This window comes from Alterotamlana spongicola, from assembly GCF_035818475.1.
Classification (GTDB): domain Bacteria; phylum Bacteroidota; class Bacteroidia; order Flavobacteriales; family Flavobacteriaceae; genus Cognatitamlana.
On sequence record NZ_JAYMGV010000001.1, the window covers coordinates 1,344,925 to 1,460,267 of the forward strand.

Sequence of the window (115,343 nt, forward strand, 5' to 3'; positions counted from 1 at the left end):
TGCTACATTGTGGGCCGGATATCTGTCTTTAATCCATTTTGTAAACCGGTCTTCACGGGTTTGGGTTTCAACATTAGACCTGTAATGCTCGTTTGTATTAATGTAAATGGTATTGCATTGTGTCATGATCTCAAACATAACTTTTTCCATATCCTGTAACCAATACACAGTTTTTATACCGCTGGTTTCAAAAGCTTTTTCTTTGGTTAGTTTATCACCTTCCCAAATGGCAATGTGTTCATTGGTTTCTTTCAGAAATAAAATTTCTCTGTGCTTTTCTTTGGGGCAGTCCGGAAATAATACCAAAACACTTTCTTCCTGATCAACACCACTCAGATAAAAAATATCTCTGTGTTGTTCAAATGGCATGGTGCTATCTGCGCTAATAGGATAAATGTCATTGGAGTTAAAAACAGCCAAACTATTGGGTTGCATTTGCGCTGTAAATTTCTTTCTGTTTTTTATAAAGAGCTTATTATCAATTGGTAAGTATTTCATGTTATAAATGCGTTAAGTTTGATAAATGTAATGAAACTAAACAAATCTTCGCCAATAATTCGTTATATTTGATACTCTCTCATTGTAAATCTAAAACGCTCATGATGAAAAAACTATCCATTAAAAGTGTGAGATTAACTATTCTCTTTTTTGTTGTTGCTTTTGTCTATGCTAATTCTCAGGTCTTACTTAAAGAAGTGCCTTTAAAAGATCAAATAGATAATTCAAAACTGGTTATTGAAGGTAAGGTAGTCTCAAAACAATCGTTTTGGGATGTGGGCAGAAAAAATATCTACACGGTAAATACGATTAATGTTTTTAAGGTATTCAAAGGGAAACCCGTTCACACCATAGAGATTGTGACCCTAGGGGGGACTGTAGGTTCGGAAGCCTTAATTGTATCTCCCAGTTTAAAACTGCGTGAAGGGGATATAGGTGTGTTTACGTTGACTGGTAATAGAAGGGTTTTGGAAGCTACGGCTAAATCAAGCAATACCATGTACAAACCTTATGCGTCATTGCAGAGCTTTTTTAAATATAGCCTTTATAACGGCGAGGTTATTAATTCCTTTAATAAGAAGCGAAAAAATAAAACGTCATTTTATGAAGAGATTATGAGACATACTAAATCTGATTTTCTTCAAATATCTGCAATTGATAACGACTCAAATTCAACTAAAAAGGGGCTGGTTGCGCCAAGTAATATTACGTTTGATTTGGCGTCGGCAACAGCTGGTACCAAAACAGTGTTGACCATTAATGGTGACGATTTTGGAGGAACCCAAGGTAAGGTAGGCTTTAGTAACGCAGACGATGGAGGGTTTACTTCTGTCTTTGCTTTAGATTCACAGGTTACCGAATGGACAGGTACTCAAATTAAGGTTGAAATTCCAAGTGAGGCGGGTACAGGACCAATACTGGTTCAAAACTCTTCTGAGGAAAATGGGTTTTCAGCCAGTAGTTTAACAATTACCTATGCACAAATTAATGCTATTTTTGACCCGGATTTTGAACCAGACAACGATCCCAATAACGACCCCGATCCAAATGGGCCATTGGGCTTATATGCTTATCCTACTAGACATATTAATGATCAGGGAGGAGGGTATGTATGGGAGATGCAAACTGACTTCTTTAATGATACCAACTCCAATGATGCGTTTACAGCCTCTTTAGATAAATGGAGATGCGAAACCAAGGTTAATTGGGTTATAAGTTCTACACCAACTGCTGTTGATGTAGCAGAGTCTGATGGTGTAAATGTAGTGCGGTATGATAACGAAGGTGTGGATGATTTAGACCCTGGTGTTCTTGGGGTTTGTTATAGCAGGATTAATGGTTGTGGTAGTATAGGGAATGTGAATAGCTGGAATGCCCATGTGTTTGAATTAGATATTGTTTTTGATAGTGGAACTGAATGGTATTTTGGTTCAGGACCTATTGGTATTCCTGATTTTAGCAAATATGATTTTGAAAGCGTAGCTCTTCATGAATTAGGGCATGGTCATCAATTAGGTCACGTTATTGATCCTACGGTTGATGGGGATAACTTAGATGATGTAATGCATTATGCACTTTCAAATGCCGAGATACAACGAGTGCTTTCAACGGGAAATAAAAATGCTGCAAACAATGTGCACTCCAGAAGCACAAGTGTTATGGCTTGTAGTCAGGCTGTTATGACAGATTCAACAATATGTAATTTAAGCCTTGAAGACCTGGATTTAGAAGATGCCATTAGTATTTTTCCTAACCCGGCAAGGGGGGAGTTTTTTATAGGAAATGCTTCAACAATTAATCTTACAAGAGCCAGTATTTATGATGTAGGCGGCCGATTGATTTCTGAATATAATCTTTCTGGTGGTTCAAATATCAAAACTATTAATCTGGAGTCTGCAGCTAAAGGGGTTTACTTTGTGAAAATACAGTCTGAAAACGGTTCAATTACAAGGAAAATCGTACAGAAATAAAATACAATCTAAGTAATAATACTTAGTTAATTATAACCATTCTAAATAGCAAAAACATGACATTTGTTATTTGCCTATCATATATTCCTAAGCTACCTTTGTGCAAATCTTAAAATAACTTTAAAATAATGAGCGGATTTTTTAAATCTTCAATAGGAAGAAAAGTAGCTATGGCACTTTCTGCATTTTTCCTCATGTTTTTCTTAATAATTCATTTAGCAGTTAATATCACATCTCTTTTTAGTGAGGCTATGTTTAATGAATTATCTCATTTTATGGGAACAAATCCTTTAGTTCAATTTGCGTTGCAACCTGTTTTAATTTTTGGTGTTGTATTCCATTTTGTTATGGGGTTTGTTTTAGAACTAAAAAATAAGAAAGCCATTGGGGTTAAATATGCACAAAACAATGGTGCTGCTAATTCATCATGGATGAGTAGAAACATGATTTATAGTGGCCTGGTAATTTTGGCTTTTATCGTACTCCACTTCATTGATTTTTGGATTCCGGAGCTAAATACAAAATATGTGTTAGGGGATATGTCCGGAATGCATGATGGTAGTTATAGATACTTCCATGAAATGGTAGAAAAATTTCATAGCCCTTTAAGAGTAGGTGCCTATGTTATTTCATTCATTCTTCTTGGCTTGCATTTAGCTCATGGGTTTACATCAGCTTTCCAATCTATGGGATCTACAGCAGGTCGTAAAAAAACATTACAAAATATAGGAAAAGCCTATTCAATCATAATTCCTTTAGGGTTTATTATCATTGCAATTTTCCATCATTTTAATCACCATTAATCTTACATAAAAATGGCTTTAGATTCAAAAGTACCAAAAGGTCCAATTAAAGATAAATGGACTGATTATAAAAATAAAATCAATCTTGTTAATCCGGCCAATAAACGTCATATAGATGTTATAGTTGTAGGTACAGGATTGGCAGGAGGCTCGGCTGCTGCTACATTGGCAGAGTTAGGGTATAATGTAAAAGCATTCGCTTATCAGGATTCTCCACGTCGCGCACATTCAATTGCAGCTCAGGGAGGGATTAATGCTGCTAAAAATTATCAGGGAGACGGAGATTCTACTTATAGGTTATTTTATGATACCGTAAAAGGAGGGGATTACCGCTCTCGTGAAGCTAATGTATACCGTTTAGCTGAGGTGTCAGCAAATATTATTGACCAGTGTGTAGCACAAGGGGTTCCCTTTGCTCGTGATTATGGCGGGTTGCTAGACAATCGTTCGTTTGGTGGTGTATTAGTATCAAGGACATTTTATGCAAAAGGCCAAACAGGGCAACAATTATTATTAGGAGCGTATTCAGCTATGAATCGTCAAATTGCCCGTGGTAAGATTGAAATGTTCAATCGTCATGAAATGCTGGATGTTGTAAAAATTGACGGCAAAGCCAGAGGTATCATTGCAAGAAATTTAATTACCGGAGAGATTGAGCGTCATTCAGCTCACGCCGTGGTGATTGCTACAGGAGGATATGGAAATGTATATTTCTTATCAACCAATGCCATGGGATCTAATGTGACTGCGGCATGGAAAATTCATAAAAAAGGAGCCTATTTTGCAAACCCTTGTTTTACGCAAATTCACCCCACGTGTATTCCGCGTTCAGGAGATTATCAGTCTAAATTAACCCTGATGTCAGAATCTTTACGTAATGATGGTAGGATTTGGGTGCCAGCAAAAATTGAAGATGCTAAAGCTATTCAACAAGGTAAATTAAAACCTACCGAAATAGCTGAAGAAGATAGAGATTATTACCTGGAAAGACGTTACCCAGCATTTGGTAACCTGGTACCACGTGATGTGGCGTCAAGAGCTGCAAAGGAACGTTGTGATGCCGGTTATGGTGTAAATGCCACCGGTGAAGCTGTATATTTAGATTTTGCTGCAGCTATTGAACGTTATGGTAAAGAGCAGGCAAAGATTCAAAATATAGCAAATCCATCTGCAGATAAAATATATGAATTAGGACAAGCCATTGTTGAAGCTAAATACGGAAACTTATTCCAGATGTATGAGAAGATTGTAGATGAGAATCCATACAAAACACCAATGATGATCTATCCTGCTACTCATTATACTATGGGTGGTGTTTGGGTTGATTACAACTTAATGACAACGGTTCCTGGTTTATATTGTATAGGTGAAGCTAACTTCTCTGACCATGGTGCTAACAGGCTAGGAGCTTCTGCATTGATGCAGGGATTAGCTGATGGATATTTTGTGTTACCTTATACTATTGGTGATTATTTGTCTGATGATATTAGAACAGGAAAAATTCCAACAGATACTCCGGAGTTTGAGGCTGTTGAAAAAGAAGTTAAGGATAGAATTGATTTCTTTATTAATAATAACGGAACCAAATCAGTAGATTATTTCCACAAAAAACTTGGAAAAGTGATGTGGGATAAGGTAGGAATGTCACGAAACGAAAAAGGTTTAACCGAAGCTATGGCTGAAATTAAGGCTATTCGTGAAGAGTTCTGGAAAGAAGTTAAAGTTCCTGGAAGTGCTAATGAGATGAATCCTGAATTAGAAAAAGCAGGCAGAGTAGCCGACTTTTTAGAATTAGGAGAGCTATTTGCTAAAGATGCCTTGGTAAGAGCAGAATCTTGTGGAGGTCACTTTAGAGAGGAGTCTGTGGAATTAGATGGAGAGCAAAAGGGAGAAGCAAAGCGTAATGATAAAGACTTTGCCTTTGTTTCAGCTTGGGAATATAAAGGAGAACCTGCAGATGCAGTATTACATAAAGAAGAATTAGAATTTAAAGATATTGAACTAAAACAACGTTCATACAAATAAGATTGGCATTATGAATTTAACACTTAAAATTTGGAGACAAAAAGACTCAAATGCAAAGGGTCAAATGGTCGATTATAAAGTTAATGATATTTCAGAGCACATGTCTTTTCTTGAAATGATGGATGTTTTGAATGAACAATTGGTAAACTCAGGAGAAGAACCTGTAGCATTTGACCATGATTGTCGTGAAGGTATTTGCGGCATGTGCTCATTGTATATAAATGGTGAAGCTCATGGGCCAGATAGAGGTATTACAACCTGTCAGTTACATATGCGTATGTTTAATGATGGCGATACCATTACCATTGAACCATGGCGAGCGGCTGCTTTTCCGGTAATTAAAGATTTGGTTGTTGACAGGACGTCTTTTGAGCGTATTCAACAAGCGGGAGGATATATCTCTGTAAATACTTCTGGAAACACACAAGATGCCAATGCTATTCCTATATCAAAACATGCAGCAGATGAAGCTATGGATGCAGCAACCTGTATTGGTTGTGGAGCTTGTGTAGCAACGTGTAAAAACTCCTCAGCAATGTTGTTTGTTGGCGCTAAAGTATCTCAATATGCATTATTGCCACAAGGTCAGGTTGAAGCAGCAGATCGTGTTAAAAATATGGTAGCTCAAATGGATCTTGAAGGTTTTGGTAACTGTACCAATACCGGAGCTTGTGAAGTAGAATGTCCTAAAGGTATTTCGTTGGATAATATTGCCAGAATGAATAGAGAGCTTATGAAAGCAACGCTTAAGTAGGAACGTAGTAATTAAACTATATTTTGACCCATATCATGTATTTGATATGGGTTTTTTATTTATTAATGTTTTTAAAAGTGATTTTCCGGGTAAAATCAAAATGGATTATGGTGTTCAAATGATTCTATACGGGTTGTGTTTTCGTTTCAATAGTTGAAATTCTAATTAAGTTTGTAAATTGTCTTGATTAAAAAGAGAAACCTGATTTAACTTTTAATGCATATACCATTTAAATCTCTAAAAATATTTTTAACGGTTGTCTTGTTTTTAGTGATGCACTGTGCCAGCTCACAAAAATTCATAGATAATTTTGCAATTACACATTTTAAATTGCCTATAGAAACTACGGTTCATGCTATTTTAGAAGATTCCTATGGCTTTGTATGGATTGGATCTACAAATGGTTTATGGCGCTATGACGGTGGAAATTTTAAGAACTATATTAAAAATGAGAACAACAAAACAAGCATAACAGATAATAATATCTCTTGCCTTTTTGAAGACAGCCAAAAAACATTATGGGTTGGTACATATGGAGGCGGCCTGTTAAAATACAATCGTAATTGCGATTGTTTTCAGCAATTTATTCACGATGAACAGAACCCTGAGAGTTTAAGTTTTAATGAAGTAAAGACCATTTTTGAAACTAAGCGTAATCAGTTTTATATAGGAACAGATGGTGGTGGATTAAATTTAATGAACCGTCAAACCAATACATTTAAAGCCTATAAATACGATGCCGGAGACCCATCAAGTATCAGCCATAATAATGTGCTTGAAATTATAGAAATGTCAAATGGTAATTTAGCTATTGGCACCTGGATTGGACTTAACATTTTTGATCCCCGGACTCAAAAATTCCAACGCATTTATAAAAGCCCAAAAACAGGACCCCAAAATCATCATGGATTAGAGCTTTATAACGGAAACTTAATAACAACTTTAGGCGGGTTTTCAATTTACGATGAAAAACATGGCTTTTCAGCTTTAACTATTTCAAAAGGTTTTGCTGCTAGTGTAAAAAAAGAAAATAAAGAAAATTATTGGTTTACCAGAGGAAATACCCTGTCAATTACAAATTCAAATTTAAAGATCAAACAGCACATTAATCTAAATGAATTGTTTCCTGCCGAAAAGAGCTTTTTATTGACCAGAATATTTCATAGTAAAAAAACAGGGGCCTCCTGGGTATTAGACGGATTTGGTAGTTTCTTTCATATTGAAAAAAAAACAACACCGTTTAAAGCCTTTTTTAAGGAAAACTTTAGAGGACAGATCTCTAAAACGGATAGCAATTATTGGATTTCTCAATGGGAAAGCATTTTTATACTAAATAAAGAGACTAATGAGCTTCAAAAACTGGATTTTCGTTTTAACGGTAGGCCATATATAGCAACAAAAAGAAATAATAATGTTTGGGTTGTAGATGGAGAATATTATTATGAGTTTACTACTAGCGGAGATTTGATCCAGCAAATTGAGCAAAATTCATGGCCTTTTGCCTTAATACAAACCAAAGAGAAGGCGTTGTGGATTGGTGAAGTTCTTGGAGCTAAAAATTACAAGATAGCATCTAAAAATATTATACATTTTGAATGTGACCCTAATGAACCAAATGGCATTGGATATTTTCACAAAGCAGCAACCATTTTTCAAGATAGTAAAGAACAGGTGTGGATTGGAACTGAGGGCGACGGTTTAAAAAGATACCTTCCGGAATCACAAGAATTTGTTCATTATAGGCATAAAATTGGAGACAAAACAACTCTTAATAATAATTTTGTTTTAGAAATATTTGAAGATAATAAGCATAACCTCTGGATTGGTACAAGAGCAGGTTTGTGTAGATTTGATGAAGTATCAAAGACTTTTATTCCATGTGAAAATCCAGTAATTAAAGATAAAATTGTTAATTCTATAGAGCAGGACTCTGATAACAATTTATGGATAGGTACTTTAAACGGATTGATTAAATACGATCATGAGAATGATAAAATTAGAGTCTTAAATGAGGAAGATGGTGTTTTATCTCATAGAATAGGTGTTTCCAGTTTGCATTTGGAAACCGGCGAGCTTGTTTTTGATACCCATAAAGGGTTAATGATATTCAACCCAAAAGATGTTAAAGAAAGCAATTCCTCTCCAAAATTATATATTTCTAAATTGTGGGTTAATAATGAGTTAATAACCTCTAACAGTAAATATATTTCCAGAAATATTGAGATAGAAAATCAGGTTAACCTCAGTTATAGAGACAATAAATTTGAATTTGAATTTCAAGTCATTAATTACAACAATAATGGGCGCTGTAAATTTGCCTACAAATTAGACGGTTATGATACATCCTGGATTCAAGCCCATGATAACCAAAAAGCAACGTATACCAATATTCCATCGGGGCATTATACTTTTATGGTTAAAGCAAGTAATGAAGATGGTGTTTGGAGTGATACTATAAAAGAGGTAGGGGTTTCAATAAAACCACCTTTTTGGGAACTTATATGGGTGAAAATACTGACACTACTAGTGTTAACCCTAATTTTTGTTTTAATAATTTGGCTGGTCATTAAAAGAGAGAGAAACCGTTCTAAATTTGAAATTGAAAAAGAACGCGTATTGCAGTTTGAAGAGGTGGCTAAGATGAAACTTAAGTTTTTTACTAACATCTCCCACGAGCTAAGAACCCCCTTAACACTTATTACATCTCCCTTAGATAAGTTTGTTAGGGAAAACATCAAGCCTAATAATAAGGTTTTGGAAATGATGTATCGCAATAGTTCGCGTCTATTAGAGCTGGTAAATCAAATATTGGATTTTAGAAAATTAGAAAGCAATCAAAAACTTCAAATTACCCCACAGAAAGATCTTTCGGTTTTTAATAATATTAATGCGTCATCGCTGTATTGGTCAAAAGAAAAGAACATCAAATATATCAATGAGTTTCCTCACAATAACCATGAGCTGTATTTTGATCCGGATATTCTGGAAAAAATAGTAACAAACCTCATATCTAATGCCTTTAAATACACCTCACAGGAAGGCCGGGTTGAACTATTAGTAAAATTACAGGACATTGATGCAAATCAGGAAAACCAGGTGGTAAATGGCTATATGGAGATTAACGTTATTGATAATGGCTCAGGAATACCTGTAGAATACCAGGAAAAAGTATTTGAACGTTTTTATCAACTGGATGAAAACCCGGATTTTGGCTATAGTAGTGGAATTGGCCTGTCACTGACAGCAGAATTGGTCAAGCTTCATAAAGGTAATATAGAGTTAAAACCGGGCAAAGAACAAGGCTGTCACTTTAAAGTTCAAATCCCTATTGGTTTTAATGATTATACTAATGAATACTCAACAATAACGGGTGATCTTGCTGAAAAAATTAATTCAGATAAAACCTTGGTGTTAATCGTTGAAGACAATAACGATATAAGAAACTATATTCATGATGAGTTAAAAGAACACTACCAGGTTATAGAAGCAGTCAACGGAAAAAAAGGATTACAGTTAGCCATAGCTACACTCCCGGATATTATAATTAGTGATATTATGATGCCTGAATTAGATGGTATTCAATTTGCAAACCAGATAAAAAGTAACGAATTAACATCTCATATTCCATTATTGTTTTTAACAGCAAAAAGTGGGGTAGAAAATAAAATTGTAGGTTTAACAACAGGAGCTGAAGATTATATCCAAAAACCATTTAATATTTCAGAGATTAAACTCAAAATCAAGAATGTTTTAGAGAGCAGAACTCAGCTACTTAAAAAAATAGGACACGAAAACTTTACAAAGTATAATAGTCCAAATCCAGAAACTATAGATAAATACCTTGAAAAGGTAAACTTAAAAATAGAAGAGTATTTGGAAAATTCTGAATTTTCGATTGATCAACTTTGCTCAGAATTGAATATTGGAAGATCTCAACTTTATAGAAAAATTCAAGCGCTCACCGGAAAGTCCATTATTGAATATATTAATTCGTATAAGTTGTCTATTGCTATGCAGTTGATAAAGGAAGGTAGATATACACTAAAAGAAATATCATATAAAATTGGCTATAATGATAACCGTTATTTTAGTCGTTCATTTAAAAAAGAATTTGGGAACCCACCGTCATTCTATGTCCCAAAAAAGAAAGCATAGTTAAAAATTGTATAAAATTTACACCATTTTATACAAAAAGTCCACCTCTAAACCTTAGGTCACAAACTAATTTTGAAAGCATTGTGATGTTAGTAAGGTTTGAAACAGATCTTATTTTCAAATCTACCTTCTATTATTTATTTAAAACACTAAAACAAATGCCAAACTCTCGAAGAGGTTTTATAAAAAAAACGGTATTGGCGGGTACTGCCTTATCAGTACCATCTTATGGGTTTACAATTTTGAAAAAACCGGAATTGCATGAACAAATTATAGGCCATGGCAATTTTAAATACCGCGTACACAAATCATGGGGAAATCTAAACCCCAATACCACTCCAATTAAGAATTGCCATGAAATGGTACTGGACTCAAGGGGGAGGTTAATCATGATTACAGATGAAACAAAAAATAATATTATTATTTACGATAAGTCGGGAAAACTGATAACAACATGGGGGCATGAATATAAATCCGGTCATGGATTAACACTTTTTCAGGAAGGTGATGAGGATGTGTTATTTATTTGTGATCCGGGTTCAGGTAAGGTTGTTAAAACTACAGTAGATGGTAAAGTTATCATGGAATTACCAAACCCAAAAACCATTGGCGTTTATAATAAGAATAATAATTATAGCCCCACAGAAACGGCTATTGCTCCTAACGGTGATATTTATGTGGCCGACGGCTATGGGTCTGATTGGATTTTACAGTTTAATAAGGATGGAGAGTTTATTAGGAAATTTGGAGGAAAAGGGTATGAGGATGAACAGCTAAATAATGCCCATGGAGTTGCCATTGATGATAGAGACCCCAATAATATAACGCTTTTATGTACATCCAGAATTCATAATTCTTTTAAAAGATTTTCCCTGGATGGAGACTATTTGTCTACTATATATTTGCCGGGAGCCTATGTTTGCAGGCCGGTGATTGATGGAGAAAACCTTTATTCCGGAGTGTGTTGGTCCAGAATGAAATATTTAGAACGTACCCCAAATTCAGGTTTTGTGACTATTTTAGATAGCAATAACAAGGTAGTGTCCAACCCAGGAGGAACAAAACCAAAGTATAGTGATGGCAAGTTGCAATTAATGCTTCAGAAAACACCATTGTTTAACCATTGCCATGATGTCTGTATTGACGAAGATAAAAACCTATACGTTTGTCAGTGGAATGCTAACAGATCATACCCTATTAAATTAGAACGTATATAGATGAGGGTGAAGTGTTTATTTATTGGGTTTGTAATAATGCTTGTATCCTGTAAGAATAACAATTCTGATTACACCGGGATTCCAAAAAAAAAGACACCTAAAATAGTAGATTATAATTTTGACGTCCGGCCTATTCTTTCAGATAAGTGTTTTAACTGTCATGGACCTGATGCCAATAAAAGATCGGGAGATTTAAGGTTGGATATAGAGGAAGGAGCCCTGAAAGCGTTAAAAGACAATCCAAACAAACATGCTATTGTAAAAGGAAAACCAGATGAATCTGAAGTTTATTTGCGCATAATGTCTAAAGACAGCACAATACAAATGCCTCCGGCAGAATCCCATTTGGAATTGACAGAGTATGAAATTAAAATCATAAAAAAGTGGATAAAACAAGGCGCAGAGTATCAACCCCACTGGGCTTTTATTCCGCCCTCAAAGCCAACCTTACCTGAAGTTAAAAATGAGTTTTGGGTTAAGAATGAAATAGACTATTTTACTCTTGATAAAATTGAAGGTATAGGGCTAGAACCCAATAGTGTTGCAGAAAAAGAACGACTTTTAAAACGCGTATCTTTTGATTTGACCGGATTACCTCCAACCATAGAATTACAAAATCAGTTTATAAATGACAGTTCAGAGAAAGCCTATGAGAATTTAATAGATACATTATTATCCAGGAAGCAATATGGAGAAAAGATGGCGGTTCATTGGCTGGACGTGGCCCGTTATGCTGATTCACATGGTTATCAGGATGATGGCCCCAGAACCATGTGGCCCTGGCGGGATTGGGTCATACATGCATTCAACAAAAATTACCCTTATGATAAATTCATAAGGTTGCAATTAGCAGGAGACCTGTTACCAAAGAAAACTATAGAAACTGTACTTGCTACAGGGTTCAATAGAAATCATAAAATAACACAGGAAGGTGGAGTAATTGATGAAGAATATAGAGTTGAATATGTGACTGACAGAACCAATACCTTTGGTAAAGCATTCTTAGGCTTGACTTTTGAATGTGCAAAATGTCATGATCACAAGTACGACCCTATTTCTCAAAGAGAGTATTACCAAACATTTGCATTTTTTGACAAGGTACCCGAAAAAGGTTTTTTTGGAGCCATTCAAAAAGGGTCTCTGGCAGATCCACCATTTATTCAAATAACAGATAAAATGGTGAAGAATCAACTGCCATTTATCAATAAAAAGAATTCAGACGATGTTCGTGTTATGGTCATGAAAGATTCGGCAGACATTCGCACAACTCATATTTTAGATCGGGGCGTTTATGATGGTAAGACCGAAATTGTTGATTTTTCATTACCAAAAGCAATTTTAGAGTTTGACACATCAAAGTTTGATAAAAATAGGTTAGGGCTGGTGGAATGGTTATTGGATGAGGAAAACCCACTAACATCACGGGTTTTTGTAAATCGGATCTGGCAGGAATTTTTTGGAAAAGGTATTATAAATACTTCCGGAGATTTTGGAATGCAGGGTGATTTACCCTCACATTCCAAGTTATTAGATTGGTTAGCGGTAGATTTTAAGGAAAACGGATGGGATATAAAAAGGCTTATAAAACAGATTGTAACATCAGCAACCTATACACAATCTACTGTTGTAGATTCAAAAAAATTAGAGGCCGATCCTGAAAATATCTATCTGTCAAGAATGAATAGAATGCGCTTAAACGCAGAAATGATTAGAGATCATGTTTTGGCAAGTAGTGGATTATTAAATAAAGAGATTGGCGGGCCGAGTGTAAGGCCGTATCAACCGGATAAACTTTGGTCTACGGCAAGTTCCAGCAGGGGTTTGTTATCTAGATATGTCCAGGATCATGGCCATAAACTGTATAGAAGAGGTTTGTACACATTTATAAAAAGAACCGTATTACCTCCCGTACAAACCACTTTTGATGCTGCGGCAAGAGATCAATGTGAAGTAAAACGTCACTCCACATCCACACCATTACAAGCACTTATTATGTTAAACGGGCCAACAGTACTGGAATCTGCCAGAGTACTTTCTGAAAAACTAAATGATGATAATTCGTCGCTAGAAGAAAAGATTAAAAAAGCATTTAAACGTATAGTGTGCCGGGAAATAAGAACAGAAGAAATGGGGATATTGCTAAATTATTATCAGGTACAAAAGGACTTGTTTAAGCAGGAACCTGAAAATGCCGAAAAGTTTATTGAAGTAGGTGAGCATCCCATAAAAAAGCATCGTAATGTTATAGAAGTAGCGTCATTAATGCAAATTATTCATACGCTGTATAACATGGAAGAAACTATAATAAAAAGCTAATTAGCCATGGAAAAAGAGTTTTTTGAACATCGTTTAAATATAAATCGCAGACACTTTTTAGGTAAAATGGCTATGGGAGTTGGGGGAGCAGCCCTGGGTTCGTTATTAATTCCTAATCTGTTTAAAGGATCTGGTGGTGCCAGTGATAAACTTCCATTAGGAATAAAGCATTTTGCTTCAAAGGCAAAACGAATTATCATGCTTACACAAAACGGAGCACCATCACAACTAGAAAGCTTTGACTACAAGCCTAAACTAAACGAGATGTTTGGCCAGGACTTGCCAGACTCCATTAGGCAAGGGCAACGGTTAACAGGGATGACTGCCAACCAAAAACATTTTCCTTTAGTAGGGTCTAAATTTGGATTCAATCAATATGGGAGATCCGGTACCTGGGTAAGTGATTTATTTCCCAATATAGCTAAGATCACGGATGATATATGTGTAATAAAAAGCATGCACACAGATGCTATTAATCATGATCCGGCACTAACATTTTTACAAACCGGAGCACAACAGGGCAATCGCCCGAGTATGGGGTCATGGTTAAGTTATGGCTTAGGTAGTGAGAATAAGAACTTACCGGCGTTTTGTGTATTGTTATCAAAAGGCTCAGGAAACGGCCAGGGTGTATATTCAAAACTGTGGTCTAATGGCTTTTTGGATAGTACACATCAAGGGATACAATTAAGTGCCAGTGAAGACCCTATTTTGTATTTAAATAATCCGAAAGGCATGGATAAAGTACAGCGAAAAAAAATGCTGGATCATCTTGCCGAATTAAATAATTTAGGTTATGCAGAGTTTGGAGATCCTGAAATTCATTCTAAAATTCAGCAATATGAAATGGCTTTTAGAATGCAAACTGCAGTTCCGGAAATTACAGATATATCAAAAGAACCGGACCATATTACTAAAATGTATGGCCCGGATTCCATGATACCGGGAACTTACGCTTCAAACTGCCTGCTGGCCAGAAAATTGTCAGAGTCGGGAGTCCGCTTTGTTCAATTATACCATCAGGGCTGGGATCAGCATAACCGTTTAGTTACAGAAATGCCTAAACAGGCTATGGATGTGGATAAAGCTTCAGCTGCTTTGATTACAGATTTGAAGCAACGTGGCTTATTAGATGAGACCTTAGTGATTTGGGGAGGTGAATTTGGAAGAACTAATTATTGCCAAGGGAAATTAACCAAAGAAAACTATGGAAGAGATCACCATCCACGGTGCTTTAGCATTTTTATGGCCGGAGGAGGTGTTAAAGCGGGAACTTCATATGGTAAAACAGATGAGTTTGGATATAATATTGTAGAAAACCCTGTTCATATTCATGATTTGCATGCTACCATTATGCATTTAATGGGCTTGGATCATGAAAAACTAACCTACAAATACTTAGGCAGACGTTTTAGATTAACCGATGTTCATGGACATGTAGTTAAAGATATTTTGGCCTAAATATGAAAAGATTAGAATCTGCCATATTAAACCTGTTACTTTTATTGCATTGTTTTTTGGTAATAGTATTGGTTTTTGAAAACAATATGAGTATCCCTTTTTGGCTTCAGCCGTTAGGAAGAATGCATCCACTTATTCTGCATTTTCCAATTGTGTTTATTGTTTTGCTGGTTGTACTAAGTGTTCTTAAAAACCAGATAGACAATAATTCTTTTCAAAAAATCAATCAGTTTTTAGTTTTAATTACTGCATTTTCAACGGTTTTAGCTACTATAATGGGTTTGTTTCTTTCAAAAGAGGGAGATGCTACAGATTTATTGATTTTACATAAATGGATGGGAGTAGGTATAAGTTTTTTAATGTATGCTTTAGTGTTTGCTCTTAGGAACAAAAAGGTATTTAAAGTTATACTCTATGTAGGGTTTGTTGGTGTGTTTTTTGCCGGACATTATGGAGCAAGTCTAACTCATGGTTCCAACTTTTTAACAGAGCCATTGAAAGACACTGAGGTTGTTGAGCTTAATGAGAGCACACCTGTTTTTTCAGGGTTTATAAAACCAATACTTGATGCAAAATGTATAGCTTGTCATAACCCTGAAAAACAAAAAGGAAGGTTAGACATGAGCTCTTTTGAAAAAATGAAATTGGGCGGTAAAGAAGAAGGTAAGCTTTGGGTAGCAGGAAGTCCTGAAGAAAGTGCTTTATTAAAACGGGTTCACTTATCTGTTCAAGATAAAAAGCATATGCCTCCTAAGGGAAAAAATCAGCTTACCAAGAGTGAGATTGAATTAATAAATGCCTGGATAAAACAAGGAGCCGACGAAAAAATAGCTTTGCAGGAACTTCCTGCAGAAGAAGATTTGACGCTTTTGGTTTCCAAACGATTGGCAGATACAAAACACAATAAGAAAATAGCTTACAATTTTGGTTTTGCAGATGAAAAAGTTTTAAAATCATTAGAACACCCATTTAGGACGGTAATTCAAAAATCGCCTAAATCCCCCGCAATTGATGTTGTAATAAATGGTAGGCAAACCTATAAACCCGAATTTCTAACTGAACTATCAGTGATAAAAGAACAAATAGTTTCATTAAACCTGTCTTTTCTTCCAATTGATAAAAGTGCAACGGAGTTTATAAGTACATTAACTAATTTAGAGGAGTTGTTACTGAATTTTACTGATTTGGAAACAGATGATTTGTTCCCGTTAAAAAGTTGTTCTCAATTAAAGTCACTCGCTCTGTCAGGAACTAATACAGATGCACGAGTAAGTACTTTGTTAAAGCAAATGCCAATGCTGAATAAGGTTTATCTATGGAATACTTCTGTACCCAATGAAGATATAGAATCCTTAAAAGCCCGGTTTTCTAACATTACATTTGAAACCGGATTCATTGACCCGGAGGGTGAACTAAAATTGACTCCTCCTTTATTATTAAGCAAAGGAACTGTAATAGCAAAGGATGATTTTGTGGAATTTGGCCATAAAATACCAAATGTAGAGATTAGATATACCACAGATGGAACAATACCAAATAAATTATCTAAACTATATAAGTCCCCCATACAATTACAGTTTGAATCAAGTCAGGTTATAAAAACAATAACTTTTAAGGATAATTGGTTGCCCAGCAAAGTCAAACAGTATACTTTTTTTAATAAGGGATATGTTCCGGAAAAGTTTAAGCTCATTCATTCAGGGAAGAATAGTGAATTTATAGGTGATGGTGAATTTATATTATTAGATAATAATAAAGGGCAGGGTATAGCTAATACAAACCCGTATTGGGCCACTTTTAGTGATAAAAAACCGTTAATTGCTACTGCAGATTTTGGAGAAAACCCACCCATACTAAAAGAAATAATCTTTAGTTATGAGATCCCTAACAGGCAAAAGCAGGAAACTCTGGCCTCATTGGAAATTTGGGGCGGACAACAAACTAATGATTGGAAATTATTAAAGAGAATTACAAAAAAACCGAAGGTCCTAGATAAAAATAGCCGAGAGAGAAAGAATAAATTAAGTTTAAAAGTATCTAATGGACAATACAGATATTATAAAATAATAGCAAACCCTAGGAAGAAGCAACTGTTATTTGTAGATCAGCTTTTCTTTTATTAGAGCTCATTAACAATAGTTTTTCGATATTAAATAGTTTTTACATATATTATCCAAAAATTATTAGTTTGTTATTATGATCATAATTTTCAGGAATGTTGTTTTTGGCTGTTTAATGTTCTTTTTATGTGTGCATTTGAGTGTTGCCCAACAAAAAAACATTGAATTAAATGGACTTATTGTTGATGAAAGTAATTATCCTGTTCCATATGCTGCTATTGGAATTCCTTCAAAATATATTGGAACAGCAAGCACAGATGAAGGAAGCTTTTATCTGTTACTCTCAAAAGAGAATCTTTCTGATTCACTTGAAGTTTCAAGTATAGGTTATAAATCCTTTAAAGTTAAAGTTGAAGATTTTATTAATAAAAAAGAGCATACTATTGTTTTAATTGAAGAGATAGTATCTCTTGATGAGGTACAGATATTAAAGCCTGCCGGATACCTTAAGAACGCCATTAAAAACCTTAAGAATAATACAGTTAGTGCTAAACATGAATTAAACATGCTATATCGGCGGTTTTCAGTTGAACATGGCAAAGCCCGGTTTTTTACAGAGCATTACCTTAATATTTTAGACCGGGGGCCAAATGCAATGGAATTAGATAGAATTGAGGTGGTAGAAGGACGGAAGTCTGCAGATTACAGGTTTGTAAAAACCAAACAGAATGTACATGCGGTGTCAATAATGGCAAAACAAAACCCTATACGCCGGGGGGTTCCTATTAAGAATTATAAATGGAGCAAAATAGGAGATACATCCTATGATGGAGAAGATGTTGTTATCATTGAAGGTAGAAAAGGAAAAAATCAATACCTGAGATTATATATTGGTATAGATACTTATAGTGTTTTTAAAATAGAAACCTCGGCTTTAAATGCTGTTTACATATATAAAAAAGATAAAAATGGTAAACTGTATTTGAGTTATCATAATAGAGAATGGATTTCTAAAAAACCTATAAATGACCTTCAAAGGAGACTATTAGAAGTAGATTCAAAAGCAATAAAAGTATCTTACAGGCATGAAATGTTTGTTTTAGGATTACAAACTGATAAAAGAAAAATAAAGGTAAAGGATTTTGGTGGTTACGGAAATGATATGGGTGATGTTGAAGTCCGATATAATCCCGATTTTTGGAATAGTTTTAGTCTGCCTCCAGAAACAGCATTTTATAAAAAGAGTGTAAAAGAATTAGAATCTATCTATGGTATTCCTTTAGAGACCCAGTTTAAACTAGTAAATAAATAATAGCTCCATTTTTATGTTTAGACGCTTTCTCCTTTTGTTATTTGTTTGTGTTCTTTTTATAAATAAAAGTTTCGCACAAATAACGCACACTAATAATGGCTATAATTGTTTTAATAAAACCTTACTGTTAAGTCATTTAAAATCATTGTCGTCAGATGCTTTTGAAGGCAGGCGAACAGGAACTCCAGGCGCTTTAAAAGCACAAAAATTTATTATCAATCAATTTCACTCCTTAAATGTAGCTCCATTAGGCAATAGTTACAAACAACTTTTTAGCTTTTTTGAAGACCGAAGGCAGTATGGAGGGACAAACATTTTAGGGTTTATAAAAGGCACTGAATGTCCTAAGAAGTATATTGTGATAAGTGCGCATTATGACCATGAAGGTATTCAGCAGGGTGAAATATATAATGGAGCAGATGATAATGCTTCCGGGGTAAGTGCCTTATTTGCTTTTGCTGAATTTTTTAAGAATAATCCACCAAAGCATTCAGTCATTTTAGCTGCTTTTGACGGGGAAGAATTGGGATTGCAAGGCTCCAGGTATTTTGTGAATAGTTCACTGGTGAAAGCTAAAAAGATTATACTTAACCTTAACATGGATATGATTAGCCGCAGTGATAAAAAAGAGCTATTTGTTGCAGGAGCATCAGAGCATCATAAATTAAAAAAGCTTATTAAAAAGGCTAAACATGCTCCTGGAATTAAACTTTTAATGGGGCATGATGGATATGATGGTTTAGATAATTGGACTTATGCCTCTGATCATGCAAATTTCCATAAAAAAGGCATACCGTTTTTATACTTTGGGGTAGAAGATCATGAAGATTATCATGAGCCAACTGATACCTATGACAAAATTAATCCTGAATTTTATATTGAGGCGGTAAAGACAATTATTTCAGTTTTTAGTTCTATTGATAACTCTGATTTTTAGAAGTAAGCCTTTAATTGAATAGAGCCTGAATGTATGGTTCTGCTGGTCTCTGTTTTTCTGCCAAAATAGCTTAGGTTTAAATCTAAAAATTTGGTCAGCTTTCTTTGTGCTAATAAGCTCCAGGTGAAGTTTTTACCGGGTTGTAGTCCTTCCAGTATTTGATAGGCTACCGGTGTATTTGGGTTGCCTTCAAATACATTTGAAAAATAATTAAACACACCATTTATAGCACTTTTTTGACCATTACCTAACGTAAAGGACATGCCATAATTTTGTTGTTTTAAAGTTTCCTGTTCTCCGGTAACATTATTTTTATTGGTTAATTGATAAAAAATATCAAAACTGGAATTGTCATTAAACAAATAAGATAACTTAGGGTTTAAACGGGTTTCATCTAAATTATAATTTTTGCTTGTGAAATTCTGACTTTTACTTTCATTGTTATTAAAAGAAGAGAGTAGATTAATTAACCAGTTTTCGGTTATTTTATGATTAAAATTAAGCTGGTGGCTTCGTAAGCTATTTTCAATAAAACCAATAGACAACACGTTTCTGGTTGTATTTCTTAAATAGGTATAAGATGTTGTGTAATGCTGTTTGCCTCTATTGTAAAACAGTATATTTCTAAAATTAAGCTGTAAGCCTAAGAGGTCTTCTTCAGTCTCTTTAAAAGGGTTTAAATTGAAAGAATTATCATTACGTCTTAGCTTTCTATCTATTAAATAGCTTGTTTGGCTATAAAAGTGAGACCAGAATTTTTTTGATTTGTTTTCAGAAACTGACCATTGAGAAGGGTTGATAATCAATGATTGACTCAACCTGTTTTGATGTGTTTTCACAAAAATTCTATTTGGTAAAAGTACCCTAACATAGGTGCCCTGATCTTGAAATTGAGCCAGTTCAAACTCTTCAAGCTCTTGAATGCCATTATCGTTATAATCAATCCAGGTATAAGCACCTTGTCCCGGTTCAACTTCTACATATGTGAAATCCTGTAGTGGTAAGGTTCCGGAGTTGGTTTCAAAAATAGTATTCCATTGAATCAGCTGTTTAAAAAGTTTTTGGTTGAATTGAACTCGTGAGTTAATGGAATTTTCCCCTTTTGTGGAAGCATCCGTATGTTTTAAAGTTCTGTAATTGACATATAAAGACAGTTTGGTGTTTTTATTTTGAATAAGCCTGGAATCCAAGTAAAAGGTGTTAGATGTGTTTACTTTTTGTAATGCGTTGTTTCTAATACTATCATTAATACGGTTTTTATAACCAATTTGTGCAAACACTTTGGTGCTGTCTCCAATACCAACAAAGGCTTCATAAGATTTAAATTTTTGACTTAAAGGTGTTAGCGTTTCAGTTGCTAATTTTTTTTGTTCATTATCTTCAAAAGAAAGCTTACCACCAATCCAGCTTTTATTCATACTGTAAATAACACGACTGTGCGATCGTGAAAACTTTGATGAATTGACACTGGATTCAGCATTTAAAATACTTGAATTTGATGCGATATAAAATTTATTGAGCTGTAAATTAATATGCGCTAAATGCCGGTTGCCATTAAAGCCATCAGAAAAATTTAAATGTTCAAAACTATAATTGATCGTCCCTTTTTGTTTATGAATCATGTTAAAACCGGAGTTTAACAGTATTTGATTTCCAAGATTGAGGCCAATACCGGTTAAACTGGTCTGGTCTAAATTCCAGTCACGATTAAATTCAGGAATGTAAAGCCCTTCAATATTCTGGAAATGAGCACTTATATAATCCGTATCAAGAAATACATCCAAATTCCACTGGTCTTCATGTTTAAAAAGGGTTTGATTGAGTTTTAGCTTTCCTGCAAAACCATCATTATTTTCATTGTCAATTTCTGAAAATAAATTTTGATTGTATTTACTACCGGAAGCTTCAAAAGCAATATTAGTTTTTTTTGATGGCCTATAAGTACCATTTAAAACTGCAAGCTGTAGTTTTTTTGGAGCAACAAGCTGAATTATTGGAGCAAAACTGCCTTGGCCAGGGCCTACATATTCATAAATATTATTAATGGCATTGATACTGCTCAAACCATAATCGCCCTGATTTTCTCCAACTAAAGAAAAGGTGACTGTGTATAATTCGTCATCAGGATTATTAGAAAACACAAAGATATCCTCACCATTAACCTGTTCTTTTTTATACTGAATCCTATTTTGATTATAATCAGCTCTTACTGCTGATGGCGATACCATTTTGCTTCTGTCATTACCGGCATTGGTCAAAATTTCAACCTGCTCTTCAGACAGGTTTTGTTGTAAAGGTTGGTTTTTGGCATCATTTTCAGAATAGACAGACACTCCAATATTTAATTTTTCGCTTTCATATTGTCCGCCACCATAACCAACAAAGCGTGTATAATTACGTTCGCTATATTGATAATCAACAATAATTCTCATTTCAGAAGTAATGGGAAATGTAGAATTGAATATAATCTCGCCCGCGTTGTAATCAATAATATAGTCCTGGTCTTCCCCTCGTCTTACAGCAATTCCGTTTACATATACCGTTTCACTACCTGATACAATAAGCACAAACAATTCACCATTAAAGCCTTGAAGCTTATAAGGCCCCTGATTGCCTTCCTGGGCAGTAAATTGGCTTCTTGTAAATTGCCCGCGTACTATGGCACCTGCTGCAAAAAGGTCAGTTTGTTTACCGTTATCACCTAAGTTTACATTAAAATTTAATCCCTGAACCCGTTTAGAGAATTTAGCAAAATAAGAATTGGTATTTACCAGGTCAATATCTCCGGCTCTAATATTCCATCGGTCACTAAAGAGCTCAATAAATACTTGGTCAAATTCATCCAGGCGTTGAGAATAACCACTCTCCTGTAAGGGGATATTAGCATCCTGGATAGATGCGCGAAGCGAGACTTTATCATTTAACTTTCCGGTAATTTGTAAATCCAATTCACTGTTTAAAACAGAGTTTTGGTTGTTTCCTATAGTTACTCCACGAGAAATACTCCCGGAGGTGGTTAACCCATCAAAGGGGATAAAACTTCTGGAAGTATTGGGTTGCGTGAGCTTATAGAGGGTTTGAATGTTATCATTATTTTGAACTATAATGTTTTCATCAAGTTGTTTATAGGTCTTGGTTAAAAACTTTGGGAATTTTAGATAGTTAATAATAATAGTATCTGTATCCATTGGTTTTTTTAAAGTTAAAAGAGCTTTAGAAAAATCAATGGTATAAAATGTAGAATCAATAATAGAATGATCTTTTCTTTGAATAGAAAAAGAACTGGAATTAATACTAACGCTATCAATTTGAATGGAGTCTCTTACAGCAACTTTTTTTGTTCTATAGTTAGAAGTCTGACTTTGTGAAAACCCACAAAAACCAATAAAATAAAATAAAATATAGGTAAAACACTTCATTAGATACTTAAACTGAAAATAGTTTAAATTATTTTGCGATCAGAGCCAGTCAAAACTACTGTAAAATAATAGTGTAAAAGTAACGTATTATTTATTTTAGCTGAAATTTGATCTTGCTAAGGTTTGAAACAAGGTTAATCCTGATGCAATAAGACGCTTTTTAAAATTTAAATTAGAACTCATGAAAATTATATCGTACAATGTCAATGGTATACGAGCTGCCGTAAATAAAGGATTTATAGACTGGATTAAGGCCGCAAATCCCGATGTAATTTGTCTTCAGGAAATCAAGGCCATGAAAGAACAGTTGGATATAAATCTGTTTGAAGAAGCAGGCTATATCTATAACTATTGGTTTAGTGCAGAGAAGAAGGGTTATAGTGGGGTGGCTATTTTAAGTAAAATAAAACCTGATCATGTTGAGTATGGCACGGGAATTGTGTCAATGGACGCTGAAGGTAGAAATTTGCGTGCAGATTTTGACGGGGTTTCGGTTATGAGCTTGTATTTACCATCAGGAACAAATGATGCCAGGTTAAACCATAAATTAGAGTATATGGATATGTTTCAAGACTATATAAATACTCTTAAGAAAGATACCCCCAATCTAATTATCTGTGGAGATTATAATATTTGTCATGAAGAAATTGATATTCATAATCCAAAAATGAAGGGTGTTTCAGGGTTTTTGCCGGTTGAACGGGAGTGGATCGGCAATTTTATTAAGAGTGGCTTCATTGATTCATTTAGATTTATGAACCCGGAATTACAACAATACAGCTGGTGGAGTTATCGTGCCAATGCCCGTGCCAATAATAAAGGGTGGCGATTAGATTATGCTATGGTTTCTGAGCCATTACAAGAAAACATTAAAAGAGCCGTTATATTGTCTGAAGCCGTACATAGTGATCATTGCCCAATTCTAGTAGAAATTGATAAATAACCATAATAAACCTAAATAACATGATTAAAAAAAGTGTATTTTCATTATTAACTCTGGTGATTTTAGCCTCGTGTGTGTCTCCTAAAGTTTATAAAGAATTAGAAGCAAAATATGCCGATTTAAAGAAGGAAAACAGAAAACTTTCTGCAGATTATGAAGAGCTGGTAACGGCAAAAGCTGCTGCTGAAAATGATTACAAACGAACCAAGAAAGCATATGATGAAGTATTGGCACATCGTGATAAATTACAAGCCGATTATAACGCAACAAAGGCAAATCTTGATAATTTAAAATCATCATATGATGCTTTAGAGAAAAACAGTTCAGCTGCCATTGCGGCCAATTCGCAAAAAAACAGGGAACTATTGGCAGAGCTTGAAGCTAAGGAGGAAGCTTTATCGGCAGAGATTACCAGGTTGGCAAAACTTAAAAAAGAATTAGAAGACCGTTCTAACCGGGTGGCCGAACTGGAGAGTGTTATTGCGGCAAAAGATGCAGCAATGACCGCTTTGAAAAATGCTATTTCTAGTGCTTTAACAGATTTTGAAGGTAAGGGTTTGACCGTAGAACAACGTGACGGAAAAGTATATGTGTCTATGGAGAATAAGTTGTTATTTAGCTCGGGAAGCTGGGCCGTGGGTTCTGAAGGACGTAGAGCGGTAAACCAATTGGGAAGTGTACTTGGTGAAAATCCGGATATTGCCGTTTTAATTGAAGGACATACAGATAATGTGCCCTATAGTGGTAATGGCCCGTTAACAAGTAATTGGGATTTATCTACTAAACGCGCTACATCAATTGTTAATATTTTAAGGGAAAACGAAAACATAACCCCGGAAAATTTAACAGCAGCCGGGCGTGGGGAGTTTGCTCCAATAGAAACTAACAGTACACCAAAAGGACGAGCTAAAAACAGACGTATTGAGATTATTTTAACGCCAAAGCTGGATGAACTGTCCAGGCTGTTAAATGAGCAATAAAGTCCTATTAAAATAAGAATCCGAACAGATTATTTAAAAGTCTCATAATGAAAAACCTTTTAGAGTAAAACTCTAAGAGGTTTTTTATCTTTACAGTTATTCCTGCAAAGGCTGGAATTTGTTAAAATTATAATTCAATTAAAAAAATTCCTGACTTTGCGGGAATAACAAAACAGATAATGATATACACAACCCTACCAAACACCAATTTAAAAGTTAGTAAAATATGCTTAGGTTCTATGACCTGGGGAAACCAAAATACTGAGGCTGAGGGGCATGCTCAATTAGATTATGCTCTTGACCAAGGGGTTAATTTTATTGATACTGCAGAATTATATCCTGTTCCGGCAACAGCAGAAATTAGCGGGCGTACCAGTAAAATTATAGGAACTTGGTTAAAGAAATCAGGACATAGAGATAAAGTTTTTATAGCTTCTAAAATTGCTGGCTCGGGCGATTATACTGCACATATCAGAACCACCGGGTTTAGCCCAGATGCTATTGCGGAAGCTATTGATCTGGAATTGGAACGATTACAAACTGATTATATTGATTTGTATCAGTTGCACTGGCCGGAACGTGACACCAATAGGTTTGGAGTTAGAGATTATAAGCTGGATACTAAATGGCAAGATAATTTTAATGAGATCCTACATAGCCTGAATAAAGCTATAAAAGTTGGTAAGATTAGACATATAGGACTTTCCAATGAAAATTCCTGGGGAACCATGCGTTATTTAGAGGAGGCTAAAAATCATGATTTGCCCAAAGTCTCTACCATTCAAAATGCTTATTCTATGCTGTGTAGATCTTTTGAAACCGATTTGGCAGAGGTGTCCATGAGAGAAAATGTTGGCTTATTAGCTTACTCACCAATGGCGTTTGGGGTATTGTCCGGAAAGTATATTAAAGGGAATGCAAGTGATGATTCCAGATTAAAATTATTTCCAAGGTTTGCAAGGTATAGTAGTGAGCAATCTATTGAGGCTACAAAGCGTTACTTGAAAATAGCTGAAGATCATAATATGAGTTTAGCGAAAATGAGCTTGGCCTTTGTAAATCAGCAGCCGTTTGTAACCAGTACTATTATTGGAGCAACAAACTTAGATCAGCTTAAAGAAAATATTGAGAGTGTTGATGTTACTTTAACTGATGCGGTTTTAGAGCAAATTAATGCAGTGCATCAGGCTATACCTAATCCGGCAACATAAACTGTACGAAAAAGCATGATATCTATACTAAAACAAATGGATCAAAATATTGCAAAGTTTATGAAACTTTGGGGTGTTTCAGCTTTAAGAATATCCTTTGCTGTCATTTTTTTTTGGTTTGGAATTCTTAAACCTTTTGGGTTGTCGGCAGCTATTCCTTTGGTTAAGGCAACAGTTGTTTGGTTACCTTTTATTGAACCGGATATTTGGGTACATGTTATTGGTTGGTGGGAAGTGGCTATAGGTATTTTGTTTCTGTTTAAAAAAGTAACACGCATTGCTATTGGCTTATTGTTTTTGCAAATGACCGGAACTTTTATGCCTTTAGTGTTTCTGCCGGATGTGGTTTACCAGAACAATAATATGTTATTACCAACCATGGAAGGACAATATATTATTAAGAATTTGATGATCATTTCTGCAGCCCTTGTGGTTGGAGCTAAGTTTTATGATAAAGGCTGATGTAAACGGGCTTTGCCATTGTTTAACAACCTAATAATCATAGATTATTATAACCTTAAAAGTTTAAAATAGTCTGAAAATAAAAAACCCGCTAACTTTAACAAGTAGCGGGTTTTTAAATTATTTAATTTGATTACCATCTTTATCAAAAAAATGATATTCTAAGTATGTGTAAGCATCTCTAGGTAAAATCTTTACCCACTTTTTGTGTTCTAAAAACCATTTAGAACGTATAGATGGAATACCTTTTGTTAAAAAGGCAGCTATAAAGGGATGTGTGTTTAGGGTCACCTTTTTATAGTCTTTTTTAAATAGTTTTTCAAGATCGTGATTTATTTTTTGCACCAATCCTATTGGAGCTTCAACCTCAGAGCCGTTTACCCCATTAGGGTTTTCTTCACGGGTTTTAATGTTCATCTCCGGGCGTACACGTTGTCTTGTTATTTGTATCAATCCAAATTTACTTGGAGGCAATATTTTGTGTTTTGCTCTGTCATCTTTCATTTCATCACGAAGATGATTAAAGAGTTTTTGCCTGTTTTCAGCATTAGTCATATCTATAAAATCTACCACTATAATACCTCCCATATCACGTAAACGTAATTGTCGGGCCATTTCTGTTGCAGCTATGAGATTAACTTCAAGTGCTGTGTCCTCCTGGTTATTGGCTTTGTTTGACCTGTTGCCGCTATTTACATCTATAACATGTAGTGCTTCGGTATGTTCAATGACCAAATAAGCACCTTTTGCCATAGAAACGGTTTTACCAAAGGAGGTTTTAATCTGTCTTTCTATTCCAAACTTTTCAAATATTGGAACTTTAGATTGATATAATTTAACTATTGATTCTTTTTTTGGTGCAATTTCCTGCACGTAATCTTTAATTTGATAATAAAGTTCTTCATCATCAACAGTAATACCTGTAAATGTGTCATTGAATATGTCTCTCAAAATAGAAGAGGCTTTATTCATTTCACCTAATACTTTACTAGGGTGATGTGCTTTGTGTAGCTTTTTACACATTGCCGTCCATCGACTAAGCAAATTTTGTAAATCTTTATCTAGCTCAGCTACTTTTTTGCCTTGTGCTACTGTACGTACAATTACGCCAAAACCTGGCGGAGTAATACTCTTTACCAAACGTTTTAATCGGTCTTTTTCTTCTCGGTCTTCTATTTTTTGTGAAATAGAAATACGGCTTGAAAAAGGGACTAAAACAATATATCTACCGGCAATAGAAAGCTCTGAACTTATTCTAGGCCCCTTGGTTGATATAGGTTCTTTTACAATTTGTACTAATAGCGATTGATTAGATTTTAAGGCGTCGGTAATTTTACCGTCTTTCTCAATATCTTTTTCAAATGGGAAATCTTTTAAAGAAAAATCTTTTAGTTTACCTGTGCTTACACGTTTTGTGAATTTTAAAAGCGAAGGCAGTTTTGGCCCTAAATCATGATAATGCAAAAATGCATCTTTTTCATAGCCAACATTTACAAATGCAGCATTTAGTCCAGGAACAGCTTTTCTGATTTTGGCTATAAACACATCGCCAACAGAAAAGTCATTACTGTCTTCATCTTTCTGTAATTCAATAAGTTTTCCATCTTTTAATAAGGCAAAATCAACATTGTCGGAACTAGATCGAATAATCAATTCTTTATCCATTTAGTTAATTTTAATCCATCACCATTAATGGTGACAGATGGATTATACATTATTTTTGTCTACTAATTAGATAGTAATTAGTAAACTCACAGGATTTTTAAATCCGTGGAGTTCATACCACACCAAAAGGTGTAAAAATCAATGAACTCATTTCAAAGAACTTGTTGTTTTGTAAATCAAAAAAAGTAGTTAATCTAACTACTTCTTTGATTTATTTTTTCTTTTTGTGACGGTTAGCGCGTCTACGTTTCTTACGTTTGTGCGTCGCTACCTTATGTCTTTTACGTTTTTTACCACTTGGCATAAATAGTGTCTTTTAAATTAATAATTCGTTTTTAATACTAAAACTTAAATTCAGTACTTGTGTTTTTATTTAACGTCTACATTTGTTTTAACGCCTTCTACAAAAACTTTTGCAGGCTTAAATGCAGGGATGTTATGAGCAGGTATTTTTATAGTCGTGTTTTTTGAAATATTTCTACCTGTTTTTTCAGCTCTTGTTTTAATAATAAAGCTTCCAAAACCTCTTAAGTAAACATTATCACCACCTTCTAAAGAAGTTTTTACTTCTTCCATAAATGTTTCAACAGTTGCTTGAACATCACCTTTTTCAATTCCTAATTTCTCAGAAATTTTTGCTACTAAATCAGCCTTCGTCATTTTTAATATTATATTTTATTGGGTTACTATAAATTCTAAAAGGGATGCAAATATAGGAATTAAATATTCAATATTTCAAACCTAATTCACTAAAATTTAATATTATAAACGTTTATTTTTGTTCGCTATATTTAATTAATTTATGATATTCTCAAAAACCTTAATTGGTTGGTATTCAAACAATAAGCGTATTCTGCCTTGGAGGACAACCAAAAACCCTTATAATATATGGTTGTCTGAAATTATTTTGCAGCAAACACAAGTAAAACAAGGGTTGCCTTATTATGAAGCTTTTGTTACCAAATACCCCACAGTTTTTAATCTGGCACAAGCCCCTGAAAGTGATGTCTTAAAATTATGGCAAGGTTTGGGGTATTATTCAAGAGCCAGAAACTTACATACCTCAGCCAAATACATAGTAAATGAATTAAAAGGCCAATTCCCTAATGCCTATAAAGACTTGCTAAAATTAAAAGGTGTTGGTGATTATACGGCAAGTGCCATTGCTTCTATTTGTTTTGATGAATCAACAGCTGTTGTTGATGGAAATGTGTATAGAGTACTATCCAGATACTTTGGAATTGAAACACCAATAAATTCATCAAAAGGGGCAAAGGAGTTTAAAGCTTTGGCACAGGAATTAATTGATAAAGATAACCCAGCTGATTTTAATCAGGCCATTATGGAATTTGGGGCTACTCAGTGTAAACCCAAGAACCCGGACTGTTATACTTGTCCGTTACAAGACGGATGCATAGCATTTAGCAAAAATAAGATTGCTGTTTTACCGGTTAAAATTAGAGCTGTTAAGGCTAAAAAGAAATATTTTAACTTTTTGGTTTTTATTTCTGAAGACAGAAAGACCATATTAGAAAAGCGAGAAGGGAAAGGGATTTGGCAAAACCTATACCAGTTCCCATTAATTGAAACAGATAAAGAACAGAATGCCGGACGTTTTAAGGCGTTATTAAAAGATCATGGCTTGTTGAAAAGAATGCCTTTTGAATTATCCTTATATAATGAAGCGCCTATTGTACATAAATTATCGCATCAACATTTACATACAAAATTCTGGATAGTAAATATAAAAGAGTTAGGGGTAGAAGGTATGCCTTATAGTCAAATCAGAAAATTTGCAGTACCTGTTTTAATAGGAAATTTTATTGAAGCTTTTAATTTTGAATAGTTTCGTTATAACAATCATATTTTTTTATTAATTTTAAAAACATGTGAAGCAATTGACTTATTAAAAGAGAGGTTCTCAACTATTAGTTGAGTTTCTGTTGAAATTGTGATTCTCACAAGTGAAGAACATAAAAAGTAAAGAATATTCTTTATTTTTGCTTTTCTAAAATTGTATAAATTATTATGTCTGGAACTTTAAATAAAGTAATGCTTATTGGACACTTAGGCGACGAAATAAAAATGCACTATTTTGAAGGCGGAGGTTGTATTGGACGTTTCCCTTTGGCAACAAATGAAACGTATACAAACAAGCAAACCAATGAGCGTGTTACTAATACAGAATGGCATAATATAGTAGTTAGAAACAAAGCTGCTGAAATTTGTGAGAAATATTTAAGCAAAGGTGATAAGGTTTATATCGAAGGTAGATTAAAAACCAGAAAATGGACAGATGATAAAGGGAATGAACGATATTCTACCGAGATTCAATGTAATGACTTTACATTTCTATCAACCAAAAAGGAAGGCAGTAATAGTGGTGCAAATACTTCTGTTGCTCAAAATCCTATTGTAAATCAACAACAATCAAATACAGAACCTATTGGAGATGATAATGATGACCTTCCGTTTTAATGTAATCTTGATGTCTATCAAGAGCCTATGTCTAATTAAAGTGATAGTCTTTGGATCCTGACCCTGCCTGTTTTATTTTCTTAATTAATACAATTGATGTTTCGGTTGTCTTTAGTTTTGCATTATTGTTTTTGCTTTTAGTTTGTTCTGCACTTATTTCTGGAGCAGAAGTTGCCTTTTTTTCTTTAAATATGGGCGATATTCAAAAAGGTTTAGATCAAAAATCAAAGCGTATTGAAATTATTGCAACGCTTTTAGAGCGTCCTAAAAAATTATTAGCAACCATATTAGTGGCTAATAATTTCATCAATATTGCCATAGTTATTCTATTTGCGGCTATCAGTGATGTCTTGTTCTTAAATATTACTTCTAAGATTGATTTCTATTTTTTCAAAGTTGATTTGGTTTTCTTTATAAAGGTCTTTGTAGCCACCTTTTTGATTTTGTTATTTGGAGAAATATTACCTAAAATCTATGCCAGTAGAAACAATATAAAATTTGCCACATTCATGGCCTATCCACTTCGGTTTTTGGATGTGATTTTTTCACCAATAAGCTTACCTATGCAAAGTGTGACCTTGGGGATTCATAACAGATTAGGTAAACAAAAATCAAATATAAGTGTAGATCAATTATCTCAGGCCTTAGAACTTACCAGTGAAGAAGATACCACTACAGAAGAGCATAAGATTTTGAAAGGAATAGTCTCTTTTGGTAATACAGATACTAAACAGGTAATGCGTCCGCGAATAGACATATTTGCAATCAATATTGAGCAAAAATACATTGATATTTTACCTGAAATTATTTCAAACGGCTATTCAAGAATTCCAGTATATCGGGATAGTGTTGATACTATTGAAGGTATTCTTTATGTCAAAGATTTGTTGCCACATATTGATAAAAAACAGTTTGATTGGACCACACTTTTACGAGAGCCATTCTTTGTTCCTGAAAACAAGAAGTTAGATGATTTAATGACCGAATTTCAGGAGAAAAAGGTGCATTTGGCTGTGGTGGTAGATGAATATGGCGGAACATCCGGGCTGATTTCTCTGGAAGATATTATTGAAGAAATAGTTGGAGACATTAGTGATGAATTTGATGATGAAGACTTAACATATTCTAAGTTAGACGATCATAATTTTGTATTTGAAGGGAAGACGGCTTTAAAAGATTTTTATAAAATTATTAAGGCTGAAGACGATAACATTTTTGAAGATAATAAAGGTGAGGCTGAAACCATAGCAGGTTTTGTGCTGGAAATATCCGGGAGTTTCCCAAAACTAAATAGTAAAATAAATTTTAAAAATTACGTTTTTACTATTGAGGCTATGGATAAAAAACGAATTAAACTGATTAAATTTACAATTACCTAATGGCAAAATTTTTTTATGCTGTATTACTTATGGGGTTATGCCTGTCTTGTGGAGGGGAATATGTGCCAAAGCCTAAGGCGCATTTAAGATTAGATTATCCGGAGGCTAAGTACAAAGCTATTGATGAACAATTGGAGTTGCCTTTTACTTTTGAAGTTAATGTACTGGCTTCTAAAACAGAAACAAAACCGGTAAGTGCCACTACAAATAGTTACGGGTTTAATTTGGAATACCCATCATTAAGGGGTACTGTGTTTTTGACTTATAAGGCTATAGAAAACAATGAAAAAAACCTTAAGAATTTTTTAAGGGATGCCCAAAATTTTACTCAAAAGCATACCGTAAAAGCTGATGAAATACCAGTAACACCATATCAGAACAATAAGAGAAAAGTCTATGGTGCTTTTGCAGAAGTAAAAGGTAATGTGGCATCACCGGCACAGTTTTATGTAACTGATAGTGTGAATCATTTCTTAACAGGGTCTTTATATTTTTATGCAAAGCCTAATTATGACTCTATTCTTCCGGCCACTCATTATTTGCAAAAAGACATTAAGCATATTATGGAAACAATAATTTGGGAATAAAAAAAGCACTTTAAAAAAGTGCTTTTTTTATTGAACTAAGTTAGTTTCAATGTCTTCTTCTGAATTTTATATCTCAATAACCATGTTATTAAGTGAAGCATGCTTAAAAGTCTTCTACGGTTTTCATGTCACTCACTTTATAAGTGTCTGAAACTTTTGTAACAGCTTCTTCAAGAGTAGCCGGCGTTACTTTAGCTTCATTGTATTCAACCATAGCAAGCTTTCTGTCAAAATCTACTTTGGCAGATTTAACACCATCCATCTTAGATATTTTCTTTTGAATAGAGGCTGCACAACCAATGGCACAGGTCATCCCGTCAATAGTAAACTCTGCTTTAGCATAAGTGGCATTAGGGTCTAATTCTTTAGTTATCTCTGTATCAATTTCAACAGTTTTAACTTCAGGGGTTGCTTTGTTCTTACAACTAAATGTCAAAGTTGTTATTAATATAAGAACTAAAATATGTTTGATTGCTTTCATAAATTTATCTTTAAAAGATTAGAGTACAAAATTACTAAATAATGTGGTTTATTGATTTAAAAAGTAGAATTTTGTGCTTGTAAAACAACATTGTATGAGCGGTATAAACTCTAAATGGATATATCTTTTTGTTCTGTCACTAATTTGGGGTAGTTCCTTCATATTAATTAAGAAATCCCTTTTAGGGTTAACACCATATCAATTAGGAGCCCTAAGAATTATTATCACAGGATTGTTTCTTTTTGCTATGGGGTTTAAAACAATAAGAACCATAAAAAGTTCAGATTGGAAGTGGCTTGTAATTTCAGGGGTCTTAGGGTCTTTTATTCCCGCTTTTTTCTTCGCTATTGCAGAAACTGAAATAGATAGCGCTGTGGTTTCAATATTGAACTCGCTAGTGCCACTTAATACCATTTTGTTAGGCTTTGCCGTGTTTAAAATAGCTTCAACAAAAAGACAGGTATTAGGTGTAGTAATTGGATTTATTGGAACAGCTATATTAATTTTTAGGGGTGCAGATTTAAACCCTGGGCAGAATTATTTTTATGCTGTTTTTGTGATATTATCTACACTGATGTATGCTGCAAATGTTAATATTATAAAAAAGTATTTGCAGCATGTAAAGCCATTGACCATAGCAACAGGTAATTTTGTAGGTATATTTATTCCTGCAATAGTTGTTTTATTATTTACCGATTTCTTTTCAGAGCGTACTTATAGTCATCCGGACTTTAAGATGTCTATGGCGTATATCACTATTCTGTCTTTTTTTGGTACGGCATTGGCAAAAATAGTGTTTAACAAGTTGGTGCATATCTCTACACCTGTGTTTGCATCTTCAGTAACTTATATTATGCCAATTGTTGCTTTAATGTGGGGGTTTTTAGATGGCGAATCCTTTGGATGGATTCAGGGTATGTCAAGTATTATTATCTTATTTGGAGTTTATTTATCTCATAAAAAAAAGCCTAAAAATGTGCAAAAACACTAATAACTCAGTTGTTTTTGATGAAATTTATTGTGAGGAAAATTATTTTAATTCAGGATTTTTCACGAAATTTAAAAGAATTAATTCTGCATTATTATGAAAAAGTTATCCCTTCCCTTACGTTTTGGTTTAGTTACAAGTGCTGTTTTAATAGCTTATTTTTTAGTGTTAGCATTAGTTGATAAGCATACTAATCCGGCATTTAGTTTTGTTAATGCTATTATTACCGGGTTGGGAATTTATGAAGCTATCCGTTTGAGTAAGCTTGAAAACCTGGATGATTTCTCATATGCCGGGGGGTTTAAAACAGGTATCATCACAGGCTTTGTGGCAACAATTATTTTTACAATATTCTTTTTGTTCTATACTACCGAAATTAATGTTGAATTTTTGCCGGATTTGTTACAAACATTCAAAGGTAGTTTTAACGTAGATATAGGCATGGTGACCTTTGTGGTAGCAGTCATGGGCTTCGCTACAACTGTAGTTGCGTCACTGACCGTGATGCAGTTATTTAAAAAGACCAGAAATATTCCTCAAAATCCGTAAAACGTTTGTAGTTTAATTAATTAGCAGTATATTTGCACTCATTTTTAAACAAATAAATTAATAAAAACGTTACGCTATGTACGCAATTGTAGAGATAGCAGGGCAACAATTTAAAGTTGAAAAAGACCAAAAAGTTTTTGTTAACCGTTTACAAACTGAAGAAGGTAAGAAAGTTTCTTTCGATAATGTTCTTTTAGTTGGAGATGGTAACAATGTAACTGTAGGCGCCCCGGCTATAGACGGAGCTCAGGTAGGAGCTAAAGTCTTAAAACACCTTAAAGGTGATAAAGTTATAGTTTTCAAAAAGAAAAGACGTAAAGGTTACCGAGTAAAGAATGGTCACCGTCAATCTTTAACTGAAATTGTAATTGAAAGTATTGCTGCTTCGGGAGCTAAGAAGGCTACCAAAGCTGAAAAAGCTGCCCCAGCAAAAGCAGAAAAGAAAGCAGAGCCTAAGGCTAAAGCTGCAGCTCCAAAGGCTGAAGAAACTCAAGACTTAAGTAAACTAACGGTTGCTGAGTTAAAAGTTTTAGCAAAAGAAAAAGGTGTTGAAGGTATTTCTTCTATGAAGAAAGCTGATTTAATAGCTGCTTTAAGTTAATCTTTAAAAAATAAAATCGAAATAAAATGGCACATAAAAAAGGAGTCGGAAGTTCGAAAAATGGTAGAGAATCAGAATCGAAACGCTTAGGTGTTAAGATTTTTGGTGGTCAGGCTGCATTAGCTGGAAACATTATCATAAGACAACGTGGTAATACACATCACCCAGGTGAAAATGTATACCAAGGAAAAGATCATACTTTACATGCCAAAGTTGATGGTGTTGTTAAGTTTACAAAGAAAAAAGATAATAAATCTTATGTTTCTATCGAGCCTTTTGAGGCTTAAGAAATTAATTTCTTTTAAAAATTATAAAACCCTTTCTGGAAACAGAAAGGGTTTTGTTTTAATAGATTCTTGGGTAACTATTGCTTTATTTTTTCACAAATTTTGCAATACCGGAGTCAGTGATTAAAAAGTAAATACCTTTTGATAAATCTGACACATCTAAACTACCGGTGGCCTTAACTTCTTTTACAGTATTACCTAGAATACTTATAACTTTATAGCTATCTGTTGCAAGGTCTTTACTAATGTTTAATAGAGGTTACCGGGTTTGGATAAATCTTGCTTGCAATACTGCTAAAATCCTTGCTGCTTAAAGAGGAACTAACCGTTAAACCTGTATTAAGTTTAAAAGAGGCATTATTGGCGCTGCCCCCGGATTCTGGAGTTTGTACAAAAGTTAAAGCGGGTGAAGCTGAAAATGCTCCTACAAATCTAATGGCTATATCTGCACTGCTAATGGTATTAATGGTGCCTGCAGGGTACTTTTTTATAGTATAAACCCGGGTAAAAAAATTAGCGCTAGGTGTGTTTAATGTGGTTTCGGTTTTTATGGTTCCGGTGTCTACATCAGCAAAGGCCTCATCTAGATTAAAATCAGAAATTGACAAACTGGTAACATGACCGCCTCCACTAACCGATGTGCCCGAATTATATACACGCGTGTTAATACTTACACTCGAAGCATAGCCATAGGGCACATTACTTAATGTAATGATTATGGGATTTTCTAATGTACCATCAGAGTAAATGGTAGTAGGAGTTGGGTCAAAGGTTACATTAATTTGAGCGTTAACAGTAGTACTTGCAATAAATAATGTTAATAAAACAGTGTTTCTTAGTAATGTTTTCATCATATGAGAGTTTTTAAATTGATGAAACAAAGATATTTAAGCCTTATGCTTAAAAAGGTAGTATATGATAATATGAAAGTAAGTAGTATATGGTTGATTTTTAACCTTTGAATATTTTTATTAATATATTTTATCAAAATGAGAGGCAAATGAATGAAGCTTCTGGAATAATTAGTGAATACATTACCGGCTGTTTTAGCCATAATTAAAAAATTATTCTAAAAGATATTGATTAAATTATTAACTTTAAGGTATTGCATATGCATTCACAGATTGTTTGACTTAAATTATATGATTATGCTGCCGTTTAGATCTGAAATTAGAAACTCCCCAACGCAACCTACCATTAAGATTTTTTTAAGCGATGAATCTTTAGATGAAAGAATTAAAAAGCATTTAGAGCACTTTAAGGAGATAGAAACCATTGAAATTAGAGAGAGTATTGGTCGTAATAGAGTTGGCGAAAACATTACCGTGTTTTTAAAGGAAGGGACCGATATCAATAAAATGAAGGCATCCATTGATTCAAGCCTTTGGTGGTATTTTGAGGAAGATATGGTTGATGAATAAGTTATAAACTTCTCAAAATTGTCCGAAATAAATAATTCAACAAAGGAAAAACCAAGCTGAAGTTTGGGTAGAGTTTTTTATAATATAAAAATTTATTCTTTTTGATTTGCCAAATAGGTAATTAAAGAAGAAAATTCTTCAAAAGAAAGGGAGTTTGCTAATCCAGCAGGCATCATGGATGTTTCTAATTCATCTCTACTTATAATATCATCAATCTTTATAGTGATCTGTTGCCCTGTAATGTCACGCATAACTAATCTCTCTGAAGTTTCCGAAGTCACAAAACCTGCATAACCTTCATCTCCTTTAGTTTTTACCAGTACAGTTGCAAATCCTTGTGAGATAGAAGCATTTGGTTTTAAAATAGATTCTGCAATTTGTTCCCTGGACATTATAGAGCCTACCTGCCCCATATATGGCCCTTTTAAGGCTTCTCCTTTTTTTATGCTATGGCAGGCAATACAACCTTGTTGTGTGAATAGCTTTTCTCCTTTTTCAGAATCGCCTTTAATTTTAGAAATGGCTATCATGACATCTTCTATGGATGTTTCTCCAATTTTACCTTTTTTGGTTTTTATCTTTTCAAGGTCAATTTTTTCTTCCTCTTCAACGATTATTTCTTCTTTACCGCCAAAAGCTACAATGCCCATACGATGGGTGTCATTTAAATTTGCGAAAAATTCTTTTTCTTCCTTATTTGAATTTTCCCAAGCCCTGGTTAAAACTGTTTCTATTTTTGGTGAAGATTCCCAGATTATTCCCTTATAATATGGGCCGTGTGTATCCGGACGTGTGCTCCACCACCAAGATCCATCATATGACGCTTCTTGTTTATACAATCTTGATAAAGTTGTTAGTATGTCTTTTTTAAACAAATCATTTTCAGAAGTATCATACGCCGAAATTAATCCGTCTACAGCATCATTACTGTACATATATTTTAAAGCCCAAAGCGCTAACTTCGATTCATTAGTTTTAACAGCTTCAACGCATGCGCTAACAGCGTTAATATTTACCAATGCTTTCACAGCTAAATGCGCAGGAATAATTGCTGCATTTGGTGTAGCGTGTGGCCCTTCGGTTCCGGCTTCAGGAACTATGGCATTGGAAGGAACCGGTATTTGCAATAATGCTTTTGCAGCTTCTTTTTTACCTAATCTTCCCAGACCAATGATAGCTGCTGTTTGAACCCTTTCAGAGGAATCATTCAATGCTTCAATGAATAACTCCAAAGGCACATCTTTTAATCTGGATTTACGATCTGTTAGAGCTCGTAAAATAAATTCTTTAACGGCTTTGTCTTTACTTAGCTCAATAAGGTTCTGAACAGTGCCTTTTTCATTTATTTGAGCATAGGTGTAAATTGCTGCAACTCTATTCGCTAATTCAAGGCTGGTATCTATAGCAATAGCCCAAGCAGCTTTAGAAGCTTTTCTAGAAGGCCTTTTTATTAATTCTTGTTGAGCATTTAAACGTATACTGGCAGACTTTTCTTTAAGCAAAGCTGCTAATTTTGTTACTGAAAGTTTTTCAATTTCAGGGAAAGCTTCGTATGTCCAGTTTTTAGGCACTGCCCTTACAACAAAACCTTTTTCAGGGCTTCCCGAATATCCTGCACCATCCCAGGCACTCATGAATAGTTGTCCAGACGCATCAATATCTAAATCTGTAATTTGCGAAAGTTTTATAAATTTCTCTTGTGTTTGTTTAAAACTTGCACCATCAGGAGTTATACGGTGAATAAATAACTGACTTCTTCCCCAATCTGCCATTAAAGGAACCTGATTATATTTTTCTGGCCAACGATAGTCATCCATAAACAAGGCACCGGTACCTGACCCTCCTCCAACATCAACAAGTGCTGGTATAATTTCATTTGTAAAGTGTTTAAATAAAACGGGATATCCATATTCTCCTGATTGTATATGATGTACAAAACGCACATTCCAGCCACCGCCATCATTAGTATTTCCTCTGGTATAAATATTCATATAAGGATCTATAGCAACATCATAAATATTTCTCATTCCGTGGGTGTAAATCTCCATTTCGGTTCCGTCTGGCCGAACTCTAACAATACCACCACCAAGCATTGTTAGTTTTTTTCCAGAGCGGTCTACAGCATCATGAAACCCAAAATCACCAACAGCGATATAAATCCACCCATCAATTCCCATTCTTATGCCATTGGTAGCATGGTCTGTTCCCCTTTTAGCAAGATATGTTGGTGAGCAAATATTTTCGATTATTGGTTTAGAAGGGCCATCAGCAACATCATCATGATTTTTATCTTCAAAAACAACTAAATCCATTCCGGTAGCTACACCGGTTTCTTTAGAGAACGTCGTGTGAAGAACAAAGAGTTGATCTCCCAAGCTAATAATACCACGAGGGTTATCTACTTTAGCAAATTCAGAATATAGATCTGCTTTACCATCCTTATCACTATCAATAAGTTTTATAATACTTCCTTTACCAGGTTCTTTTCCAAGAGACCCCATCATATCAACACCTACATATACCTCACCTGATGGAGAAACAGCAAGGCATGCTGGGCTTGGAACTAAATCTGATCCGGCAAAAGGTATAATAGAAATTTCCTCAGGATTTTCGTTGGCCTCAATTTTTACATTTATTATGCGATCCTCTATAGGAAGGGCTTTACTTGGGTCTGATCCGCAATTTTGAAACGTAATTATAATAATTACTAAAAAGAGAAGTTTTAAAAAATAATCCATAAATATTTTTTGTTAAAGTATGAATAAGCCTCTATAGTATTGTTCAAAATTTTTCATTGAAAATAACTGCACAAAAGATCAATGCGTTTTTAAATGCTGTAATTTAAGGTTTTATACCATTGTTTTCAATAAACAGTAATGGATTATAATTATAGTATACTAAAAAATCCCAAACATAATTGCTTGGGACTTTTTTAATACATAAGGCCTTTTGATTGCACTCAAGAGTGACAGACAATAGGAATTATTTAGTATCTGTAATGTTCTGGTTTATAAGGCCCATCAACAGTAACGCCAATATAAGCGGCCTGATCTTCTTTAAGCTCAGTAAGTTCAACACCAATTTTAGCTAAGTGTAATTTAGCTACTTTTTCATCTAAGTGTTTTGGTAGCATATACACTTTGTTTTCATAAGCTTCAACATTGTTCCAAAGTTCAATCTGAGCCAAAGTTTGGTTTGTAAACGAGTTACTCATAACAAAACTTGGGTGTCCGGTAGCACAACCTAAATTCACTAAACGTCCCTCTGCTAATATGATAATATCTTTACCATCAACAGTATATTTATCAACCTGCGGTTTTATGGTGTTTTTGGTATGGCCGTAATTTTCGTTTAACCAGGCCATTTGAATTTCGTTATCAAAATGCCCAATATTACAAACTATGGTTTTATCTTTCAGGGCTTTAAAATGCTCAGCACGAACAATATCTTTATTTCCTGTAGTGGTAATTACAATATCAGTATTGGTAATAACGGTTTCCAGTTTTTTAACCTCAAAACCATCCATAGCTGCTTGTAAGGCACAGATAGGATCAATTTCTGTAACGGTAACAATACTTCCGGCTCCTTTAAAAGACGCCGCAGTACCTTTACCAACATCACCATAACCACAAACGGTTACACGTTTTCCCGCTAACATAATATCTGTGGCACGACGAATTGCATCCACAGCACTTTCTTTACAACCGTATTTATTATCAAATTTAGATTTAGTAACAGAATCGTTGACGTTAATGGCCGGCATTGGAAGTGTTCCGTTTTTAACACGTTCATACAACCTGTGAACACCGGTTGTAGTTTCTTCAGATAACCCGTTAATTCCGGAAGCTAATTCAGGGTATTTATCTAAAACCATATTGGTTAAATCCCCGCCATCATCAAGAATCATGTTTAATGGTTTTCGCTCTTCTCCAAAGAACAGTGTTTGCTCAATACACCAGTCAAATTCCTCTTCAGTCATATCTTTCCATGCATAAACAGCTGTTCCCGCAGCAGCAATAGCCGCAGCAGCCTGATCTTGAGTTGAAAAAATATTACATGAACTCCAGGTAACTTCAGCTCCAAGAGCCTGTAAAGTTTCAATCAATACAGCGGTTTGTATAGTCATATGTAAACATCCGGCAATACGTGCACCCTTTAGGGGTTGTTCTTCTTTATACTCTTCACGAAGACTCATAAGTCCCGGCATTTCTGCTTCTGCTAGTTCTATTTCTTTTCGCCCCCAGTCAGCTAGAGAAATGTCTTTTACTTTATTGGCTACGTAAGGAATTGTTTTTGTACTCATATCAATTTTTCTTTTCATTTTAAAACTTAAACATCATTGTGATTAGTGCTTAAAATACTTAAATTCGCTAACCAAATTGTTTAATCCGCTTTAGGCGGTGCAAAGATAACTAATAACTTTCAGAATATTAAATGCCTCTATTTAAAACCATTGTAGCAAACTCACAAACTACAGTTAAAATATGGAAGATTGATGAATCCTATGATGATTTAATGAATCCTCTAACCCTAAAACCGGATACGTTAAACCGTGTTTTAGGGATGAAAAGTGAGTTGCACCAACGTGGTTTTCTGAGTGTAAGGCATCTGTTACGGGAATTCGGATATACAGACGCAGACTTATTTTATGATGAAAACGGAAAACCCCATTTAAAAGATGGCCGGCAGATATCTATTACACACTCCTTTAATTTTTCGGCTGTTATTGTTAGTGATATAGTTGTTGGTATTGATATAGAGAAACAAAGAGATAAAATCTCAATAATTGCACATAAATTTATTGATTATGAGTTTAATTATTTAAATGAGAATGATACAGAATATATAAAGAAACTAACCGCTATTTGGTGTGTAAAAGAATCGTTATACAAACTATTTGCAACACCGGGGTTGAGTTTTAAAAATTGTTTTTTGGTCATTCCTTTTTCGCTTAGTGATACTGAAACAGTAGCCTGGATTGATTATAAGAAACAAAAACACCGTTATACCATTCACTTTTTAGAATTTGAGGGTTTCACCTGTGCCTATGCCATAGCTTAATGAGTGTCTATCAAAACATATTAGCTGCCATAGAGAATCAGGAGAAGCTTTTAGCTGTTTTAATAGACCCTGATAAATTCCCTGTTGAAAAAACACGTGGTTTTATTGAAAAAGTGAATGTTTCAGTAGCTACACATATTTTTGTTGGGGGGAGTACTGTTGAAGCCGAAGCAACGGAGGTGTTAGTTAATGAAATTAAAAAATACACAAAATTGCCGGTAGTTTTATTTCCTGGCGATGTTACACAAATCACAGATAAGGCAGATGTGCTTTTGTTTTTGTCGTTACTATCAGGCAGGAATTCAGATTATTTAATAGGAAAGCATGTAGAGGCTATTCCAAAGTTAAAAGATACAAATCTTGAAGTGGTTCCAACAGGTTATATCCTAATTGATAGTGGAGCGGTTACAGCCGTAGAGAAGGTAACAGGAACTAAACCCTTATCAAGAGATGATATTCAAATTGTAAAAGATACCGCTATTGCTGGACAGTTTCTAGGAATGAAACTAATATATTTGGAAGCAGGAAGCGGTGCTAAAAATGCTTTGACTAAAGCGATTATTGGTATGGTTAAAAAAGAATTAAAAATTCCATTGATTGTTGGTGGAGGTATTAAGAATAGTCAACAATTGGAAAGTGCCTATAAAGCAGGAGCAGACTTAGTGGTTATTGGTACTGCTTTTGAAGAAAATGAATCGTTTTTTGATACTTTGAGAAAGTAAATGATCAAAATGAAATTTATAAATAAAGAATAAATGAAAATATCAGTAGAGTTAACATTAACACCGTTGCAAGACAACTTTGAGCCTGCAATTATAAATTTTATAAAAAAGTTAAGGGCATCAGGCTTAAAAGTAATGGAAAATCCTCTAAGTACACAGGTTTATGGTGATTATGATGACGTTATGTCTATACTTACAACTGAAATCAAAGAAGCTTTTGAATTAATAGAACGAGGCTTGCTATATATGAAAATAGTAAAATCAGACAGATACGATTATGAGCCCCGTTTTTGATTGGTTTTTTTCACAATACCAAGGTATTCCAATGCACCTTATTGTGTTGGAAATTATAGGTGTGTTTTTTGGGTTTTTAAGCGTTTGGTATTCTAAGCAAGAGCATATTTGGGTATACCCTACAGGGATTATAAGTACAGCCATATTTGTTTATATACTTTGGATATACACCTTATTGGGAGATATGCTTATTAACGGGTATTATTTTATCATGAGTGTTTATGGTTGGTATTATTGGACCAGAAAGGATGCCAATGAGAATGAGGTGCCTGTAACAGTTGCAACAAAAAATGAGCAGTTGTGGGGTATTATTATATTTTTACTAACTATGGGGTTTGTAGTTATAGTATATATGTTAAATGATAAGTTTAATGACTGGACAGCCTATATAGACACTTTAACCACTGCTATATTTTTTGTAGGGATGTGGCTTATGGCTAAAAAGAAACTTGAGAATTGGGTGTTTTGGATTATTGGAGATGTTATTTCGGTACCTTTATACCTTTATAAAGGATTGGTATTTACGTCATTTCAATATTTTTTATTTACAATAATTGCTATTTATGGTTATAAAGCATGGAAGAAAAGTATAAGCAACAACCTTCAAATTGCTTAAAAGTTGTTTTGTTTGGCCCGGAATCTACCGGGAAAACTACACTTTCAAGGCAGTTAGCAAGATATTATAGTTCTGTTTGGGTACCGGAGTATGCACGTGAGTATCTTCAAAATAAATGGAATAATGAGCGCAAAACATGTGAGCCGAAAGATTTACTACCTATTGCAGAAGGGCAGATGAGATTTGAAAATGAGTTGTCAAAAAAAACAGATTCGGTTTTGATTTGTGATACAGACCTGTTGGAAACCAAAGTATATTCTGAAGCTTATTATTTAGGAAGTTGTGACCCAATTCTTGAAAAACATGCATTAGAAAATACCTATGATTTATATTTTTTAACCTATATTGATACACCCTGGGAAGCAGACGATTTAAGGGATAAGCCGGAACATAGAATGGAAATGTTTCAAGCTTTTCAAAATACCTTAAAAAAATATAACAGACCTTATATTTTGCTTAAAGGCGATAAAAAAGAACGCCTTAAAAAAGCAATCAGGTGTATTGATGAATTACTGAAAAAGAAAAATAATGTTTACAGATAGAGATATTAAACAAATACATGATAAAGGTATTAGCCTGGATCAGGTCAATGCTCAGATCAAACGATTAAAGAATGGAATGTCACATTCTAATTTAGTAGCAGCTGCCACTTTAGGGAAAGGAATTGAACATTATGATGAAAGGGAAATTCAAACCTATATTGAATTATACGAGGTTAGTCAAAAGCATTTGTCTATAGTCAAGTTTGTGCCGGCCTCTGGTGCAGCAACAAGAATGTTTAAGTTTTTATTTCAATTTATAAAAAACTTTAACCCGTCAAAGGAAAGTATAGATAAATATGTTGAAAGGCAAAATGATACTTTAATAGAAATATTTGCTGATAATTTGGAAAAGTTTCCATTTTATACTGAAGTTATTGAAAAAGTTAGATTAGAAACCCCGGATTTTAATAATGTTTCCAATGATAAAAAACTGTTACAGTTTGTTAAAATAATGCTGGATGATTCAGGGCTTAACTATAATTTTTTACCTAAAGGATTATTTCCATTCCATAAATATGGAGCTAGTATAGTAACTGCTTTTCAAGAACACTTAGTTGAGTCTGCTCTATATGGATCTTCAAACGGAGTATCTAACCTCCATTTTACAGTCTCAGAAAAACACCATAATTATTTTTTAAGGGAACTTAATCAGATTAGAGAGGCATTAGAAAAGCATATGGGAACCACTTTTAATGTGTCGTTTTCATATCAACAAGAAATTACAGAAACAGTAGCTTTAGTTGCAAAAGATAAGATCTGTAGAAAAGAAGACAACTCCATTTTATTTAGACCGGCAGGACACGGGGCGCTTTTAGAGAATTTAAACGATTTAAATAATGACATTATTTTTATAAAAAATATTGACAATGTTGTAGTTTCTAATAAGAACGCTGCTATTTCATATCACAAAAAATTATTAGCCGGTGTATTATTAGAAGCTCAGCAGATCGTGTTTTCGTATTTAAATAAATTGGATGATGCTAATTTAACGGAATCTGATTTCAAAGTTATGCTGTTGTTTTTACGTTATAGGTTAAACGTATCTGTAAATATTAATTTTGATGAATTTACAGCAGAAGAAAAAACAGCCTACTTAAGGAAAAAGCTTAATAGACCCATTCGTGTATGTGGGATGGTTAAAAATGAAGGAGAGCCTGGAGGGGGACCATTTTGGGTTAAAGATAAGAATGGAGAAATATCTCTTCAAATTGTTGAATTTGCACAGATTGATTTTAGCAGAAAGAACCAACAGAGTATTGTATATAAAGCCACACATTTTAATCCTACAGATTTGGTTTGCGGCGTCAAGAATTACAAGGGTGAAAAATTTGATCTTAAAGAGTTTGTTGATCCGGAAGCCGCATTTATAACCAAAAAGACACATGATGGTGTTGAGATTAAAGCGCTTGAACTACCTGGGTTATGGAATGGTAGTATGGCACATTGGAATTCTATTTTTGTTGAGGTACCTCTGGAAACTTTTAATTCGGTAAAGACAGTAAATGATTTGCTAAAACCAGCGCATCAATCCATATCATGATTAATGAGAAGGCTTTATTACAGGAATTAAACTTTAAAGCGGTTAGAAGCTCCGGTAGCGGTGGTCAACATGTTAATAAGGTGTCTTCAAAAGTTGAATTAACCTTTAACGTAACCACATCATTAGTACTCAATAAAGAACAAAAGGAAAGGCTTCACAATAAGTTTCAACATAGATTGACAAAAGAAGGAGTATTAATTTTATCCTGTGAAGATAGTAGAAGCCAGCATAGAAACAAAGCACTTCTCATAAAACGGTTTTTACAATTGATAAAGGACGCGTTAATCATACCTAAAAAAAGGAGGCCAACAAAAATTCCAAAATCTGTTATTCAAAAAAGATTAAAGAGTAAGCGATACCTTTCAGATAAAAAGGCAAATAGAAAAAAGCCGGATCTTGAGTAAAAATAAATTTCAATTCATGAGTTATAATTCATAATTCGTTCTTACTTTTGCAACGTTCTCAAAAAAGGGGTGCTTAATCGATTGCTGATTACCGATTAAAGGATTAAAGATTTAGAGCTTTATGTGAAAATCTGAAATCTGAAATCCAAAATCTAAAATCCATTTGGCTGAGATCATACCCAATGAACCTAGAACAGGTAATGCTGTTTAGGGACTACGAACGTTAAATAGACAATAATGAATTTTTAATGAGCATAAAATGCTTAGGTATTATTGTATATGGCGTTCAAAATCTAATTACTAACATTAAAGAATAATTACCTCTTTTTATTCGATTATAATTATTTAATCGACATGAAAAACATTTTTCTTTTTCTAACACTTTTAGTGTTGTCAGTCAGTGCCATGGCACAACAAAATCAAAAAGTACAGGATTCAACTAAAACAGAAAAACTAGACGAAGTTTTAGTTAAAGCAGTACGTGTAAGCGCAGATTCCCCAATTACCCACTCTAATGTGTCAAAAGAGGAACTTGCAAAACGCAATTTAGGGCAGGACATTCCTATATTGCTGAACTATTTACCTTCAGTGGTCACTACCAGTGATGCCGGTGCCGGAGTAGGATATACCGGTATTAGAGTACGTGGTACAGATGCTACGCGTGTTAATGTAACCATTAACGGAATTCCTTATAATGACCCTGAGAGTCAGGGAACATTTTGGGTTAATTTAGGTGATTTTGCATCATCAACCGAGAGTTTACAATTACAGCGTGGTGTGGGAACATCTACTAACGGTTCGGGAGCGTTTGGCGCAAGTTTAAACTTATTAACCGATGCGTTTTCAAAAGAAGCCTCAGGTGAGATCTCCAATAGTTTTGGAAGTTTTAACACAAGAAAGCATACAGTGAAAATGAGCACCGGTTTACTAAATGACCATTTTGAAATTTCAGGACGTTTATCAAAAATAGACTCTGATGGTTATGTGGACAGAGCTTTTACAGATTTAAAATCGTATTTTCTTCAAGGTGTTTATAAAGATGATAATACCTTAATTAAAGCGATAACATTTGGCGCTAAAGAACAAACCTATCAATCCTGGTTTGGTTTAACTGCCGATGAGTTACAGGAGGATAGAAGACAGAACCCTTACACTTATGATAATGAAACGGATAATTATTGGCAGGATCATTATCAACTGCATTGGAATGAACGCTTTGATAACAACTGGTCAACTAATCTGGGTTTAAATTATACTAAAGGAAAGGGCTATTTTGAGCAGTTTGAAGAAGGTACTGATGAAATTGATCTTTATAAAGGTATCGTATTACCTACAGATATTCGTGTAGATGAAGACGAAAATGGAAATCCTATAGATGTTCCTATTACTGATGTTATTAGACGCCGTTGGTTAGATAATGATTTTTATGTTATTAATGCCAATGTTACGTATAAGCAAGACGCTTTTGAAATCATAACAGGGGTTTCCTATAATACCTATTCAGGAGATCATTTTGGTGAAGTTATTTGGGCCAGACAGTTTTCAGATAATTCAAGTATCAGAGATCGTTATTATGAAGGTGACGCCACTAAAAATGATTTTAGTGTGTTCTCAAAAGCATCATTTGGACTTTCAGAACGTTTAACAGGATTTATAGATTTACAGGCACGCCTTGTAGATTATAAAACAAACGGATTGAATTCCAGCGGTGTTCCTTTTAATACTGATGCTAATTTTAGCTTTTTTAATCCCAAAGCAGGACTTACTTATAAACCATCAGAATCCAATAGCTTTTACACTTCTTATGCCAGAGCCAATAGAGAGCCAAATCGTGATGATTTTAAAGCTGGTGTGACCGAAAATGAAACCCTTAATGATATCGAGTTAGGGTGGCGTTATCATACCAATAAGGTTAATGTAAACACAAACCTTTATTATATGTTTTATCAAAATCAGTTGGTTTTAACGGGAGAATTAGATGATGTTGGTAGCCCGATTAGAGCAACAAGTGGAAAAAGTTATAGATTAGGATTAGAGGTTGATGCTAGCATTCAGCTTAATAAAAGTTTTAATATAACTACTAATGTGGCAGTAAGTAGCAATAAAAATAAGGATTTTACATCATCCATAAATGGAGAACTGGTAGACTTAGGAAATACTAATATTTCATTTTCTCCGAAATTGGTTATAGGAAATGCACTTAATTTTTACCCTATTGAAAACATGCAAATGTCATTGTTAAGCAAATATGTTGGAGAACAATATATGGGGAATACTGATAATGAAGGATCAAAACTTGACAGTTATTTTGTAAATGATTTTAACATCAATTATGAAATCAAACCAAATAAAATCTTTAAGTCTATTGTACTGTCAGTTTTAGCCAATAATATATTCAATAAAAAATATGTGTCTAACGGTTACTTTGGGTCTTTTGATTTTGATGACTCATCAAGTTCAACAGGCATTACTACAGGATATTATGCCGGGTATTACCCTCAGGCTACAGCAAACTTTTTGACGGGAGTAACTTTAAAGTTCTAAGTATTATTTTTTTAGAAGAAAATACATTTAATGAAGGTTTAGGAATGGTTAAAACAACGGTTCCTAAATCTTCTGATGTATTGCTCAAATCCTCATTTGAGGAATTTTTAAACAGGTCAAATGTGTATAAGGAAAAATTTCTTCAAAAGCATTTTAATTGTGGCTTTGATGGGTATTCGTATATGGGGCAAAAAGATAGCAGTAATCAGTATGATACAGATTTATTGCACTCTTTTGTGCTTTCGGAGTTTTCAAAAAATGAACGATTTCCGGTAGAATTTCATTCGTTTTTAAAAAGCGAATGGCCTGTTTTGGTTTCGAAGATAAAAATGATTGAATTGAAGCTTATTGAGCAATTGGGAATAAGAGAATTGAGAGGTTTTTATAAACATTCGATCGGGCATATGGTATCATGTAATTATTATCCCAAATTGAATACTTCAGTTACTAAGGCACCAGTTAGGTTGTCAAAACATATTGATGTCTCTTTATTTACAGTTTTTGTTTTTGGTTTAGAGGAGGGCTTCTCTTTTCAAAATTATAAAAATCAAAGGCAAGCATTATTTTCTGCAGATAATATAGTGGTCTTTCCCGGCTATTTACTGGAAGTATTGTCCAAAGGAAAGTATAAAGCACTTCAACACCAAGTTGACTTTTTTAATGTGCATGAAGCACGTTTTTCCTTTGCTTTTTTTTCACTGCCTAAGCCTCAAAAAAAGCTGAAATTTATGGACATGGAATTTACCAGTGAACAGTACTTTCAGAAGTATTTATCATTATTTTAATGGATTTATATTTAGAAATAGCAGCAGTTATTCTGGGGTTAGGATATTTGTTTTTCTTAATTAAGGAAAAAATAATCTGCTGGATATTTGGTGTTTTGGGGTCATTAGTGAGTATCCTCCTGTTTTATAGAACAGGTTTGTATTCTGAATCTATATTGTATGTTTATTATGTAATAATAGGCGTTTATGGGTTTTTCCACTGGAAAAGGACTTTAAATCATAATAACGAATTCCTTATTACTGATTTTTCTCTTCAAACCTATATTTACTTTATTATTTTGGGTGAAATAGTATCATTGATTCTGGCATTTTTTTTTAAGACTTATACCAATGCTAATATGCCCTTTTTAGATGCACATACTACTGTATTTAGTTTCATAGCCAGCTATTTAGAAGCAAAAAAAAGCTGGCGTCCTGGAAATTTTGGATAGTTATTAATGCTGTCACCATAATTTTATACTTAAACAGAGATTTGAACTTATATACCGGTTTAACTTTGGTGTATTTAGTTTTTTCTTTTGTGGGGTATTTTCAATGGAAAAAGAAAATGTTACATAAAATAAAGCTTGCCTGACACTTTTTTAGTTAAAAATAAGAAGTGTGTTTCCGTTTTTTTCAATCCTGTAATTTTTTAAAGAACAAGGTAAGGCATCATTTCCATCAGGCCTGCCCGTAATAAAATTGTATTTATTCTTATCGTCACATCCACAAGTTCCAAACAAACCATTAGGAACAATAACGGAACAAGGGCTGAGAGCATGGTTGGGGTCACCGGCATCCCAGGCATAGAAATTAGCACCGGTACTGGCAACTATAACCCCTCCATTTCCAATATTGGGGATGTAAATAGAATTACCGGCAAAAGCAAGTTGGCTATATTGGGGTAAGTTTAAATCCACAGGGAAATTTACACCAACATCAAGCAAAAAATTACAATTTCTGTTGTCATCGGAGTTTTTGCTGCAAGACCATAAAAAGGTGAAACAGATAAGAAATAAGGCGGGTTTCATAAAGTAAAAATTAGGTCGCAATTTACAACAAAAAGTAAATTGACTTAAATATTTTGTATATTTGTTGTACAATCTCGTGCAAACGAGATTTTTTTATTTGCTGAATGCTTCAAGGTGTTTTGAAGTTTATCAGCATCTTTTATTAAGTAAAACGATGAAGTTATGAGTAAAGTATCTTACTATACACCAGAGGGATTAAAAAAATTGAGAGAAGAGCTCCAACAATTAAAAGACGTTGAGCGTGTTAAAGCATCAAAAGCAATAGCTGAGGCCAGGGATAAAGGCGATTTGAGTGAGAATGCTGAGTATGATGCCGCTAAAGAAGCACAAGGGATGTTGGAAATGAGAATTTCTAAATTGGAAGAGGCTTTAGCAGGAGCAAGAGTTATTGATGAGTCCCAACTGGATACTTCTAAAGTTTTGGTATTGTCAAAAGTAAAAATAAAGAATCAGACCAATGGTATGGAAATGATATATACATTGGTAGCAGATGGAGAGGCAGATTTAGCCTCAGGAAAAATATCTGTGAATTCACCAATAGGAAAAGGGTTGTTAGGAAAGTCTGTTGGCGAAGTGGCAGAAATTCAAGTGCCAAATGGGGTTATGAAATTTGATGTCATTGAAATTACCAGATAATAGAAATAAATAGCATACATCTTTATTATCCAACTTAAAAGAAGATGTATACGCCGTTATAATAAAGATTCCTGATTCATTTAATCAGGAATCTTTTTATATTTACAAATACTCTCATTTTCAAAAATAAATTATGACCTCAATTTTTACGAAAATAATAAAAGGTGAAATACCCTGTTATAAAATAGCTGAAACTGAAGATTTTTTGGCTTTTTTAGATATTAACCCTAATGCAAAGGGGCATACTTTATGCATTCCAAAAAAAGAAGTTGATAAATTATTTGACCTTGATGAAGAAACCTATAATGGCTTGATGTCTTTTTCCCGGCAAGTGGCTTTAGGGCTTGAAAAGGCTGTGTCTTGTAATCGTATTGGTGTTAGTGTTATTGGGCTTGAAGTACCACATGCTCACGTACACTTAATCCCATTACAATCTATGGAAGATGTGCGTTTTATTAAAAAAGAAAAAATGCCCCCAGAAGAATTTCAGGAATTGGCAGAGGCCATTAGATCCCACTTAGAAATTTAAATAATAAATTGTAATAGCTAAGAATATTACCGCTGTTATACTCATGCCAATAAGAATCCAGGATACTTTTTTGAGATAAGTAGATGCCTGCTTTGGCGTAAATGCTTTTTGTTGGTATTCCACTACTTTGTCAATATCATCTGTCCATTGAACAGGGTATATGATGGTGTGGCATGTTTTACAGCTGAGCTCACGATTAATTTCAGGCGTAATGGATTTATAGAATTTAGTCTCTACTATTTTTTGTTTAAACGTTAAATGTAGTCCGGTATTGTTAAAACATTCCGGACAGTTATTTTTTAGAGAAACCTCTTTAATGAGCATCAATTTTTCAGACATAATCAAGCAGCTCGTTTAAGGTGTATTTGAATGGTAGTACCTTTATCTTTTTCAGATTGCAGAACTTTTATTTTTCCATTATGAAAATCTTCTATAATTCTTTTGGTTAATGATAAGCCCAATCCCCAACCACGTTTTTTTGTGGTATAACCGGGTTCGAATATTTTATTAAAATACTTTTTTGAAATACCTTTTCCGGTATCACTAACACTTACTTTTACATTGTCTTCAAGTTGAGATATTTTAACGGTAACTTTCCCTCTTCCTTTCATAGCGTCAATAGCATTTTTAACCAAATTTTCAATGGTCCAACTATATAACTGTTTATTTAAATTTACAGGAATCTCACCATCAGGGGTTTCAATTTCAAAATCAATAAGGCTTGAAGATCTAGCCTTTAAATAGTCATAAGAATTAATGGTCTCTTGAATGATATCAGCTTTTTCAAGTGTTGGTAATGAGCCTATTTTACTAAAGCGTTCGGTTATGGTTTTTAAACGATCTACATCTTTTTCAATTTCAATAATATAGTCCGGGTCAACATTTTCGGTTTTTAAAATTTCTGTCCACCCTATTAACGACGATAAAGGCGTACCAATTTGATGTGCGGTTTCTTTTGCCATACCGGACCAAAGCTTGTTTTGCGTTGCGTTTTTATTACTGCTGTAAAAAAAGAAGATCACAGCTCCAAACAAAAGTACAATGAGCAATAGGGCTAAAGGATAATACTTTAATTTATTCAATAATGGCGAGTTGCCATAATAGATAGTACTGTTGAGTTTGCCGTCAAGTCTAACCTCAATTGGGGTGTTTTCTTTTTTAAATTGTGTTACTAATTTATTGATGTATTGTTCATCAGTTAAATTTTCATCATTGATATTGAGGTGACTTCCAATACTGCCATCTACATTAATTTCCAGAACAGGAGTACTTGTATTGCTATTTAAAATTTTAAGGTTAAGGTCTAAATTAGAATTTGTTTTTGAATTAATCAGACTGGTTTGAGCAAATGACCAGACTTCCATTTTGGTACGTTCTTCATCTTTAAAGTGTTGAAAGAATTCATAAGTTTTCCATAAAATGAGCGATACAATAGCAAAAGAAGCTACAACAATTACCCAACGGAATGCATTGCTATGTTTAGTGAAGATCATAAACCGTTAAAATTGATTTGTAATATAATGCAAATCTGTTAATATTATTGTTCAAGTTGTTAGTAAATCGGTTTTTAGATGAGATATAGATTAATTACATTTGTTAAACTTAAAAAACCTGAATGCCGTCATTTGATCCAAAAAGCTTACCAACCAGTAGATTACATAGCTATTTACTGAGTGCAATTGCACCAAGGCCAATAGCTTTTGCAAGTACTGTAAATGTAGAAGGAACACCTAATTTGTCGCCATTTAGTTTTTTTAATGTATTTAGCGCCAATCCCCCGGTTATGATTTTTTCACCGGCCAGGCGGGTTAGAGATAATACCACAAAGCATACATTGCAAAATGTAGAAGCTACCAGAGAAGTTGTTATAAATGTGGTGAACTATGACATTGTACATCAAATGTCTTTGAGTAGTACAGAATACCCTGAGGGTGTAAATGAGTTTGAAAAAGCAGGATTAACTATGTTGAAGTCAGACATAGTTAAACCATTTAGAGTAGCAGAGTCTCCTGTGCAATTTGAATGCAGGGTCAATGATATTATTACATTGGGAAAAGAAGGAGGTGCCGGGAATTTAATTATTTGTGAAGTGGTTAAATTACATATAGATGATGATGTTCTTGATAATAATGATGTCATAAATCAAAGTAAATTAGATTTGGTTGCCCGGGCAGGAGGGAGTTATTATAGTCGTGCAAAAAAGGGCTTTTTTGAAATCCCAAAACCACTTTCTACATTAGGAATTGGCGTGGATAGCTTTCCGGACCACATAAAACATAGTATGGTATTAACCGGGAATGATTTAGGAATGTTGGCTAATATAGAAGTGCTGCCAACAGAAAAGAGTGTTAAAGATTTTATAGGAGATATAGGTGAAAGATATCCCAATATAAAGACGGCTACTCATAGAGAAAAGCATAAATTAGCGCGAAATTATTTAAGCTTTGGAGATGTGCAAAGTGCCTGGAAAATATTATTAAGTTAATAACAATAAAACAAATATAAATAGCAATAAATGGAAGTTCAAGGAAGAATTAAAATGATTGGAGAAACTCAGACTTTTGGAAATAATGGGTTCAGAAAAAGAGAAATAGTAGTGACTACTGAAGAGCAATATCCACAGCATATTATGGTGGAATTTGTGCAAGATAAAACCGATTTGTTAAACAGTTACCAGGTAGGGCAACAGGTAAAGATTAATATTAATTTAAGAGGTAGAGAATGGGTAAACCCTCAAGGTGAAACAAAATATTTCAATTCTATTCAAGGTTGGAGAATTGAGGCATTTCAAGCTGAAGCAACTGGAGAAAATATGCCTCCGGTACCACCGGCAGATGCTTTTGAGCCAGCTGGAGATTTAAAAGAAGATGATCATGATGATCTGCCTTTTTAATGTAAAATGTTATACTGCATTTGCAGGATCATATTAAAGAGTGAACCTCAATGTTTATTTTAACATTGAGGTTTTTTATTTGTTGTTATGTATTATTTAACCCAGGATTTATGGTTCCCTGATGTTAACGAAGCCACTCAAGACGGTTTGTTGGCTATTGGAGGAGATTTGTCGGTTGAACGTTTAATACTGGCTTATAAAACAGGTGTTTTTCCCTGGTTTGAAGCAAAGGCGCCTATTTTATGGTGGTCTCCAAACCCACGTTTTGTACTGTTTCCGGAAAAGCTCAAGGTTTCAAAAAGTATGAAGCAGGTATTAAGGAACAAGCGTTATACTGTAACCATTAATAAAGATTTTAATGCCGTTATTTCTGCCTGTTCAAAAATAAAGCGTCATGGACAATCCGGAACCTGGATAACTAAAAGTATGCTTGAAGCCTATACAAAATTACATGACTTAGGATATGCTAAATCTGTTGAGGTTTGGAATAGTGATAAAACATTGGTTGGAGGATTTTATGGTATAGATTTGGGACATGGCGTATTTTGTGGTGAAAGCATGTTTAGCAAAGAAAGCAATGCCAGTAAAGTAGCCTTTATTAGGTTTATTCAAAATGCAAGCTATAAGCTTATAGATTGCCAGGTGTATACTAAGCATTTAGAAAGTTTAGGTGCTGAGGAGATTTCCAGAGATGATTTCTTAAAATTTTTGTAAGATTTAAAGCCTTGAACTGGAGTGTTATAACCTCAATATCGCAGAAGTTAAAACAAACAAAAAATTTTGCCCTTTTAGATTAAAGGCTTCCAGGCGGTGTTCTAAACCTAGTTGGAGCTTTAAAACTTTAGAGGCCTGTAATCCAATTTTAACAGTGGTTCTTATATCTGTTTCGGGTTGGCGCACTTTGTTTAAACTCAACAACCCTTCAACAGACTGTATTAAATAGGCTTCTCCAACATCCAGTTTTCTCCGTTTAGAGGGAAATCTACTGCAAACCGGTAACGTTGTCTAAAAGTGGTTTCATTATCAATAATACGTTGTTCGGCTCTAAACCGGTGCCCATAACGTACCCCCAAAGTCTGCTTTATGTAGTTGAATTGTTCAAGAAATCTAACTTCATTTCTTCCCGTCTCAAATAAATCCCTATTACGATAATATACTCCCAGGCTTATCTTGTGATTGTAACTTAATTTTAAGGTAGAAAAATGAAAAAAGTCAACTTGCTGTTGTAAAAACTGCAAGTCCTCTTTATTATATAATACATACCGGCTTCTGGCCGTAAAATTGATACTGAAATCATTTGATATCGCATAATTGAAAGCCACTGCAGATTCTCCTATAGTATTGAAGTTATTCTGAGCCTTAGTCTTAAGCGTTAAAAACAGAAGGATCGGAATAATTAAAAAGATCTTAATACAGCGCATGTTCATAAGAAGAAGATGTTACTACTCTGGAGTGTTCAAACTGCCCTTTTCTGTTAAAGGTAAACTCTCTTAATTGACGTTTCTTATTTAGTCTTATTTCTGCAATAATTTCAAAATGTGTGTGCTTATCATCTGGGTGATCTATTATATGTTGAATAAACTGTTGGTCTGTTTTTTTGGTATTACCTACAAATTGCTTTTGAATTTTTATAAACCTGGAATGGTCAAAATTGGAGTTGAAATATGCCTTAATAGCATTAAGGGCTTTTTCCGGAATATGTTTTTCTTTAATAACTATTTCAATATCTTCTAATACACCGTTTATATCAAATTCAACACTATAATGAAGTTTATGTATTTTAAATTTAGTTTCATAGCTCATCTTATTGACATCGGTTTCTTTATAGAACTTTAGATACTTTACTTCATTAGAAATCGTGTTAAAATAAGTTTGTGCCCTTTCTGGGAATTCAGATAGTTTTATGCGCTCTTCTTTTTCATTTTTAACTTGGGTAAAACCAAGCTCAGCTACTAAAATGAAAATAATGAGACTAAACTTCTTCATACCTAAAACAGCTGGTTATATGGTCATTGACCATACCTGTAGCTTGCATATGGGCATAAACTACCGTGGTGCCTACAAATTTGAATCCGCGTTTTTTCAGGTCTTTACTAATGGTGTCACTTAACGGGGTGTTAGCCGGAATATCATTTAATGCCTGATAAGCATTTTTAATAGGCTTGCCATTAACGAACCCCCAAATGTATTTACTAAAGGTTCCAAATTCCTGTTGAATTTTTATGAAGGCCTGAGCGTTAGTGATAGTAGCATTTACCTTTAGTTTATTTCTGATAATTCCCGTGTCTTGTAAAAGCGTATCAATTTTACTTTGCTGGTAATTAGCTATTTTTTTATAATCAAAATGATCAAAAGCTTTTCTGAAATTTTCTCGTTTTCGTAAAACCGTAATCCAGCTTAAGCCAGCCTGAAATGTTTCTAAAATCAAAAATTCAAATAATTTGTTGTCGTCATAAACAGGAACACCCCATTCCTGGTCATGGTAGGTTTCATATAGGGGGTCACCCTCACACCAGCCACATCTGTGTTTTGTATCCATATGATTCTGTAAGGTTTAAATTGAAAGTATGACAAATATCATCTTAATTACGATGTTAAGATAGTAATTTTGTTGAATTGGAATTTTATATCAAAGAAAATAATGACTAAATCTACCATTATAAAAGAGAGTTTAAAACGCAGTATGTCTTATCAGTCCTATAGAGATTTGGTAAAGCAAATGGCTGAAGAAAACTCTAACACAGGAATAGAGAAAACTGAAGCATTGGCAAATTACACCAAGTTGAACGACAGGCGAATGAAGCGATGGGATAAAACTGTTAAGGTTTCTGAAGAGGCACAGCAAAGAATTTCAGAGTTTAGCAATGATGTAACCTGGTTAGTTATTACCGAAAGCTGGTGTGGTGATGCTGCCCATGTATTGCCGGCGCTTTACAAAGTAGCCGATCTAAATGACCATATAGATTTTAAAGTGGTGCTTAGAGATGTAAATCCGGAGCTTATGGATGCGTTTTTAACTAACGGAAATAAAGCTATTCCTAAAGTTATTATGATTGATAATGAATCCGGAGAGGTTATAGATACCTATGGGCCAAGGCCTAGTGAAGCTACTAATTATGTGAAAAGGTTTAAGGCTAAACATGGTGCATTAACGCCGGAGTTTAAAGAAGATTTACAACACTGGTATAATAAAAACAAAGGGCAAAATGTCATTGAAGACATTACCTTAAAGTTGTGTAAGCTAGAGCCTAGCGTTTGCCAATAAAGAAAAAGGTAATAGAGCCTATTTGTTTCTCTTTTGAAGCGTCTGCGCTAAATTGAGACTGTTTGGCATATTCCAGAGCACGCTCTATCAAGCATTCATTATTTGATGTTGATGAACTGTTTACATAGGTGTCCACAACTTTACCAAGAGCATTTACGGTAATATTTACAACTATTTTTCCATCAACTTCACAAAGGTAGACAGGAATAGGTATGTAAACTTTTTTTCTGTTAACCAATGAAAACCTAATAGAGCTTTTGGAATTGTTACCTTCGGATTGTTGTTTTTTTAGCAAGTCGTTTACTTTACTGAATTTAGAAAGATCTTCCCGGTTTAATTTTGAATCTTCAGTAGTGTTTAATGTTTTATTTGGAATAATGGCACTTTCAGCATTACTATTAGACTTAGGAACGTAATCTTCGGGAGGAGCAATAGGCTTGAAAGCCTGTGCAAAATGCTTGTTCTCTTGAGATTCATTGAAGGCCTTATTGGTTTCAGCTTTGGCATTATTAAGTTTGTCTAAGACCTCCAGCACTTTAAGTTCTTCTTCAGTGAGTTCTTTTTCAGGTTCAATTTCATAGTAACTTTCAGAAGCAAATGCGTTATGTTTTTTAAGGCTTAAATTAAAAACAGACAAAACCACAGTTCCTGCAATAAGAAATGTAATAAGTAGGGCTCTATGTTGATTTGTTAGGTGCAAACCGTTACAATTTTAATATCATTGATTATGAAATATACGTAAAATTAATGGGTTTGGTTGTTTAACTGCTCAATAAGGCCCTCTATTGATAAGGCTTTTTCTACGTCAAACGCTCCAATTTTTGTTCTTCTCAACACTGATAAATGCGCGCCGGATTTTAAGGCTTTTCCAAAATCGTTAGCTAAAGATCTAATATAAGTCCCTTTGCTGCAAACTACTCTGAATTCAATATTTAAGCCGGTAATTTTGGTAATTTCAAATTCTGAAATGTTAACGCTTCTGGATTTTAGTTCTACATTTTCGCCGGCTCTTGCATATTCATATAAACGTTTGCCATCTTTTTTTAGGGCTGAAAATACCGGTGGATATTGCTGAACATCTCCCAGGAATTGCCTGGTTGTTGCTCGAATCAAATCTTCAGTGATATGTTCGGTAGGGAATGTTTTGTCTATTTCAGTTTCTAAATCAAATGATGGGGTTGTGCTGCCCAGAACAAAAGTACCGGTATATTCCTTTATTTGACCTTGAAACGTATTGATCTGTTTAGTCATTTTCCCTGTGCAAATCACTAACAAACCTGTAGCAAGGGGGTCTAAAGTACCGGCATGACCAACCTTTATTTTTTTAATTTTAAAAGCTTGTCTAATTTCCCACCTAAGCTTATTGACGACTTGAAAGGAGGTCCAGTTAAGTGGCTTATCAATAAGTAATACCTGGCCGGAAAGATAGTCTTCTGAGGTTTTCATGGTCTTTAATATGATAATGAAAAAATAACAGCAATTATTCCAACAATGGCACAGTAAATGGCAAAGTAGGTCAGTTTACTTTTTCTTACTAAGGATATCATCCAGGTACAGGCAAATAATCCCGAAACAAAAGCCGCTATAAAACCAATGGAAAGTGAAGTGAAATTACTACTGTCATAGGATAAATCTCCGCTTAGAATGTCTTTAGCTATTTTTCCAAAGATAAGAGGGACTACCATTAAAAATGAAAATCGTGCCGCTTTGGTTTTATCATTGCCTAATAAAACCGATGTGGAGATGGTTGCTCCGGAACGTGAAATACCCGGAAGCATGGCAATAGCTTGAGAAATACCTATTACAAAGGCATTTTGAAAAGATACTTTTTTATTGGTATTTTTAGCCTTGTCTGCAAAAAATAAAAGTATAGCTGTAATAAGTAGCATGAACCCTACTAAAAGAATGTTTCCTCCAAAAAGTTGTTCCAACTGCTTTTCAAAGAACAGGCCTACAATAATTGCAGGGATCATAGAAATTGCAATTTTTGTAATGAATTGCAAATCCTCACTCCATTTAAACTTTAGAGCGCCTTTAATAAGTTCTAAAATATCTTTTCTAAATACTACTATAGTACTAAGTGCTGTGGCAAAATGAAGTACAACAGTAAAAATCAGGCTTTCTTCAGGTACAGATTGATCTCCCAGAATAGCTTTTCCCAGTTCTAAATGGCCGCTTGAAGAAACAGGTAGAAATTCTGTAAGGCCTTGAATAATACCTAAAATAATTGCGTCTATAATTTCCATGGCGCAAAAATATTAAAATACCAATACATTTAACTTGTAATAGACTAAATTATAAATGCTATTTTAGAAATCATTTTGCATCTTATAACTCACTAAAATGAAAATAGTATTAGCACCGGATAAATTTAAAAACTCTTTAACAGGCTTAGAATTTTGCAGTGCTGTTAAGGCCGGTATCCATGCTGTAGATCCCGGTGTGACTATAGTGAATTTACCACTTGCTGATGGTGGTGACGGCACTATTGAAGTGGTGAACTATTATCTAAAAGGAGAAGTAATTCATGTAACAGTAAATAATCCGTTTTTTGAACCTATTCAAGCATCTTATTTGTTTTCAAAAGAAGAAAGAACAGCATTTATAGAAATGGCAGAAGCATCGGGAGTTAAATTATTAAAGCCGGAACAATTTGATTGTAAAAATGCGACGACTTTGGGAACCGGTGAAATGATAATTGATGCTATTAACAGAGGTGCTTCAAAAATTATTTTGGGAATTGGAGGCAGTGCTACCAACGACTGTGGTGTAGGTATGGCAACAGCATTAGGGTATCGTTTTTTAGATAAACATAATAATGAGGTGCTACCTGTTGGGGCTAACCTTTCTAAAATAGAATCTATTGATGTTTCCAATGTACACCCTGAACTGTTTAATGTGAGTTTTCGTATAGCCTGTGATGTTACCAATCCCTTATTTGGAGAGCATGGAGCGGCCTGTGTTTATGCAGCTCAAAAGGGTGCGTCGCCAGAAGATATTAAGTTACTGGATGAAGGCTTGGAAGCGTTTTCAGAGGTTATCAATGCTGTTTTTAATATCGATGTGCAGGCTGTACCGGGAGCAGGGGCAGCCGGAGGTATGGGTATAGCGTCAAAAGTATTTTTAAAAGGCGTGCTGGAACCAGGAGTTCAACTCATAAAACACTTAGCACAGTTTGATTCTAAATTGGAGAATGCAGATTGGATAATTACCGGTGAAGGTAAACTTGACTCTCAAACTTTATCAGGTAAAACTATAGAAGGTGTAGCAAATTCTGCGAGAATAAAAAACATAAAAGTTGCAGCCTTCTGTGGGATGATTGATTTAGATGAAAAGGCTCTTAAAGCATTTGGAATTGAATACTCAGATGCGGTTTTAAATCATTCAAAAGATTTGGAAGATGCTATGAAAAATGGATATGACTACTTAAAGCGTATGGCATTTAATTTTGTTAAGGAGGTGAGATAGTTTTTATTTATTACTTCACATAATAAGTTATGGGTATTTTATAAGGTGCAGAAACGGCCTTCCCATTTTGAAAACCACCCCTATAAAAAGGAGGTATGTTTTTTAATACTCGTTCTATCTCAGCTTCAAGAATTGGAGATGGTGCCTTTACTTCAATATCTGTAATTGAGTTGTCTGTCCCAACTTTAAAAGAACAGAGGAGCTTGATTTTTCCTTTTAGGTCTGTTTTTTTTAGTTCTTCTAAGTTGATTCCGTTTCTAATAACAGTTGCTATTTTTTTTTGGGAACACTTTTTTAAATCTACAAAGTTCTTAGATTTTTGACAGCCTTTATATATTGGTGTAGATTCAATAATTACTTTATCATTAAAATTGATAACTTTTTTAGAGTTCACTATGTCTATAGTACCATTAATAATATAAACAGTTAGAATTTTATATGGGGGAAGATTAAGTTTTTCTATCGGATATTTTTGAAAAGCGTTTATAATGGCTTTATTTAAGTTGTGATTTTTAACATTAGTTCTAATAGATTCCGTTTTTCCAGATTTAGTCATGGAAAATAGTAGTCTAAATTTATTTTTCTTTTTCAGGAGGTAAGCATCTTCAATAAGTTCAGGGCTAATTTCTTCTGTGATAAATGTAGAGAGGTCATGATTGTAAAGGGGTTTTTGAGAGTTGGCCTTTTGGGCTTGCCCAAATATAGTTATGCAATAAATAAAGTAAAGAAGTGCTTTTTTCATATTGAAAATGATTAGAGTGTATTGTACAAAAAAGATATGGGCTACTTTTTATCAGGATTCAAAAGAATAGCATAAATCTGAATACCAAACCCAATAAGAACTAAAGTAGGGGCTAGTCGTATACGTCTCCAGCTAAAAATTTCAGGATTAAATACATTGGGGTCATCACTTCCGCCGCCCGACATCAAAATAAAACCAATGGCAATAATTGCTAAACCTATAAACATGAATTTATAGTTTTTCTTTCCAAATATAAATGTTGGCTTTCCGGCTTCTTTACGTTTTTTTTCTCCCATAATTTAACTTCTGCAGAATAATTTAATGCAAAATAAAAGATTTATTTAAAACAATAGTGTTAATCTAATTCTAATTTATTAATAACTAATAATACAGATCATCCGTTTTCAAATTTAAAAAACGTTGAGTTGCAAAATGAGTGCTAATCCATGTAATCACAATACCTAATGCAAATATGATTATAAATAAAAACGTTATTAAAACAGGATTACTGAGTAAGTTTAATTCTATAAAGGTTTTGTTTAAATAATATAAAACAATACCCATACCTATCAATGCCAAAACGGCACCTACTATACCCAATCGTACACTTTTCCAAATAAAGGGGCGTCTGATGAACTGTTTTGTTGCACCAACCATCTGCATGGTTTTAATAGTAAACCGTTTGGAGTAAACAGCTAAGCGTATAGAACTATTGATCAGTAATACGGCAATCAGTGTAAAAATACTACTGATAATAAGGATCCAAAAGCTTATTTTTTTAACATTGTTATTCATAAGGTTTACCAGATCGTTATCATAGGTTACCTCTTCAACAAAATCTTTATTTAGGGCTTCTTCAGAGATTTTATCTAGATGTTCAGAGGTTACATAGTCCGCTTTTAAATGTACATCAATTGAGTTTTGCAGTGGGTTATAGCCTACAAAATCCATGAAATCTTCGCCATTTTCACTGTTCATAAATTCGGCAGCCTGCTCTTTGGAAACATACTCGGTAGATTTAACATAATCTGCCATAGCCAAGCTTTTTTTAAGTTGTTCGGTTTCTACTTCTTTAGCAGAATCTTTTAAGTATATGGTTACAACAACCTGTTCTTTGAAATGATCAGAAACTTTTTTCGCATTTAAAATGAGCATGCCTAATAACCCTAATAAAAACAAAACCAAGGCAATACTTAAAACAACAGAAAAATAAGAAGAGATAAGCCTGCGCTTTTGATGTCTTTCAAATGATGAACTCATAAAATAGTGGGATTAATGCTGTAAAAATAATAAAGTATAACCAATCTATAATTTATATAAACTAAAACATCTCAATAATGTTGTTAAGATATGACAGATTAGGTTGTGGTCTTTGGGTTTTTACTAATTAAATAGACACCAATAATTACAAGAAAACAGCTTATTAGTTTAACCATATTGATATCGTCATTGTAAGTATCATTACCCAGAGCCAATGACAAAAACAGAACAATTATAAAGCTTACAGCAGGTTGTACGTAGGTGTAGCTTCCTGCTATTGATGGCGAAACATACCGAAGCGCATAAATATTAAACAAGAATGTTAAAAATGTAGTGAACACAATAACATATACAATAACCATATAGGTATTAAAATCAAAAAGGGCGTAGTTAGTATGGTACAGAACATCATTTATCCCAAACGGAATTAAAAACACCAGTCCAAATAAAAACACCCAGCTAATAATTGTTATAAAATGGTATGTCTTCATTAAAGGTTTAACAATGACTTGGTAAAGGGAGTAGAATAAAACATTCATAAAAATAAAAAGGTTGCCTGAAAAGCTACTGGAACCTTCAGCTACTTGACCGTACCAAACCAGCCCAAGGGCTCCAATTGCACCAATACTTAAACCAATTAATTTGCTTTTAGTTATTTTCTCCTTTAGGGCAATCATACTTAAAATAAAAACAACAGCTGGTGCTGAGGTCATAATGATTGCAGTGTCAATAGGAGAAGTTAAACTTAACCCGTGAAAAAAGAACAGCTGATTACAGGAAGCTCCAAAAAGTCCACAAAGTACAAGCCTGAAGATATCTTTCTTTTGTATTTTTTCTTTAATGAATGTTTTAATGAACCAAAACAAAGCTCCGGCACCTAAAACCCGAAATAAAACAAAAGGAGTGGGGCTAAGCTTGTCGGGCATAATGCCTTTTGCCACAAAATGGTTGATGGCATAAATAGTATTAGTGCCAAACAAAGCCAAATGCGCTTTTATAATATTGCTTTTAGTCAAAGGGTGCCTGCTGTTTGTTTGAATAGATGCCAAAAGTAAACGTATTATTTTACAAATATCCGGGTAACGCTTTTTTTATGTATTACGCTGCCCTATTTCCAATTAAAACGTAAATTTGCAACTTCTTAAATAAGGATGATAATGAAGTACAATTTCAACGAAATTGAGGCCAAATGGCAAAAATATTGGGCAGAAAACCAAACATTTAAAGCTGAAAACAAAAGTGACAAACCCAAATACTATGTTTTGGATATGTTTCCTTATCCCAGTGGAGCAGGTTTACATGTGGGGCATCCATTAGGGTATATAGCCTCTGATATTTATGCGCGTTATAAACGTCACCAGGGCTTTAATGTACTGCATCCTCAAGGCTATGATAGTTTTGGATTGCCGGCAGAACAATATGCCATTCAAACCGGACAGCATCCTGCTATTACTACTAAAGAAAATATTGCTACTTATAGAAGGCAATTGGATCAAATAGGGTTTTCTTTTGACTGGTCTCGTGAGGTACGTACTTCAGATCCAAAATATTACAAATGGACACAATGGATTTTTATTCAGCTGTTTGAATCATGGTTCAATTATGATACCAATAAAGCAGAAGCTATTTCAGCATTGATCAAAATCTTTGAAACAGAAGGGAATGCTAATATAAACGCAGCTTGTGATGATGATATTGAGCTGTTTACAGCTGAAGCATGGAATAACTTTTCATCAAAGGAGCAGCAAAGCATCCTGTTACAATACAGGTTAACTTATTTAGCCGAAACAGAAGTTAATTGGTGTCCGGCATTAGGAACGGTTTTAGCCAATGACGAAATAGTAAATGGCGTTTCAGAACGCGGCGGACATCCGGTAGTTAGAAAGAAAATGACACAATGGAGTATGCGTATTTCAGCCTATGCAGAGCGCTTACTTCAAGGGTTGGATACTATTGACTGGACAGGTTCATTAAAAGAAAGTCAACGTAACTGGATTGGGAAGTCGGTTGGAGCTTCAGTGGCGTTCAACGTCATTGCGAGTGAAGCAAAGCAATCTGCCAATAATGAAAATACTGATGTCACTCTGAGCGCAGTCGAAGAGTCTCATAAAATTGAAGTCTTTACCACTCGCCCAGATACCATTTTTGGAGTGAGTTTTATGACCCTGGCTCCGGAACATGAATTGGTGTCTAAGATTACAACACCAGATCAAAAGGCTGAGGTTGAAGCCTATATTGAAGCTACAGCAAAACGCAGTGAGCGTGACAGAATGGCCGATGTTAAAACAATTACGGGCGCATTTACAGGGGCTTATGCAGAGCATCCGTTTACTAAAGCACCTATTCCAATTTGGATTGGTGATTATGTTTTAGCCGGTTACGGTACCGGAGCGGTGATGTCGGTGCCCTGTGGTGATCAACGGGATTACGATTTTGCTAAGCATTTCGGGATAGATATCCCCAATATTTTTGAGGGGATCGATATCTCAGAAGTAGCCTTTGCCGATAAAGACAAAACCGTTATTGCTAATAGTGATTTCATTAACGGCATGAACTATAAAAAAGCCACTAAACGTGTTATTTATGAATTGGAGCAATTAGGACAAGGTGAAGGAAAAACCAATTACCGTTTGCGTGATGCGGTATTTTCTCGTCAGCGTTATTGGGGCGAACCATTTCCGGTATATTATGTCAATGGGATGCCGCAAATGATCGATGCCAAATATTTACCTATTGAATTGCCTGAAGTGGAAAAATATTTACCAACTGAAACCGGTGAGCCGCCATTAGGGAATGCTACCGTTTGGGCCTGGGATACCAATACCAACCAGGTAGTTTCAAACGATCTTGTCATTCCGACAGAACGAGGAACTCGTGACGAGGAATCTCACAACGGTATTTACCCTCTTGAACTTAACACCATGCCGGGTTGGGCAGGAAGCTCACAGTATTTTAACCGTTATATGGATCCTAATAATGACGAAGCTATCTTTTCAAAAGAAGCTATAGATTATTGGCAACAGGTAGATCTGTATATTGGAGGGTCTGAGCATGCTACAGGGCATTTATTGTATTCTCGCTTTTGGCAAAAATTTATGTTTGATAAAGGCTATGTAAACCATGATGAGTTTGCTAAAAAATTGATCAATCAGGGAATGATTTTGGGGACGAGTGCTATAGTTTATAGAATATCAGGAACCAATAAATATGTTTCTAAAGGATTAAAAGGTACTTATGATGTAGAAGAACTTAGGGTTGATGTTAATATGGTTAATGCTTCAGATGAAATTAATATTGAAGCATTGCAAAAATGGCAACCACAATTTAATGACGCTGAGTTTATATTGGAAGAAGGAAAATATATAGTTGGTAGAGAAGTTGAAAAAATGTCCAAACGTTGGTTTAACGTCGTTAATCCAGACGATATTGTTACAGATTACGGAGCAGACAGTCTACGTTTGTATGAAATGTTCTTAGGGCCTTTAGAGCAATACAAGCCATGGAATACGGCTGGGATTACCGGTGTGCATTCCTTCCTTAAAAAACTTTGGAAATTGTATATTGATGATAACGGATTAAAAGTTACGGATGCAATACCAACTAAAGACAACTTAAAAACATTACATAAAACCATTAAAAAGGTTCAGGAAGATATTGAGAATTTTTCATTCAACACATCAGTATCAACCTTTATGATAGCGGTTAATGAGTTAACAGCCCAAAAATGTAATAGCAAAGAGATCCTGGAACCATTATTAGTGTTAATTTCATCTTATGCGCCGCATATAGCTGAAGAACTTTGGGAAGCTTTAGGGAATGAAGGTTCTATCGCTACAGTTCCATTTCCTGAATTTAATGAAAGCCATTTAGTGGAAAGTAGTAAAAACTATCCCATTTCTTTTAATGGTAAAATGCGTTTTACTATGGAATTGCCATTAGATATGAGTAAAGACGCTATTGAAGCAGCCGTTTTGGCTAACGAAAAAACCCAGGAGCAATTACAGGGTAGAACCCCTAAAAAAGTGATTGTAGTTCCCGGGAAAATTGTGAATATTGTTGGCTAACGTCATTGCGAGGAGGTACAAGGTGGCAATCTGTTTAATGACCGTTATAACGTTACTATATTCATATTCCTTGTTAAGACAGATTCATTAGTGTATTATGTATGAAATAAAGTTAGATTAGATATCACAAGAAGAATTAAAAGAGATATCTGGTAATTGTATTATTTCTCCTTGTTGGACGTAATACAATGTAAGAATGTCATTGCGAGGAGGTACGACGCGGCAATCTTTTTAAAATAAATGGCTTACCAAGCTTCTTCGTTAGTATGATTTTTTTTGCGTTAGGGATAGTCGTGTAAAGCCCACAGCGAGGAACGAGCGCGGACTTGAAACAAATAGCCCGACCCTTGGGGAACGCCCAATTAATATAGTAACACTATGAACTATACAGAACTTATTGGTTTTATAGCAGCAGTTTTAACAACGGCAGCTTTTCTTCCACAGGTCTATAAAACCTGGAAAACCAAGGATGTATCCAGTTTATCTCTGCCTATGCTGGTTATATTTTTCATAGGCATTACTATGTGGTTGGTTTATGGGTTTTTAATGCATAGCCCTTCTATGATATTTGCAAACAGTATCACTATTGTGTCTTCTTTTTTATTGATGTATTTTAAAATTAAATACAGAAAGCACTAATAACATAATTATATTTTCTAATGAGCAATAGTTCTTGTTTTAAAATCAAGAATTTATAAAATTGTTATAAGTTTCACAAAATCATAAAAAAACGTTAAATTAATTATGGATTTAATAATTAAAGGTGTCTTTTTAAATTATTATTAAATCATTTGTTATAATATTGCACTTATTTTTCAACTTACAAAATATTAAAATACGACGTTTATGAAAATTGGTGTTCCTATTGAGATTAAAAACAATGAGAATAGAGTAGGTATGACACCCTCTGGTGTGTTTGAGCTTACTAAAAGAAATCATACAGTATTCGTTCAAAAGAATGCAGGATTTAACAGTGGATTTTTTGATGAAGATTACGTGAAAGCTGGTGCCACTATACTTGATACTATAGAGGAGGTTTATAAAGCAGCCGAAATGATCGTAAAAGTAAAAGAACCTATAGAGCCGGAGTATAAATTGATCAGGCAAGATCAGGTGGTGTTTACCTATTTCCATTTTGCTTCAAGTGAGGTGTTAACTAAAGCTATGATTGAAAGCAAGGCTATTTGTATAGCATATGAAACGGTTGAAGACGCTGATGGTTCTCTACCATTATTAGTTCCAATGTCTGAGGTGGCCGGTAGAATGTCCATTCAGCAAGGCGCTAAGTATCTTGAAAAACCAATTAAAGGACGTGGTATTTTGCTAGGAGGCATACCAGGTGTACCTCCAGCGCATGTTATGGTTTTAGGTGGTGGTGTTGTTGGAATTCAAGCCGCAAAAATGGCTGCCGGTTTAGGTGCCAACGTTACCATAATGGATATTAATATGAAGCAGTTGCGTTACATTGCTGATATTATGCCTGCTAATGTTAATACTGAGTTTTCCAGCGAATACAATGTTAGAAGACACTTACCAAAAACCGATTTAATCATTGGCGGTGTATTAATAAAAGGAGCAAAAGCACCTAAGCTAATCACCAGAGACATGTTAAAAGACATGCGTCCGGGTACTGTAATTGTTGATGTTGCTGTAGACCAGGGCGGATGCTTTGAAACAACAAGACCAACAACGCACGAAGAACCTACCTATATTATAGATGATGTGGTACACTATTCTGTCGCAAATATGCCGGGGGCAGTACCTTATACATCTACAGTTGGATTAACTAACGTAACATTACCTTATGTTATTAAACTGGCAAATGAAGGTTGGGAACAAGCCTGTGAAAACAGTGCACCTTTGTCAAAAGGCTTAAATATATTAAAAGGTAAGATTGTATATAAAGAGATTGCTGAGGCCTTTGATATGGAAATGGGTTAATAGCATATTTACTGAAGTGTTAATATAACGTCTGAATCTTAACTAAGATTCAGACGTTTTTTTATGTCCAAAAATGAGTAGGTAAATTTAGAAACAGAATAAATTTCAAGGGCTATACTGACAAATTTTCACATTAAAACCTTGGCGTTATTTTTGCTATCTTTACTAGAAGAAATTAGAATTAAAAAAAAGTAGCAATGATAGGATATTATATATTAATAGGAGCTATAGCATTAGTAAGCTGGGCCGTTAGTAATACGCTTAAACGTAAGTTTGAAAAATACTCAAAAGTGCATTTGCGCAATGGGATGAGTGGTAGAGAAATAGCTGAAAAAATGTTGGCAGATCACGGCATTACTGATGTTGAAGTTATTTCAACTCCGGGCCGTTTGACAGACCATTACAATCCAAGAAACAAAACAGTTAATTTAAGTGAAGCGGTTTATAGTCAACGCAATGCAGCAGCGGCAGCGGTTGCAGCTCATGAATGCGGACATGCTGTACAACATGCTCAGGCTTATAATTGGTTGCAAATGCGTTCTACCTTAGTGCCAATGGTAAGTGTAACCTCCGGGATGTCTCAATGGCTAATTATTGGAGGCCTGGTTTTAGGAGGAGCTGCCGGAATGGGACTAGGATGGTGGGTCGCTGTTTTAGGTGTTGTATTTATGGGGTTTGCTACACTGTTTAGCTTTATAACTCTACCTGTAGAATATGATGCCAGTAACAGAGCACTAGCCTGGTTAAAGAATAAAAATATGGTGTCTCAAGAAGAGTATAAAGGTTCAGAAGATGCTCTTAAATGGGCTGCAAGAACCTATTTGGTAGCAGCAATAGGTGCTTTGGCCAATTTGTTATATTGGGCACTTCAGGTGTTTGGTGGTAGAGATTAAAATTATTGAGATAAATAAAAAGAAAAAGCTCTGAATCCTTTCAGGGCTTTTTTATATCTTGGTGGTAAGAAAATAACCCTAATTAAACTTTTATGGAAAATATGATTGAAAATAAAGTTGTAGTAAGTCAACTGTCTGAAGCCGATAAAGTAGCTTTTTATAAAAAAACCTATTCGCATGTAGCCGGTGGTGTTTTAGTCTTTATTTTATTTGAATACCTATTACTTCAAAGTGAAGTTATTGTTGATTTTGCCTTGTCCATGACACAGGGTTGGCGTTGGTTACTCATGTTGGGAGGTTTTATGTTTATTACCAATTATGCTGAGGGTATGGCGCTTAAAACCCCGGATAAGAATAAACAATATCTGGCATACGGACTTTATATTCTTGCTGAGGCCTTTATTTTTGTACCGCTAATTTATATCGCTATAGCATATACAAGTAGTTTTGATTTATTAAATCAGGCTGCAATAGTAACGTTATCATTATTTACAGGGCTTTCAGCTATTGTTTTAGTGACTAAAAAGGACTTTTCTTTTTTAAGGTCGGCATTAACTGTTGGGTTTTTTATTGCTTTAGGACTGATTTTAGCCGGAGTATTGTTTGGATTCAACTTAGGACTTTGGTTCTCTGTAGGCATGTGTGCACTTGCTGCAGGTTCTATACTATATCAAACCTCTAATATGGTGCATAAGTATTCTAATGAGGATTATATTCCTGCAGCATTAGGATTGTTTGCCTCATTAATGTTATTATTTTGGTATGTGATCAGCATTTTCTTATCCAGAGATTAATACATACATAAAACACAAGATATAAGCTCTGATGTATTTCAGGGCTTTTTTGTTTCTTTACTCCGTAATAAAACTATAATGGATCATTTAAAATACTATCATAATTATTTAGAAGAATATCAATCAAAAGTCAAACTGCTCAATAAACAAATGACAACATTAAGCATCTTACGTTTATTGGTGTTTTTAGCAACGGGCTTTGGTGTCTATATGTTTTTTACTCAATGGCAAATAGCAGCACCAGTTGGTATTTTTGGTGTTATTGCATTTGTTTATTTACTGTCTAAATACACAGATGTTAAAAGAGCATGTGAGTTTAATAAAAAGCTGGTAGATATTAATAAAGAAGAAATTAAAATAGCTGCCGGTAATTTTCATCATCGAGAGAGGGGGATGCAATTTCAGGATCCTAATCACTTTTACAGTTTAGATATCGATTTGTTTGGTCGGGGCTCATTTTTTCAATACATAAATAGAACAACCATAAAGGAGGGAAGCTTTAAACTGGCAGAAGCTTTAAAGGCCAATAATATAAATGATATCCAATCCAGGCAAGAAGCTATTAAAGAACTGAGTTCTAAACCAAAATGGCGACAGTATTATTCGGCAACCTCCAATTTAGTTGAGGTGGAAACCCCGGCAAAACAGATTATAAAGTGGTTACAGAACCATCAATCATTTCTACCCAAAGTTATGTTATGGTTGCCTTTAGTTTTCGGTATTCTGACCATTTTTATGTTTGTACTTACCTATTTCAATATGATAACCAATCAGGCTTTAATAGGGTATTGGCTATTAGTTGGTTTGGGCTTCACAGGCAGGTATCTTAAAAAGATAAATGTGTTAGCTTCAAATACGGATAAGGTTAGAGATACATTTAGACAGTATGCGCTATTGCTGGATTTGATTGAAAATGAGACCTTCACTTCAACATTATTACAACAAAAACAAAAGCAAATACAATCCGGAGATAAAAAGGCTTCTGAAATTTTCAGAGCATTTTCAAAATACCTGGATGCTCTGGATAATCGTAATAATATTATTGGCGCCATTTTTGGCAATGGTTTCTTTTTAACCGATTTGAAAAACAGCTATCAAATAGAACATTGGATTCAACATTATGCCCATACGGTTTCAGATTGGTTTGATGTAGTGTCCTTTTTTGATGCCTATAATGCTTTAGGGAATTATGCTTATAATCATCCTCATTTTGTATTCCCGGAACTATTGGAAGGTGGCCCGGTGATAAAAGCTAAGAGTTTAGGACATCCACTGCTTAATAAAGAAAAACGGATTACCAGTGATTTAAACATTGAAAACGAACAGTTTTTTATAGTCACCGGAGCCAATATGGCAGGAAAGAGTACCTTTTTAAGAACGGTGTCTCTGCATATAGTAATGGCCAATGCAGGCTTACCTGTTTGTGTAAAATCCAGCCAATATGCACCGGTAAAACTAATTACCAGTATGCGAACGTCAGATTCACTGACTGATGATAGTTCCTACTTCTTTTCAGAATTAACACGATTGAAGTATATTGTTGATGCCATTCAAAAAGAGCCATATTTTATTGTATTGGATGAGATTTTAAAAGGCACTAACAGTACAGATAAAGCCATAGGATCAAGAAAGTTTGTTGAAAAATTAGTAGGGACAGGAGCAACAGGAATTATTGCTACCCACGATTTAAGTTTATGTGAGATAGAACAGGAGCTAAAAGCTGTTAAAAATTATTATTTTGATGCAGAAATAATAGATGATGAGCTTTATTTTGATTATAAATTGAAGCAAGGCATCTGTCAAAATATGAATGCCTCTTTCCTCCTGAAAAAAATGAATATTGTTTAAATGTTATTTTTAATTTTTTCAACCATATCACGGGCATTTTTGTTTTCAGGGTTTAAACTTAGTATCTTATAATAGTTTTTTAAGGCTTCTTTGGGGTGTTCTACTTTCAAATAAGCTTCTCCCAAACTGTCATAAACATTGTGGTTGTAAGGAAATAGTTTTGAATTTAAATCAAAAACGTATAATGCTTTCTCTGTTTGGCCTGAGAATAATAAGGAATATCCGTAGGTGTTTAATTCTTTACTTCCCTTAACAAATTCAGCAAATTTTGAAACCAGATTAGTTTCATCAAGCTTTAATTCTGCAATAGATTTTGTATTAAGTAAATAATTTAAACGGTTTGCTACTATATAATTTGGAGTATTCAACTATTCTATTAATTTCTTTTCCGTTTTTGTAAAAAATAAAAGTAGGCACCCTATGGATATTCAGGCCTTTCTCTTCTCCATTCGGGCTTTGTTTATAAGCCTCTGATGTTCTGTTTACTGCTATAACCTGTAATTGGCTTTCAGGAAATTTAGCCGCTTCAATAACTTTATAAAACCTGGGGACTTCACGCCTGCTATCGCCACACCATGTTCCTAAAAATACTTTAATGCTGTATTGATTTAAAGAATCTTTTAGTTGTTTAATGATGCTTTTGTTTGTCAAATAGGTGTTGTGATTTTTTGAGAACCAGGTTTTAAATGAGTTAGTGGTTAAGTCGGTTTTGCTGATGCTACCAAGCAACATTTCATGGCCTTTTTTATCAATGACAAGCTTGTTTGCAGATTGAGAAAATCCCAAACACAGGCTGAGCAAAAAAGCTGATAAAATAACTGTTCGTTTCATTTGATGATTTTTGATGATTATCAAAGTTAACTTCAGAAACAGAAATAGTCTAATAAAAAGGACAGCTAACCGGAATAATAATACTAACGAATATATTACACCTACAAACGGCATAATTTTACGTTGGTAACTGTAAAACCGATTTTTGTACAGATTCTTTGATGGTTTTAGCTTTTCTGGTTACATTTAAAAATGACTTTAAGAAACAAGTATATTTCTCAAATTTTAGTACACATCCTGTTCTGGATGTTATTTGTTTTTGTTTCTCTTTTTTTATTTTCTGATTATTATTGGAAAGACAATCCATTTCTTCAATATCTTATATTGTTAATGGGCATTGTATATGTGAATAACTTTTTTCTATTGCCTTTTTTTGTTAAAAAGAAACTATATGTTCTATATGTATTAGTATTTGTCACTATATCCGCCTTGGCCACGTTTTTATACTGTTATGCTTTTGCTCAATGTGGTTGTTCTGTTTTTAAATGTTTAAGTGATTATTTATGGCAGTCTTTGGTGCCTTTAATATTCTTCTCTTTTGTTTGGGTTTTATACCGGTTTATTGACAAACAGGAGGAAATAGATACAGTTAAAAAAGAACATGCAGAAATGGAGTTGAAATTTTTAAAATCGCAGATTAACCCCCACGTATTGTTTAATAACCTAAATACTATTTACTCCTATGCTATTGAAAAACCGGATGAAACACCGGAGCTTATTTTAATGCTTTCTGATAATTTGAAACATGTATTGTATGAAAGTAATGAACGGTTTATACCTTTAGCTAAGGAAATACATTTTATTGATAATTATTTAAAGTTTCAAACCATAAGAACAGAAGGAGTGAAACAAGTTATATACTCTAAATCAATAGATGCGTTTCAGTACCAGATAGCGCCATTACTTTTAATTACCGTTATAGAAAATGCCTTTAAGCATAGCACGTTGCACAGTGAGATTAAAATACACATAGAAGTAGAAGAAGGAGTCTTAAAACTTAGTTGTGAAAATGATTTTGATAAAGAAAAAACAGGTACAGGGGATTTGAAAATTGGTTTGATAAACCTGGAGAAAAGATTAGAACTTATTTATAAAGATAAGTATCAATTTCACATTACAAAAGAAGAAAATTTTAAAGTTGAACTGAAATTGCATTTAAAATGACCTGTGTAATAATAGAAGACGAAATTCCGGCCCAAAACATTCTGAAAAAGTTCATTGCCAAAATACCTGGTTTGGAATTGTGTGGCACATTTAAGGCAGCCATTGAAGCTAATTCGTTTTTAAATACAAAACGTATAGATGTGGTCTTTCTGGATGTCAATTTACCCGATATTTCCGGGCTGGACTTTATAAAAACCGTTAAAAATCCCCCGGCCATTATCGTTACAACAGCATATCCCCAATATGCAGTAGAAAGCTTTGAACTGGATACTATTGTAGATTATCTTGTAAAACCATTTTCTTTTGATAGGTTTTTAAAAGCTGTTAATAAAGTGAAAGAACGACTGGAACCCATTAAAAATGTTCCACAAGATAACGGCGAAACTATTTTTTTAAATGTGGATAAAACACTTCATAAAATTGTTTTAAATGACATTCTTTATATAGAATCCCAGAGAAACTATATAACCGTAGTTACTACAAGTCAAAAGTTATCGTATATAGATACTTTAAAAAACTGGCGAACCAAACTTCCTGAAGATCAATTTATCCAGGTGCATAAATCATTTATAGTGAATCATGTCTTTGTAACTAAAATTTCAGGTAATATCATTTATTTGGGAAGAGATAAAATACCAATAGGGCGAACATTCAGACAAGAGTTAATGCATAGATTGGGGGTGTAAATTCTTTTAAGAAGTTACTATCTTTACAGTTATGCAACACGTTTCAAAACTTCCTGATGTTGGTACTACCATTTTTTCTGTAATGAGTGGTTTAGCAAAGCAATATGATGCCATTAATCTGTCACAAGGTTTTCCTGATTTTGATAGTGACCAAAAACTAATAGACCTGGTAAATCAGGCTATGAATTCAGGATATAATCAATATGCTCCAATGTCTGGTAATTTAGAATTGCGCCAGACCATTTCAAAAAAAATAGGCACTTTATATGATACCTTTTATCATCCAGAAAATGAAATAATGGTGACTGCCGGAGCAACACAGGCAATTTCCACTATACTGGCTACATTTGTAAAGCCCGGTGATGAGGTTATTATTTTCAAACCGGCTTATGATAGTTATGAGCCTGGAATAACACTTAATGGAGGAAAGGCAATTCCCGTACAACTTCACGCACCGGATTTTAGTGTAGATTGGGACGTTGTTAGGCAAAAGGTAAATGAGCGTACTAAAATGGTTATTATTAATACACCTCATAATCCAACAGGAATGGTGTTTTCAAAAGAAGATATGCTGCAACTGCAGTCAATAACTAGGGGAACAGATATTATTGTGTTAAGTGATGAGGTTTATGAACATATGATTTATGATGGTGAAAAGCATCAAAGTGCTTGTTTATTTCCTGATCTAAAATCCAGAAGTTTTGTAGTGGCTTCGTTTTGTAAAACATTTCATAATACAGGTTGGCGTGTTGGTTACTGCTGTGCTCCAAAAGCACTGATGGAGCTTTTTATGCAGGTACACCAATTTAGTGTATTCTGCGTGCATCACCCAACACAGAAGGGTATTGCAGATTATATGCAAGAACCAGAACATTATATGGGATTATCAAGTTTATATCAGCAAAAGAGAGATTTGTTTTTAAACTTGATTAAAGATTCAAAGTTTAGTTTTAAACCGTCAAAGGGAACCTATTTTCAGGTGCTGGATTATTCAGGTATTACACAAGAGTACGATTTGAACTATGCTAAGCAGTTGACAAAAGATGCAGGTATTGCTTCTATTCCTCTATCAGTATTCAATGAAAATAACTTAGACTATAAGATGCTGCGCTTTTGTTTTGCAAAAAAGGATGATACATTAAAACGGGCAGCTGAGATTTTAAATACTATATAATCATGGAAGACTATCTAAATATAGCATTAATTCAAGCAGATTTAGTTTGGGAAAACCCCGAACAAAACCGTCTGAATTTCACAAAAAAAATAGAACCTATCTCTAAAGAGGTTGACTTGATAGTGCTTCCGGAAATGTTTACTACAGGTTTTACAATGCATGCAGGACAGGTTGCAGAAACCATGACCGGAAAAACGGTGTCATGGATGAAAACTATGGCGTCAAAAAAAAACTGTGCCATTATGGGAAGTATTGTGATATCTGAATCTGATAATTTCTATAACCGTTTTCTTTTTGTAGAATCATCAGGAGTTACCAGCTACTATGATAAGCGACATACGTTTACCTTGGTTGGAGAACATAAGATCTATACTGCAGGAAAGGAAAAAAATATTATTGATTATAAAGGCTGGAAAATATGTCCTTTAATTTGTTATGACCTTCGATTTCCGGTTTGGGCCAGAAATACTGAAGATTATGATGTCTTGATTTATGTGGCAAATTGGCCAAAACCCAGAGTTTCAGCATGGGATGCCTTGTTAAAAGCCCGTGCTATTGAAAATATGTCATATTGTATTGGGGTTAACCGGGTTGGTGTAGATGGCGTCCATAGTGAATACTCAGGTCATTCCGGGGTGTATGATGTATTAGGTAATGAAATGACAACATTTAAACCTGGTGAAGAGCACATTGAACTGGTTTCTTTAGAAAAAAGACACATTGAATCGTATAGAAATAAATTGAAGTTCTTAAACGATAGAGATGTATTTACGCTTAATTAAACCGAAGAGTTTCCTGTATACCCCAATCTGCTCTAATTTCAATGTCATCAAAATAACTAACGTTTTCAGGTTGTATTTTTTTTAGGTAATTACCAGCGTCATATTTTTTGTTGCCGTTGGCATCGTGTATTATTCTAATGGAATATGTGGCCGGTCTTAGGTTAAAAAAGTCAACAATACCTTCCTGAGAGGCATAGGCCTCATTTTTAACTACGCCCTTGTTATCTGTTAACTGAATAATAAGTGGGTATTTAGCGTTTGCCAGGGTAAACCTTGCAAAGCCAAAATCAGATGACTTTTTTGTTCTAAGTGCATAGTTTATGGTGTCGTTCTTTTTGTCAAAGAAATCTGTGAAGGCTTCGGGTAATATTTCAATATTATAATTATTATCTTCGGTTTTATCAAAACTGAATGAGTAGGTATTTGTTATAGTATCAAATGTATTGGTAAAACCTACTGCCGTAGAGTCTTTATCCAGTATCGTGATTTTTGATGCATCTAAACTAACAAAAGGTGTGCTTCCTGAAATTTTAAAATCTTCGTTAAAGCCAATAACGCCATCTGGTACTCGAGAAATAATTAAAGAATCTCTTTTTTGTTTGCTGATTCTTACCGTAAAATCTTTTTCAAAATTAGGGTGTGATACTTTAAAATTAAGAGAATCTACTTCTAATCTGGGTTTATACCAATAATTTAAAGTATCTGCCTTTTCATCTTTTGTAATACGGTATTCAAATTCAGGAGGGGTTTCAGATAATATTTTTATTGCCATATCCTTAGAATCACCTTCGTATCCAAAAGCAATTTTCTCGCCAGTCAAAAGCCGGGGTCGTGTTGCCTTAAAATCTAGCTCTTCAGAAAATAATTTTAAGGTATATGTTGAATCTGTCGGAACTTCAATAAAACTGTTATAAAAGGCAATTTGATCCGTTTTTTGCTGAAATTTGTTGTCACCATTACCGTCTTTAAGGGCCATTAACATGTATTTCCCTGCTTTAATATTGTCAATAGAAAAGGTTGTGACGCTATCCAATGTGTTAGTAATATACTTAGGCACCTCTTTAAACACTACAGAGTCTGTGAATGTAGAGTCTACTTCATATAAAGCAACATTAACAAAAGTTTCAGGTTCTTTGTTAATAGCATCTATTATATTGCCTTTCACAGAAAGTGAATCAATATAATCACCGGTAGAAAACACATACCTGTAATAGGGATATGGGTTTCCTTCATTGTTATCTTGAATACTGTTTCCAAAATTAAAAGCGTAAGTAGAATTTGGCGGTAAAGTGTCAAATATTTTTATGGTAATTCTTTTACTGGCACTTCCCAAAGGCGTAACTTCGGGCTGTGTTTTCATAGGAGGAGAGATAATAAGTTGTTTTGAAAGGTCCTTAATTTTTATATACTCATCAAAGTTAATTTCGATTTCATTTCCTGTAAAATTGGTAGAAAAATTTTCTGGCTTTGATGAAAGAATAACTGGAGGTGTTTCATCCTTTGGCCCTCCTTCCGGATTACCACGGTTAGCACAACTTATTAAAATAAGGCCAAAAACAAAGACTAAAATAAAATTTGAAAAGGTTTTGTTCATCAACAATTTTAAATTTTTACAAACCTACATAATTTTTAAAGATATAACGAGTAACTCATAAGGCTATTGCCATGGTAGCCACACTTATTTTTATATTTTTCACTTCATTTAAAGCGGTAATACAAGCTTCAATTGTAGCGCCTGTGGTAATAATGTCATCTACCAGTAAAATATGTTTGCTTTCAATAATATGGGGGTTATCAATGGTAAATAGTTCAGTATTGTCACCCCAGCGGGCAAACCGCTTTTTAGTTACCTGTGATTTGGTATTTGTAACTTTTAAAAGCACATCATCAACATAACCGGCGTCTAAAGCTTCAGCAATTTGTTGTCCAAATTTAGCAACCTGATTGTAGCCTCTTTTTTTAAGTTTATTTTTATGTAAAGGAACAGGAATAACAACATCAATAGTTTTATAAGCATCAATAGTTTTTAATTCCCCTCCCAGCCAATTCCCTAAAACAAACCCTATATGCTCATGATTTTTGTATTTTAGGTTATGGATAAGTTGTTGTACAATCCCTTTTTTTTCAAACCTGAAAAGCGCCGTTCCATTTTCAATCTTAGAACGTCCGTAAAGCACTTTGGGCACACTTTGATTATTTTCAAAATGAAAATTGGTAATAGGTAAATCATGTCTGCAGTTCAGACAAATAGTGTCTTCACGGTCATTCAGTAAGCTCATACAGGCATGACACACTTTAGGAAAGAATAAATTAACAAGAGACTTAAACATGGATTAGAAAAAAAGGCACCTGTAAACTTAATTAAAAAATAAATTGAATCTGAGTTTATTTTTTGGGAAACAAGCTATTAGTTTAATAGCGGTTTTTTATTTTTGCACCTATGGCAAATCAAGACGATAAATTTAAGAAGGTAATTTCACATGCAAAGGAGTACGGATATGTCTTTCAGAGCAGTGAAATCTATGATGGTTTAAGTGCGGTTTATGACTACGCACAAAACGGTGCAGAATTAAAAAAAAATATAAGAGACTACTGGTGGAAAGCCATGGTGCAAATGAATGAGAATATTGTAGGTATTGATGCTGCAATTTTCATGCACCCTACTACCTGGAAGGCCTCAGGGCATGTTGATGCGTTTAATGACCCGTTGATAGATAACAAAGATTCTAAAAAGCGTTACAGAGCAGATGTTTTAATTGAAGATTATTGTGCTAAAATTGAAGCTAAAATAGATAAGGAAGTAAAAAAGGCTGCAAAACGCTTTGGAGATGCTTTTAATAAAGACGAATTTATTTCAACCAATGGACGTGTTATTGGCTATCAGGAAAAGATAAACAGTATTCTTTCCAGAATGGCAAAATCTTTAGAGAATGAGGATTTAGCCGATGTAAAAGCGTTGATTGAAGAACTGGGCATTGCCGATCCGTTAACAGGAAGTAAAAATTGGACAGACGTCAAGCAATTTAATTTGATGTTTGGTACTAAACTGGGGGCTTCTGCAGATACTGCGATGGATTTATATTTACGACCTGAAACCGCACAAGGGATTTTTGTGAACTTTTTAAATGTTCAGAAAACAGGGCGCATGAAAATTCCTTTTGGAATTGCACAAACGGGAAAAGCTTTTAGAAATGAGATTGTTGCAAGACAATTTATTTTTAGAATGCGCGAGTTTGAGCAAATGGAAATGCAGTTTTTCATTAAACCCGGAACTCAAAAAGAATGGTACAAACATTGGAAAGAAACCCGGTTAAAATGGCACTTGTCCTTAGGAATGGGGGCAGATAATTACCGTTTTCATGATCACGAAAAGCTAGCGCATTATGCTGACGCTGCAGCTGATATAGAGTTTAAGTTTCCGTTTGGGTTTAAAGAATTAGAAGGGATTCACTCAAGAACAGATTTTGATTTAAAAGCGCACGAAGAATACTCAGGAAAAAAATTACAATATTTTGATCATGAGGAAAATAAGAGCTATGTGCCTTATGTGTTAGAAACATCAATAGGTTTAGACAGAATGTTTTTGGCGGTGTTTTCAAATGCGTTACAGGAAGAAGCATTAGAAAACGGAACAACAAGAACCGTTTTAAAATTACCTAGTGTTTTAGCTCCGGTTAAAGCTGCCATTCTACCTTTGGTAAAGAAAGATGGTTTGCCGGATGTTGCAAGGCAAATAGTAGAAGATTTAAAATGGGATTTTAATATCATTTATGATGAAAAAGATGCCGTAGGAAGACGTTACAGAAGACAGGATGCTAATGGAACACCGTTTTGTATTACTGTAGATCATGATACTTTAGAAGATCATACAGTTACTATCAGACATAGAGATTCTATGGAACAGGAACGTGTTAAAATTGAGGACTTAAGACACATTATTAAGCAAGAAGTGGATGTGCGTTCCTGGTTGTTAAAAATGAAATAGAAGATTAATCAATATAATACCAAAAATAAAAGTCCCAGGCTATAATAACCTGGGACTTTTATTTTAATGATATGAGATATTATTATGACCTGCATGATCTTGTTAATTCCATAAATTATACAAGTATTTGCCTGTCAATTTGTTGGTCTAAAGAAATAAGGGATTCTGTTCTTAAAACACCTTCAATGGATTGTATGTTCTTATTTAATAAATGCATAAGGTGTTCATTGTCTAAGGCCAAAAGCTTAATAAATAAGTTGTAATTTCCGGTAGTATAATGACATTCTAATACTTCAGGGAAGCGTTTTAAAGCTCTTAAAACGTCGTCAGTATTGGCCGCTTTATCAAGGTAAATACCAACAAAGGCTGTTGTAGAATAGCCTAATACTTTAGGGTTCAATATAAATTTTGAGCCGTTAAAAAGTTTAGATTTTTCCAGTTTTCGCAAACGTTGATGTATGGCAGCACCTGAAATACCAACATTCCTGGCAATCTCTAATATTGGTGTTCTTGCATCTTCAGTTAGCACGCGTAGTATTTTTTTATCTATACCATCAATGGTAATTACTTTGTGTTTTTTTTTCATCAGTGTTATGATTTACTGGGTAAAAATAACAATTTGATTTAAAACTGTAACTATAATATGTGTAAATCAACAATTATGGAATGATTTATTTTGAAGTACTTAATGCTTGTTTTGATTTTCAAAACGTAATTAATTGGTAATCAGTGTGTTTGTTGAGAAAATATCATTTAGTATCTTAATTGCTTAAAGGGTTGTAACCCAGATAAGGAACTTCCTGTTCTCTAAAAGTAATACCATAGGTGTTCAGTTCGGCTAAAATAGGCTTGTAAATTTCTTTTGAAATAGGAATTTGAACACCTGGAGTTGTTATTTTTTTGTTTAATATAGACAAGGCTGCTATAGCAACAGGTAGGCCTACAGTTTTTGCCATAGCTGTATAGGTTTGGTTTTCTCCAATAACCACCATATTAGCATCTATTTGATACTTTTTCCCATGCAATTCATATCCAAATTTATGATACATTACAATCATATCTTTGTCATTGGGAGCAAGTTGCCAACTATCCATGAGTATCTTTTGAAGAATTTGGGCGGGAGTAGCTTTTTTAAGGTTTACACGCTTTTTTGCACTAAATATATCAAGATCTATAAGTTTATTCCAAATAATATCATCCTGATCAATTTTTAACTGATGCCTTAGTTTTAATTCCACAGAGTCAGATGGGCTATAAGGCAAAAAAGCATTTACAAAATCTCGATAGCTCATATTTTCACTATCATCAATGGTATAGCTGTCATCAGTCATTCCGAGTGTCACAAAAATATTCCATGCCTTGCTAAAGCCAACACGGCGCATAGTGCCTCTATATAGTGTTTTTATATCATTCAAGCCATAAGCGTTTTGATACTTTAATGAATCTCTGTTTGCATAAACCTCAAAGCGTCCATATTCCTCAATTTCTAAAAACTCAGTACGCCTGAACAAGCGGTTGTAAGGAATGTATTTATAAGTGCCCTCCTGTAAAAATTTTGCTGCACCACCCTGACCGGCTATAACAACATTTCTGGGATTCCAGGTAAATTTGTAGTTCCATAAATTAGTATCGCTTTCAGGAGCTACTAAACCTCCTGTAAAAGATTCAAATAGGATAATATTTCCGCCCTGTTCACGAATTCTATCTAAGACTTGCATGGCACTCATATGGTCAATCCCCGGGTCTACCCCAATTTCGTTCATGAATATAAGTCCGTTTGTTTTAGCTTTTTCATTTAAAGCTTGCATTTCAGGGCTTATATAAGATGCCGTAACCATATGTTTTTTTAATAAAATGCAATCTTTTGCAACTTCAATATGCAGGTGAGCCGGAAGCATTGAAATAACAATGTCAGAGTTTTGAATGGCAGGAATTCTTGAATCGTTATCAAAAATATCCAACATTATAGCGTTGGCGTTGGGGTGGTTGTTAATTAGTTTATTAGCATTTTCAATGTTTAAATCACCAACCGTTATAAATAGTTTTTCAGAAACAGATTTGTCAAGTAGATATTTTAAAAGATATGATGTAGATTTTCCAGATCCTATGATTAAAACGTTTCGCATATTGAGTTTTGTTGAGTAATTTTGTTTTTATTGGTAAAACGAAAAAACGACTTTTCTGATTACGAAATTAATAAATAAAATATCTTTTTATTGAGAATAATTTAATTAAATATGAACAGAACAATATTAATTACGGCCTCAATTTTTGGAGCTTTGAGTATAATAATAGGAGCTTTTGGTGCTCATGGATTAAAAGAGCTAATAAGTATTGAGGCGCAGAAAACTTTTGAAACAGGAGTGCGTTATCAAATGTATCACGCTATTTTTTTATTATTTATTGGAAGCACAGATTTAATTCAATTAAAAACAAAAAAATGGATCTATTATTTGACTGTTTTTGGGGTCTTATTTTTTTCTGGTTCTATATATGGGCTGGCTACAAATACCTTAACGGTTTTTGACTTTAAAACGGTTGGATTTATTACTCCAATTGGAGGATTACTTTTTATTTTAGGATGGCTTGTGTTGCTAGTGAACTTCTTAAAAATCAAGCATTAAATCAGCTTAAAAAAAAGAAGGAGTTTAAAATAATTATATTAATTTTGCGCGATAAACAATATTTTATCAAACTATTATGAGTAATTACGGCCAGTTTACGAAAACGATTTCGTTGGATCAATATGGAATTACAAACGCTAAGATTAACTACCAGCTACCTCCTGATGACTTACATGGAAAATCCATAGATAAAGGCATTGGAGTTGAAGCTTCGTCAGGTGCTTTAGCAGTGAACACTGGAGAGTTTACAGGGAGGTCTCCTAAAGATAGATTTATAGTCAAAGATAGTGTTACCCAAGACCGTATTTGGTGGGGTGATATTAATATTCCCTTTGAACCTGAAAAATTTGATAAATTATACAGAAAAGTAACTGAGTATTTATCTGGTAAGGAGGTTTTTGTTAGAGATAGCTATGCTTGTGCTGATGAGAATTATAAGCTTAATATTCGCGTGATCAATGAATACCCATGGAGCAATCAATTTGCATATAATATGTTTCTACGTCCTACGGATGAAGACCTGGAAAACTTTGATCCGGAGTGGACAGTTGTTAATGCCCCGGGCTTTTTAGCAGAGCCGGATGAGGATGGGACAAGACAACATAATTTTGCTATTTTGAATTTCACAAAAAAAATAGCACTTATTGGAGGTACGGGATATACAGGCGAAATTAAAAAAGGTATTTTTTCAGCCTTGAATTTTATTCTTCCGGTTTATAAAAACACATTGCCTATGCATTGTAGTGCCAATGTTGGAAAAGATGGAGATACAGCAGTCTTTTTTGGATTATCTGGAACAGGTAAAACAACATTATCAACAGATCCCAACAGAAGTTTGATAGGTGATGATGAACATGGATGGACAAAAGAAAATACTATTTTTAACTTTGAAGGCGGGTGTTATGCTAAAGTGATTAACCTTTCCAGGGATAATGAGCCGGAGATTTATGATGCGATTAAAAAAGGAGCCATTCTTGAAAATGTAATATTGAATAAAGATGGCCAGGTAGATTTTGAAAATACTTCAATTACTCAAAATACAAGAGTTAGTTATCCAATACATCATATAGAAAACATTCAGGTGCCATCCATAGGAAAAAACCCGAAAAATATTTTCTTTTTAACAGCAGATGCTTTTGGAGTAATTCCTCCAATTTCAAAGCTAACTCCAAGCCAGGCGGCATATCATTTTATTTCCGGATATACCGCAAAAGTGGCCGGTACTGAAGCAGGGGTTGTTGAGCCGGTACCTTCATTTTCAGCTTGTTTTGGAGCGCCTTTTATGCCTTTACATCCTTCGGAATATGCAGAAATGCTGAGTCAAAAAATGATTGAGGCCGGAGTAAATGTTTGGTTAATAAATACAGGATGGACAGGAGGTCCTTATGGCGTGGGAACCAGGATGAAATTAAAGTATACACGTGCTATGATAAACGCGGTACTCAATGGAGATTTAGGCTTATATAATTATGATGATTATCATATTCATTCTGTTTTCGGAGTCGCGCAACCAAGAACTTGCCCTGGAGTACCAACCAGTGTTTTAAGTCCCAGAGCCACGTGGAATAATGATGAAGCTTATTATACTACAGCCTTTAAATTAACGAATGCCTTTAGAGAAAACTTTAAAAAGTTTGAAATGCATTGTAGTGAAGAAATTAGACGAGGTGGGCCTCAGCGTTATGCGTTCTAAAAGTAAAATGAGATAAATAGAAATAAAAAAGGGATGATTATTTTAATCATCCCTTTTTTTATAAAATTAAAGGCTCATATTATTTACCCTTATTTACTTTTTCAATATATTTTTCTAAAGCCATTGTCATAGATGGTGTTTCCGGTGTTGGCGCAGCAATATCTACACGCAATCCTTTTTCTTGAACAGCTTTAATAGTTGTATTTCCAAAAACCGCAATGCGCGTGTCGTTTTGCTGAAAATCAGGAAAGTTTTTAAATAAAGATTCTATTCCTGATGGACTAAAGAATACCAGAACATCATAGTATACGTTAGCCAGATCTGATAAATCACTTACCACCGTTTTGTAAAAAGTAGCTTGTTTCCAATCAACACCTAAAGCATTTAATGTATCAGGAACGGCTGGTTTTACTTTATCTGTATTTGGTAATAAGAATTTTTCGTCTTTATATTTTTTAATTAGAGGCGAAAGCTCTGCAAATGTTCGTTTACCAACATAAATTTTACGCTTTCTGTATACGACGTATTTTTGTAAGTAGTATGCAACGGCTTCAGACTGACAAAAATATTTCATAGTGTCAGGAACCTTAAAGCGCATTTCTTCAGCAATTCTGAAAAAATGATCAACAGCATTTCTACTTGTTAAAATTATAGCAGTATAATTATTTAAATCTATTTTTTGATGTCTAATCTCTTTAGCAGATACACCTTCAACATGAATAAAAGGCCTGAAGTCAATTTTTACGCGTTGCTTCTGTTGTAAATCAAAGTAAGGGGAATTTTCTATTTTAGGTTCCGGCTGAGATACTAAAATTGTTTTTACTTTCATAAGCGTGTAAAGTAGTTAGTGTTATTTGGTAACAAGCACCTTATATAAAATGATATAGGGCGCAATTTCAAGAGCGCAAAGATACAAAATAAAATAGAACAAGTTGTGTTTTATTACATTTTGATGTGTTTTGAATGAACTAATTAAGCCAATTACATTAATAATTAACAATAAAATAATAATACAATAAACAGCTCTTAATGTGGGTTCAAGAGTAAACAATAATAATGCGTTAATAGGTAATAGTAAAACACCTAAATAATTTTTGAACGTTATTTTTTGAAACAGGTATTGATCCGTCAATTTATCAATTTCAAAAAGGCTGCCAATTAAGCGCTCTACAAGCACTTTAACTAAAATAAAAATTCCAATTCCAATAGCAACTTTAAACATATCATTGATAGGTATCTTATCTGTTTCATGAACTATTCTATAAATAATGAAGCAGAAAACGGATATTGCAATAATTAAGTTTCCAAATAAAAGTGCATCAAATCTGTCAAAGAACTTTTGGTCTCTTGAATATATTTTTAAATATTTATTGTTTCCAAGTACTAATATAAAATCATAAAAACGTTTGGGAGCGGTTAATTTGGCCATGGCTACAATCAACAAGCTTATGGCTAATAATACAATAAATAACTCGTTTGAAACTATATTACGAAGCATGGGTTAAAATTATTATAATTTTTGTTTTTTGGGGATATTATTAGGAAATATTTAAAAAAAATACAGGCTTAATAATGTACATTTGCTAAATTAAAAAAGGTTTCAATAAAAAAGAAATATGCCTGATACTGTTGTAATTATTCCAACATATAATGAGATAGAAAATATAGAAGCAATTATTAGAGCCGTGTTTTTACAATCTGATAATCTTCATATTTTAATAGTTGATGATAATTCTCCGGACTTAACGGCTTTAAAAGTAAAAGAGTTACAAAAAGAATTTCCTGATAAATTATTCCTTGAGGTAAGGCAAGAGAAGTCTGGTTTGGGTACGGCCTATATTCATGGGTTTAAATGGAGTTTAAGCAAAAGTTACAATTATATTTTTGAAATGGACGCCGACTTTTCACATAATCCTAATGATATCATGAAACTTTATGAAGCATGCCATAAAGAAGGTGGAGATGTGGCTATTGGTTCAAGATATGTAACCGGGGTAAATGTTGTGAATTGGCCAATGAGCAGGGTGCTAATGTCTTATTTAGCATCAAAGTATGTGCGCTTAATTACTGGAATGCGCATACATGATACAACTGCAGGTTTTGTCTGTTATAAAAGGGAAGTGCTAGAATCTATAGATTTGAATACAGTGAAATTTATTGGTTATGCATTTCAAATTGAAATGAAATTTAAGGCTTATTTAAAGGAATTTAGGATCATTGAAGTTCCCGTAATTTTTACAGATAGAACAAGGGGCGAGTCAAAATTAAGTTCAGGAATCATTTCTGAAGCTATTTTTGGAGTCATTTCTATGAAACTGAAAAGTTTATTTAATAAGAAGATCAGGTAAGAGCTATGAAACAGAAAACTACACTTATAAAAAACGCAAAAATAGTTAATGAAGGTGCTATTATAAATGGTGATATACTCATTGAAGGCGAATATATAAAGCAAATAGGAGAATCCATAAGCGCCAAATCTGCAGATGTTAATGTTTTTGATGCAGAAGGGAAATATGTGTTACCTGGAGCAATTGATGATCAGGTGCACTTTAGAGAACCCGGATTAACACAAAAAGCTAATATTGCAACAGAGTCAAAAGCGGCAATTGCTGGTGGGATTACATCATTTATTGAAATGCCAAACACTAATCCGCAAACCACTACAATTGAAAAATTAGAAGAAAAATTTGAGATTGCAGCAAAAACATCATCGGCTAATTATTCCTTTATGTTTGGTGGAACAAATGATAATTTAGATGAAATTTTAAAGTTAGATGTTAATCAGGTTGCCGGATTAAAATTATTTTTAGGATCTTCTACAGGAAATATGTTGGTTGATGACCCTAAAGTATTGGAAACTATTTTTGAAAACACCAATATGCTTATTTCTGTACATTGTGAAGATGAGGGTACTATAAAAGCTAATTTTAAAAAATATCACGATAAGTTTGGTGATGATATCCCTATTAAATATCACCCTATTATAAGAAGTGAAGAGGCCTGTTATTTATCCTCTTCCAAAGCTATAGAATTAGCTAAAAAAACCGGAGCAAGACTGCATATATTTCATTTATCTACGGGTAAGGAAACTAATTTGTTTACCAATAAAATTCCTTTGAAAGAGAAAAAGATAACTGCCGAAGTTTGTGTACATCACTTGTGGTTTTCAGATGAAGATTATGAGAAAAAAGGAACCCATATAAAGTGGAACCCTGCGGTAAAGACCAAGCAAGATAGGGCACAATTATGGGAGGCGCTTTTAGATGATAGAATAGATGTTATAGCTACAGATCATGCACCACATACTAAAGAAGAAAAAGCAAACGTTTATACTAATGCGCCATCAGGAGGGCCCTTAGTGCAACACGCGTTACCTGCTATGTTAGAAATGTATCATAAAGGTAAAATATCTCTTGAGAAAGTAGTGGAGAAAATGTGCCATAACCCAGCTATTTTATTTGATGTTGAAAGACGTGGGTTTATTAAAGAAGGCTATTTTGCAGATCTGGTTTTGGTAGATTTAAATAACCCCTGGACGGTAACTAAAGACAATATTTTATATAAATGCGGGTGGTCTCCTTTTGAAGGATCTACATTTAAATCCAGAATTACCGAGACTTTTTTAAATGGTAGTTTGGTGTATCAAAATTCACAATTTAAAAATGTAAAAGCCGCCAGAAGATTAACCTTTAACAGATGATTGTAAAAAGATTCATATTAGTCTTAGTGATTGCCATAATAGCTTCTGCCTGTAACAGGTTTAATGGACCCAAAAAACCAGAGAATTTGATTTCAAAGGACAAGATGGTAGACATTATAATTGATTCAAAACTATTAACTGTCGCCAACACTAAGAATAAAAGAATAATGATAGATAGCAATATTGTTATGAGTTCATATCTTTTTAAGAAACATAATATTGACAGTTTACAATTTGCTACAAGCAATAGTTATTATGCCTATCATATAGAAGACTATGAAGATATTTATATACAAGCTTTAGATAGTTTAGAAAGACTAAATGTGGTTCTCAAAGAAAAGGAAGCCCAAGAGTGGAAAGAACAAACTAAAAGAGAAGAAGATTCTCTTAATGCTGTTTTAGTTGAAAAGCAAATTGATTCTTTAATACTTCCGTTTAAAGATGTAGATTCTCTGCAATTATTGGTTAAAAGAGATTCAATACGAGATGTTCTGTTAACCCAAAAGAAACTTGAGGAAAAAGACATTTTAGAGGAAAAAGACACTTTAATTAATCCTGTTTCAGATATAGATGTCCAACCTTAGTTATTGTTTTATTAATAGCTTTAAATTCATGATTTATAGCTGTTTTTATTTTACCGCTGTTGTAGTTGGTTTCAGACGTGAGTGATTTAACCAGGTGCCTTGTTAACAGCCTTCGTTTCCTTGTTATTTTATGTTTTAACCAATCCAGTCTCCAGGCTATATCTAATAAATTTATTGAAGCTAATTTTATGGGAGGTTTGGTCTTTACTGATTTGGACAATGCTTGAAGAAAGCGTTTATAGGTCCAATTCTCGGCAACTAATACAAAGCGTTCATTAGATATGTTATTATGCATTAGTTCAATCATGATGGCAACTACGTCTTCAACAGCAATAAGTGCAACAGTGCCTTGGGTGTAATATTTCAGCCCTTTATGGGCTTTTTTGAATAAACTTCCGGTTCCATAGTGCCATATACCGGCACCTAAAATCACACCAGGGTTCACTACTACCGCGTTTAAGCCTTCTTGTGTGCCACGCCAAATTTCCATTTCCGCACCATATTTAGTTATGGCATATACATTATTATCGGCTTCCGGATTCCAATTGGTTTCTTCGGTTATCGGTTTATGGTTTAAGTTGTCTCCTAATGTGGCAATAGAACTCACATAGCAAAGCTTGTCTATCTTTTTTGAAATGGCAATATTTACAATGTTGGCAGTTCCATCAATATTGGTTTTTCTCAAAAGTTGGTATTTATCCGGCTCAAAGGATACAAAAGCAGCACAATGATATACTTTAGTTACCTGATTAAATGCTTCAGATAACGCAGGAACATCTAATATGTCAGCTTTTACCCAATCAATGGAGTTAAAAAGCGTTTCATAATCTTTAGTATAACAAGAAAAAACATGCTTTGTATTAGCTAGTTTACTTTCACTCCTGTAAAGTGCCCTAACATTTTCTTTTTGAGTGATTAGCTTGTATAATAGATGTGCACCAACTAAACCTGTTCCGCCTGTTACTAATATCATAGTTCAAAATTAAAGAATTATTCAGAATACATAAGGAATTATACCTGTATTTTTATCTTTGCATAGTTTTGTAAAAATTTAAAAATAATGATAAAGAATTTTGTTGAAGAATTAACATGGAGAGGCATGATACATACAGTTATGCCTGGAGCTGAAGCGCATTTAATGGAAAACATGAGAAGTGCTTATGTAGGGTTTGATCCTACAGCAGATTCTTTACATATAGGAAACCTAGTGCCTATTATGTTGCTGGCGCATTACCAGCGTTGCGGACATAAACCGGTTGCCCTGGTTGGAGGAGCAACAGGGATGATTGGAGATCCTTCAGGGAAATCAAACGAGCGTAATTTGCTGGATGAAAAAACATTACGTCACAATCAGGATGCTATAAAGCGACAATTAGCCCATTTTTTGGATTTTGAAAGTGACGCGCCCAATGCGGCACAGCTTGTGAATAATTACGATTGGATGAAAGACTTTTCATTTCTTGAGTTTATTCGAGATGTAGGAAAGCATATTACCGTAAATTATATGATGGCTAAAGATTCAGTAAAAAACAGAATTTCTTCTGATTCATCAGAAGGGATGAGCTTTACAGAGTTTACCTATCAGTTGGTTCAAGGCTATGATTTTCTTCATTTATATAAAGAAAGTAATTGTTCTATTCAAATGGGAGGGAGTGACCAATGGGGAAATATCACTACCGGAACAGAGTTGATCAGGAGAATTTCAGGAGGGAAAGGCTATGCCATTACATGCCCGTTAATTACAAAATCTGACGGTTCTAAGTTTGGAAAGTCTGAAGGCGGTAATGTTTGGTTAGATGCCAATAGAACATCCCCATATAAATTCTATCAGTATTGGCTAAATTCAGCTGATGAAGATGCCGAAAAGTATATTAAGATTTTTACATTTTTAAATGAAGAAGAAATAAATGCTTTAGTTGAAACGCATAAAGAGGCACCACATATGCGCGTATTACAAAAACGTTTAGCAGAGGAAATTACTACTATGGTGCACTCCAAAGAGGATTTGGATAATGCTATTAAGGCTAGTAATATCTTATTTGGAAAATCAACCGGAAATGATTTAAAAGAACTTGATGAGCAAACGTTTTTAGATGTTTTTGATGGAGTTCCTCAAACTCAAATAGCCCAATCAGAAATAGAAAGTGGGCTGGACATTATAGCGGCTTTAGCTGAAAAAGGTGGGTTTTTAAAATCTAATGGAGAGGCAAGGAGAGCATTAAAAGAAAACTCAATTTCAGTAAATAAAGAAAAAGTAAAGGATGATTATAAAATAACCTCTAAAGATCTAATAAATAATAAGTTTGTTTTATTGCAACGAGGAAAAAAGAATTATTTCGTTCTACAGATTGTTTAAAAACAATAAAGCCTGATTTTAAAATCAGGCTTTATCTTTAACTAACCAACTAAATTTTAATTTTCCTTTTTCAATAGGTTAGCTCTTTTGTCGAAACTAATTTTGATAGCTTACACCATATAAAAATTATTTTTCAAATTTTATTTTTTTCCAATGCTCATCGGCCTTTTCTTTAAGTAATTCTTGATCTTTTTGTTGCCATAATTTTAAGGTATTAGTACCCCAGGCATTATAAAACAGATAAAGTTTACCCTTATCAATCAGGTAAGCTTCCGGGTTTATAGAAACCTTATCCCCTTTTAAGGCTATAGCATAAGCACAATATCCACCATATTGAGGAACATATTTTTCCGGATTTTTGTTGAATTCATAAAGATTTTTTTCTGATGAAAACTTATAGTTTACACCGTCAAAAACACTTGTGAATTTCTTACTGCCTTCAATGGCTTGATTATTAAAATAAGAAACCACATCATAACCGTTTGCAATAAATCCTTTTTTTAAATTGTAATCAGTAGTCTGTGCGGTTAATGATGACACAACAATTGTAAATAGAAGGATTAGACTTTTCATAAAATATATTTCTATAATGAGTCTAAAATAAACGGATAACTTACAGCTTAAAGGACCATAAGATTACAACCTCTTATATCTGAGTTGTCAAAACGTCCAATGACTTCAAATGTGTCTTCTTTTGTAACGCGCCCTAAATCCTGGGTGGCAATAAAAGCACAGGAGTTAATATTAGCTAGGTCAATAATATTTAAACCACCGGTTTTTTCAGGACTTTGAATGGTTAATGCGTCTTCTATATCCCTGGTGAGAACCTTCATCCATGGCGGACAGTAAAAAATACCCTGACCTTTAGAATAGGCCTGACTTAAAAGTTCAGTCATACCATATTCACTATGAATGTGTTTAACTCCGAATCCTTTTTTTAAAATGTTGTGAAGCTCAGCTCTGATTAACTCCTTTCTTTTGCCTTTCATACCACCGGTTTCCATGATGATGGTGTTTTTTAAATTGAACTGATAGGTTTCAACTAAATCTAATAAAGCAAAAGAAACACCAATTAATAAAACTTGTTTACCTTCAGAATCTGCCTTTATTAAAGTGTTTTTTAATGCAGTAAGGTCATTCAAATAAAATCCACTTTCAGGGTGTCTGGACGTTTTAATCATGGTATCCACCATGTAAATAAGTGATGAGCCTTCACGTTCCAGGTAAGACGGTAATAAACCTAAAACCACATAATCTTCGGTGTTTCCGTAAAATTGCTCAAAACCTTTGGAAAAACTTTGTCTGTAAATATCCAAATTGGTTATATGGTGTTTACTTGTTGCGCTTCCTGTGGTTCCAGAACTTGTAAATGTAGTTTTTATGGGATGAGATGAACTTAAAATAGAATGTGTTTTAAAAAACTCAATCGGCAAAAATGGAATATCTTCTATAGTGTTTACCTCACTGGGGTGTTTGTACAATAAATCACAAAAAGACCTATAAACCTTATTGTTTTCAAACTGAAACTTAAAAACCTGTATGGCCAGGTCTTCAAACGCGGTTTGACTTTTTATACTAAATATGGAATTAGGACCTATCATACTTTAATAAAGTCACAAAAGTATATAAAATAAAAAAGCGTTGCCAGAAGCAACGCTTTAAATAGATTTTGATTTTTTTATTATTTGATAACCAGTTTTCGGGTTTCGCTAATATTATTTTCTGTAATCTTTAATAAATATACGCCTTTGTTGAAATTGGCGATATTTAATTCGCGGCCTATCAAATTTGTAACAAAGATGCGTTTACCTAAAACATTATAAAACTCCACTTTTTTAGTGGCTTTACTTTTAGAGGTAATGTAAATATAAGTTTTGCCACTGTTAACAGGATTAGGATAAATAGATAATCCCTCTATATTTTGTTCAATAGAATGATTTGTATCGTTATTATTCTGGGCAATGGTGTCTTGCGCAGTAAATAAGATAGCTATTATTAGTAAAAGAAAAAAGTAGTTTTTTTTCATCAATTCTATTTGGTTTTATAAAGGTAGTAAATTACAACAAACTTAATGCCAAAAAAAGTGTTAAAGATTCTGTCCTTTGGTCGAAAGTTTAACTTGATGTAACAGGTTTGTTATCTTAACGTTATTAATTTGGTAATTTTGATAAAATAATGTTATTAGTTTTATCTTTACTTACTATAAATTAGTCTGAAAAACAATGAAGAAAAAAGATATTAAGATACTGTTAGTTGATGATGAACCGGATATATTGGAAATAGTTGGGTATAATTTATCTAATGAAGGCTACCAGGTTATTACTGCAGAAAACGGACAGGAAGGGGTTAAGAAGGCAAAAAAAGAGTTGCCTCACCTTATTATTTTAGATGTCATGATGCCAGAAATGGACGGTATAGAAGCCTGTGAACTTATCAGAAAAAACCCTGATTTAAAAAATGCTATAATTACGTTTTTAACGGCACGCGGAGAAGATTATTCACAAGTAGCAGGCTTTGATGCAGGGGCAGATGATTATATAACAAAACCCATAAAACCAAAAGTATTGGTTAGTAAGGTCAAAGCACTTTTAAGGCGCTTTAAAGAAGAAGATATTGCAGACACCGTTAAAGTAGGAAGTTTGGTCATTAATAGAGACGAATATAAAATCACTTCTAAAGGAAAAGAGATTATTCTTCCAAGAAAAGAATTTGAATTACTATCTTTACTGGCATCTAAACCGGGTAAAGTTTTTAAAAGAGATGAAATTCTTGACACCGTTTGGGGTAATGAAGTTGTAGTTGGAGGGAGAACAATTGATGTTCATATTAGAAAACTACGTGAAAAACTTGGTGACAGCAGTTTTAAAACAATAAAAGGAGTAGGTTATAAGTTTGTAGATTAATGCAAACAAAATTTAAAAAATCATATCGGTTTGCGGTTAGGACCGCACTCTATATAACTTTATATACAGCACTCATAATGGGTGTTTTTTTATATTATTACTACGATTTAAAGTTACTTTACTTAGTATTATATTCTATAGGTGTTTTCTTGTTCTCTTTTTTAGTCATTCAATTTAGTGTAGAGCGGTTTATCTATAAAAGAGTTAAAAAGATTTATGACGATTTAACACTTCTAGAATCTGCCAATTTAAGCAAGGGCCCTATTACAACAAATATGCAAACTCTAACAGAAGAAATAGATAAGTTTGCCAGAGATAAAAAAATAGAGATTGAAACACTTAAGGTTAGAGAAGAATACAGAAAAGAATTTTTAGGGAATGTATCTCATGAATTAAAAACACCGCTATTTACAGTACAGGGTTATGTTTTAACACTTTTGGACGGTGCGATAAATGATAAGGACATCAGGGAAAAATATCTGCATAGGGCAAGTAAAGGTATAGAAAGATTGGGCTATATCATCAAGGATCTGGATATGATCACTAAATTGGAAGTTGGTGATTTAAGTCTGAATACAGAGGTTTTCAATATAGTTGAATTGGTTGAAAACGTTTTTGAAATGTTAGAGATGAAAGCTAATAAGAAAAAAATTACTTTGACTTTTGATCGAAATTATCCTAATCCGGTTATGGTTAAAGCAGATAAGGAACGTATACAACAGGTTCTTGCTAATTTGGTTGTAAATTCCTTAAAATACGGGAGTGAAAAGGGCACCACAGAAATTAGTATTGAAAATCTTATTAAAAATAAGGTCATAGTTAGGGTGACCGATAATGGAGAAGGTATTGCAAAGGTACATCTGCCTAGATTATTTGAGCGCTTTTATAGAGTTGACAAAAGTGGTTCAAGAAAAGAGGGAGGTTCAGGCTTAGGACTTTCAATTGTTAAGCATATTATTGAGGCCCATAAGGAGAAAATATATGTGGAGAGTGAGTATGGCGTAGGGAGCGAATTTTCTTTTACTTTAGAAAAGGCTGAATAAGTTGTTATAATCCGTTTCAAAATCAAATGCTTTTAAACCTTCATAAGCAGGGACATCGTGTAATTTTTTTAGAGTAAAATTATCTTGAGTACAACTGGGAACCAAACTCATTTCCGTTAATCTTTTTGCAAGATATTCTTGCTCAAATTGCCCGGGTGTAGGTATAAAAAAGGCTTTTTTGTTGAGTTTTGCCAAATCCATAATAGTAGTGTAACCGGATCTGGAAATGATTAAAGCACTTTCATTTATAGTTTTTTCTAACAATTCAGAGGTCATAAAATTATAAATACTCATATGCCCTTTAATTTCAACTGTTTGTTTGTTTTCCATTAACCCTTTAACAAATACAATCTTGCCCGGATAGTTTTTTAGTTCTAACATTAATTTGTCTTCAAGCAAGGTGCGTTGTGGCTCAGGGCCGGATATCAAAACCATTAAATTGTTTTTAATTTCACAGTGTTTAAAGGTAAACCTGCTCAACGGGCCAATGTATTTTATAGGAATATCAAAAGAGCTTGTATGCCCTAGTTTCCCACTTAAATTAGGCTCGCCTTCAATATCAGGGACCCAACATACATCAAATTTTTTTATAAATTTTTGATGCATTTTTGTACTTAACCATGATGTGCTGCCGCTTAAAACATTTAATTGGTGTGTTATAAAAACAGAGGGTATTTTTTTGTTGTGTACACCTAAGCGATTATCAGAAATAATACCGGCTATATCATTTTGATCAAGGATCTTTGAGATGGCTTTTTTTTCTTTCTTTATGGCATTTATAAGCTTAGGCGAATCTTTAAGAAGCTTTAACTTAAACAGCTTGCCGTTTTTTGCATAGGTTATATTGTATGATGGTAATTGAATGGACGAAAGATTTGGGAATTCTTTGCGTAACAAAGCTAAAGCTGCACCATCACTAGCAATGATTGGGGTAAAGTCGTTGTTGATAAGGGCCTTTATAATTGGAATACATCGGGTTGAATGCCCTAATCCCCAATTTAAAGGTGCGACTAAAATTCGTTTTTTCATTTTTACGTTATGTGACATATCTCCAGTAACCTACCTAAAGGGATTAGCAATTTATTTTTAAAACAAATACAAAGATTTTGTAAGTTACTTTTGAGAGGCGTTTTAGCTATGACTTAAACCCTTGTACAAGTTGTAAATAAAATCAAAGATAAGAACACATATACTCATGTATATTTCCTTAATTTTACCAAATCTATTAAAAGTAATAATTAATTGTTAAATCGTTAATGATATCAATTAAGTTTATTTTGTTTTTAATTTTAGAAAAAGACAAAGTGAGTAAAAACAGTAATAAGAAACAGGAATTAAGCCTTGGGAAGTAAAAACAAACTCAGAAGATTTAAAGAAAATGAAACCTTTAAGAATGTCATTCAGCCTACCAGGGATGAATTGGTGAAATCAGTTTTCAGTTTAAAAGGACAGTGGGGGAACGAAGTTTTTAAAAATGATAATCCTATAGTGTTAGAATTAGGCTGTGGTAAAGGTGAGTATTCGGTAGCCATGGCAAGAAAATATCCTAATAAGAATTTTATAGGAATAGATATAAAAGGCGCCCGATTTTGGCGAGGTGCAAAAACAGCTATTGAAGAAAGTATTCCTAATGTAGCGTTCCTTCGTACACAAATAGAACTCATTGATTATGCTTTTGCAGAACATGAGGTTGATGAAATTTGGATTACATTTCCGGATCCGCAAATAAAATATAAACGCACTAAACACCGTATGACCAATGAAGAGTTTTTAAAGCGTTACAAACAAGTTTTAAAACCGGACGGTGTTGTAAACCTGAAAACAGATAGCGAGTTTATGCATGGATATACTTTAGGTTTGTTGCATGGAGCAGGGCATGAAGTACTTTATGCAAATCATAATGTGTATAAACAAGAGGGCAGTCCAGAGGAGGTTACAAGTATACAAACCTATTATGAGTCTCAATATCTGGAACAAAACAAAGCAATTACGTATATTCGGTTTAAAATTAAATAATAGTGGACATCACGTTTATCTTTTTATTGGGATTGTTTTTTGCGCTTATTGGTGTAGTTCCTCCGGGTTTATTAAATATGACAGCCGCAAAAATCAGCTTGAAAGAAGGCCATGTTAGGGGTGTTATGTTTTCTGTAGGGGCATGCGTTATAGTTTTAGTTCAAACCTATTTAGCAACTATTTTTGCAAGCTATTTAAGTAAGCATCCGGAGGTCATTGACGTACTTCGTAGAGTGGCTTTGGTTATATTTATTTTAATAACCATTTATTTTTTGTTTTTAGCCAAAGCAACGCCAAAACAGCATATTGAGCCTAAAGTAAAAAGCAAACACAGTCGGTTTTTTCAAGGTATATTTATGTCTGCTTTGAATGTATTCCCCATTCCTTACCAGGCTTATATGACCATTACTTTGGCTTCTTTTGGTTGGATGAGTTTTAAGAGAATTGATATCATTTCTTATGTGGCAGGTGCGGTAATGGGAACCTTTGTTATGCTTTATATGTATATCTTCTTTTTTGATAAAATAAAGAGTAAGACATTTACTTCACAGAGAAATATGAACCGTATTATTGGAGGGATAACAGGTGTTATTTCTATAGTGACTCTAATTAATATTATTCAAGAATTTTAGTATGAAGCCGGAAACACTGAATTTTTTCGATAAGGTTTATGAGGTAGCAAAGCAAATCCCTTATGGTAGAGTGACCAGCTATGGCGCTATCGCAAAATATTTAGGAGCCGTAAGAAGTGCAAGAATGGTTGGTTATGCTATGAATGGCTCTGTAGGTAAAGATGTACCTGCCCATAGAGTAGTGAATAGGAAAGGGCTGTTAACCGGGAAACATCATTTTGAGGGTACAAATCTCATGCAGCAGCTTTTAGAGAATGAGGGGCAAAAAGTTATAGAAAACCAAGTTCAGGACCTGGATAAAGTGTTTTGGGATCCATCTAAGGAATTGTAATGGTCATTCAGAATTTATGTTCTGAACCTTATTTAAGATATAAAGCATATAAAGATGTCCTAGTTTTTTAAAAATTCACTAATAATTAGGATACCTGAAGCCATAACCAAACCCAATAACCACATAAATAAAACTTCTAACAACAAGCTTCTATCTTCTGGCTTTAATGATTATCTTTGCCCTTAGAATGATTCTTAATAAAAGAAATGAAACTTAGCAAGCAAGATATATTAAAGGCTTTAGAAAATATTACGGTTCCGGGAGAAGGGCAAAATATGGTGGAAAGTGGTGCAGTAAAAAATGTAATTACTTTTGGAGACGAGGTTATTGTTGATATCACAATAAAAAATCCAAGCTTACAGGCTAAAAAGCGCACTGAGGTTGATATTTTGAAAACCATTCATGAAAAGGTTTATGAAAAGGCAAAAATTACCGTAAATGTTAAGGTTGAGGCTCCTGAAAAACCAAAAGCAAATGTGATAAAAGGGAAGCCTATTCCCGGTATTCAAAATATTATAGCTATAGCGTCCGGAAAGGGAGGTGTAGGAAAGTCTACGGTAACCGCAAATTTGGCAGTAACTTTGGCTAAAATGGGATTTAAAGTAGGTGTTTTAGATGCTGATATTTATGGGCCGTCTATTCCTATTATGTTTGATGTTGTGGCAGAGAAACCTTTAGCTGTTACTATTGATGGAAAATCAAAAATGAAACCTATAGAAAATTACGGCGTAAAAGTGTTATCTATAGGGTTTTTTACGCAACCTAATCAGGCTGTTGTTTGGAGAGGCCCTATGGCAGCAAAGGCATTAAACCAAATGATATTTGATGCACATTGGGGGGAGTTGGACTTCTTACTGTTAGACCTGCCTCCGGGAACAGGAGATATTCATTTAAGTATTATGCAATCATTGCCTATAACAGGAGCTGTGGTAGTAAGTACACCGCAAAATGTGGCTTTAGCAGATGCTAAAAAAGGTGTAGCTATGTTTCAACAAGAAAGTATCAGCGTACCGGTTTTAGGTATAATAGAAAATATGGCGTATTTTACACCGGCAGAATTACCTGAAAACAAATATTTTATATTTGGTCAAGAGGGTGCTAAAAATTTAGCCCAGGATTTAAAAGTACCATTTTTGGGAGAGTTGCCTTTGGTGCAAAGCATAAGAGAAGCAGGAGATGTGGGGCGCCCGGCAGCTTTACAAACAGCAACTCCTTTAGAGCAAGCTTTTGAGAAGTTGACTCAAAATGTTGTACAGGAAGTTGTAAAACGAAATGATGATTTACCACCAACCGAAGCTATTAAAATTACAACTATGGCAGGTTGTTCAGCAGTTAAAAAATAAGTTATGACATCTGAAGAAATAAAAACTAATGTTCTTAAAGCCCTTGATGAAATTCGTCCATTTTTACAAAGTGATGGCGGAGACATTTCATTATTAGGTATTGAAAAAAACGATACACTGGTAAAGGTTCAGTTAAAAGGGGCTTGTGTTGGGTGTAGTGTCAATCAAATGACACTAAGGTCAGGAGTTGAAATGACTATTAAAAAGTATGCACCACAAATAGAACAGGTTATTAATATAGAAGTTCAGGAAACTGCCTGATATCAAAGTTTTAATCAAAACTACATTCCGTTGAAAAAGGGAATCTAAAAAATATAGAATTTTAAAGATTCCATATTTTTTATAGGTTCGTTTTAAATTAGCTAATAAATTTTATAAAAATAAATACGGTTACATTAAATTTGTGGCACGAATTATGACACGCCTTTAGCGTAACCGGAAAAACAAAATGGAAGACGTAAATATCAAAATAACAGACAGAGATGGTGTAACACATGACATTGTAGCACCAACAGATATGGCTATGAACTTAATGGAAGTGGTAAGATCTTATGAACTTGCTCCTGAGGGAACTATTGGCGTATGTGGAGGAATGGCTATGTGTGCGTCTTGCCAATGTTATGTATTGAGTGAAACAGAATTGCCTGAAAAGAGTGATGATGAAGAGGCTATGCTATCTGAAGCGTTTGATGTACAGGATAATAGTCGCTTGGGATGTCAAATTCAAATTACTCCAGAAATGGAAGGCCTTGAAGTAGAACTGGCACCAGAAAGTTAATTTTTATTTAGAATAAATAAAAATTATATTTACATCGTGAAATACGAAGGTGATATACAATATAGCTATCAAATTAAACAGTCTACGTTTTGTAAATATGTTTTAATTGCCCCAAATAAAGCGGTGGAGTTGAATTTTCCTCAAATGCTGGAGTTACGGCGTAAAATAAATGGGTTAACAACTTACAATGCCCTTAGTGAGATTTTAAACAGTCATAATTTTGTTTTACTTTTTGTAGCAGACAGACAGCACTTAATTTATTTAGATATTCCACAATTACTTAAGCTTAAGGAAGAAATCGCCTCCTTTTTTCAGGATTTCAACACAGTTTCGGCCTAAACCCTAATATTTATTTAGACTTTTTTTAAATTCCTTCTAGCGGTTTTTTCAACTTCATTTTAATGTAACTTTGTTAAAAAGCATAAGTTATGAATACGATAGTAAGAAAACAGATGGCAATTCATCCGGAAGTGATGGATTTATTGAATAATCAGATTGAAATGGAAATGACAGCTTCTGCTTCATATTTAGCTATGGCATCCTGGTGTGACCAGCGTGAACTATTAAATAGTAAAGCTTTTTTCTATAAACAAGCTGAAGAAGAGAGAGAACATGCTATGAAAATATTTACATTTATAAACGATAATGGTGGTGCAGCCATATCTCCTGATGTTAAAAATGTAAATAACGATTTTGAAAGCTTAAGAGCTATTTATGAAATGGGACTGGAACAAGAAATAAGCGTAACGAAATCTATCTTTAAAATTTTTAAAGCAGCAAGAAAAGAAGATGATTTTATAACTGAAGTATTTTTACAGTGGTTTATTACCGAACAATCAGAAGAAGAAGATACATTTAGAAGCATTATTGATATTTTTGATTTGATGGAGGGTATGCCTTTAAAAATGGTAGATGAAAGATTACCTAAAGCGTAAACTGTAACCAGGTTTAATAGAGCGGTATTATCAAACCAAAAAAAATTAAATTCACCATTGTTGAGTAAAATCAACAATGGTGAATTAATTTATAAGCTAATTCTAATTATTTAAAATAGCTACTCCCTGTTGTAATCGTTTTTTAAACAGGTATACGCCAGAAATACCAATAAGAATACAGCATATAAATTCTATTGCAAGATGCTTACCAATACCATTTAGCTCTAATGGCTTGTAAGTGAATTTAGGCAAAGTGTCATAATCTTTTGTGGTAAAAGGTTGTTGACTATACAGCATAAAGATCAAATGATTTCTCCAGTGTTTGGAAAACGCCAAAGCCTGAGTTTTAAAATTCTGATAATCGGTAGTTGAGTTTCCTGAAATACGATTCATTTCTTTGTTGATGACTAACGAAGGCGATAACCATATCCATTTGTTAACATAAGCTTGTTGCCCTTTAAGCTGTTCGTCATATAAAGAAAATAAAGGATTTATTTCCTGTTCTACCATATCCATACTAGCCATGTACTTATGCCAGAAGCTATAATTCTCATTGCCCTTTTCTGTAACTAACTCAGGATGGTCCCTTAAGTAATGATCCAGTACTTTATCTTGTTTTTTAGAAACATCAACTTTTAAGGTTCTTATCGTATTCACCATTTTGTTTCTTGAAGGTGTAGGGTAAATGTTATGTGCAATTTGACTTATGGCCGATGGCACCAATAAGACAAAAAACACCCATAACCCTATTAAATATGCTGCACTTTTTGCCGAAGAACTACCGGTAAGATTAATTAGAAAAGACAGCGAAAACCAAAATAGCGAATAGACTAGCGTGAGGCCAATAAGCCAAATAAATTGCGTTTGAAATATGCTGATACCACTAATTACAAATGAGAGTATCAATGCTATAATGGTAATGATACTTAACCAAAAAAAGCGAAGAACCATTTTTTGAAATATCCACTTATAGATAGAAACCGGCTGCGATGCTAACAAACGAAGGGCTCCACGTTCTTTTTCTGCAGAAAGGATATTGTATGAAAAAGCAATAATTAACAGAGGTAACAGATAAATGATAACAAATGTTAGGTCAAAACTTCCAAATAGTAATTGTACAGAGCTTGTCATTTCTGTAAAATCAATACCAAAATCATCATCAATTGTTACAGGCATAATGGCATCACTAAAAATATCACTTTGCCCAATAGCAATAGCACTCATGCCATTAGGATGCATGGTCACAGCCCTGGGGTGCTGATAGCCAACAGCCATAGGCGTATTTGGGATTCTTCTGGAACTGGTCTTAACCTCCATGCCTTTTTCTACAGAATCTAAAAGCTTAAGCATGTTAGCATCACTTTCTAATACTTTTGCTTCAATTGACGCTATTTGTTTGATGCGCTTTTGGGTTCTGTAATTGCCATTATATGTTGCAAAAGCAAATGAAATAAGTAATAACAATGATAGAATGGGTAACCACCTGTTTCTAATGAGTAATTTTAGTTCGTATGTGAAATTATATGAAAACATATTATATTTTTTTAGTTGATATAAATAGGAGTAAGGCGGATATTAATGTCCATAACATCAATGCAACAATATTGGTTTTTTGAAGCTGTAGAATAGCATCTAATGAAGAGGAAGCATAACTGAACTTTGGCAAGGTTTTCCAAAAATCGGCATCCGCTTTATAGCCTCTTTCACCATATTTGGAATTGTTCATATTATTATCATTCAAAAACTTTTGAGTTTGAATTCTATAATCTTCAGCAGCTTCGGCAAAACTCATATGGCTTTCATAATCTGTACCTGCAATTCCCATAGATAAAAATCTGGTGGGAAGAAATGGCGAAATAAATGCCATTGTTTTATAGGTGTTTGTCTGATTGGAAAACTGTTCTTTTAGTTTACTATAAGCTTTGAAATAAACTTCGGCTTCATGCTCTTCGCCTTTTTGCATAATATAACCGCTAAAATTAAAGGGCAGTTCAGAAATATGATTGACATTGTGTTCTTTTAAAAGTTTATCTTCCAGGTCTTTAGCTTCTTTACTCCATGGGTTGTGCCCGCTCAGGCCTCCTTTTTTTGCGTCTTCTAAATTGTTGGTAAACTCCTGTTTAGTAGGATAAGGGTATTTTACCTCAGCGATATTAGCGGCAACTTTAGGGGCTATAAAACAACTTAAAATCCAAAAGGATAATGCGCTAACTAAAGCTATACCTGAGCGTTTTGCTAAAGCAGAAATTAACAGGACTATTTGAGTGAAAACTAAATAATAGAGCAAATACGTTGTATAGAGTGATAAAAGTTTACTCCAACTAAAGGACCCATAATTTGCAAGGGAGGATAAAATAATGCCTGCAGTTAAAAATAAGGCAGTGCAAATAATAAATACCGGACTATAAACGGCAATGAGTTTTGCAATAGTAAGCTTCAGGTTAGAAATACCCTGGCTTTTTAGTAATACATCTGTACCCCCTTCTTTTTCTTTGGTAAAACTGTTGTAACCTATAATGATGATAAGTAGCGGAATAACAAATAGTAATATAAATTCAGGAGATAATTCACCAAATCTGGATAATTCCGTTTGGTCTCCGGCAGCAGAGTATTGTGCTTCATTTCTTGAATGGGCTTCCAGAAAAATAGAGATCCCCTCAAATTTGTCAACGCCCTGATCTAATAAGGCTAATGCATTTTTAGGTTTAAATACATAGGTGCCAAAATGAGCAGCAGAATGTGGGTTTTTTTCGCCTTGATTATCCCAAACCTCACGTTCTGAGTTTTGAGATATGTCGTATTGTTTGCTAGTGCTTTTATACTGGCTACTTCCAATCACAATAGCTACACTAATCAGAACAATAACCAAAAGTGCAGAAAACTTGAACCTTCCGTCTCTAAAGATTTCTTTTAATTCTTTTATAATAGTTTTTCGTATCATAAGAATAAGTTTAATAGTTCATAGTTTCCAGGTAATGCTTTTCTAACTCGGCAAGTGATAACTGATTGGCCTCAAACTGGTGCTGTATAACCCCGTTTTTCATGATCCCAATATGGGTGGCAATCTCTTTGGCTCTGAATATATCATGTGTAGCCATTAGAATAGCGACACCTTTTTGTTTTAAATTTTTTAAGAGTGCTCCAAATTCGTTACTGGCTTTTGGGTCCAGCCCGGAAGTAGGTTCATCTAATAATAATAGTTTGGCATCTTTAGCCAGGGCAATAGCAATCCCAACCTTTTGCCGCATTCCTTTAGAGAACGCTTTAATTTTTTTATTGAAAGCATCTTGCTGAAGCCCTGCCTCCTGTAAAAATGTTTCCATAGCATTTTTATCTAATGTTTTGCCAGCAATTCCTGAAAAATAATCAAGGTTCTCTAATGCCGTCAATGTAGGATATAGCATGAGATTTTCAGGAATGTATGCCAGGTACTTTTTTGTTTCTAAGGGTTGTTTTATAACATTTATGTTGTTTATTAAAGCAGTTCCCGAAGTTGGCTGAATAAAATTGAGTAATAAATTAATAGTTGTACTTTTTCCGGCACCATTGGCGCCTAATAAGCAGTATATTTCACCGGATTTTATGTTGAGGTTCAGGTTGTTTAAAGCGGTAAAATCACCGTATTTTTTTGTAAGATTATTTGTTACAATCATAGTTGATAAATTATATGTATTAATGGAGGTTTATAAATAGATCAATCCCATACTGTTAAACCAATACTGAGATCATTATTTATAAAGCGTGTTTTGAAAATTTCTAAATGCTGAATTGAGCGGGAGGGGGCTTGTTAAAAAAATAATCAGTAATGATTGTTTTTTTAACGCTTTGTGATAAAGCAGTATAACTCTTATCAAGAGTATGTATTATCGTATTTTGGGGTGTTACATCAAAAGACGGTAAAGAGGTATCAAGGTTGTGCTCTTGCTGGGCAAAAAGTGTACAGTAATCACATTCTATATAGCTGTGCTCATCACTTTCTAACAGATGAGTGATAAAGTGAAAGTTAATAACATTTGTTAGGAATATGGTTCCTAACAAGCATGTATATAAAATGTTTTTAAGTTTGTGATTCACAGTACAAAAGTATTGCTTTTAGGTGCTTTTAATTTGATGAAAAGACCAGTCTGCATTAATATAGACGCAGATAAAGTGTTTTTCCCCTAATAAAATTTTAATTAAGATCACTACCACCAAACAAAAAATGCTTTTTTGATGATGCCATTTTTTAACTTTACCCAAAATAATGTTGAAAAATTCTGCTCAACATAGTCTTTAGAAAGTACTTTAAAATCATTAAATGTTAACCAGTTTACATTGGTATGAGGTAGTACTAACCAATCTTTTTTAATTGGCGTATAAAACTTACAGTCAGTAAAGTTATCCAGTTCTTTTTTAGTAATGTAAAATCCCATTACACAATCATTATTCAATATTTTAAGTTGAATATTTTGATTCGTATAAGGCACAAATAACTGCGCTTTAAAATACACTTGTTGAGCAATGTTTTCAGCCTTTAAACCAAAGGTTTCTAAATATGAACGACATGAACTGGAGTAAAGAAGCGGTAACTGTTTGTCTTTGAGTTTTAATAATTTTTCAATTAAAGCATCCTTTCTGTTTGGGCCAATAAAATGTTCAGTTTCAGTACTTCCAATCGAAGTATCATACAGGTAGAATTTATAGATAATCTCTAAATGTATGGGGGTAGTGTTTTTTAAAAGCAAACAATCCAGTTCCCCTAATGTTGTTTTTTCCTGTTGAATCTGGATGTTCTCAGCTATTATTGAAATATTTTCTTGTTGACGTAATTCAAAGGAAACCAATTGTTCAACATATTTGCCTAATCTTAGTTTAGGATTTACTGAAATATTTATGTTGTGGGGTGTTGGTGTGGTTTCATACTGATTCAAACTAAAAACCACATCTTTTTTCCATAGAAAAGGTGTTTTTAGGAAGCCTTCATAACGTTTTTGGAGTGTGTTTACCATACCTTTTGTACCTGTATTTAGGTGGTTTGATAATCCTGTAACTTAGTAGGGCCTTCTAACAAGGTTCTCACAATTTGAAGTGTGCCGTCATCCTTAGTCGCAATATGCCACTTGATTAATGAAATGGCACCGTTTTCAATTTCTATACCAGTAATACTTCTGGGATGTACACAGCTACCATCATTAAAAAAAGCAATATCTCCCGGTTCCGGAAAACGTGGCCTGTGGGTATGCCCCATTATAGTGAGCAGGTTATTGTTGTCTGCTATCCATTTTTTTGTCCTTCGCTCTACCTTTATGAGTTCTTTATAGTTTTTCGCAGGACTGGTAGGGTCTGCAATGCCCATAACATTTAGCGGTTTCCAAAGGATGCGAACCATAAACCGACTCCATTTCCAAAACAAAAAGTTCCACCAATCTGCCTGATGCCCATGGGTTAAAAATAATTCTTGCCCATTCATACAGTGTTTTAAAACAATGCCCTCATGGTAGCTAATGTTTCCAAAGAGTTCAATATTTTCGCCCGTTTTAGGATCAAAAAAAGTACTTAAGTGCTTTTTTACATAATCAGGATCTCTGTATACCATATCGTGATTGCCCCAAATCATATGTAATCTATTTGCTTTGTGAAATAATTTCATAAGCATATAGACGTTCTTATGCGCATTGAATATGGCGTTAAAGGACAGGTTTTCCCAAAGCTCGTCACCATCACCAAGTTCACAGTACTGGAAGCCTTCAGCATAATAATGCTTTAGGGCATGAAAGTAAATGTTTCGGTTATTGGCAAAATCATCAGCAAAACTATTATCGCCTCTATGGCAATCACTAAATAGAATAAACTTGCTATCGTCATCAAAATCAATGACTTTTGCATTTTTATAAGCTTTATCTAATCTTTTCCTAGATGAAAACATAACATTACTTTCAACTAAAGTAATAATAAAAGGTGAATGGATTAATCAATTTTTCATGGAGTACTTGGTAAAATATTTTTGCCGGACTTTTTCTCCAACCAAAAATTTAATTTGTGTTGCGCTATTTATAGGATGAGATACTAAATAGAAATAAAAAGCTGGATTAATCAATCCAGCTTTTTATTTAACTTCTATTGTTTTAAATTGAAGTTAATACGCGTTCTTAAATAAAGGGTCTGCTCCAATGGTACCAACTAATTGGTTTAAATAATCCGGAGATTTTACATTGTTGTACAATGCCTTAGTTGAATGTAAACGGTCCTTTATGTTCATGTCTTCAACTAAAATATCATTATTAGGATGCTCTATAAAGGCTTCTAAATAGTCTATTTGAGATTTGTAGAACCTGATATCTTTTTGTTGTTTCAGTTTCAGACGTTCTTTATACCAATCACTATTTAGTACATAGCCCCTGTCAAAATATTTGCGCAATTCAGGATCGCTGATAGCTTTACCTTCATAGTTTCCATACGCCATGATATGTAATAATATTTTTAAAGGGGGAATAGCTGATTCTACACTGCCGTCTTCAAAATAATTAAGGGCTACTTTTTGTTGTGCCTCAACTATATTATTGATACCGTCAACATAATCCTCTAAACTTTGTAACTCCGGTTTTAGCATGCGTTCACTAAATACTGCTGTAGGTTCATCAAACAAACGGTTTAAGCATAATAAGGAGAATGTTTTGGTAATTCTATACCCTAAACGACTGGCTAAGACCTTCTGGCCCTTGTATTCAAAATCCTCAAGCTTTTCTAAAGACCCATTAGCTATCAGGTTTTTCGGATTTCTGTCTTCCGGGGTCATTCTGGCCCAGATCTCAGGGATTAATAAACTAACATCATGATCTATCTTATTTTCGGATCCAACATAACCGGCTGCGGTACTAAAGCCGTTAGACTCTGTTAAGATATGTGATAGCAAAGCATTGTTTAGATCTGTTGTTGGTGTTAACATGTTAAATGGTGCTTTGGTCAGTGCGCCTTCAGATCCTGCTCCGGTTGTAGAGGGCGATTTCCCTGTTAGGCTACATACAAAATCCATAAACAATTCAGGAGCTTCCTGGTAGTGTATTGGATTGTAAACCGCTAATGGCCTGATACCAGCCTCTCTGTCTATCGGGTTATTTCTTCTACCGGGCAGTACAGCATTCACCACATGAACTACGGGGTCTTCAGGTTTCATTTTTCGGCGTAAACGTACACCAATATCAGAGATATAGGACGCTTCGGTTTCATTATAAAACCTATTGGGTTCCAGATAGCGTGGGTTTTTAGTCGGTAAACCATCTTCAATAATTCTTGGGTGCGATGGTAATACAAACTGCTCATCGTCATTATCACTATTAATAATTTCAAGTATAAAGTCTTTAACCGGCTGGGTATACTTATCAAAATTAATAGTGTCTTCATATATGGCAATAGCATCTTCTTTAGTTAACATTTCATAATTTGTTAAGAACCGGCCTTCTGAAATGATATCTAATTCTGCACCTTTATCATAACCTCTTACAATAGCTTCGTCTGGTCTTTGAAATAAATGCGCTTCGCAGTTGGTTAATATCTTTACACTGGAATTGTTATACTCCGGATTTAAATCTTTAAGTTGTTCTCTGGGAAGTGTTACTGAAGCCGATATATCATCTTCAGTTTGGATCTTTTCACTGGCTGAAAAATCTGAGCGCAACTTATTAAGCATCCAGTTGCCTTTTTGATTGAATCCAATACGGACATAACTACCTACTACCGGGTTGTTATTATACCTTAAGCCGGTACCTTTAACACCATTGATAATCTCAACAGACATCATGTCCTTCCAGTTTAAGTTAGCCCCATGAGCTTGTCTGAATAAACGTTTTACAAAAAGCACCAACGAACGTACATGAACCGGAATATTCCTTAAAAATGCGTTGAACTCATCCGAGTTTTCTTCGGAAGGGGTCAACAATTTTACAACCGATCCTAAAGTTCTTTTTTCACTTAAAAAAGATCTGGATTTAGGCCTGTTGGGATCTTTTATTTTCCAACGTGTAGAATAATCAAACTCAATGATCTCATCGGCTTTTTTGAAATCCGCTTCTATATCATGAAGGTTGAAGGTACTGTAGGTAATGGCATTTTGCATAGATTTTGAGATCTCTGACTTACCACCACCGGATACCGTACAGGGTTTATGGCAAAAGATACCTTCAGGGAAGGTTTCTACAATGCGCCATAAATTAATGGATTTATGCTTTTCAAGCTTCAATTTATTCCCGGTTGGGTGTATATAGGTTTTAAATGGCGATAAGGTTAACTTCTGATCTTTGCCATTATAGGTCCATGTAATGTTATTGCTGTTAATATTGAAGTATGCCGATTCCGGAATATAAACCACATTGGGGTAGGCTTTATCTATAGCATAATTCTCCGGCATAACGGTAATCCGGTCAGCCAATAAGGTTTTAACCTCTTCAAAACTATGGTCAAGCCCGTACACTTCAGAATAGTCCATACCATTTACGGTATCGCCCATGATACGTCTGGCATAGGCTATAGCACCACCGGCATGCTCTTCTTCCAACAAACCATATAGGTTAGCAGAATAACTGATCTGGGTTTTAATTTCCTTTTTGGAATAGCCATAATAGTTATCGGCAATCAGGGTGACTACCACACCGCGTTCATCTCTACAGGTAATTTTAAAAGCACTACCGTCATTATAAAGTTCGTTCTCATCTTTCCAGCACATATCGTCTTTTCTTTGACGTTCTGTGGCCTCGTCATAATGAGGAAGCCCTACAGCTTTCTTTTTTAAAGTTTTTAGCTGAGGTGCCAGTACAATACATCCGGTATGGCCGGTCCAGTGTTCAGGATCCAGAGCAGCATCATTATGCGCCAGGTTAGGATTTCCGGCATTGCCAAAGATATTTTCAACAAAATCTAAATTGCTCACCAGGTTTCCCGGTACAAAAAAGCGTACTTCTAAAGATTTCTCTTTAATAACGCCTTGGACTTCCGGACAAACGGTAGGCCTCAATAACATAGAAACCATGACCTTAGCCTGCTCGTCCTGCTGAGACGTAAATGGTAAGGCTTTTAAATGGTCTGGCGGATTAAACGCGGCATTTAAAAAATGTGCAAATACTATTTTTGGGACTTCTTTTTTATCCAGGGGCACCGGTAAATCCCCTTCTACTATATGAAAGGTGCCTTTGGTGGTTCTTTTATCGTGTAAGGGATTATTTAAAATACCTTGTTTTAGTCGTTTTGAAGTTACCAGATCACTTTTAAAGGAGTTGCCGTCTGGTGGTAAGCTGGCTTCCCTGGCTTGTCCTTTTTTTGATAAAATAAGGGTGTCATTTGGTAAGACATACGGCTTGTTAAAAGGTACATCCTTTAAATAGGCATTGATGAAGTTTTGTATTCTGGAGTCAGCAGGTGAATGGTGATTGGCCAGAAGCCTGGACTTCTCTTGAATCCCCTTTATTAATCCCTTAGTTAATACTTCAAACTTTGGATCACAAAATTTTTCAGTGCTGTTGTCTTTGTCTTTAAAGGTAGGTTGTCCAATTGATGCTAATTTTAAGTTGATAGCCTGAACAACGTCTTTTCTTAATGTTTCCATGAGTTCTAACTTTGCTAACTGTTTATATGATAACAAAGTTAGTTTTGGAGTGCTTTAAAAAAGCTGTCAAAAGTCATGTTAGCCCTTTATTTTATACGCAAACGATGTAGTCAGGTAAGTCGGTTTTAAGCATAGAGAATGAAATACATAGAATAGTTTTTTAAGACAGCGGATAATCTAAATAGAGGGGGTGTTTTTGTGTTTATGGTTTGGACGAGTTAAATTGCTTTTGTTGCATAATGTTGTTTGTCAATGTTTTAAACAATAATTTGAATTCATCGGATAGGAGTGTACCTTTTAAATTAATGAAATCCTCCCTTTTTAAGATGAAATTAATGGGTGAAAAATATTTTCTAAAACCAATCCAATAACAAATAAGGCAAGTATTCTGAAATATCCACTTCTAACAGTTCTTTTGCCAAAAATTACTTGCAAACCAATACAGATACCCCAAAAGGATAACAACAAGTATATAATAAGCATCCAAGTTGGATACATAAAGTAAAAGAATAAATCAGTATAATCATAATAGTAGTATAATATTCCATAATGATAGAACCAATAGGCTGAAAAAATCACCTGTAAAAACCCATGAAATATCTCTTTTTTAAACAATTTAATTCTTGACTCTCCTACCATTATTAAAATAGTTTATTGCTGTATCACATTCCTTGCTAACACAAAACTCCTTACCATGACGCTTTCTACCATTTAATTCACAACTGTAAATTATTCTACCATCTTCATAATCTTCTTCCAAAATTTTTCTGCCATCATAATCGTAATAAACTATTTCATAAACATCACCTTCCAAACGATATCTTATAACTTGACTTAGGGCATTTGGATTATCTTTGTTATATACATACTTTGCATAAGGCTTTCCTTCCTGTCTTCTATAATACATTATTGTGGAATGGATTATTCCTTTTTTAACATAATCTTCTTGAATTATGTCCCCATTCTTGCGAGTTCTGTGGACTAATCCCGTATACAATTTTTTACTATCACTTCTATAGAGAAGCCCATCTTCCAAATAAACATCATAAAAGTCAACAATATTGGTTTTATTCGACTTCTGACCATATGTGAAAAACACACAAAGATATACTACAAGAAATAAGCTATAATTTCTAATAAATATTTTCATCCCACTAAACTTAGAAGCTTAATTTAGCAATAATCTCTTGGTCATCCCGTTTAGTAAGCCTAATTATTTTTGTCTCTTTGATTTCTTTCTTACTTCCATAATACTTAAACATAGTCACTTTCATAAATGTTGGGTTTTCCTCCTTTTGATATCTATCTCCATAATACTTAATTTTAATAAAGTAATTTCCTTTTATGGCTTTATTTAAAACAAACTCCTCTGGACCAAATCCTTGAGTCATATCAGGAGAAATTCTTCCTCCTATTCTGGTTTTAGTATGTTCATAATAACATTCTTCTAAATTAGGATCAATAATATGTAGGTCAATGTCAGTATCATTATGATTCCAATCCACAACGATCCTTATATCAAAATCAATCCCATTCAAAAATTCTTTATCAACTTTACTTAAGTCTAAGTCATCCTTATAATTCTGTATAAGGTATTTAATTTCATTTTTAGCAATTTGCGTTATCCCTTTAAAATTCCTTCTGTGATTATTTTCATATATTCCCCCAGTAATAATACTATTATACAGATCTAAAGCTCTCTGGCATTTACCTACATTTTCATAAGCTAACCCCAGGTCTCTATAAGATTGTGTATCTTCTGGTCTTAGCTCTAAAACTCTTTTAAAAACAAATAATGCTAAATGATCTAAACCATTGGATTGTAATTGGTACCCAAAAGCCTTTAATAATTCATAATCGTCAAAATCAGTTTCCGCTATATTGGATAAAATTCTTGATGAATAAATATGATCATTAAAAGTTTGTCTGAAATAGTTTGAAACATCTATATAATAAGCTGGCACTTTTAAATATTCTTTTCTTTGCTTTAGATAAAGATTATATGCTTCTTCTCTGTTTTTCACTTCTTTTAAAGCATCTAAATAATCTGTTGTAACCAATCGCTCATTTACTACTAACTTACCTGTATACTTTTTTAAATTAAAAACTGTTTCTGACAATTGAACATCTATATCACTTTCATCATCCCCTATAATAAACATGATTGGAAGAGAATAATTCACACTAATATTCCTTCCCCTTTGCTTACCTGGAATCATTGTAGGCAAAAGTTCAAGAACCCTTCTTGTTTCTCTCTCTAGTCTTTGATGAGGTGACCTTACCCTAATATTTTCCACTTCTCCACCAGAATTTATAGTGAACATAGTATTTATTCTTATACGACCTGATAGACTCAAACTATTAGCTAATTGTAAATCAAAATTATTTGAGACATGTTCTCTCATTTTATTTGAGAAGCATTCTTTTTTCTCCTGGTTGTTACCTTCACAATCTGGAAATGTTGGTGATATTTCAATTACTGAAAATGCAATAGCTTCTTCATAATGGGATTCACTAACTTCAAGTTCTTCAACTTCAACAATTTCTTGTTCGGCAACCACACCATACCTTAAAACCATATTATTAGACTCTTCATATCTTGCATCCAGATCTATATCATCAGATGACACAAAACCATTTAACTGAGAATTACTTGGTCTTTCTATTACCATTTCATCTACTTCAGCAATATGATCATTAGCTCTTGATGAAGATTGAGTCTCCATTAATAAATTAAGAGTTTCATGACGCTCTGCTTTTCTAGACTCTATAGCTACTAACATTTTGTTGTACTCTTCCAAAAGCTCATTTGGCGGTGTTATTTTATAAGTGATATAATCTCTCACATCTTCCAAAATGATTAATGATGTGTAGTCCGTAACCAAACCATAATCAACACCTAATTTGATTATTTTTGCTTTATTCTCTCTAGAATCTATCTGTAAATCATTTAACTTTTTTTGAGCCCAAATCCTTTCTGCTGCTTTATTTTGCCTTTCTATATCTTTTATTACAATTGGAATAGTTTTTATAACTTCATTATTATAACCAAATTCAAGGAAAATTTTATCTCCCTTTTTTACATTCTTCCCAGATAAGGAGAAGTCACTAGATACACTAATTGGTCCTTTAGGAAAAACTTGAAGGGTTTTAGAATTTGACCTGAAACCCAAGAACTTATAAGGTTCAAATTTCAAACTCTTAACTGCTTCAGAATTTGATTGGGTATTCATATTAATGTAAGAACCATTTGATGATTCCGCTAAATGATTTAAGACAGAATAATTAGATTTAGTTAGGCTATTTATGATAAATAATGGTTTATCAACATTCAACTCAGTTTTACTCAAACTAGTAATTCCATCTGAAAACAAAAGTTTTACATCTGATTCACCGCCC

112 protein-coding genes (2 of these 112 only partly in view) are annotated in these 115,343 nt (G+C 34.0%); 68 read left to right on the forward strand and 44 right to left on the reverse strand.

Translation table 11 applies throughout. The features are described 5' to 3' along the window. A protein-coding gene (locus VOI54_RS05880) for an aminopeptidase P N-terminal domain-containing protein (protein ID WP_326281792.1) crosses the window boundary here: on the reverse strand, nucleotides 1-498 show its 5' portion. The gene continues 795 nt to the left of window position 1, outside the view; the window shows 498 of its 1,293 coding nt (coding positions 1-498); the start codon lies at nucleotides 496-498; the stop codon falls past the left edge of the window. A 101-nt stretch (nucleotides 499-599) separates the two neighbouring features. On the opposite strand from VOI54_RS05880, the gene VOI54_RS05885 reads away from it, so the two are divergent. From VOI54_RS05885 to VOI54_RS05935, 11 genes are all read left to right on the forward strand, one after another. Continuing rightward, nucleotides 600-2,468, forward strand: coding sequence for a T9SS type A sorting domain-containing protein (locus VOI54_RS05885; RefSeq protein WP_326281793.1), 1,869 nt, complete (start codon nucleotides 600-602; stop codon nucleotides 2,466-2,468). Between the two features lie 128 nt (nucleotides 2,469-2,596). Beyond that, entirely contained in the window at nucleotides 2,597-3,271 is a 675-nt protein-coding gene (locus VOI54_RS05890) for a succinate dehydrogenase cytochrome b subunit (RefSeq protein ID WP_326281794.1), read from the forward strand. A 12-nt stretch (nucleotides 3,272-3,283) separates the two neighbouring features. Next, nucleotides 3,284-5,296, forward strand: a complete 2,013-nt coding sequence (locus VOI54_RS05895) for a fumarate reductase/succinate dehydrogenase flavoprotein subunit (RefSeq protein ID WP_326281795.1) — start codon at nucleotides 3,284-3,286, stop codon at nucleotides 5,294-5,296. 10 nt (nucleotides 5,297-5,306) lie between these two features. Further along, a complete protein-coding gene (locus VOI54_RS05900; protein WP_326281796.1) occupies nucleotides 5,307-6,050 on the forward strand; it encodes a succinate dehydrogenase/fumarate reductase iron-sulfur subunit in 744 nt (247 codons plus the stop codon). A 216-nt stretch (nucleotides 6,051-6,266) separates the two neighbouring features. Further along, the gene (locus VOI54_RS05905) at nucleotides 6,267-10,205 is read left to right on the forward strand and encodes a hybrid sensor histidine kinase/response regulator transcription factor (RefSeq protein WP_326281797.1); all 3,939 of its coding nucleotides are present in this window, start codon (nucleotides 6,267-6,269) and stop codon (nucleotides 10,203-10,205) included. A gap of 158 nt (nucleotides 10,206-10,363) precedes the next feature. Beyond that, nucleotides 10,364-11,422 (forward strand): 6-bladed beta-propeller, encoded by a 1,059-nt coding sequence (locus VOI54_RS05910; RefSeq protein WP_326281798.1) that lies wholly within the window; start codon nucleotides 10,364-10,366, stop codon nucleotides 11,420-11,422. Further along, nucleotides 11,423-13,738 (forward strand): PSD1 and planctomycete cytochrome C domain-containing protein, encoded by a 2,316-nt coding sequence (locus tag VOI54_RS05915; protein ID WP_326281799.1) that lies wholly within the window; start codon nucleotides 11,423-11,425, stop codon nucleotides 13,736-13,738. A 6-nt stretch (nucleotides 13,739-13,744) separates the two neighbouring features. Then, on the forward strand, nucleotides 13,745-15,199 hold the full coding sequence (locus VOI54_RS05920) for a DUF1501 domain-containing protein (RefSeq protein WP_326281800.1): 1,455 nt from the start codon (nucleotides 13,745-13,747) through the stop codon (nucleotides 15,197-15,199). 2 nt (nucleotides 15,200-15,201) lie between these two features. Beyond that, nucleotides 15,202-17,322, forward strand: coding sequence for a c-type cytochrome domain-containing protein (locus tag VOI54_RS05925; RefSeq protein WP_326281801.1), 2,121 nt, complete (start codon nucleotides 15,202-15,204; stop codon nucleotides 17,320-17,322). 73 nt (nucleotides 17,323-17,395) lie between these two features. Next, nucleotides 17,396-18,571 carry a carboxypeptidase-like regulatory domain-containing protein gene (locus VOI54_RS05930; RefSeq protein ID WP_326281802.1) on the forward strand — a complete coding sequence of 392 codons (1,176 nt, stop codon included), beginning with the start codon at nucleotides 17,396-17,398 and terminating at the stop codon, nucleotides 18,569-18,571. A gap of 145 nt (nucleotides 18,572-18,716) precedes the next feature. Further along, complete coding sequence (locus VOI54_RS05935; RefSeq protein ID WP_326281803.1) at nucleotides 18,717-19,508, forward strand: M28 family peptidase; 792 nt, start codon at nucleotides 18,717-18,719, stop codon at nucleotides 19,506-19,508. Here the strand turns inward: VOI54_RS05935 and VOI54_RS05940 are convergent. Beyond that, nucleotides 19,505-22,927 carry a DUF8818 domain-containing protein gene (locus tag VOI54_RS05940; RefSeq protein ID WP_326281804.1) on the reverse strand — a complete coding sequence of 1,141 codons (3,423 nt, stop codon included), beginning with the start codon at nucleotides 22,925-22,927 and terminating at the stop codon, nucleotides 19,505-19,507. The two genes, VOI54_RS05935 and VOI54_RS05940, sit on opposite strands and share 4 nt — an antisense overlap. A 181-nt stretch (nucleotides 22,928-23,108) precedes the next feature. On the opposite strand from VOI54_RS05940, the gene VOI54_RS05945 reads away from it, so the two are divergent. The 4 genes from VOI54_RS05945 (at nucleotide 23,109) to VOI54_RS05960 (ending at nucleotide 26,523) form a co-directional block, all read left to right on the forward strand. Continuing rightward, nucleotides 23,109-23,870 (forward strand): exodeoxyribonuclease III, encoded by a 762-nt coding sequence (locus VOI54_RS05945; RefSeq protein WP_326281805.1) that lies wholly within the window; start codon nucleotides 23,109-23,111, stop codon nucleotides 23,868-23,870. Between the two features lie 20 nt (nucleotides 23,871-23,890). Next, entirely contained in the window at nucleotides 23,891-24,850 is a 960-nt protein-coding gene (locus tag VOI54_RS05950) for an OmpA family protein (protein ID WP_326281806.1), read from the forward strand. Nucleotides 24,851-25,029: 179 nt separating this feature from the next. Further along, nucleotides 25,030-26,061: an aldo/keto reductase gene (locus VOI54_RS05955; protein WP_326281807.1), complete on the forward strand. Its 1,032-nt coding sequence runs from the start codon at nucleotides 25,030-25,032 to the stop codon at nucleotides 26,059-26,061. 15 nt (nucleotides 26,062-26,076) lie between these two features. Further along, complete coding sequence (locus VOI54_RS05960; RefSeq protein ID WP_326281808.1) at nucleotides 26,077-26,523, forward strand: DoxX family membrane protein; 447 nt, start codon at nucleotides 26,077-26,079, stop codon at nucleotides 26,521-26,523. Between the two features lie 120 nt (nucleotides 26,524-26,643). On the opposite strand, the gene VOI54_RS05965 is transcribed toward VOI54_RS05960, so the two are convergent. Together VOI54_RS05965 and VOI54_RS05970 are read right to left on the reverse strand one after the other, a co-directional pair. After that, nucleotides 26,644-28,188 (reverse strand): Rne/Rng family ribonuclease, encoded by a 1,545-nt coding sequence (locus tag VOI54_RS05965; protein ID WP_326281809.1) that lies wholly within the window; start codon nucleotides 28,186-28,188, stop codon nucleotides 26,644-26,646. Between the two features lie 369 nt (nucleotides 28,189-28,557). After that, entirely contained in the window at nucleotides 28,558-28,848 is a 291-nt protein-coding gene (locus VOI54_RS05970) for an HU family DNA-binding protein (RefSeq protein ID WP_055442767.1), read from the reverse strand. 142 nt (nucleotides 28,849-28,990) lie between these two features. Between VOI54_RS05970 and mutY the strand changes: the two genes are divergently transcribed. From mutY to gldD, 4 genes are all read left to right on the forward strand, one after another. Continuing rightward, complete coding sequence (gene mutY, locus VOI54_RS05975) at nucleotides 28,991-30,034, forward strand: A/G-specific adenine glycosylase (protein ID WP_326281810.1); 1,044 nt, start codon at nucleotides 28,991-28,993, stop codon at nucleotides 30,032-30,034. Between the two features lie 182 nt (nucleotides 30,035-30,216). Continuing rightward, nucleotides 30,217-30,666 (forward strand): single-stranded DNA-binding protein, encoded by a 450-nt coding sequence (locus tag VOI54_RS05980; protein WP_326281811.1) that lies wholly within the window; start codon nucleotides 30,217-30,219, stop codon nucleotides 30,664-30,666. Between the two features lie 50 nt (nucleotides 30,667-30,716). Beyond that, the gene (locus VOI54_RS05985) at nucleotides 30,717-32,045 is read left to right on the forward strand and encodes a gliding motility-associated protein GldE (protein WP_326281812.1); all 1,329 of its coding nucleotides are present in this window, start codon (nucleotides 30,717-30,719) and stop codon (nucleotides 32,043-32,045) included. Then, a complete protein-coding gene (gldD, locus tag VOI54_RS05990; protein ID WP_326281813.1) occupies nucleotides 32,045-32,632 on the forward strand; it encodes a gliding motility lipoprotein GldD in 588 nt (195 codons plus the stop codon). Before VOI54_RS05985 ends, gldD begins: the two co-directional genes overlap by 1 nt. A gap of 103 nt (nucleotides 32,633-32,735) precedes the next feature. On the opposite strand, the gene VOI54_RS05995 is transcribed toward gldD, so the two are convergent. Beyond that, a complete protein-coding gene (locus VOI54_RS05995) occupies nucleotides 32,736-33,113 on the reverse strand; it encodes a heavy-metal-associated domain-containing protein (protein WP_326281814.1) in 378 nt (125 codons plus the stop codon). Nucleotides 33,114-33,207: 94 nt separating this feature from the next. Between VOI54_RS05995 and VOI54_RS06000 the strand changes: the two genes are divergently transcribed. The 4 genes from VOI54_RS06000 to rpmA all read left to right on the forward strand — a co-directional run bounded on the left by VOI54_RS06000 (nucleotide 33,208) and on the right by rpmA (nucleotide 35,538). Next, entirely contained in the window at nucleotides 33,208-34,104 is an 897-nt protein-coding gene (locus VOI54_RS06000) for a DMT family transporter (protein ID WP_326281815.1), read from the forward strand. Nucleotides 34,105-34,197: 93 nt separating this feature from the next. Further along, nucleotides 34,198-34,650, forward strand: coding sequence for a DUF4199 domain-containing protein (locus tag VOI54_RS06005; protein ID WP_326281816.1), 453 nt, complete (start codon nucleotides 34,198-34,200; stop codon nucleotides 34,648-34,650). A gap of 76 nt (nucleotides 34,651-34,726) precedes the next feature. Then, nucleotides 34,727-35,251, forward strand: a complete 525-nt coding sequence (gene rplU, locus VOI54_RS06010; RefSeq protein ID WP_326281817.1) for a 50S ribosomal protein L21 — start codon at nucleotides 34,727-34,729, stop codon at nucleotides 35,249-35,251. Between the two features lie 26 nt (nucleotides 35,252-35,277). Further along, nucleotides 35,278-35,538: a 50S ribosomal protein L27 gene (rpmA, locus tag VOI54_RS06015; RefSeq protein ID WP_136480425.1), complete on the forward strand. Its 261-nt coding sequence runs from the start codon at nucleotides 35,278-35,280 to the stop codon at nucleotides 35,536-35,538. A gap of 85 nt (nucleotides 35,539-35,623) precedes the next feature. Here rpmA and VOI54_RS17990 read toward each other — a convergent pair whose 3' ends face one another. Together VOI54_RS17990 and VOI54_RS06020 are read right to left on the reverse strand one after the other, a co-directional pair. Continuing rightward, nucleotides 35,624-35,785 carry a T9SS type A sorting domain-containing protein gene (locus VOI54_RS17990; protein ID WP_442809378.1) on the reverse strand — a complete coding sequence of 54 codons (162 nt, stop codon included), beginning with the start codon at nucleotides 35,783-35,785 and terminating at the stop codon, nucleotides 35,624-35,626. Further along, nucleotides 35,781-36,389 (reverse strand): hypothetical protein, encoded by a 609-nt coding sequence (locus VOI54_RS06020; protein ID WP_326281818.1) that lies wholly within the window; start codon nucleotides 36,387-36,389, stop codon nucleotides 35,781-35,783. The genes VOI54_RS17990 and VOI54_RS06020 overlap by 5 nt, the downstream gene beginning before the upstream one ends. A 297-nt stretch (nucleotides 36,390-36,686) precedes the next feature. On the opposite strand from VOI54_RS06020, the gene VOI54_RS06025 reads away from it, so the two are divergent. Next, nucleotides 36,687-36,959, forward strand: coding sequence for a hypothetical protein (locus VOI54_RS06025; RefSeq protein WP_326281819.1), 273 nt, complete (start codon nucleotides 36,687-36,689; stop codon nucleotides 36,957-36,959). A gap of 92 nt (nucleotides 36,960-37,051) precedes the next feature. On the opposite strand, the gene VOI54_RS06030 is transcribed toward VOI54_RS06025, so the two are convergent. Both VOI54_RS06030 and ahcY read right to left on the reverse strand, forming a co-directional pair. Continuing rightward, nucleotides 37,052-39,697: a DUF7133 domain-containing protein gene (locus tag VOI54_RS06030; RefSeq protein WP_326281820.1), complete on the reverse strand. Its 2,646-nt coding sequence runs from the start codon at nucleotides 39,695-39,697 to the stop codon at nucleotides 37,052-37,054. A gap of 248 nt (nucleotides 39,698-39,945) precedes the next feature. Further along, entirely contained in the window at nucleotides 39,946-41,262 is a 1,317-nt protein-coding gene (gene ahcY / locus VOI54_RS06035; RefSeq protein WP_326283140.1) for an adenosylhomocysteinase, read from the reverse strand. Nucleotides 41,263-41,393: 131 nt separating this feature from the next. Here ahcY and VOI54_RS06040 point away from each other — a divergent pair, with 131 nt between their 5' ends. The 10 genes from VOI54_RS06040 (at nucleotide 41,394) to pnuC (VOI54_RS06085) (ending at nucleotide 49,898) form a co-directional block, all read left to right on the forward strand. Further along, entirely contained in the window at nucleotides 41,394-42,020 is a 627-nt protein-coding gene (locus VOI54_RS06040) for a 4'-phosphopantetheinyl transferase family protein (protein WP_326281821.1), read from the forward strand. Next, on the forward strand, nucleotides 42,020-42,742 hold the full coding sequence (locus VOI54_RS06045; RefSeq protein WP_326281822.1) for a phosphoglycerol geranylgeranyltransferase: 723 nt from the start codon (nucleotides 42,020-42,022) through the stop codon (nucleotides 42,740-42,742). Before VOI54_RS06040 ends, VOI54_RS06045 begins: the two co-directional genes overlap by 1 nt. Before the next feature lie 33 nt (nucleotides 42,743-42,775). Beyond that, nucleotides 42,776-43,036, forward strand: a complete 261-nt coding sequence (locus VOI54_RS06050) for a thiamine-binding protein (protein ID WP_326281823.1) — start codon at nucleotides 42,776-42,778, stop codon at nucleotides 43,034-43,036. Then, entirely contained in the window at nucleotides 43,020-43,652 is a 633-nt protein-coding gene (pnuC, locus tag VOI54_RS06055; RefSeq protein WP_326281824.1) for a nicotinamide riboside transporter PnuC, read from the forward strand. The genes VOI54_RS06050 and pnuC (VOI54_RS06055) overlap by 17 nt, the downstream gene beginning before the upstream one ends. Next, complete coding sequence (locus tag VOI54_RS06060; RefSeq protein WP_326281825.1) at nucleotides 43,613-44,194, forward strand: AAA family ATPase; 582 nt, start codon at nucleotides 43,613-43,615, stop codon at nucleotides 44,192-44,194. The genes pnuC (VOI54_RS06055) and VOI54_RS06060 overlap by 40 nt, the downstream gene beginning before the upstream one ends. After that, nucleotides 44,181-45,734 carry a DUF4301 family protein gene (locus VOI54_RS06065; protein WP_326281826.1) on the forward strand — a complete coding sequence of 518 codons (1,554 nt, stop codon included), beginning with the start codon at nucleotides 44,181-44,183 and terminating at the stop codon, nucleotides 45,732-45,734. Before VOI54_RS06060 ends, VOI54_RS06065 begins: the two co-directional genes overlap by 14 nt. Beyond that, a complete protein-coding gene (gene arfB / locus VOI54_RS06070; protein ID WP_326281827.1) occupies nucleotides 45,731-46,138 on the forward strand; it encodes an alternative ribosome rescue aminoacyl-tRNA hydrolase ArfB in 408 nt (135 codons plus the stop codon). The genes VOI54_RS06065 and arfB overlap by 4 nt, the downstream gene beginning before the upstream one ends. A gap of 354 nt (nucleotides 46,139-46,492) precedes the next feature. Then, nucleotides 46,493-48,682, forward strand: a complete 2,190-nt coding sequence (locus tag VOI54_RS06075; protein ID WP_326281828.1) for a TonB-dependent receptor — start codon at nucleotides 46,493-46,495, stop codon at nucleotides 48,680-48,682. A 44-nt stretch (nucleotides 48,683-48,726) separates the two neighbouring features. After that, nucleotides 48,727-49,467, forward strand: coding sequence for a 2OG-Fe(II) oxygenase family protein (locus tag VOI54_RS06080; protein WP_326281829.1), 741 nt, complete (start codon nucleotides 48,727-48,729; stop codon nucleotides 49,465-49,467). Next, a complete protein-coding gene (gene pnuC / locus VOI54_RS06085; RefSeq protein ID WP_326281830.1) occupies nucleotides 49,467-49,898 on the forward strand; it encodes a nicotinamide riboside transporter PnuC in 432 nt (143 codons plus the stop codon). Before VOI54_RS06080 ends, pnuC (VOI54_RS06085) begins: the two co-directional genes overlap by 1 nt. Before the next feature lie 150 nt (nucleotides 49,899-50,048). On the opposite strand, the gene VOI54_RS06090 is transcribed toward pnuC (VOI54_RS06085), so the two are convergent. Next, on the reverse strand, nucleotides 50,049-50,477 hold the full coding sequence (locus tag VOI54_RS06090; RefSeq protein WP_326281831.1) for a hypothetical protein: 429 nt from the start codon (nucleotides 50,475-50,477) through the stop codon (nucleotides 50,049-50,051). 162 nt (nucleotides 50,478-50,639) lie between these two features. On the opposite strand from VOI54_RS06090, the gene greA reads away from it, so the two are divergent. Both greA and VOI54_RS06100 read left to right on the forward strand, forming a co-directional pair. Further along, nucleotides 50,640-51,113 (forward strand): transcription elongation factor GreA, encoded by a 474-nt coding sequence (gene greA / locus VOI54_RS06095; protein ID WP_326281832.1) that lies wholly within the window; start codon nucleotides 50,640-50,642, stop codon nucleotides 51,111-51,113. Nucleotides 51,114-51,246: 133 nt separating this feature from the next. After that, complete coding sequence (locus tag VOI54_RS06100; protein ID WP_326281833.1) at nucleotides 51,247-51,642, forward strand: HIT family protein; 396 nt, start codon at nucleotides 51,247-51,249, stop codon at nucleotides 51,640-51,642. Here the strand turns inward: VOI54_RS06100 and VOI54_RS06105 are convergent. Further along, nucleotides 51,631-51,981, reverse strand: a complete 351-nt coding sequence (locus VOI54_RS06105; protein WP_326281834.1) for a hypothetical protein — start codon at nucleotides 51,979-51,981, stop codon at nucleotides 51,631-51,633. The genes VOI54_RS06100 and VOI54_RS06105 overlap by 12 nt on opposite strands. A 2-nt stretch (nucleotides 51,982-51,983) precedes the next feature. Then, nucleotides 51,984-53,135, reverse strand: a complete 1,152-nt coding sequence (locus tag VOI54_RS06110; protein WP_326281835.1) for a sensor histidine kinase — start codon at nucleotides 53,133-53,135, stop codon at nucleotides 51,984-51,986. Between the two features lie 122 nt (nucleotides 53,136-53,257). On the opposite strand from VOI54_RS06110, the gene VOI54_RS06115 reads away from it, so the two are divergent. The 3 genes from VOI54_RS06115 to aat all read left to right on the forward strand — a co-directional run bounded on the left by VOI54_RS06115 (nucleotide 53,258) and on the right by aat (nucleotide 55,249). Continuing rightward, nucleotides 53,258-54,127: a flavin reductase family protein gene (locus VOI54_RS06115; RefSeq protein ID WP_326281836.1), complete on the forward strand. Its 870-nt coding sequence runs from the start codon at nucleotides 53,258-53,260 to the stop codon at nucleotides 54,125-54,127. Nucleotides 54,128-54,157: 30 nt separating this feature from the next. Beyond that, nucleotides 54,158-54,535 carry a DUF3127 domain-containing protein gene (locus tag VOI54_RS06120; RefSeq protein WP_326281837.1) on the forward strand — a complete coding sequence of 126 codons (378 nt, stop codon included), beginning with the start codon at nucleotides 54,158-54,160 and terminating at the stop codon, nucleotides 54,533-54,535. A gap of 87 nt (nucleotides 54,536-54,622) precedes the next feature. Beyond that, complete coding sequence (gene aat / locus VOI54_RS06125) at nucleotides 54,623-55,249, forward strand: leucyl/phenylalanyl-tRNA--protein transferase (protein ID WP_326281838.1); 627 nt, start codon at nucleotides 54,623-54,625, stop codon at nucleotides 55,247-55,249. A 221-nt stretch (nucleotides 55,250-55,470) separates the two neighbouring features. On the opposite strand, the gene VOI54_RS06130 is transcribed toward aat, so the two are convergent. From VOI54_RS06130 to VOI54_RS06140, 3 genes are read right to left on the reverse strand one after another with little or no spacing between them, the layout of a single operon-like run. Beyond that, complete coding sequence (locus tag VOI54_RS06130; RefSeq protein WP_326281839.1) at nucleotides 55,471-55,962, reverse strand: DUF2490 domain-containing protein; 492 nt, start codon at nucleotides 55,960-55,962, stop codon at nucleotides 55,471-55,473. Next, complete coding sequence (locus VOI54_RS06135) at nucleotides 55,943-56,521, reverse strand: hypothetical protein (protein ID WP_326281840.1); 579 nt, start codon at nucleotides 56,519-56,521, stop codon at nucleotides 55,943-55,945. Before VOI54_RS06135 ends, VOI54_RS06130 begins: the two co-directional genes overlap by 20 nt. Then, nucleotides 56,508-57,074: a DNA-3-methyladenine glycosylase I gene (locus VOI54_RS06140; RefSeq protein WP_326281841.1), complete on the reverse strand. Its 567-nt coding sequence runs from the start codon at nucleotides 57,072-57,074 to the stop codon at nucleotides 56,508-56,510. Before VOI54_RS06140 ends, VOI54_RS06135 begins: the two co-directional genes overlap by 14 nt. Nucleotides 57,075-57,176: 102 nt before the next feature. On the opposite strand from VOI54_RS06140, the gene VOI54_RS06145 reads away from it, so the two are divergent. After that, nucleotides 57,177-57,800 carry a thioredoxin family protein gene (locus tag VOI54_RS06145; RefSeq protein ID WP_326281842.1) on the forward strand — a complete coding sequence of 208 codons (624 nt, stop codon included), beginning with the start codon at nucleotides 57,177-57,179 and terminating at the stop codon, nucleotides 57,798-57,800. Here the strand turns inward: VOI54_RS06145 and VOI54_RS06150 are convergent. From VOI54_RS06150 to VOI54_RS06160, 3 genes are read right to left on the reverse strand one after another with little or no spacing between them, the layout of a single operon-like run. After that, nucleotides 57,784-58,500 carry a hypothetical protein gene (locus VOI54_RS06150; RefSeq protein WP_326281843.1) on the reverse strand — a complete coding sequence of 239 codons (717 nt, stop codon included), beginning with the start codon at nucleotides 58,498-58,500 and terminating at the stop codon, nucleotides 57,784-57,786. The two genes, VOI54_RS06145 and VOI54_RS06150, sit on opposite strands and share 17 nt — an antisense overlap. Nucleotides 58,501-58,544: 44 nt before the next feature. Beyond that, complete coding sequence (truB, locus tag VOI54_RS06155) at nucleotides 58,545-59,246, reverse strand: tRNA pseudouridine(55) synthase TruB (RefSeq protein ID WP_326281844.1); 702 nt, start codon at nucleotides 59,244-59,246, stop codon at nucleotides 58,545-58,547. A gap of 5 nt (nucleotides 59,247-59,251) precedes the next feature. Continuing rightward, nucleotides 59,252-60,046, reverse strand: a complete 795-nt coding sequence (locus VOI54_RS06160; RefSeq protein WP_326281845.1) for an undecaprenyl-diphosphate phosphatase — start codon at nucleotides 60,044-60,046, stop codon at nucleotides 59,252-59,254. Between the two features lie 97 nt (nucleotides 60,047-60,143). Here VOI54_RS06160 and VOI54_RS06165 point away from each other — a divergent pair, with 97 nt between their 5' ends. Next, nucleotides 60,144-61,268 carry a glycerate kinase gene (locus VOI54_RS06165; RefSeq protein WP_326281846.1) on the forward strand — a complete coding sequence of 375 codons (1,125 nt, stop codon included), beginning with the start codon at nucleotides 60,144-60,146 and terminating at the stop codon, nucleotides 61,266-61,268. A 10-nt stretch (nucleotides 61,269-61,278) separates the two neighbouring features. Here the strand turns inward: VOI54_RS06165 and VOI54_RS06170 are convergent, their stop codons facing one another. From VOI54_RS06170 to VOI54_RS06185, 4 genes are all read right to left on the reverse strand, one after another. Further along, nucleotides 61,279-62,010, reverse strand: a complete 732-nt coding sequence (locus tag VOI54_RS06170) for an energy transducer TonB (RefSeq protein ID WP_326281847.1) — start codon at nucleotides 62,008-62,010, stop codon at nucleotides 61,279-61,281. A gap of 41 nt (nucleotides 62,011-62,051) precedes the next feature. Next, nucleotides 62,052-62,306, reverse strand: a complete 255-nt coding sequence (locus tag VOI54_RS06175; protein WP_326281848.1) for a DUF3098 domain-containing protein — start codon at nucleotides 62,304-62,306, stop codon at nucleotides 62,052-62,054. An 85-nt stretch (nucleotides 62,307-62,391) separates the two neighbouring features. Beyond that, the gene (locus VOI54_RS06180; RefSeq protein ID WP_326281849.1) at nucleotides 62,392-63,270 is read right to left on the reverse strand and encodes a cell division protein FtsX; all 879 of its coding nucleotides are present in this window, start codon (nucleotides 63,268-63,270) and stop codon (nucleotides 62,392-62,394) included. 98 nt (nucleotides 63,271-63,368) lie between these two features. After that, complete coding sequence (locus VOI54_RS06185) at nucleotides 63,369-64,319, reverse strand: DMT family transporter (RefSeq protein ID WP_326281850.1); 951 nt, start codon at nucleotides 64,317-64,319, stop codon at nucleotides 63,369-63,371. A gap of 108 nt (nucleotides 64,320-64,427) precedes the next feature. Between VOI54_RS06185 and leuS the strand changes: the two genes are divergently transcribed. The 6 genes from leuS (at nucleotide 64,428) to VOI54_RS06215 (ending at nucleotide 72,810) form a co-directional block, all read left to right on the forward strand. After that, nucleotides 64,428-67,334, forward strand: a complete 2,907-nt coding sequence (leuS, locus tag VOI54_RS06190; protein ID WP_326281851.1) for a leucine--tRNA ligase — start codon at nucleotides 64,428-64,430, stop codon at nucleotides 67,332-67,334. 378 nt (nucleotides 67,335-67,712) lie between these two features. Beyond that, the gene (locus VOI54_RS06195; protein WP_326281852.1) at nucleotides 67,713-67,973 is read left to right on the forward strand and encodes a SemiSWEET family sugar transporter; all 261 of its coding nucleotides are present in this window, start codon (nucleotides 67,713-67,715) and stop codon (nucleotides 67,971-67,973) included. Nucleotides 67,974-68,180: 207 nt separating this feature from the next. Further along, nucleotides 68,181-69,275, forward strand: coding sequence for an alanine dehydrogenase (gene ald / locus VOI54_RS06200; RefSeq protein ID WP_326281853.1), 1,095 nt, complete (start codon nucleotides 68,181-68,183; stop codon nucleotides 69,273-69,275). Nucleotides 69,276-69,472: 197 nt separating this feature from the next. Further along, complete coding sequence (locus tag VOI54_RS06205; protein WP_326281854.1) at nucleotides 69,473-70,168, forward strand: zinc metallopeptidase; 696 nt, start codon at nucleotides 69,473-69,475, stop codon at nucleotides 70,166-70,168. Between the two features lie 92 nt (nucleotides 70,169-70,260). Continuing rightward, the gene (locus VOI54_RS06210) at nucleotides 70,261-70,962 is read left to right on the forward strand and encodes a Bax inhibitor-1/YccA family protein (RefSeq protein ID WP_442809359.1); all 702 of its coding nucleotides are present in this window, start codon (nucleotides 70,261-70,263) and stop codon (nucleotides 70,960-70,962) included. Between the two features lie 78 nt (nucleotides 70,963-71,040). Further along, on the forward strand, nucleotides 71,041-72,810 hold the full coding sequence (locus VOI54_RS06215; RefSeq protein WP_326281856.1) for a MutS-related protein: 1,770 nt from the start codon (nucleotides 71,041-71,043) through the stop codon (nucleotides 72,808-72,810). On the opposite strand, the gene VOI54_RS06220 is transcribed toward VOI54_RS06215, so the two are convergent. Together VOI54_RS06220 and VOI54_RS06225 are read right to left on the reverse strand one after the other, a co-directional pair. Further along, a complete protein-coding gene (locus VOI54_RS06220) occupies nucleotides 72,807-73,178 on the reverse strand; it encodes a tetratricopeptide repeat protein (RefSeq protein WP_326281857.1) in 372 nt (123 codons plus the stop codon). The genes VOI54_RS06215 and VOI54_RS06220 overlap by 4 nt on opposite strands. Beyond that, entirely contained in the window at nucleotides 73,129-73,641 is a 513-nt protein-coding gene (locus VOI54_RS06225; RefSeq protein ID WP_326281858.1) for a thioredoxin family protein, read from the reverse strand. The genes VOI54_RS06220 and VOI54_RS06225 overlap by 50 nt, the downstream gene beginning before the upstream one ends. 192 nt (nucleotides 73,642-73,833) lie before the next feature. Here VOI54_RS06225 and VOI54_RS06230 point away from each other — a divergent pair, with 192 nt between their 5' ends. From VOI54_RS06230 to VOI54_RS06245, 4 genes are read left to right on the forward strand one after another with little or no spacing between them, the layout of a single operon-like run. After that, nucleotides 73,834-74,805 carry a sensor histidine kinase gene (locus tag VOI54_RS06230; RefSeq protein WP_326281859.1) on the forward strand — a complete coding sequence of 324 codons (972 nt, stop codon included), beginning with the start codon at nucleotides 73,834-73,836 and terminating at the stop codon, nucleotides 74,803-74,805. Beyond that, complete coding sequence (locus VOI54_RS06235; RefSeq protein WP_326281860.1) at nucleotides 74,802-75,491, forward strand: LytR/AlgR family response regulator transcription factor; 690 nt, start codon at nucleotides 74,802-74,804, stop codon at nucleotides 75,489-75,491. The genes VOI54_RS06230 and VOI54_RS06235 overlap by 4 nt, the downstream gene beginning before the upstream one ends. A gap of 31 nt (nucleotides 75,492-75,522) precedes the next feature. Further along, entirely contained in the window at nucleotides 75,523-76,665 is a 1,143-nt protein-coding gene (locus VOI54_RS06240; RefSeq protein ID WP_326281861.1) for a methionine aminotransferase, read from the forward strand. A 2-nt stretch (nucleotides 76,666-76,667) separates the two neighbouring features. Next, nucleotides 76,668-77,447 carry an amidohydrolase gene (locus VOI54_RS06245; RefSeq protein ID WP_326281862.1) on the forward strand — a complete coding sequence of 260 codons (780 nt, stop codon included), beginning with the start codon at nucleotides 76,668-76,670 and terminating at the stop codon, nucleotides 77,445-77,447. Here the strand turns inward: VOI54_RS06245 and VOI54_RS06250 are convergent. Both VOI54_RS06250 and VOI54_RS06255 read right to left on the reverse strand, forming a co-directional pair. Further along, nucleotides 77,440-79,041, reverse strand: coding sequence for an Ig-like domain-containing domain (locus tag VOI54_RS06250; RefSeq protein ID WP_326281863.1), 1,602 nt, complete (start codon nucleotides 79,039-79,041; stop codon nucleotides 77,440-77,442). The two genes, VOI54_RS06245 and VOI54_RS06250, sit on opposite strands and share 8 nt — an antisense overlap. Before the next feature lie 55 nt (nucleotides 79,042-79,096). Further along, nucleotides 79,097-79,777 carry a ComF family protein gene (locus VOI54_RS06255; RefSeq protein WP_326281864.1) on the reverse strand — a complete coding sequence of 227 codons (681 nt, stop codon included), beginning with the start codon at nucleotides 79,775-79,777 and terminating at the stop codon, nucleotides 79,097-79,099. A 110-nt stretch (nucleotides 79,778-79,887) separates the two neighbouring features. Between VOI54_RS06255 and VOI54_RS06260 the strand changes: the two genes are divergently transcribed. Next, nucleotides 79,888-81,432, forward strand: a complete 1,545-nt coding sequence (locus VOI54_RS06260) for a glycine--tRNA ligase (RefSeq protein ID WP_326281865.1) — start codon at nucleotides 79,888-79,890, stop codon at nucleotides 81,430-81,432. A gap of 115 nt (nucleotides 81,433-81,547) precedes the next feature. Here the strand turns inward: VOI54_RS06260 and VOI54_RS06265 are convergent, their stop codons facing one another. Together VOI54_RS06265 and VOI54_RS06270 are read right to left on the reverse strand one after the other, a co-directional pair. After that, on the reverse strand, nucleotides 81,548-82,018 hold the full coding sequence (locus VOI54_RS06265; protein WP_326281866.1) for an Lrp/AsnC family transcriptional regulator: 471 nt from the start codon (nucleotides 82,016-82,018) through the stop codon (nucleotides 81,548-81,550). Nucleotides 82,019-82,193: 175 nt separating this feature from the next. Then, entirely contained in the window at nucleotides 82,194-83,558 is a 1,365-nt protein-coding gene (locus VOI54_RS06270; protein ID WP_326281867.1) for a saccharopine dehydrogenase family protein, read from the reverse strand. A gap of 111 nt (nucleotides 83,559-83,669) precedes the next feature. Between VOI54_RS06270 and VOI54_RS06275 the strand changes: the two genes are divergently transcribed. Continuing rightward, nucleotides 83,670-84,056, forward strand: coding sequence for a DUF423 domain-containing protein (locus tag VOI54_RS06275; protein ID WP_326281868.1), 387 nt, complete (start codon nucleotides 83,670-83,672; stop codon nucleotides 84,054-84,056). A gap of 76 nt (nucleotides 84,057-84,132) precedes the next feature. Then, the gene (gene pckA, locus VOI54_RS06280; RefSeq protein ID WP_326281869.1) at nucleotides 84,133-85,749 is read left to right on the forward strand and encodes a phosphoenolpyruvate carboxykinase (ATP); all 1,617 of its coding nucleotides are present in this window, start codon (nucleotides 84,133-84,135) and stop codon (nucleotides 85,747-85,749) included. A gap of 79 nt (nucleotides 85,750-85,828) precedes the next feature. Here the strand turns inward: pckA and VOI54_RS06285 are convergent, their stop codons facing one another. Together VOI54_RS06285 and VOI54_RS06290 are read right to left on the reverse strand one after the other, a co-directional pair. Then, a complete protein-coding gene (locus VOI54_RS06285; RefSeq protein ID WP_326281870.1) occupies nucleotides 85,829-86,578 on the reverse strand; it encodes a uroporphyrinogen-III synthase in 750 nt (249 codons plus the stop codon). Nucleotides 86,579-86,599: 21 nt separating this feature from the next. Next, the gene (locus tag VOI54_RS06290; RefSeq protein ID WP_326281871.1) at nucleotides 86,600-87,247 is read right to left on the reverse strand and encodes a DUF4271 domain-containing protein; all 648 of its coding nucleotides are present in this window, start codon (nucleotides 87,245-87,247) and stop codon (nucleotides 86,600-86,602) included. A gap of 118 nt (nucleotides 87,248-87,365) precedes the next feature. On the opposite strand from VOI54_RS06290, the gene VOI54_RS06295 reads away from it, so the two are divergent. Genes VOI54_RS06295 through VOI54_RS06305 form a run of 3 tightly spaced genes read left to right on the forward strand, consistent with a single transcriptional unit; the run spans nucleotide 87,366 to nucleotide 90,033 of the window. Next, the gene (locus VOI54_RS06295; RefSeq protein WP_326281872.1) at nucleotides 87,366-88,097 is read left to right on the forward strand and encodes a polyprenol monophosphomannose synthase; all 732 of its coding nucleotides are present in this window, start codon (nucleotides 87,366-87,368) and stop codon (nucleotides 88,095-88,097) included. A gap of 5 nt (nucleotides 88,098-88,102) precedes the next feature. Then, nucleotides 88,103-89,449: a dihydroorotase gene (locus tag VOI54_RS06300; protein WP_326281873.1), complete on the forward strand. Its 1,347-nt coding sequence runs from the start codon at nucleotides 88,103-88,105 to the stop codon at nucleotides 89,447-89,449. Then, nucleotides 89,446-90,033, forward strand: coding sequence for a DUF4296 domain-containing protein (locus VOI54_RS06305; protein ID WP_326281874.1), 588 nt, complete (start codon nucleotides 89,446-89,448; stop codon nucleotides 90,031-90,033). Before VOI54_RS06300 ends, VOI54_RS06305 begins: the two co-directional genes overlap by 4 nt. On the opposite strand, the gene VOI54_RS06310 is transcribed toward VOI54_RS06305, so the two are convergent. Beyond that, entirely contained in the window at nucleotides 89,999-91,006 is a 1,008-nt protein-coding gene (locus VOI54_RS06310) for an NAD-dependent epimerase/dehydratase family protein (protein WP_326281875.1), read from the reverse strand. The two genes, VOI54_RS06305 and VOI54_RS06310, sit on opposite strands and share 35 nt — an antisense overlap. A gap of 87 nt (nucleotides 91,007-91,093) precedes the next feature. Between VOI54_RS06310 and tyrS the strand changes: the two genes are divergently transcribed. Further along, nucleotides 91,094-92,389, forward strand: coding sequence for a tyrosine--tRNA ligase (gene tyrS, locus VOI54_RS06315; RefSeq protein WP_326281876.1), 1,296 nt, complete (start codon nucleotides 91,094-91,096; stop codon nucleotides 92,387-92,389). 126 nt (nucleotides 92,390-92,515) lie between these two features. Here tyrS and VOI54_RS06320 read toward each other — a convergent pair whose 3' ends face one another. The 3 genes from VOI54_RS06320 to VOI54_RS06330 all read right to left on the reverse strand — a co-directional run bounded on the left by VOI54_RS06320 (nucleotide 92,516) and on the right by VOI54_RS06330 (nucleotide 94,415). Next, nucleotides 92,516-92,962, reverse strand: a complete 447-nt coding sequence (locus VOI54_RS06320; RefSeq protein WP_326281877.1) for a YHS domain-containing (seleno)protein — start codon at nucleotides 92,960-92,962, stop codon at nucleotides 92,516-92,518. A 47-nt stretch (nucleotides 92,963-93,009) separates the two neighbouring features. Further along, entirely contained in the window at nucleotides 93,010-93,990 is a 981-nt protein-coding gene (locus VOI54_RS06325) for a LuxE/PaaK family acyltransferase (RefSeq protein WP_326281878.1), read from the reverse strand. An 80-nt stretch (nucleotides 93,991-94,070) separates the two neighbouring features. After that, on the reverse strand, nucleotides 94,071-94,415 hold the full coding sequence (locus tag VOI54_RS06330) for a T9SS type A sorting domain-containing protein (RefSeq protein WP_326281879.1): 345 nt from the start codon (nucleotides 94,413-94,415) through the stop codon (nucleotides 94,071-94,073). Nucleotides 94,416-94,611: 196 nt separating this feature from the next. On the opposite strand from VOI54_RS06330, the gene VOI54_RS06335 reads away from it, so the two are divergent. Together VOI54_RS06335 and VOI54_RS06340 are read left to right on the forward strand one after the other, a co-directional pair. Next, a complete protein-coding gene (locus tag VOI54_RS06335; protein ID WP_326281880.1) occupies nucleotides 94,612-95,292 on the forward strand; it encodes a response regulator transcription factor in 681 nt (226 codons plus the stop codon). Then, nucleotides 95,292-96,335: a sensor histidine kinase gene (locus VOI54_RS06340; protein WP_326281881.1), complete on the forward strand. Its 1,044-nt coding sequence runs from the start codon at nucleotides 95,292-95,294 to the stop codon at nucleotides 96,333-96,335. Before VOI54_RS06335 ends, VOI54_RS06340 begins: the two co-directional genes overlap by 1 nt. On the opposite strand, the gene VOI54_RS06345 is transcribed toward VOI54_RS06340, so the two are convergent. After that, a complete protein-coding gene (locus VOI54_RS06345; protein WP_326281882.1) occupies nucleotides 96,318-97,364 on the reverse strand; it encodes a glycosyltransferase in 1,047 nt (348 codons plus the stop codon). The two genes, VOI54_RS06340 and VOI54_RS06345, sit on opposite strands and share 18 nt — an antisense overlap. Nucleotides 97,365-97,676: 312 nt before the next feature. Between VOI54_RS06345 and trmB the strand changes: the two genes are divergently transcribed. The 8 genes from trmB (at nucleotide 97,677) to VOI54_RS06385 (ending at nucleotide 102,370) form a co-directional block, all read left to right on the forward strand. Beyond that, nucleotides 97,677-98,351 carry a tRNA (guanosine(46)-N7)-methyltransferase TrmB gene (gene trmB, locus VOI54_RS06350; RefSeq protein WP_326281883.1) on the forward strand — a complete coding sequence of 225 codons (675 nt, stop codon included), beginning with the start codon at nucleotides 97,677-97,679 and terminating at the stop codon, nucleotides 98,349-98,351. Between the two features lie 2 nt (nucleotides 98,352-98,353). Next, a complete protein-coding gene (locus VOI54_RS06355; RefSeq protein ID WP_326281884.1) occupies nucleotides 98,354-98,983 on the forward strand; it encodes a LysE family translocator in 630 nt (209 codons plus the stop codon). A gap of 1 nt (nucleotide 98,984) precedes the next feature. Next, nucleotides 98,985-99,314 carry an MGMT family protein gene (locus VOI54_RS06360; RefSeq protein WP_326281885.1) on the forward strand — a complete coding sequence of 110 codons (330 nt, stop codon included), beginning with the start codon at nucleotides 98,985-98,987 and terminating at the stop codon, nucleotides 99,312-99,314. A 206-nt stretch (nucleotides 99,315-99,520) separates the two neighbouring features. Next, complete coding sequence (locus VOI54_RS06365) at nucleotides 99,521-100,657, forward strand: Mrp/NBP35 family ATP-binding protein (RefSeq protein ID WP_326281886.1); 1,137 nt, start codon at nucleotides 99,521-99,523, stop codon at nucleotides 100,655-100,657. Between the two features lie 3 nt (nucleotides 100,658-100,660). After that, nucleotides 100,661-100,918, forward strand: coding sequence for a NifU family protein (locus VOI54_RS06370; protein ID WP_326281887.1), 258 nt, complete (start codon nucleotides 100,661-100,663; stop codon nucleotides 100,916-100,918). A gap of 187 nt (nucleotides 100,919-101,105) precedes the next feature. Beyond that, a complete protein-coding gene (locus tag VOI54_RS06375) occupies nucleotides 101,106-101,435 on the forward strand; it encodes a 2Fe-2S iron-sulfur cluster-binding protein (protein WP_326281888.1) in 330 nt (109 codons plus the stop codon). A 36-nt stretch (nucleotides 101,436-101,471) separates the two neighbouring features. Continuing rightward, a complete protein-coding gene (locus VOI54_RS06380) occupies nucleotides 101,472-101,774 on the forward strand; it encodes a hypothetical protein (RefSeq protein WP_326281889.1) in 303 nt (100 codons plus the stop codon). Nucleotides 101,775-101,863: 89 nt separating this feature from the next. After that, nucleotides 101,864-102,370, forward strand: a complete 507-nt coding sequence (locus tag VOI54_RS06385) for a ferritin (RefSeq protein ID WP_326281890.1) — start codon at nucleotides 101,864-101,866, stop codon at nucleotides 102,368-102,370. Between the two features lie 102 nt (nucleotides 102,371-102,472). Here the strand turns inward: VOI54_RS06385 and VOI54_RS06390 are convergent, their stop codons facing one another. From VOI54_RS06390 to VOI54_RS06430, 9 genes are all read right to left on the reverse strand, one after another. Beyond that, the gene (locus VOI54_RS06390) at nucleotides 102,473-103,903 is read right to left on the reverse strand and encodes a DUF3526 domain-containing protein (protein WP_326281891.1); all 1,431 of its coding nucleotides are present in this window, start codon (nucleotides 103,901-103,903) and stop codon (nucleotides 102,473-102,475) included. Between the two features lies 1 nt (nucleotide 103,904). Next, nucleotides 103,905-105,311: an ABC transporter permease gene (locus tag VOI54_RS06395; RefSeq protein WP_326281892.1), complete on the reverse strand. Its 1,407-nt coding sequence runs from the start codon at nucleotides 105,309-105,311 to the stop codon at nucleotides 103,905-103,907. A 10-nt stretch (nucleotides 105,312-105,321) separates the two neighbouring features. Then, nucleotides 105,322-106,023, reverse strand: a complete 702-nt coding sequence (locus VOI54_RS06400; protein WP_326281893.1) for an ABC transporter ATP-binding protein — start codon at nucleotides 106,021-106,023, stop codon at nucleotides 105,322-105,324. A gap of 531 nt (nucleotides 106,024-106,554) precedes the next feature. Beyond that, complete coding sequence (locus VOI54_RS06405; RefSeq protein ID WP_326281894.1) at nucleotides 106,555-107,358, reverse strand: DUF1853 family protein; 804 nt, start codon at nucleotides 107,356-107,358, stop codon at nucleotides 106,555-106,557. A gap of 17 nt (nucleotides 107,359-107,375) precedes the next feature. Continuing rightward, nucleotides 107,376-108,275, reverse strand: a complete 900-nt coding sequence (locus VOI54_RS06410) for a metallophosphoesterase family protein (protein ID WP_326281895.1) — start codon at nucleotides 108,273-108,275, stop codon at nucleotides 107,376-107,378. A gap of 210 nt (nucleotides 108,276-108,485) precedes the next feature. Further along, complete coding sequence (locus VOI54_RS06415) at nucleotides 108,486-111,944, reverse strand: PPi-type phosphoenolpyruvate carboxykinase family protein (RefSeq protein WP_326281896.1); 3,459 nt, start codon at nucleotides 111,942-111,944, stop codon at nucleotides 108,486-108,488. A gap of 321 nt (nucleotides 111,945-112,265) precedes the next feature. After that, on the reverse strand, nucleotides 112,266-112,583 hold the full coding sequence (locus VOI54_RS06420; RefSeq protein ID WP_326281897.1) for a hypothetical protein: 318 nt from the start codon (nucleotides 112,581-112,583) through the stop codon (nucleotides 112,266-112,268). Continuing rightward, nucleotides 112,561-112,851 (reverse strand): hypothetical protein, encoded by a 291-nt coding sequence (locus tag VOI54_RS06425; protein ID WP_326281898.1) that lies wholly within the window; start codon nucleotides 112,849-112,851, stop codon nucleotides 112,561-112,563. The genes VOI54_RS06420 and VOI54_RS06425 overlap by 23 nt, the downstream gene beginning before the upstream one ends. A 253-nt stretch (nucleotides 112,852-113,104) precedes the next feature. Further along, nucleotides 113,105-115,343, reverse strand: partial view of a DUF2135 domain-containing protein gene (locus tag VOI54_RS06430; RefSeq protein ID WP_326281899.1) — the 3' portion only. It continues 1,007 nt past the right edge of the window; 2,239 of the gene's 3,246 nt are visible here — the last part of the coding sequence; the start codon falls outside the window, past its right edge; it ends in the stop codon at nucleotides 113,105-113,107.

Excerpts from the sequence above, each read along its gene's own strand:
- VOI54_RS05885 (WP_326281793.1), top strand. The coding sequence starts at position 600 with ATGATGAAAAAACTATCCATTAAAAGTGTGAGATTAACTATTCTCTTT.
- VOI54_RS05890 (WP_326281794.1), top strand. The coding sequence starts at position 2,597 with ATGAGCGGATTTTTTAAATCTTCAATAGGAAGAAAAGTAGCTATGGCA.
- VOI54_RS05895 (WP_326281795.1), top strand. The coding sequence starts at position 3,284 with ATGGCTTTAGATTCAAAAGTACCAAAAGGTCCAATTAAAGATAAATGG.
- VOI54_RS05900 (WP_326281796.1), top strand. The coding sequence starts at position 5,307 with ATGAATTTAACACTTAAAATTTGGAGACAAAAAGACTCAAATGCAAAG.
- VOI54_RS05905 (WP_326281797.1), top strand. The coding sequence starts at position 6,267 with ATGCATATACCATTTAAATCTCTAAAAATATTTTTAACGGTTGTCTTG.
- VOI54_RS05910 (WP_326281798.1), top strand. The coding sequence starts at position 10,364 with ATGCCAAACTCTCGAAGAGGTTTTATAAAAAAAACGGTATTGGCGGGT.
- VOI54_RS05915 (WP_326281799.1), top strand. The coding sequence starts at position 11,423 with ATGAGGGTGAAGTGTTTATTTATTGGGTTTGTAATAATGCTTGTATCC.
- VOI54_RS05920 (WP_326281800.1), top strand. The coding sequence starts at position 13,745 with ATGGAAAAAGAGTTTTTTGAACATCGTTTAAATATAAATCGCAGACAC.
- VOI54_RS05925 (WP_326281801.1), top strand. The coding sequence starts at position 15,202 with ATGAAAAGATTAGAATCTGCCATATTAAACCTGTTACTTTTATTGCAT.
- VOI54_RS05930 (WP_326281802.1), top strand. The coding sequence starts at position 17,396 with ATGATCATAATTTTCAGGAATGTTGTTTTTGGCTGTTTAATGTTCTTT.
- VOI54_RS05940 (WP_326281804.1), bottom strand. The coding sequence starts at position 22,927 with ATGAAGTGTTTTACCTATATTTTATTTTATTTTATTGGTTTTTGTGGG.
- VOI54_RS05945 (WP_326281805.1), top strand. The coding sequence starts at position 23,109 with ATGAAAATTATATCGTACAATGTCAATGGTATACGAGCTGCCGTAAAT.
- VOI54_RS05950 (WP_326281806.1), top strand. The coding sequence starts at position 23,891 with ATGATTAAAAAAAGTGTATTTTCATTATTAACTCTGGTGATTTTAGCC.
- VOI54_RS05955 (WP_326281807.1), top strand. The coding sequence starts at position 25,030 with ATGATATACACAACCCTACCAAACACCAATTTAAAAGTTAGTAAAATA.
- VOI54_RS05960 (WP_326281808.1), top strand. The coding sequence starts at position 26,077 with ATGATATCTATACTAAAACAAATGGATCAAAATATTGCAAAGTTTATG.
- VOI54_RS05965 (WP_326281809.1), bottom strand. The coding sequence starts at position 28,188 with ATGGATAAAGAATTGATTATTCGATCTAGTTCCGACAATGTTGATTTT.
- VOI54_RS05970 (WP_055442767.1), bottom strand. The coding sequence starts at position 28,848 with ATGACGAAGGCTGATTTAGTAGCAAAAATTTCTGAGAAATTAGGAATT.
- mutY (WP_326281810.1), top strand. The coding sequence starts at position 28,991 with ATGATATTCTCAAAAACCTTAATTGGTTGGTATTCAAACAATAAGCGT.
- VOI54_RS05980 (WP_326281811.1), top strand. The coding sequence starts at position 30,217 with ATGTCTGGAACTTTAAATAAAGTAATGCTTATTGGACACTTAGGCGAC.
- gldD (WP_326281813.1), top strand. The coding sequence starts at position 32,045 with ATGGCAAAATTTTTTTATGCTGTATTACTTATGGGGTTATGCCTGTCT.
- VOI54_RS05995 (WP_326281814.1), bottom strand. The coding sequence starts at position 33,113 with ATGAAAGCAATCAAACATATTTTAGTTCTTATATTAATAACAACTTTG.
- VOI54_RS06000 (WP_326281815.1), top strand. The coding sequence starts at position 33,208 with ATGAGCGGTATAAACTCTAAATGGATATATCTTTTTGTTCTGTCACTA.
- VOI54_RS06005 (WP_326281816.1), top strand. The coding sequence starts at position 34,198 with ATGAAAAAGTTATCCCTTCCCTTACGTTTTGGTTTAGTTACAAGTGCT.
- rplU (WP_326281817.1), top strand. The coding sequence starts at position 34,727 with ATGTACGCAATTGTAGAGATAGCAGGGCAACAATTTAAAGTTGAAAAA.
- rpmA (WP_136480425.1), top strand. The coding sequence starts at position 35,278 with ATGGCACATAAAAAAGGAGTCGGAAGTTCGAAAAATGGTAGAGAATCA.
- VOI54_RS06020 (WP_326281818.1), bottom strand. The coding sequence starts at position 36,389 with ATGAAAACATTACTAAGAAACACTGTTTTATTAACATTATTTATTGCA.
- VOI54_RS06025 (WP_326281819.1), top strand. The coding sequence starts at position 36,687 with ATGCTGCCGTTTAGATCTGAAATTAGAAACTCCCCAACGCAACCTACC.
- VOI54_RS06030 (WP_326281820.1), bottom strand. The coding sequence starts at position 39,697 with ATGGATTATTTTTTAAAACTTCTCTTTTTAGTAATTATTATAATTACG.
- ahcY (WP_326283140.1), bottom strand. The coding sequence starts at position 41,262 with ATGAGTACAAAAACAATTCCTTACGTAGCCAATAAAGTAAAAGACATT.
- VOI54_RS06040 (WP_326281821.1), top strand. The coding sequence starts at position 41,394 with ATGCCTCTATTTAAAACCATTGTAGCAAACTCACAAACTACAGTTAAA.
- VOI54_RS06045 (WP_326281822.1), top strand. The coding sequence starts at position 42,020 with ATGAGTGTCTATCAAAACATATTAGCTGCCATAGAGAATCAGGAGAAG.
- VOI54_RS06050 (WP_326281823.1), top strand. The coding sequence starts at position 42,776 with ATGAAAATATCAGTAGAGTTAACATTAACACCGTTGCAAGACAACTTT.
- pnuC (WP_326281824.1), top strand. The coding sequence starts at position 43,020 with ATGAGCCCCGTTTTTGATTGGTTTTTTTCACAATACCAAGGTATTCCA.
- VOI54_RS06060 (WP_326281825.1), top strand. The coding sequence starts at position 43,613 with ATGGAAGAAAAGTATAAGCAACAACCTTCAAATTGCTTAAAAGTTGTT.
- VOI54_RS06065 (WP_326281826.1), top strand. The coding sequence starts at position 44,181 with ATGTTTACAGATAGAGATATTAAACAAATACATGATAAAGGTATTAGC.
- arfB (WP_326281827.1), top strand. The coding sequence starts at position 45,731 with ATGATTAATGAGAAGGCTTTATTACAGGAATTAAACTTTAAAGCGGTT.
- VOI54_RS06075 (WP_326281828.1), top strand. The coding sequence starts at position 46,493 with ATGAAAAACATTTTTCTTTTTCTAACACTTTTAGTGTTGTCAGTCAGT.
- VOI54_RS06080 (WP_326281829.1), top strand. The coding sequence starts at position 48,727 with ATGGTTAAAACAACGGTTCCTAAATCTTCTGATGTATTGCTCAAATCC.
- pnuC (WP_326281830.1), top strand. The coding sequence starts at position 49,467 with ATGGATTTATATTTAGAAATAGCAGCAGTTATTCTGGGGTTAGGATAT.
- VOI54_RS06090 (WP_326281831.1), bottom strand. The coding sequence starts at position 50,477 with ATGAAACCCGCCTTATTTCTTATCTGTTTCACCTTTTTATGGTCTTGC.
- greA (WP_326281832.1), top strand. The coding sequence starts at position 50,640 with ATGAGTAAAGTATCTTACTATACACCAGAGGGATTAAAAAAATTGAGA.
- VOI54_RS06100 (WP_326281833.1), top strand. The coding sequence starts at position 51,247 with ATGACCTCAATTTTTACGAAAATAATAAAAGGTGAAATACCCTGTTAT.
- VOI54_RS06105 (WP_326281834.1), bottom strand. The coding sequence starts at position 51,981 with ATGTCTGAAAAATTGATGCTCATTAAAGAGGTTTCTCTAAAAAATAAC.
- VOI54_RS06110 (WP_326281835.1), bottom strand. The coding sequence starts at position 53,135 with ATGATCTTCACTAAACATAGCAATGCATTCCGTTGGGTAATTGTTGTA.
- VOI54_RS06115 (WP_326281836.1), top strand. The coding sequence starts at position 53,258 with ATGCCGTCATTTGATCCAAAAAGCTTACCAACCAGTAGATTACATAGC.
- VOI54_RS06120 (WP_326281837.1), top strand. The coding sequence starts at position 54,158 with ATGGAAGTTCAAGGAAGAATTAAAATGATTGGAGAAACTCAGACTTTT.
- aat (WP_326281838.1), top strand. The coding sequence starts at position 54,623 with ATGTATTATTTAACCCAGGATTTATGGTTCCCTGATGTTAACGAAGCC.
- VOI54_RS06130 (WP_326281839.1), bottom strand. The coding sequence starts at position 55,962 with ATGAACATGCGCTGTATTAAGATCTTTTTAATTATTCCGATCCTTCTG.
- VOI54_RS06135 (WP_326281840.1), bottom strand. The coding sequence starts at position 56,521 with ATGAAGAAGTTTAGTCTCATTATTTTCATTTTAGTAGCTGAGCTTGGT.
- VOI54_RS06140 (WP_326281841.1), bottom strand. The coding sequence starts at position 57,074 with ATGGATACAAAACACAGATGTGGCTGGTGTGAGGGTGACCCCCTATAT.
- VOI54_RS06145 (WP_326281842.1), top strand. The coding sequence starts at position 57,177 with ATGACTAAATCTACCATTATAAAAGAGAGTTTAAAACGCAGTATGTCT.
- truB (WP_326281844.1), bottom strand. The coding sequence starts at position 59,246 with ATGAAAACCTCAGAAGACTATCTTTCCGGCCAGGTATTACTTATTGAT.
- VOI54_RS06160 (WP_326281845.1), bottom strand. The coding sequence starts at position 60,046 with ATGGAAATTATAGACGCAATTATTTTAGGTATTATTCAAGGCCTTACA.
- VOI54_RS06165 (WP_326281846.1), top strand. The coding sequence starts at position 60,144 with ATGAAAATAGTATTAGCACCGGATAAATTTAAAAACTCTTTAACAGGC.
- VOI54_RS06170 (WP_326281847.1), bottom strand. The coding sequence starts at position 62,010 with ATGAAAAAAGCACTTCTTTACTTTATTTATTGCATAACTATATTTGGG.
- VOI54_RS06175 (WP_326281848.1), bottom strand. The coding sequence starts at position 62,306 with ATGGGAGAAAAAAAACGTAAAGAAGCCGGAAAGCCAACATTTATATTT.
- VOI54_RS06180 (WP_326281849.1), bottom strand. The coding sequence starts at position 63,270 with ATGAGTTCATCATTTGAAAGACATCAAAAGCGCAGGCTTATCTCTTCT.
- leuS (WP_326281851.1), top strand. The coding sequence starts at position 64,428 with ATGAAGTACAATTTCAACGAAATTGAGGCCAAATGGCAAAAATATTGG.
- VOI54_RS06195 (WP_326281852.1), top strand. The coding sequence starts at position 67,713 with ATGAACTATACAGAACTTATTGGTTTTATAGCAGCAGTTTTAACAACG.
- ald (WP_326281853.1), top strand. The coding sequence starts at position 68,181 with ATGAAAATTGGTGTTCCTATTGAGATTAAAAACAATGAGAATAGAGTA.
- VOI54_RS06205 (WP_326281854.1), top strand. The coding sequence starts at position 69,473 with ATGATAGGATATTATATATTAATAGGAGCTATAGCATTAGTAAGCTGG.
- VOI54_RS06210 (WP_442809359.1), top strand. The coding sequence starts at position 70,261 with ATGGAAAATATGATTGAAAATAAAGTTGTAGTAAGTCAACTGTCTGAA.
- VOI54_RS06215 (WP_326281856.1), top strand. The coding sequence starts at position 71,041 with ATGGATCATTTAAAATACTATCATAATTATTTAGAAGAATATCAATCA.
- VOI54_RS06225 (WP_326281858.1), bottom strand. The coding sequence starts at position 73,641 with ATGAAACGAACAGTTATTTTATCAGCTTTTTTGCTCAGCCTGTGTTTG.
- VOI54_RS06230 (WP_326281859.1), top strand. The coding sequence starts at position 73,834 with ATGACTTTAAGAAACAAGTATATTTCTCAAATTTTAGTACACATCCTG.
- VOI54_RS06235 (WP_326281860.1), top strand. The coding sequence starts at position 74,802 with ATGACCTGTGTAATAATAGAAGACGAAATTCCGGCCCAAAACATTCTG.
- VOI54_RS06240 (WP_326281861.1), top strand. The coding sequence starts at position 75,523 with ATGCAACACGTTTCAAAACTTCCTGATGTTGGTACTACCATTTTTTCT.
- VOI54_RS06245 (WP_326281862.1), top strand. The coding sequence starts at position 76,668 with ATGGAAGACTATCTAAATATAGCATTAATTCAAGCAGATTTAGTTTGG.
- VOI54_RS06250 (WP_326281863.1), bottom strand. The coding sequence starts at position 79,041 with ATGAACAAAACCTTTTCAAATTTTATTTTAGTCTTTGTTTTTGGCCTT.
- VOI54_RS06255 (WP_326281864.1), bottom strand. The coding sequence starts at position 79,777 with ATGTTTAAGTCTCTTGTTAATTTATTCTTTCCTAAAGTGTGTCATGCC.
- VOI54_RS06260 (WP_326281865.1), top strand. The coding sequence starts at position 79,888 with ATGGCAAATCAAGACGATAAATTTAAGAAGGTAATTTCACATGCAAAG.
- VOI54_RS06265 (WP_326281866.1), bottom strand. The coding sequence starts at position 82,018 with ATGAAAAAAAAACACAAAGTAATTACCATTGATGGTATAGATAAAAAA.
- VOI54_RS06270 (WP_326281867.1), bottom strand. The coding sequence starts at position 83,558 with ATGCGAAACGTTTTAATCATAGGATCTGGAAAATCTACATCATATCTT.
- VOI54_RS06275 (WP_326281868.1), top strand. The coding sequence starts at position 83,670 with ATGAACAGAACAATATTAATTACGGCCTCAATTTTTGGAGCTTTGAGT.
- pckA (WP_326281869.1), top strand. The coding sequence starts at position 84,133 with ATGAGTAATTACGGCCAGTTTACGAAAACGATTTCGTTGGATCAATAT.
- VOI54_RS06285 (WP_326281870.1), bottom strand. The coding sequence starts at position 86,578 with ATGAAAGTAAAAACAATTTTAGTATCTCAGCCGGAACCTAAAATAGAA.
- VOI54_RS06290 (WP_326281871.1), bottom strand. The coding sequence starts at position 87,247 with ATGCTTCGTAATATAGTTTCAAACGAGTTATTTATTGTATTATTAGCC.
- VOI54_RS06295 (WP_326281872.1), top strand. The coding sequence starts at position 87,366 with ATGCCTGATACTGTTGTAATTATTCCAACATATAATGAGATAGAAAAT.
- VOI54_RS06300 (WP_326281873.1), top strand. The coding sequence starts at position 88,103 with ATGAAACAGAAAACTACACTTATAAAAAACGCAAAAATAGTTAATGAA.
- VOI54_RS06305 (WP_326281874.1), top strand. The coding sequence starts at position 89,446 with ATGATTGTAAAAAGATTCATATTAGTCTTAGTGATTGCCATAATAGCT.
- VOI54_RS06310 (WP_326281875.1), bottom strand. The coding sequence starts at position 91,006 with ATGATATTAGTAACAGGCGGAACAGGTTTAGTTGGTGCACATCTATTA.
- tyrS (WP_326281876.1), top strand. The coding sequence starts at position 91,094 with ATGATAAAGAATTTTGTTGAAGAATTAACATGGAGAGGCATGATACAT.
- VOI54_RS06320 (WP_326281877.1), bottom strand. The coding sequence starts at position 92,962 with ATGAAAAGTCTAATCCTTCTATTTACAATTGTTGTGTCATCATTAACC.
- VOI54_RS06325 (WP_326281878.1), bottom strand. The coding sequence starts at position 93,990 with ATGATAGGTCCTAATTCCATATTTAGTATAAAAAGTCAAACCGCGTTT.
- VOI54_RS06330 (WP_326281879.1), bottom strand. The coding sequence starts at position 94,415 with ATGAAAAAAAACTACTTTTTTCTTTTACTAATAATAGCTATCTTATTT.
- VOI54_RS06335 (WP_326281880.1), top strand. The coding sequence starts at position 94,612 with ATGAAGAAAAAAGATATTAAGATACTGTTAGTTGATGATGAACCGGAT.
- VOI54_RS06340 (WP_326281881.1), top strand. The coding sequence starts at position 95,292 with ATGCAAACAAAATTTAAAAAATCATATCGGTTTGCGGTTAGGACCGCA.
- VOI54_RS06345 (WP_326281882.1), bottom strand. The coding sequence starts at position 97,364 with ATGAAAAAACGAATTTTAGTCGCACCTTTAAATTGGGGATTAGGGCAT.
- VOI54_RS06360 (WP_326281885.1), top strand. The coding sequence starts at position 98,985 with ATGAAGCCGGAAACACTGAATTTTTTCGATAAGGTTTATGAGGTAGCA.
- VOI54_RS06365 (WP_326281886.1), top strand. The coding sequence starts at position 99,521 with ATGAAACTTAGCAAGCAAGATATATTAAAGGCTTTAGAAAATATTACG.
- VOI54_RS06370 (WP_326281887.1), top strand. The coding sequence starts at position 100,661 with ATGACATCTGAAGAAATAAAAACTAATGTTCTTAAAGCCCTTGATGAA.
- VOI54_RS06375 (WP_326281888.1), top strand. The coding sequence starts at position 101,106 with ATGGAAGACGTAAATATCAAAATAACAGACAGAGATGGTGTAACACAT.
- VOI54_RS06385 (WP_326281890.1), top strand. The coding sequence starts at position 101,864 with ATGAATACGATAGTAAGAAAACAGATGGCAATTCATCCGGAAGTGATG.
- VOI54_RS06390 (WP_326281891.1), bottom strand. The coding sequence starts at position 103,903 with ATGTTTTCATATAATTTCACATACGAACTAAAATTACTCATTAGAAAC.
- VOI54_RS06395 (WP_326281892.1), bottom strand. The coding sequence starts at position 105,311 with ATGATACGAAAAACTATTATAAAAGAATTAAAAGAAATCTTTAGAGAC.
- VOI54_RS06400 (WP_326281893.1), bottom strand. The coding sequence starts at position 106,023 with ATGATTGTAACAAATAATCTTACAAAAAAATACGGTGATTTTACCGCT.
- VOI54_RS06405 (WP_326281894.1), bottom strand. The coding sequence starts at position 107,358 with ATGGTAAACACACTCCAAAAACGTTATGAAGGCTTCCTAAAAACACCT.
- VOI54_RS06410 (WP_326281895.1), bottom strand. The coding sequence starts at position 108,275 with ATGTTTTCATCTAGGAAAAGATTAGATAAAGCTTATAAAAATGCAAAA.
- VOI54_RS06415 (WP_326281896.1), bottom strand. The coding sequence starts at position 111,944 with ATGGAAACATTAAGAAAAGACGTTGTTCAGGCTATCAACTTAAAATTA.
- VOI54_RS06420 (WP_326281897.1), bottom strand. The coding sequence starts at position 112,583 with ATGGTAGGAGAGTCAAGAATTAAATTGTTTAAAAAAGAGATATTTCAT.
- VOI54_RS06425 (WP_326281898.1), bottom strand. The coding sequence starts at position 112,851 with ATGTATTATAGAAGACAGGAAGGAAAGCCTTATGCAAAGTATGTATAT.